The sequence below is a fragment of the Aeromonas sp. 600774 genome, from assembly GCF_049175075.1.
GTDB classification, from domain to species: domain Bacteria; phylum Pseudomonadota; class Gammaproteobacteria; order Enterobacterales; family Aeromonadaceae; genus Aeromonas; species Aeromonas veronii_A.
In genome coordinates, this window is sequence record NZ_JAAKUJ010000013.1 from 1 (window position 1) to 114,941 (window position 114,941).

Annotated in this window: 102 protein-coding genes and 1 tRNA gene (1 of these 103 running past the window's edge); 51 read left to right on the top strand and 52 right to left on the bottom strand. The window is 59.1% G+C overall.

Annotated elements, in window-relative coordinates; translation table 11 throughout:
* Positions 1–227: 227 nt before the first annotated feature.
* Positions 228–1,064 (top strand): tRNA cyclic N6-threonylcarbamoyladenosine(37) synthase TcdA, encoded by an 837-nt coding sequence (gene tcdA / locus G5171_RS14750; protein WP_421251002.1) that lies wholly within the window; start codon positions 228–230, stop codon positions 1,062–1,064.
* Positions 1,065–1,085: 21 nt separating this feature from the next.
* On the opposite strand, the gene G5171_RS14755 is transcribed toward tcdA, so the two are convergent.
* Complete coding sequence (locus tag G5171_RS14755; protein ID WP_179902894.1) at positions 1,086–1,520, bottom strand: SufE family protein; 435 nt, start codon at positions 1,518–1,520, stop codon at positions 1,086–1,088.
* Positions 1,521–1,533: 13 nt separating this feature from the next.
* Positions 1,534–2,754, bottom strand: a complete 1,221-nt coding sequence (locus G5171_RS14760) for an aminotransferase class V-fold PLP-dependent enzyme (RefSeq protein WP_421260370.1) — start codon at positions 2,752–2,754, stop codon at positions 1,534–1,536.
* A 181-nt stretch (positions 2,755–2,935) separates the two neighbouring features.
* Here G5171_RS14760 and rep point away from each other — a divergent pair, with 181 nt between their 5' ends.
* Entirely contained in the window at positions 2,936–4,948 is a 2,013-nt protein-coding gene (rep, locus tag G5171_RS14765) for a DNA helicase Rep (RefSeq protein WP_139430132.1), read from the top strand.
* 2 nt (positions 4,949–4,950) lie between these two features.
* Here the strand turns inward: rep and G5171_RS14770 are convergent, their stop codons facing one another.
* The 5 genes from G5171_RS14770 to G5171_RS14790 form a co-directional block, all read right to left on the bottom strand.
* Positions 4,951–7,227, bottom strand: a complete 2,277-nt coding sequence (locus tag G5171_RS14770; protein ID WP_123172112.1) for a putative bifunctional diguanylate cyclase/phosphodiesterase — start codon at positions 7,225–7,227, stop codon at positions 4,951–4,953.
* A gap of 84 nt (positions 7,228–7,311) precedes the next feature.
* Positions 7,312–7,767 carry a c-type cytochrome gene (locus tag G5171_RS14775; RefSeq protein ID WP_041234042.1) on the bottom strand — a complete coding sequence of 152 codons (456 nt, stop codon included), beginning with the start codon at positions 7,765–7,767 and terminating at the stop codon, positions 7,312–7,314.
* Positions 7,768–7,964: 197 nt separating this feature from the next.
* A complete protein-coding gene (gene tdh / locus G5171_RS14780; RefSeq protein WP_005340852.1) occupies positions 7,965–8,993 on the bottom strand; it encodes an L-threonine 3-dehydrogenase in 1,029 nt (342 codons plus the stop codon).
* A gap of 55 nt (positions 8,994–9,048) precedes the next feature.
* Complete coding sequence (locus G5171_RS14785; RefSeq protein WP_421260371.1) at positions 9,049–10,239, bottom strand: glycine C-acetyltransferase; 1,191 nt, start codon at positions 10,237–10,239, stop codon at positions 9,049–9,051.
* Between the two features lie 115 nt (positions 10,240–10,354).
* Entirely contained in the window at positions 10,355–10,999 is a 645-nt protein-coding gene (locus G5171_RS14790) for a TetR/AcrR family transcriptional regulator (RefSeq protein WP_005340848.1), read from the bottom strand.
* Between the two features lie 158 nt (positions 11,000–11,157).
* Here G5171_RS14790 and rfaD point away from each other — a divergent pair, with 158 nt between their 5' ends.
* From rfaD to G5171_RS14820, 6 genes are all read left to right on the top strand, one after another.
* The gene (gene rfaD, locus G5171_RS14795; protein WP_021230709.1) at positions 11,158–12,117 is read left to right on the top strand and encodes an ADP-glyceromanno-heptose 6-epimerase; all 960 of its coding nucleotides are present in this window, start codon (positions 11,158–11,160) and stop codon (positions 12,115–12,117) included.
* A gap of 64 nt (positions 12,118–12,181) precedes the next feature.
* Positions 12,182–13,366 carry a glycosyltransferase gene (locus tag G5171_RS14800; protein ID WP_421251006.1) on the top strand — a complete coding sequence of 395 codons (1,185 nt, stop codon included), beginning with the start codon at positions 12,182–12,184 and terminating at the stop codon, positions 13,364–13,366.
* Positions 13,363–15,123, top strand: coding sequence for a polysaccharide deacetylase family protein (locus G5171_RS14805; RefSeq protein ID WP_421251007.1), 1,761 nt, complete (start codon positions 13,363–13,365; stop codon positions 15,121–15,123). Before G5171_RS14800 ends, G5171_RS14805 begins: the two co-directional genes overlap by 4 nt.
* Before the next feature lie 3 nt (positions 15,124–15,126).
* The gene (locus tag G5171_RS14810) at positions 15,127–16,332 is read left to right on the top strand and encodes an O-antigen ligase family protein (RefSeq protein WP_411241689.1); all 1,206 of its coding nucleotides are present in this window, start codon (positions 15,127–15,129) and stop codon (positions 16,330–16,332) included.
* The gene (locus G5171_RS14815; RefSeq protein WP_216979751.1) at positions 16,329–16,997 is read left to right on the top strand and encodes a glycosyltransferase family 25 protein; all 669 of its coding nucleotides are present in this window, start codon (positions 16,329–16,331) and stop codon (positions 16,995–16,997) included. Before G5171_RS14810 ends, G5171_RS14815 begins: the two co-directional genes overlap by 4 nt.
* 8 nt (positions 16,998–17,005) lie before the next feature.
* Complete coding sequence (locus tag G5171_RS14820; RefSeq protein WP_216979750.1) at positions 17,006–18,079, top strand: glycosyltransferase family 9 protein; 1,074 nt, start codon at positions 17,006–17,008, stop codon at positions 18,077–18,079.
* A 27-nt stretch (positions 18,080–18,106) separates the two neighbouring features.
* On the opposite strand, the gene G5171_RS14825 is transcribed toward G5171_RS14820, so the two are convergent.
* Entirely contained in the window at positions 18,107–19,168 is a 1,062-nt protein-coding gene (locus tag G5171_RS14825; protein WP_421251008.1) for a glycosyltransferase, read from the bottom strand.
* A gap of 236 nt (positions 19,169–19,404) precedes the next feature.
* Here G5171_RS14825 and G5171_RS14830 point away from each other — a divergent pair, with 236 nt between their 5' ends.
* A complete protein-coding gene (locus G5171_RS14830; protein WP_421251052.1) occupies positions 19,405–20,604 on the top strand; it encodes a 3-deoxy-D-manno-octulosonic acid transferase in 1,200 nt (399 codons plus the stop codon).
* 48 nt (positions 20,605–20,652) lie between these two features.
* On the opposite strand, the gene G5171_RS14835 is transcribed toward G5171_RS14830, so the two are convergent.
* Positions 20,653–21,192 (bottom strand): hypothetical protein, encoded by a 540-nt coding sequence (locus G5171_RS14835; protein ID WP_005342503.1) that lies wholly within the window; start codon positions 21,190–21,192, stop codon positions 20,653–20,655.
* A gap of 179 nt (positions 21,193–21,371) precedes the next feature.
* On the opposite strand from G5171_RS14835, the gene G5171_RS14840 reads away from it, so the two are divergent.
* The 6 genes from G5171_RS14840 (at position 21,372) to G5171_RS14865 (ending at position 26,420) form a co-directional block, all read left to right on the top strand.
* The gene (locus G5171_RS14840) at positions 21,372–22,193 is read left to right on the top strand and encodes a helix-turn-helix transcriptional regulator (protein ID WP_288728174.1); all 822 of its coding nucleotides are present in this window, start codon (positions 21,372–21,374) and stop codon (positions 22,191–22,193) included.
* Between the two features lie 40 nt (positions 22,194–22,233).
* Positions 22,234–22,869, top strand: a complete 636-nt coding sequence (locus tag G5171_RS14845; RefSeq protein WP_421251009.1) for a LysE family translocator — start codon at positions 22,234–22,236, stop codon at positions 22,867–22,869.
* 57 nt (positions 22,870–22,926) lie between these two features.
* Positions 22,927–24,057: an ABC transporter substrate-binding protein gene (locus G5171_RS14850; protein ID WP_368173774.1), complete on the top strand. Its 1,131-nt coding sequence runs from the start codon at positions 22,927–22,929 to the stop codon at positions 24,055–24,057.
* A gap of 390 nt (positions 24,058–24,447) precedes the next feature.
* A complete protein-coding gene (locus G5171_RS14855; RefSeq protein WP_199416615.1) occupies positions 24,448–25,104 on the top strand; it encodes a DUF3313 domain-containing protein in 657 nt (218 codons plus the stop codon).
* A 277-nt stretch (positions 25,105–25,381) separates the two neighbouring features.
* Entirely contained in the window at positions 25,382–25,894 is a 513-nt protein-coding gene (locus G5171_RS14860; protein WP_108572101.1) for a cupin domain-containing protein, read from the top strand.
* A 79-nt stretch (positions 25,895–25,973) separates the two neighbouring features.
* Positions 25,974–26,420 carry an SRPBCC family protein gene (locus tag G5171_RS14865; RefSeq protein ID WP_104016115.1) on the top strand — a complete coding sequence of 149 codons (447 nt, stop codon included), beginning with the start codon at positions 25,974–25,976 and terminating at the stop codon, positions 26,418–26,420.
* Between the two features lie 99 nt (positions 26,421–26,519).
* On the opposite strand, the gene G5171_RS14870 is transcribed toward G5171_RS14865, so the two are convergent.
* Together G5171_RS14870 and G5171_RS14875 are read right to left on the bottom strand one after the other, a co-directional pair.
* On the bottom strand, positions 26,520–27,020 hold the full coding sequence (locus G5171_RS14870; protein ID WP_043850593.1) for a DUF1993 domain-containing protein: 501 nt from the start codon (positions 27,018–27,020) through the stop codon (positions 26,520–26,522).
* Between the two features lie 158 nt (positions 27,021–27,178).
* Entirely contained in the window at positions 27,179–27,400 is a 222-nt protein-coding gene (locus tag G5171_RS14875; RefSeq protein ID WP_421260372.1) for a hypothetical protein, read from the bottom strand.
* 249 nt (positions 27,401–27,649) lie between these two features.
* Between G5171_RS14875 and ydfZ the strand changes: the two genes are divergently transcribed.
* The 3 genes from ydfZ (at position 27,650) to G5171_RS14890 (ending at position 29,701) form a co-directional block, all read left to right on the top strand.
* Positions 27,650–27,847, top strand: coding sequence for a putative selenium delivery protein YdfZ (gene ydfZ / locus G5171_RS14880; protein WP_421260373.1), 198 nt, complete (start codon positions 27,650–27,652; stop codon positions 27,845–27,847).
* 641 nt (positions 27,848–28,488) lie between these two features.
* Entirely contained in the window at positions 28,489–28,926 is a 438-nt protein-coding gene (locus tag G5171_RS14885; RefSeq protein WP_167571526.1) for a DUF2846 domain-containing protein, read from the top strand.
* A gap of 70 nt (positions 28,927–28,996) precedes the next feature.
* Positions 28,997–29,701, top strand: a complete 705-nt coding sequence (locus tag G5171_RS14890) for a hypothetical protein (RefSeq protein WP_421260374.1) — start codon at positions 28,997–28,999, stop codon at positions 29,699–29,701.
* Between the two features lie 213 nt (positions 29,702–29,914).
* Here G5171_RS14890 and G5171_RS14895 read toward each other — a convergent pair whose 3' ends face one another.
* The 3 genes from G5171_RS14895 to uvrD form a co-directional block, all read right to left on the bottom strand.
* The gene (locus G5171_RS14895) at positions 29,915–30,490 is read right to left on the bottom strand and encodes a DUF4411 family protein (RefSeq protein WP_421260375.1); all 576 of its coding nucleotides are present in this window, start codon (positions 30,488–30,490) and stop codon (positions 29,915–29,917) included.
* Positions 30,462–31,613, bottom strand: a complete 1,152-nt coding sequence (locus G5171_RS14900) for an ImmA/IrrE family metallo-endopeptidase (protein ID WP_421260376.1) — start codon at positions 31,611–31,613, stop codon at positions 30,462–30,464. Before G5171_RS14900 ends, G5171_RS14895 begins: the two co-directional genes overlap by 29 nt.
* A gap of 233 nt (positions 31,614–31,846) precedes the next feature.
* A complete protein-coding gene (uvrD, locus tag G5171_RS14905) occupies positions 31,847–34,018 on the bottom strand; it encodes a DNA helicase II (RefSeq protein WP_043850596.1) in 2,172 nt (723 codons plus the stop codon).
* 508 nt (positions 34,019–34,526) lie between these two features.
* Here uvrD and G5171_RS14910 point away from each other — a divergent pair.
* The 4 genes from G5171_RS14910 to G5171_RS14925 all read left to right on the top strand — a co-directional run bounded on the left by G5171_RS14910 (position 34,527) and on the right by G5171_RS14925 (position 39,268).
* Positions 34,527–35,525: a BMP family lipoprotein gene (locus G5171_RS14910; protein ID WP_033115676.1), complete on the top strand. Its 999-nt coding sequence runs from the start codon at positions 34,527–34,529 to the stop codon at positions 35,523–35,525.
* A gap of 91 nt (positions 35,526–35,616) precedes the next feature.
* On the top strand, positions 35,617–37,182 hold the full coding sequence (locus G5171_RS14915; RefSeq protein WP_049046807.1) for an ABC transporter ATP-binding protein: 1,566 nt from the start codon (positions 35,617–35,619) through the stop codon (positions 37,180–37,182).
* Positions 37,182–38,300: an ABC transporter permease gene (locus tag G5171_RS14920; protein ID WP_421260377.1), complete on the top strand. Its 1,119-nt coding sequence runs from the start codon at positions 37,182–37,184 to the stop codon at positions 38,298–38,300. The genes G5171_RS14915 and G5171_RS14920 overlap by 1 nt, the downstream gene beginning before the upstream one ends.
* Before the next feature lie 2 nt (positions 38,301–38,302).
* Positions 38,303–39,268 (top strand): ABC transporter permease, encoded by a 966-nt coding sequence (locus tag G5171_RS14925; protein ID WP_005340795.1) that lies wholly within the window; start codon positions 38,303–38,305, stop codon positions 39,266–39,268.
* Between the two features lie 265 nt (positions 39,269–39,533).
* On the opposite strand, the gene G5171_RS14930 is transcribed toward G5171_RS14925, so the two are convergent.
* Positions 39,534–41,525 (bottom strand): bifunctional 2',3'-cyclic-nucleotide 2'-phosphodiesterase/3'-nucleotidase, encoded by a 1,992-nt coding sequence (locus G5171_RS14930; protein WP_421260378.1) that lies wholly within the window; start codon positions 41,523–41,525, stop codon positions 39,534–39,536.
* Between the two features lie 359 nt (positions 41,526–41,884).
* On the opposite strand from G5171_RS14930, the gene G5171_RS14935 reads away from it, so the two are divergent.
* Positions 41,885–42,826 carry a hypothetical protein gene (locus tag G5171_RS14935; protein ID WP_421260379.1) on the top strand — a complete coding sequence of 314 codons (942 nt, stop codon included), beginning with the start codon at positions 41,885–41,887 and terminating at the stop codon, positions 42,824–42,826.
* Between the two features lie 80 nt (positions 42,827–42,906).
* On the opposite strand, the gene mgtE is transcribed toward G5171_RS14935, so the two are convergent.
* The 15 genes from mgtE to argS all read right to left on the bottom strand — a co-directional run bounded on the left by mgtE (position 42,907) and on the right by argS (position 60,866).
* Positions 42,907–44,331: a magnesium transporter gene (gene mgtE / locus G5171_RS14940; protein WP_040069731.1), complete on the bottom strand. Its 1,425-nt coding sequence runs from the start codon at positions 44,329–44,331 to the stop codon at positions 42,907–42,909.
* A 146-nt stretch (positions 44,332–44,477) separates the two neighbouring features.
* Positions 44,478–45,878: a siroheme synthase CysG gene (gene cysG, locus G5171_RS14945; protein ID WP_421260380.1), complete on the bottom strand. Its 1,401-nt coding sequence runs from the start codon at positions 45,876–45,878 to the stop codon at positions 44,478–44,480.
* A 12-nt stretch (positions 45,879–45,890) separates the two neighbouring features.
* Positions 45,891–46,703, bottom strand: a complete 813-nt coding sequence (gene nirC, locus G5171_RS14950; protein ID WP_421260381.1) for a nitrite transporter NirC — start codon at positions 46,701–46,703, stop codon at positions 45,891–45,893.
* A 131-nt stretch (positions 46,704–46,834) separates the two neighbouring features.
* Positions 46,835–47,152, bottom strand: a complete 318-nt coding sequence (gene nirD, locus G5171_RS14955) for a nitrite reductase small subunit NirD (protein WP_041202829.1) — start codon at positions 47,150–47,152, stop codon at positions 46,835–46,837.
* Positions 47,152–49,698, bottom strand: a complete 2,547-nt coding sequence (nirB, locus tag G5171_RS14960) for a nitrite reductase large subunit NirB (RefSeq protein ID WP_421260382.1) — start codon at positions 49,696–49,698, stop codon at positions 47,152–47,154. Before nirB ends, nirD begins: the two co-directional genes overlap by 1 nt.
* A gap of 305 nt (positions 49,699–50,003) precedes the next feature.
* Complete coding sequence (locus tag G5171_RS14965) at positions 50,004–51,092, bottom strand: ABC transporter permease (protein WP_005355575.1); 1,089 nt, start codon at positions 51,090–51,092, stop codon at positions 50,004–50,006.
* 3 nt (positions 51,093–51,095) lie between these two features.
* Positions 51,096–52,205 (bottom strand): ABC transporter permease, encoded by a 1,110-nt coding sequence (locus tag G5171_RS14970; RefSeq protein WP_139459629.1) that lies wholly within the window; start codon positions 52,203–52,205, stop codon positions 51,096–51,098.
* Positions 52,202–53,971: an ATP-binding cassette domain-containing protein gene (locus G5171_RS14975; protein WP_421251017.1), complete on the bottom strand. Its 1,770-nt coding sequence runs from the start codon at positions 53,969–53,971 to the stop codon at positions 52,202–52,204. The genes G5171_RS14970 and G5171_RS14975 overlap by 4 nt, the downstream gene beginning before the upstream one ends.
* On the bottom strand, positions 53,968–54,936 hold the full coding sequence (gene hlyD / locus G5171_RS14980; RefSeq protein ID WP_421251018.1) for a secretion protein HlyD: 969 nt from the start codon (positions 54,934–54,936) through the stop codon (positions 53,968–53,970). Before hlyD ends, G5171_RS14975 begins: the two co-directional genes overlap by 4 nt.
* Positions 54,937–55,021: 85 nt before the next feature.
* Positions 55,022–55,663: a TetR/AcrR family transcriptional regulator gene (locus G5171_RS14985; protein WP_421251019.1), complete on the bottom strand. Its 642-nt coding sequence runs from the start codon at positions 55,661–55,663 to the stop codon at positions 55,022–55,024.
* A 268-nt stretch (positions 55,664–55,931) separates the two neighbouring features.
* Positions 55,932–57,260 (bottom strand): HslU--HslV peptidase ATPase subunit, encoded by a 1,329-nt coding sequence (gene hslU, locus G5171_RS14990; protein WP_005340773.1) that lies wholly within the window; start codon positions 57,258–57,260, stop codon positions 55,932–55,934.
* A gap of 64 nt (positions 57,261–57,324) precedes the next feature.
* Positions 57,325–57,858, bottom strand: a complete 534-nt coding sequence (gene hslV, locus G5171_RS14995; protein WP_204384878.1) for an ATP-dependent protease subunit HslV — start codon at positions 57,856–57,858, stop codon at positions 57,325–57,327.
* A 186-nt stretch (positions 57,859–58,044) separates the two neighbouring features.
* Positions 58,045–58,239 (bottom strand): DUF1737 domain-containing protein, encoded by a 195-nt coding sequence (locus tag G5171_RS15000; RefSeq protein ID WP_227341620.1) that lies wholly within the window; start codon positions 58,237–58,239, stop codon positions 58,045–58,047.
* 35 nt (positions 58,240–58,274) lie between these two features.
* A complete protein-coding gene (locus G5171_RS15005; protein ID WP_421260383.1) occupies positions 58,275–59,117 on the bottom strand; it encodes an SPOR domain-containing protein in 843 nt (280 codons plus the stop codon).
* Between the two features lie 3 nt (positions 59,118–59,120).
* Complete coding sequence (gene argS, locus G5171_RS15010; RefSeq protein ID WP_058059576.1) at positions 59,121–60,866, bottom strand: arginine--tRNA ligase; 1,746 nt, start codon at positions 60,864–60,866, stop codon at positions 59,121–59,123.
* 310 nt (positions 60,867–61,176) lie between these two features.
* Between argS and G5171_RS15015 the strand changes: the two genes are divergently transcribed.
* The 3 genes from G5171_RS15015 (at position 61,177) to G5171_RS15025 (ending at position 63,153) form a co-directional block, all read left to right on the top strand.
* Positions 61,177–61,743 (top strand): LON peptidase substrate-binding domain-containing protein, encoded by a 567-nt coding sequence (locus G5171_RS15015; RefSeq protein WP_005356978.1) that lies wholly within the window; start codon positions 61,177–61,179, stop codon positions 61,741–61,743.
* A gap of 140 nt (positions 61,744–61,883) precedes the next feature.
* Positions 61,884–62,453 carry a sigma-70 family RNA polymerase sigma factor gene (locus G5171_RS15020; protein WP_005355542.1) on the top strand — a complete coding sequence of 190 codons (570 nt, stop codon included), beginning with the start codon at positions 61,884–61,886 and terminating at the stop codon, positions 62,451–62,453.
* Complete coding sequence (locus G5171_RS15025) at positions 62,446–63,153, top strand: ChrR family anti-sigma-E factor (protein ID WP_421260384.1); 708 nt, start codon at positions 62,446–62,448, stop codon at positions 63,151–63,153. The genes G5171_RS15020 and G5171_RS15025 overlap by 8 nt, the downstream gene beginning before the upstream one ends.
* 66 nt (positions 63,154–63,219) lie before the next feature.
* Here G5171_RS15025 and bacA read toward each other — a convergent pair whose 3' ends face one another.
* The 5 genes from bacA to galE all read right to left on the bottom strand — a co-directional run bounded on the left by bacA (position 63,220) and on the right by galE (position 68,411).
* Positions 63,220–64,035, bottom strand: coding sequence for an undecaprenyl-diphosphate phosphatase (bacA, locus tag G5171_RS15030; protein WP_421260385.1), 816 nt, complete (start codon positions 64,033–64,035; stop codon positions 63,220–63,222).
* 112 nt (positions 64,036–64,147) lie between these two features.
* On the bottom strand, positions 64,148–65,137 hold the full coding sequence (gene galM / locus G5171_RS15035) for a galactose-1-epimerase (protein WP_421251023.1): 990 nt from the start codon (positions 65,135–65,137) through the stop codon (positions 64,148–64,150).
* Positions 65,134–66,282: a galactokinase gene (gene galK / locus G5171_RS15040; RefSeq protein ID WP_421251024.1), complete on the bottom strand. Its 1,149-nt coding sequence runs from the start codon at positions 66,280–66,282 to the stop codon at positions 65,134–65,136. The genes galM and galK overlap by 4 nt, the downstream gene beginning before the upstream one ends.
* Entirely contained in the window at positions 66,279–67,337 is a 1,059-nt protein-coding gene (locus G5171_RS15045; protein ID WP_245097545.1) for a UDP-glucose--hexose-1-phosphate uridylyltransferase, read from the bottom strand. The genes galK and G5171_RS15045 overlap by 4 nt, the downstream gene beginning before the upstream one ends.
* A 60-nt stretch (positions 67,338–67,397) precedes the next feature.
* Entirely contained in the window at positions 67,398–68,411 is a 1,014-nt protein-coding gene (galE, locus tag G5171_RS15050) for a UDP-glucose 4-epimerase GalE (protein ID WP_421251025.1), read from the bottom strand.
* Positions 68,412–68,614: 203 nt separating this feature from the next.
* Between galE and G5171_RS15055 the strand changes: the two genes are divergently transcribed.
* From G5171_RS15055 to G5171_RS15080, 6 genes are all read left to right on the top strand, one after another.
* The gene (locus tag G5171_RS15055) at positions 68,615–69,622 is read left to right on the top strand and encodes a substrate-binding domain-containing protein (RefSeq protein WP_088868202.1); all 1,008 of its coding nucleotides are present in this window, start codon (positions 68,615–68,617) and stop codon (positions 69,620–69,622) included.
* Between the two features lie 189 nt (positions 69,623–69,811).
* Positions 69,812–72,871 carry a beta-galactosidase gene (locus tag G5171_RS15060; protein WP_421260386.1) on the top strand — a complete coding sequence of 1,020 codons (3,060 nt, stop codon included), beginning with the start codon at positions 69,812–69,814 and terminating at the stop codon, positions 72,869–72,871.
* A gap of 276 nt (positions 72,872–73,147) precedes the next feature.
* Positions 73,148–74,134: a galactose/glucose ABC transporter substrate-binding protein MglB gene (mglB, locus tag G5171_RS15065; protein WP_005340747.1), complete on the top strand. Its 987-nt coding sequence runs from the start codon at positions 73,148–73,150 to the stop codon at positions 74,132–74,134.
* Between the two features lie 53 nt (positions 74,135–74,187).
* Positions 74,188–75,708, top strand: a complete 1,521-nt coding sequence (gene mglA, locus G5171_RS15070; RefSeq protein WP_042081798.1) for a galactose/methyl galactoside ABC transporter ATP-binding protein MglA — start codon at positions 74,188–74,190, stop codon at positions 75,706–75,708.
* A 16-nt stretch (positions 75,709–75,724) separates the two neighbouring features.
* Positions 75,725–76,735 carry a galactose/methyl galactoside ABC transporter permease MglC gene (gene mglC / locus G5171_RS15075; RefSeq protein WP_005342585.1) on the top strand — a complete coding sequence of 337 codons (1,011 nt, stop codon included), beginning with the start codon at positions 75,725–75,727 and terminating at the stop codon, positions 76,733–76,735.
* A 51-nt stretch (positions 76,736–76,786) separates the two neighbouring features.
* Positions 76,787–78,520, top strand: coding sequence for a methyl-accepting chemotaxis protein (locus G5171_RS15080; protein ID WP_421260387.1), 1,734 nt, complete (start codon positions 76,787–76,789; stop codon positions 78,518–78,520).
* A 67-nt stretch (positions 78,521–78,587) separates the two neighbouring features.
* Here G5171_RS15080 and trmA read toward each other — a convergent pair whose 3' ends face one another.
* Positions 78,588–79,721 (bottom strand): tRNA (uridine(54)-C5)-methyltransferase TrmA, encoded by a 1,134-nt coding sequence (trmA, locus tag G5171_RS15085; RefSeq protein WP_421260388.1) that lies wholly within the window; start codon positions 79,719–79,721, stop codon positions 78,588–78,590.
* A gap of 170 nt (positions 79,722–79,891) precedes the next feature.
* Here trmA and G5171_RS15090 point away from each other — a divergent pair, with 170 nt between their 5' ends.
* Together G5171_RS15090 and G5171_RS15095 are read left to right on the top strand one after the other, a co-directional pair.
* The gene (locus G5171_RS15090; RefSeq protein WP_421244466.1) at positions 79,892–81,034 is read left to right on the top strand and encodes a DUF5610 domain-containing protein; all 1,143 of its coding nucleotides are present in this window, start codon (positions 79,892–79,894) and stop codon (positions 81,032–81,034) included.
* Positions 81,035–81,123: 89 nt separating this feature from the next.
* Positions 81,124–81,657, top strand: coding sequence for an ATP--cob(I)alamin adenosyltransferase (locus tag G5171_RS15095; RefSeq protein ID WP_421244467.1), 534 nt, complete (start codon positions 81,124–81,126; stop codon positions 81,655–81,657).
* Positions 81,658–81,756: 99 nt separating this feature from the next.
* On the opposite strand, the gene malZ is transcribed toward G5171_RS15095, so the two are convergent.
* The 9 genes from malZ to G5171_RS15140 form a co-directional block, all read right to left on the bottom strand.
* Positions 81,757–83,586, bottom strand: coding sequence for a maltodextrin glucosidase (gene malZ / locus G5171_RS15100; protein WP_421260389.1), 1,830 nt, complete (start codon positions 83,584–83,586; stop codon positions 81,757–81,759).
* Positions 83,587–83,591: 5 nt separating this feature from the next.
* The gene (locus tag G5171_RS15105) at positions 83,592–84,440 is read right to left on the bottom strand and encodes an HDOD domain-containing protein (protein ID WP_005342597.1); all 849 of its coding nucleotides are present in this window, start codon (positions 84,438–84,440) and stop codon (positions 83,592–83,594) included.
* 70 nt (positions 84,441–84,510) lie between these two features.
* Positions 84,511–84,930, bottom strand: coding sequence for an META domain-containing protein (locus G5171_RS15110; protein WP_005342599.1), 420 nt, complete (start codon positions 84,928–84,930; stop codon positions 84,511–84,513).
* A 166-nt stretch (positions 84,931–85,096) separates the two neighbouring features.
* Positions 85,097–86,458 (bottom strand): molecular chaperone, encoded by a 1,362-nt coding sequence (gene yegD / locus G5171_RS15115; protein WP_288729754.1) that lies wholly within the window; start codon positions 86,456–86,458, stop codon positions 85,097–85,099.
* Positions 86,459–86,634: 176 nt separating this feature from the next.
* Positions 86,635–87,624: a 2-hydroxyacid dehydrogenase gene (locus G5171_RS15120; RefSeq protein ID WP_421251031.1), complete on the bottom strand. Its 990-nt coding sequence runs from the start codon at positions 87,622–87,624 to the stop codon at positions 86,635–86,637.
* A gap of 74 nt (positions 87,625–87,698) precedes the next feature.
* The gene (locus G5171_RS15125) at positions 87,699–88,193 is read right to left on the bottom strand and encodes a CreA family protein (protein WP_421251032.1); all 495 of its coding nucleotides are present in this window, start codon (positions 88,191–88,193) and stop codon (positions 87,699–87,701) included.
* 21 nt (positions 88,194–88,214) lie between these two features.
* Positions 88,215–88,661: a DUF962 domain-containing protein gene (locus G5171_RS15130; protein ID WP_421251033.1), complete on the bottom strand. Its 447-nt coding sequence runs from the start codon at positions 88,659–88,661 to the stop codon at positions 88,215–88,217.
* Between the two features lie 62 nt (positions 88,662–88,723).
* Positions 88,724–89,581, bottom strand: coding sequence for a hypothetical protein (locus G5171_RS15135; RefSeq protein ID WP_421213191.1), 858 nt, complete (start codon positions 89,579–89,581; stop codon positions 88,724–88,726).
* A gap of 146 nt (positions 89,582–89,727) precedes the next feature.
* Positions 89,728–90,114, bottom strand: coding sequence for a TraR/DksA family transcriptional regulator (locus tag G5171_RS15140; RefSeq protein ID WP_005342611.1), 387 nt, complete (start codon positions 90,112–90,114; stop codon positions 89,728–89,730).
* A gap of 456 nt (positions 90,115–90,570) precedes the next feature.
* On the opposite strand from G5171_RS15140, the gene G5171_RS15145 reads away from it, so the two are divergent.
* The 9 genes from G5171_RS15145 (at position 90,571) to G5171_RS15185 (ending at position 99,862) form a co-directional block, all read left to right on the top strand.
* Entirely contained in the window at positions 90,571–91,902 is a 1,332-nt protein-coding gene (locus G5171_RS15145) for a glutamine synthetase family protein (protein WP_005342613.1), read from the top strand.
* 283 nt (positions 91,903–92,185) lie between these two features.
* Positions 92,186–93,547, top strand: coding sequence for an aspartate aminotransferase family protein (locus G5171_RS15150; protein ID WP_421251034.1), 1,362 nt, complete (start codon positions 92,186–92,188; stop codon positions 93,545–93,547).
* Between the two features lie 53 nt (positions 93,548–93,600).
* The gene (locus tag G5171_RS15155) at positions 93,601–94,698 is read left to right on the top strand and encodes an extracellular solute-binding protein (RefSeq protein WP_346202364.1); all 1,098 of its coding nucleotides are present in this window, start codon (positions 93,601–93,603) and stop codon (positions 94,696–94,698) included.
* A gap of 119 nt (positions 94,699–94,817) precedes the next feature.
* Positions 94,818–95,903, top strand: a complete 1,086-nt coding sequence (locus G5171_RS15160) for a polyamine ABC transporter substrate-binding protein (protein WP_005355476.1) — start codon at positions 94,818–94,820, stop codon at positions 95,901–95,903.
* 78 nt (positions 95,904–95,981) lie between these two features.
* Complete coding sequence (gene potA, locus G5171_RS15165) at positions 95,982–97,136, top strand: polyamine ABC transporter ATP-binding protein (protein WP_005340704.1); 1,155 nt, start codon at positions 95,982–95,984, stop codon at positions 97,134–97,136.
* A complete protein-coding gene (locus tag G5171_RS15170) occupies positions 97,133–98,038 on the top strand; it encodes an ABC transporter permease subunit (RefSeq protein ID WP_421251035.1) in 906 nt (301 codons plus the stop codon). The genes potA and G5171_RS15170 overlap by 4 nt, the downstream gene beginning before the upstream one ends.
* Complete coding sequence (locus G5171_RS15175; protein WP_374880156.1) at positions 98,035–98,880, top strand: ABC transporter permease subunit; 846 nt, start codon at positions 98,035–98,037, stop codon at positions 98,878–98,880. The genes G5171_RS15170 and G5171_RS15175 overlap by 4 nt, the downstream gene beginning before the upstream one ends.
* A gap of 45 nt (positions 98,881–98,925) precedes the next feature.
* Complete coding sequence (locus G5171_RS15180; RefSeq protein ID WP_421251036.1) at positions 98,926–99,630, top strand: MOSC domain-containing protein; 705 nt, start codon at positions 98,926–98,928, stop codon at positions 99,628–99,630.
* Between the two features lie 155 nt (positions 99,631–99,785).
* Positions 99,786–99,862, top strand: a tRNA-Pro gene (locus G5171_RS15185).
* 259 nt (positions 99,863–100,121) lie between these two features.
* On the opposite strand, the gene G5171_RS15190 is transcribed toward G5171_RS15185, so the two are convergent.
* Together G5171_RS15190 and G5171_RS15195 are read right to left on the bottom strand one after the other, a co-directional pair.
* Positions 100,122–100,649 carry a hypothetical protein gene (locus G5171_RS15190; protein WP_421260390.1) on the bottom strand — a complete coding sequence of 176 codons (528 nt, stop codon included), beginning with the start codon at positions 100,647–100,649 and terminating at the stop codon, positions 100,122–100,124.
* Positions 100,650–100,773: 124 nt separating this feature from the next.
* Positions 100,774–101,238: a thioesterase family protein gene (locus G5171_RS15195; protein ID WP_042054246.1), complete on the bottom strand. Its 465-nt coding sequence runs from the start codon at positions 101,236–101,238 to the stop codon at positions 100,774–100,776.
* A 133-nt stretch (positions 101,239–101,371) separates the two neighbouring features.
* On the opposite strand from G5171_RS15195, the gene recQ reads away from it, so the two are divergent.
* Positions 101,372–103,207, top strand: coding sequence for an ATP-dependent DNA helicase RecQ (recQ, locus tag G5171_RS15200; RefSeq protein WP_005355462.1), 1,836 nt, complete (start codon positions 101,372–101,374; stop codon positions 103,205–103,207).
* A 67-nt stretch (positions 103,208–103,274) separates the two neighbouring features.
* Here recQ and G5171_RS15205 read toward each other — a convergent pair whose 3' ends face one another.
* On the bottom strand, positions 103,275–103,577 hold the full coding sequence (locus G5171_RS15205; RefSeq protein ID WP_005340687.1) for a c-type cytochrome: 303 nt from the start codon (positions 103,575–103,577) through the stop codon (positions 103,275–103,277).
* A 105-nt stretch (positions 103,578–103,682) separates the two neighbouring features.
* On the opposite strand from G5171_RS15205, the gene G5171_RS15210 reads away from it, so the two are divergent.
* The 3 genes from G5171_RS15210 to G5171_RS15220 all read left to right on the top strand — a co-directional run bounded on the left by G5171_RS15210 (position 103,683) and on the right by G5171_RS15220 (position 106,242).
* Positions 103,683–105,110 carry a protein adenylyltransferase SelO gene (locus tag G5171_RS15210; protein ID WP_421251037.1) on the top strand — a complete coding sequence of 476 codons (1,428 nt, stop codon included), beginning with the start codon at positions 103,683–103,685 and terminating at the stop codon, positions 105,108–105,110.
* A 10-nt stretch (positions 105,111–105,120) separates the two neighbouring features.
* Positions 105,121–105,408: a DUF3630 family protein gene (locus G5171_RS15215; protein WP_203119861.1), complete on the top strand. Its 288-nt coding sequence runs from the start codon at positions 105,121–105,123 to the stop codon at positions 105,406–105,408.
* A 159-nt stretch (positions 105,409–105,567) separates the two neighbouring features.
* Complete coding sequence (locus G5171_RS15220) at positions 105,568–106,242, top strand: 7-cyano-7-deazaguanine/7-aminomethyl-7-deazaguanine transporter (RefSeq protein ID WP_005340680.1); 675 nt, start codon at positions 105,568–105,570, stop codon at positions 106,240–106,242.
* Positions 106,243–106,512: 270 nt separating this feature from the next.
* Here the strand turns inward: G5171_RS15220 and rraA are convergent, their stop codons facing one another.
* Positions 106,513–106,998: a ribonuclease E activity regulator RraA gene (gene rraA, locus G5171_RS15225; protein WP_005340678.1), complete on the bottom strand. Its 486-nt coding sequence runs from the start codon at positions 106,996–106,998 to the stop codon at positions 106,513–106,515.
* 146 nt (positions 106,999–107,144) lie between these two features.
* On the opposite strand from rraA, the gene G5171_RS15230 reads away from it, so the two are divergent.
* The gene (locus G5171_RS15230; protein ID WP_421251038.1) at positions 107,145–108,998 is read left to right on the top strand and encodes a methyl-accepting chemotaxis protein; all 1,854 of its coding nucleotides are present in this window, start codon (positions 107,145–107,147) and stop codon (positions 108,996–108,998) included.
* A gap of 122 nt (positions 108,999–109,120) precedes the next feature.
* Positions 109,121–109,771, top strand: a complete 651-nt coding sequence (locus G5171_RS15235) for a chromophore lyase CpcT/CpeT (RefSeq protein WP_421251039.1) — start codon at positions 109,121–109,123, stop codon at positions 109,769–109,771.
* Between the two features lie 100 nt (positions 109,772–109,871).
* Here G5171_RS15235 and rpmE read toward each other — a convergent pair whose 3' ends face one another.
* Positions 109,872–110,087 carry a 50S ribosomal protein L31 gene (gene rpmE, locus G5171_RS15240; RefSeq protein WP_005340673.1) on the bottom strand — a complete coding sequence of 72 codons (216 nt, stop codon included), beginning with the start codon at positions 110,085–110,087 and terminating at the stop codon, positions 109,872–109,874.
* Positions 110,088–110,234: 147 nt separating this feature from the next.
* Here rpmE and priA point away from each other — a divergent pair, with 147 nt between their 5' ends.
* Complete coding sequence (gene priA / locus G5171_RS15245; protein WP_421260391.1) at positions 110,235–112,442, top strand: primosomal protein N'; 2,208 nt, start codon at positions 110,235–110,237, stop codon at positions 112,440–112,442.
* A gap of 64 nt (positions 112,443–112,506) precedes the next feature.
* Here the strand turns inward: priA and G5171_RS15250 are convergent, their stop codons facing one another.
* Together G5171_RS15250 and G5171_RS15255 are read right to left on the bottom strand one after the other, a co-directional pair.
* Positions 112,507–113,598, bottom strand: a complete 1,092-nt coding sequence (locus tag G5171_RS15250; RefSeq protein WP_421260392.1) for a hypothetical protein — start codon at positions 113,596–113,598, stop codon at positions 112,507–112,509.
* Between the two features lie 71 nt (positions 113,599–113,669).
* Positions 113,670–113,798 carry a hypothetical protein gene (locus tag G5171_RS15255; RefSeq protein ID WP_265177466.1) on the bottom strand — a complete coding sequence of 43 codons (129 nt, stop codon included), beginning with the start codon at positions 113,796–113,798 and terminating at the stop codon, positions 113,670–113,672.
* Here G5171_RS15255 and G5171_RS15260 point away from each other — a divergent pair.
* On the top strand, positions 113,797–114,941 hold the 5' portion of the coding sequence (locus G5171_RS15260; RefSeq protein ID WP_421260393.1) for a DUF2867 domain-containing protein. The gene runs 289 nt beyond the window's last position; 1,145 of the gene's 1,434 nt are visible here — the first part of the coding sequence; the start codon lies at positions 113,797–113,799; the stop codon falls past the right edge of the window. The genes G5171_RS15255 and G5171_RS15260 overlap by 2 nt on opposite strands.

Here is a 114,941-nt window from a genome sequence, read left to right on the forward strand (position 1 = left end):
GCATTCGCCATGCGAGAGTAGGACACTGCCAGGCACCCAATACAAGAAGCCCCGCTCAATGAGCGGGGTTTTTTATTAGCTACAACTCAGAAAATCGTCTAATAATTGACCTTTATTCTCTCTTCTCTGCCATTGTCTCTGTTTGTCCTTCCCGATTTTCTCCGGTTCTGCCATCGCCGCTGGCGTTGGTTGTCGTTATAATGGCCGCCCTCAAGCAAGGTGGTGGTATGAAAGCAGAATATCTACAGCGATTCGGGGGCATTGCCCGTCTTTATGGTCAGAACGCACTGCGTTCCTTTAGCCAGGCCAAGGTCTGTGTTGTGGGGATCGGTGGCGTAGGCTCCTGGGTGGCGGAGGCGCTGGCCCGTGCCGGTATCAACCAGATCACCCTGATCGACATGGACGATATCTGCATCACCAACACCAATCGTCAGATCCACGCCATGCAGGGGACGGTTGGTCGCCTCAAGACAGAAGTGATGGCCGAGCGCATTCGCACCATCAATCCGGATTGCGATGTGATCGAGGTGGACGATTTCATCACTGCCGATAACCTGGCTGAGCATATCAAGCGGGAGTTTGACTATGTGGTGGACGCCATTGACTCGGTCAAAGCCAAGGTGGCGCTGATTGCCTTCTGCAAGCGCAACAAGATTCCGGTGATTGTAGCGGGTGGTGCTGGCGGGCAGATGGACCCGACCCAAATCACAGTGGCGGATCTGGCCAAGACCATTCAGGATCCGTTGGCCGCCAAGGTGCGCTCCGACCTGCGCCGGTTGCACAACTTCAGCAAGAATCCTGCACGCAAATTCGGAGTGGAGTGTGTCTTCTCAACCGAGCAGCTGAGCTATCCGGATGGCAATGGCGGTACCTGTCAGGCCAAAGCGGCCAGCGATGGCACCATGAAGATGGATTGCGCTTCCGGTTTTGGCGCTGTGACGCCAGTGACGGCAACCTTCGGGCTGGTTGCCGCGTCCCGGGTATTGAAGAAGATTGCCGAGCGGGGCGCCCGAGCCGAGAAAGAAGCCGGGAATGAAAACGCCGGGTCGATTGGTGAAGCCTAATCGACCTCTGCACAAGGCGGGTTAGACCGCTTGTTCCCGGATCGCCAGTACGATCGCTCTGAGCCCGTTACCTCGTGACGGGCTCAAGTGTTTCTCAAGCCCCAGTTCGCTGAAATAGCCTTCCATATCAAAAACCTGGATCGCCGCAGACGATTGGTGGTTGAGCGCCGCCAGCACGATGACGATAAGGCCCCGAACGATGCGGGCATCGGAATCACAGGCAAAGTGCCAGCAACCATCTTCGCTTTGTTCCCCCTTCAGCCAGGCCAGGCTTTCACACCCCTTGAGGCGGAACTCCTCCTGCTGCCATTCGCTGGGTAGCACCGGCAACTGCTTGCCGAGCTGGATGATGAGCCGGTACTGGTTCTCCCAGCCGTGAGCGGCGGCAAACTGCTGGCGGATGGTGTCGGCGTTGGGCTCAAGGCCAATCTGGGTATATCTTGCGAGGTCACTCATTCGGTTGTCTGCCTTAGAAGAAGTCACTGAGTTTGTGCAGGGCGGCCAGCAGGGTGTCGACATCGTCCCGATTGTTGTAGCAGGCCAGCGAGGCGCGCATGGTGCCGCCGATCCCGAGGGATTCCATCAGTGGCATGGCGCAGTGATGGCCGACTCGCAGGGCGATCCCCTGCATATCGAGCAGGGTGGCGGCATCTTGCGGGTGAATGTCATCGAGCAGGAAAGAGACCGCACCGGCGCGTTGGCCGGGTTCGCCTATCAGACGCAGCCCCGGCACCTGTTGCAGGCCAGCGACCAGATAGTCTGTCAGGGTCTGCTCATGCTGGGCGAACCATTGCCGATCTTGCTTCATCACAAAGTCGATGGCGGCGGCGAGGCCGATAGCGCCAGCGATATGAGGGGTGCCCGCCTCGAACTTGAAGGGCAGGGTATTGAAGGTTGTGCCGCTGAAACTGACCCGATCGATCATCTCGCCACCGGCTTGCCAGGGCGGCATCCGCTCCAGTAGTTCGGTGCGGCCCCACAACACACCGATGCCGGTCGGGCCATAGAGCTTGTGACCGGAGAAGGCGTAGAAGTCGCAACCGATGGCCTGCACATCCACCTCGAGATGAGCCACCGCCTGAGCGCCATCGATCAGGGTCAGGGCGCCGGCCACTTTGGCGGCAGCCACCATCTCTTTGACTGGATTGACGGTGCCGAGGGCATTGGAGACGTGGGCCACGCTCACCAGCCGGGTGCGTGGCCCCAGCATGGCATGATAGGCATCCAGATCGAGATCGCCCCGCTCATCGAGCGGGATAACCCGGATCACCGCGCCGGTGCGCTGGGTGACCAGCTGCCACGGGACGATATTGGCGTGGTGCTCCAGCGTGCTGAGGATGATTTCGTCCCCTGTCTTGAGCTCGCTCATCCCCCAGCTCTGGGCCACCAGATTGATCGCCTCCGTGGTGCCGCGAGTCCAGATCACCTCGTGGCTGCGGGGCGCATTGATAAAGCGGGCGACCGTCTCGCGGGCAGCCTCAAAGGCGCGGGTAGCGCGGCCACTCAGGGCGTGGGCGGCGCGGTGCACGTTGGCGTTGTCGGCCCGATAGTAGTGAGCGATGGCATCCAGTACCGCTTGCGGTTTCTGGGTGGTGGCGGCGTTGTCCAGATAGATCAGAGGGTGGCCGTTTACCTCCTGCGCCAAGGCCGGAAACTGGCTGCGCAGTTGGGCGTGCTGTTGCTGATTCATGCTCCCCTCATCATCTGGAAAAAGTCATCACTTCGAAAGGTCGGTCATGATCCTGAAAATAGCGCCCGAACACAAGGCGCGATAAGCCCGATTGGCGGTTGCCTGCCGTGTAGCAGGTACGGCTCGTCGGGTGATTTCTGGTACAATGCCGCCCCTCATCATAAGCCAAGAGATCCGGCCCATGAAGCTCAACCCCAATCAGAACGAAGCGGTCAAGTATGTCTCCGGCCCTTGCCTGGTGCTGGCGGGTGCCGGATCGGGCAAGACCCGCGTCATCACCAACAAGATTGCCTATCTGGTGCAGCAGTGCGGCTACAGTGCGCGCAATATCGCCGCCGTCACCTTTACCAACAAGGCGGCGCGGGAGATGAAAGAGCGGGTCGGCCAGACTTTGGGCCGCAAGGAGGCGCGGGGGCTGATGGTCTCCACCTTCCATACACTGGGTCTCGATATCATTCGTCGTGAGCACAAGAGCCTGAATCTCAAGGCCAACTTCTCCCTGTTCGATGACACCGACCAGCTGGCGCTGCTGAAAGAATTGACTGAAGACGAGCTCGACAACGACAAGGACAAGCTCTCGGCCCTTATCAGCCAAATCTCCAACTGGAAGAACGATCTGATCCTGCCCGCCCGCGCCATGCGTATTGCTCGCGGGCCGGACGAGGTGTTGATGGCCCAGCTCTATGAGCGTTATCACCGCCAGATGGTAGCCTATAACGCGCTGGATTTTGACGACCTTATCGTGATGCCCACCCTGCTGCTCAAGAGCAATCAGGAGGTGCGTGAGCGCTGGCAGAACAAGATCCGCTATCTGCTGGTCGATGAGTACCAAGACACCAACACCAGCCAATACGAGCTGGTGAAGCAGATTGTCGGCGAGCGGGCCCGTTTTACCGTGGTGGGGGACGATGACCAGTCCATCTACTCCTGGCGCGGTGCCAAGCCGCAGAACCTGGTGCTGCTGAGCGAAGATTTCCCCAGCCTCAAGCTGATCAAGCTGGAGCAGAACTACCGTTCCAAGCGGCGGATCCTCAAGTGCGCCAACATCCTGATCGCCAACAACCCGCACGTCTATGACAAGGCGCTCTTCTCCGAGTTGGATGAAGGGGTGAAGCTCAAGGTGCTGTTCGCCAAGAACGAGGAGCACGAAGCGGAGCGGATCGCCGCCGAGATGATGGGACACAAGTTTATGAACCGCACCCGGTTCAAGGATTACGCCATCCTCTATCGGGGCAACCATCAGTCGCGCATCTTCGAGAAGGCGCTGATGACCAACCGGATTCCTTACCGTATCTCCGGAGGCACCTCGTTTTTCTCCCGCACCGAGATCAAGGACATCATGGCCTACCTCAAGCTGCTGGTGAATCCGGATGAGGACACCGCCTTCCTGCGGGTGGTCAACCTGCCGCGCCGCGAGATTGGCCCCACTACCCTCGAAAAACTGGGGCAGTATGCCAATCAACGTGGCAAGAGCCTGTTTGCCGCCAGCTTCGAGCTGGGGCTGGAGCAGCACCTTTCCGGGCGCGGACTCGTGGCCCTGCAGGCATTCACCAACTGGCTGGTGCGCCTTGGCGATCAAGCGCTGCGCGGCAATCCGGTGGAGGCGGTGCGGGACATGATTAAGGAGATCCACTACGAAGAGTGGCTCTACGAGACCTCCCCCAGCCCGAAAGCGGCCGAAATGCGGATGCAGAACGTCTCTACCCTCTATCGCTGGATCACCGAGATGCTGGAAGGGGATGAGCTGGAGGAGTCGATGACGCTGGCTCAGGTGGTCACTCGCCTCACCCTGCGCGACATGATGGAGCGCAACGAAGGGGAGGATGATGCGGATCAGGTGCAGTTGATGACGCTGCATGCCTCCAAGGGGTTGGAGTTCCCTTATGTCTACATGGTGGGGATGGAGGAGGGCTTGCTGCCCCACCAGACCAGCATAGATGAAGACAACGTCGAGGAGGAGCGGCGTCTCGCCTACGTGGGGATCACCCGGGCCCAGACCGAGCTGACCTTTACCCTCTGCAAGGAGCGGCGTCAGTTTGGCGAGTCGGTACGGCCAGAGCCGAGCCGCTTCCTGCTGGAGCTACCGCAGGATGATCTGGAGTGGGAAAACCAGAAGAAGGTGACTGCCGAGGAGCGCCAGCAGAAGGGGCAGGTCGGTGTTGCCAACCTGCGGGCGTTGTTCAAGAAGGATTAATCCTAAGGATTGGCCGGGGTCAGTAGCGGTACTATGTCTGCTCCCGGCATGGGCGGTGAGATATAGCGCCCTTGCCCCATCCGGCAGCCGATATCAATCAGCTTCTGCAATTGCTGCTGGTTCTCGATCCCCTCGACTACCAGGGTGTAATCGAGATCCTGACAGATATCGCGCATGGCGCGGATCAGCGCCAAATCTTTGGGTGATTGCAGCATCCGCTGGGTAAAGCTGTCATCCACCTTGATGTAATCCACCGGGAAGTGGAACAGGGCGTTGAGAGAGGAGAAGCCAGTACCAAAATCATCGAGGCTGATCTGGATACCCTTTGCCCTCAGGTCATGCAGGGATGCCAGTGCATCGGAATCTTGTCGCGACAGCTCCCGCTCGTTGAATTCAAAAATCAGATAGCCGGGGGCGACCCCTTCCTCTTCGATAATTCCCATCAGCCGCATGATGTGGTCATGGTTGACCAGATGCTTGCCCGACAGATTGATGGCGACCTTGAACTTGCCCTGCCCGGAGATTGGCAGCCAGTTCTTCAGCTGTTGGCAGGTGTGGCGCAGGATCTGGTAATCCAGCTCCAGAATCAGGCCACACTGCTCCGCCAGCGGAATAAAGTCGAACGCATCCTTCAGAATCCCCTCCTCGGTCAGCCAGCGCGCCATCACCTCCAGTCCGGTCAGGCGGCTATCCTGCAGCCGGATCACCGGTTGGAAATAGGGGACGATACGCCCCTCCCGCAGGGCTCTGGCCAGCATCTCTTCCGGCGAATTCCAGTTCTGGTTGATGCAATCATCCGAGTAGCTGACGATGCGACTGCGACCATTGCGCTTGGCCTGATACATGGCCAAATCGGCCTGATGGAGCAGCTGGCTGATATCTGAGGTTTGCTCGGAGACGCTCGATACCCCAAGGCTGACGGTAATGCTCAACTCGTTGCCGAGTAGCCGGAACGGGTAGGAGAGACGGCTGATAATGCGGTTGAGCACCGGGCTGATGTCATCGTCGCTCTTGCTGCTGTCCAGATAGATGACAAACTCGTCGCCCCCCAGTCTGGCCACCAGATCGTTTTGCCGGATGCAGGTCTGCAGGCGGCGGCTCACCTCCTTGAGCAGCTGATCGCCAGCGCTGTGGCCCAGGGTGTCATTGATCTGCTTGAAGTGATCCACATCGATAAAAATCACCGCGAATCCCGGTGACTTGTAGCGGTTGTAGTGGGTCATGGCGTGGTTGAGGTGGTTCATCAACAGCGCGCGGTTGGGCAGCTGGGTCAGCGGGTCGTGAAGCGCATCGAATTGCAACCGCCGTTCCAGCTCCTGATGCTGCTTGAGCTGCTTTTGCAGCCTGAGGTTGGTCTGACGCAGCTGTTGCAGCCGCTGGTTGATGGAGTCTTCGGTATTGATGTCGTTGAGCTGCTGGCGGATCCGTCTCAGCTCCAGCAGCAGGGTGAGCTGGCCACGCAGAAAGTCGAGAAACAGCTTGTCGTCGGTCTCCAGCGGTTGAGCCGTGCTGATGATGAAGTGGGCGAAGTACTGTTGTTGCAGCCGCAGCGGCATGCTGTGCCAGTAGCGGGACTCCCTGCTCACCTCGATATTGCTGGTGCTGTGGCACAAGCCGCTGATGAACTCGTCTCCCTGATGGGGATGGGCAGGGTAGATCTTTTCCAGCTTCTGACTGGTTAACCTGACCAGCAGCATGTCCTCTATGGTGAGCATCTGGCGCAGTACCGCCTCCAGTTGGGAGAAGAGCGCCTGAGCCGGCAGGGTATTGGCGAGCCGCATGATGCGGCTGATGCTCTCGATTTTCTTTTTCCAGTTCGGGTCTTTGCGGATCAGCGGTGAAGGGAGCTCGGTGAGATGGGATCCCGCCTGGGTTTCGGTCAGCCGTTTGGCCAGACACTCCAGCAGCAGACGCAGGGTCGGCAGGTCGGCTGGTGTGCCACGCGCCAGCAACCACTGTATCTGGCCATGCTCGATGGGGAAGACGCACCACCCTTCGGCTTCATCCAGCTGGGTGAGTTGATCGGTGATGCGGGACTGCTCACGGCCCAGCTGTTGCTTGAAGATGTCGCTGACCTTGTAGGCGTAAAGCCAGTTCAGACCGGTATCGGAGAGGCCCAGCATGCCGAAATGTTGCAGCGGGCAGAGTTGGTCAATCTGCTGGATCAGGGCATCGTAATCGTCAGACGTGGCGGTTTGTGGCGCCGGGAAGTCCATAATGGCAGAGACCAACGCCAACAGAGGAGTTGAGTAATGGGGTTCGATGGATTGGGACGACATGTGCAACTCCCGATATGTCTACCTTACAAGAGTAGTCGGAAGCCGATAGATTGAAAGGGCCGCAATTGCGGCCCTTTCAAATACTTACAGCTTGTCGATCATGTAGTGGATGGCGTTTTCAATCTCTTCATCACTACAGTTCGCACAAGTGCCGCGCGGAGGCATCATGCCGGACTTGCCAGTAAAGCCTTCAATGGCATGTTTCTTGAGAGTATCAATGCCCTGGGCGATGCGAGGATCCCAGGCTGCCTTGTCACCCCGTTTGGGGGCACCGGCGGCGCCGGTGTCGTGACAGGCAAAGCAGGCGCCCTTGTATACCGTTTCGCCATCGCGGGGACCGGAAGAGGCGGCCGCCGTCGGTGCAGCACTCGCGCCGGCAATACCTTCCAGATCCTTGGCGGTATAGACCTGACCGATTGGTTTGATCCGCTCGGCAATGGCTTCCGGTGACATCTCATCGGCAGCAAGCACTGCCCCAGACAAGCTGGCGGCCGTCATCCCGACAGCCAGCAAATAGCTCAGTTTTTTCAACACGCTCATATACTCCCAGCAGTCTTTTATTATCCATGTAAACGACGGGATTATAACCGAATAGTTACAGCCATTTAAACGCTTGTGTGTGAAGTGTTAAACACTCTGCGTACAAAGTTTTGGTCGATATCACGGCAATTCGGGTGGTGGAGATAAAAAGAAACCCGGCATTCGCCGGGTTTCGGGTACCCAAGGGGTGAAATGAGTTATTTATCCCAGCTCAGGATCACCTTGCCGGAGTGGCCGGAGCGCATCGCATCGAACCCCTGCTGGAATTCGTCGATGTGGAATCTGTGGGTGATGATGGGGGAGAGATCCAGCCCGGACTGGATCAGGCTGGCCATCTTGTACCAGGTCTCGAACATCTCGCGGCCATAGATCCCTTTGATAAACAGTCCCTTGAAGATCACCTTGTTCCAGTCGATGGCCATGGTGGAGGGGGGGATGCCGAGCATGGCGATCTTGCCGCCGTGGTTCATCTTGTCGAGCATCTCCTGGAAGGCGCTCGGGACGCCGGACATCTCCAGCCCCACATCGAACCCTTCGGTCATGCCCAGCTCGCTCATCACGTCAGCCAGCTTCTCCTTGGCCACGTTGACCGCGCGGGTGGCGCCCATCTTGCGGGCCAGCTCCAGTCGATATTCGTTGACGTCGGTGATCACCACGTGGCGCGCACCCACATGGCGGCAGACGGCGGCGGCCATGATGCCGATGGGGCCTGCACCGGTAATGAGCACATCTTCACCCACCAGATCGAAGGAGAGGGCGGTGTGCACCGCATTGCCGAACGGGTCGAAGATGGCGGCCAGCTCGTCCGGGATGTTGTCCGGCAGCTTGAAGGCGTTGAATGCGGGGATCACCAGATACTCGGCAAAGGCACCCGGGCGATTGACGCCAACGCCAATGGTGTTGCGACAGAGGTGAGTGCGCCCGGCGCGGCAGTTGCGGCAGTGACCGCAGGTGATGTGCCCTTCGCCGGAGACCCGATCGCCGATGGCGAAGCCTCGCACCTCCTGACCGATGGCGACCACTTCGCCGACATATTCGTGGCCGACCACCATGGGTACCGGAATGGTCTTCTGGGACCACTCGTCCCAGTTGTAGATATGGATATCGGTGCCGCAGATAGCGGTTTTGCGGATCTTGATCAGCAGGTCGTTGTGGCCGAGCTCGGGAGCCGGCACATCCGTCATCCAGATGCCGACCTCTTTGTGCAGTTTGGAGAGTGCTTTCATGGCTGTTCCTTCAATATGAATGCAGAAAAAAGGGGCTGCAGCCCCTTGATTCAAATCAGATAACGCCGAGTTCACGGCCGATGCGGATAAAGGCGTCGATCGCCTTGTCCAGCTGCTCGCGGGTGTGGGCGGCAGACATCTGGGTGCGAATACGCGCCTGACCCTTGGGCACGACCGGGAAGGAGAAGCCCACCACATAGATGCCGGCTGCCAGCATGCGGCTCGCCATTTCGGAGGCGAGTTTGGCATCCCCCAGCATCACCGGAATGATGGCGTGGTCGGCGCCTGCCAAGGTGAAACCGGCGGCGCTCATCTGCTCGCGGAAGTAACGGCTGTTCTCTTTCAGGCGGGCGCGCAGGTCGTGACCTTCCGCCAACATGTCGATCACCTTGATAGTGGCGGCAACGATGGAGGGGGCCAGCGAGTTGGAGAAGAGGTAAGGACGGGAGCGCTGACGCAGCCAGTCGATCACCTCTTTCTTGCCGGAGGTATAGCCGCCAGATGCGCCGCCGAGCGCCTTGCCCAGGGTGCCGGTGATGATGTCGACCCGATCCATCACGCTGCAATATTCGTGGGTGCCACGACCGTTTTCGCCGATAAAGCCGACGGCGTGGGAGTCATCCACCATCACCAGCGCATCGTATTTGTCTGCCAGATCGCAGATGGATTTGAGGTCGGCGATGACCCCATCCATGGAGAAGACACCGTCGGTGGCGATCAGCTTGAAGCGGGCGCCATCGGCGTCAGCCTGCTTGAGCTGGGCTTCCAGCTCGGCCATATCGTTGTTGGCGTAGCGATAGCGCTTGGCCTTGCACAGCCGCACGCCGTCGATGATGGAGGCGTGGTTGAGTGTATCGGAGATGATGGCATCTTCGGCGCCGAAAAGGGTCTCGAACAGGCCGCCATTGGCATCGAAACAGGAGGAGTAGAGGATGGTGTCTTCGGTGCCGAGGAAGGCAGACATCTTCTGCTCCAGCGCTTTATGCTGGTCCTGGGTGCCGCAGATGAAGCGCACCGAGGCCATGCCGAAGCCGTGGCTGTCGAGTCCCTGATGGGCGGCAGCGATCAGATCCGGGTGGTTGGCCAGCCCAAGATAGTTGTTGGCACAGAAGTTCAGTACCTGCTCACCGCCGACGGCGATGCTGGCCTGTTGGGCGGAGGTGATGATGCGCTCCTGCTTGTACAACCCTTCAGCTTGCACCTGGTTCAGTTGCTCGGTCAGGTGACGATAGAATCCGTTAGACATCCTCGATCCTTATTGGCTATTTCAGCTGCGTATCAACAGAGGGCGACATTTTACTGCAATCTGTTGCGGTAAATTCAAATGATTGTGCTGATATTCAACAAATGTGAAACAGATCTCACCCAGCTGGTTGGGCCAGCTGACGGTAGTGTTGCTCCAGCTGCTGGATCTGTCCGGCCACCTGGGGTTGCACATAGGGGCGCAGCAGGAACAGCACCTTCAACACGCCCTGATAGAGCAGCGGTTTGGTGATGCGGGTGTTGGGGGCCTGGGCAATCTGGAACGGGATCCAGCAGGTCACCACCATCTTGATGGTCTGGCCCAGATCCGGCAGGTCTTCATCGCTGACATCGATAATGCCGCCTTCGCGCAGGCTTCTGAGCAGCGCGACCACGGAAGAGCGCATCTGTTCCTGGGCCTTGAGGTACTTCTGTTGCAGCGGTTCGTCACGGCTCAGGATGTCCGGCAGATTGGCGTAGAAGAAGCGGAACTGCCACATCAGATAGAAGATGGCATCCAGATAGCCCATCAGATCCTGCAGGGTGATCTCACGGTTGCGGGTCGGCACGAAGCTCTCGCTCAGGTGGCGGGCATACTGGTCGAAGATGGAGTGGATGATGTCTTCTTTATTGCGGAAGTGGTAGTAGAGGTTGCCCGGGCTGATGCCCATGTGCGCCGCAATATGGTTGGTGGTGATGTTGCGTTCACCCTGATCGTTGAACAGCTCGGTCGCGCTGTGAATGATCCTGTCTCTGGTTTTCATCACTCATTCCTCCAACAGGTTCCGCTCGGGGCAGTTTTGAACAAGGTCGAATCCCCGGGCGGCCCGTGATAAACTTTTCGGCAATTTCAAATTGGCTCACTATACACAGCTTTAACAAGCAGTCACATGTAGCCATCAACGTACGAGAGGCAAACTCCATGATCGTAGTAACTGGCGGTGCTGGCTTTATCGGCAGCAATCTGGTCAAGCAGCTGAACGCTCAAGGACGGACCGATATCGTGGTCATTGATGACCTGACCGACGGCACCAAGTTCGTCAACCTGGTCGATCTGACCATCGCTGACTACATGGACAAGGACGAGTTTCAGGCTCGGATCGTCTCCGGTGACGAGTTTGAAGAGTGGGACAACGGCATCGAGGTGATCTTCCACGAAGGCGCCTGCTCTGCCACCACCGAGTGGAACGGCAAGTTCATCATGGAGGTCAACTACGAGTACTCCAAGGATCTGTTCCACTACTGCATCGAGCGCGAAATTCCGTTCATCTACGCCTCCTCTGCCGCGACCTACGGTGGCCGCAACGACAACTTCATCGAAGATCCCAAGTTCGAACAGCCGCTCAACGTCTACGGCTACTCCAAGCAGCTGTTTGACCAGTACGTGCGCCGCTGGATGCCGGAGATCAACTCTCAGGTTGTCGGCCTCAAGTACTTCAACGTCTACGGCCCGCGCGAGCAGCATAAAGGCTCCATGGCCTCCGTTGCCTTCCACCTCAATACCCAGGTGAAGAAGGGCGAGAATCCCAAGCTGTTCGAAGGTTGCGATGGCTTCCCGAACGGTGGCCAGATGCGTGACTTCATCTATATTGACGACGTCTGCAAGGTAAACCTCTGGTTCTGGCAGAACCCGCAGCACTCCGGCATCTTCAACTGCGGTACCGGCCGTGCCGAGCCGTTCCAGAACGTGGCCGAAGCGGTGATCAAGCATCATCAGAAGGGAGCCATTGAGTACATCCCCTTCCCGGATCACCTCAAGGGTCGTTACCAGAGCTTCACCCAGGCTGACATGACCAAGCTGCGCAGCGTGGGTTATGACGCCGAGTTCAAAACCGTTGCCGAAGGGGTAGCGGATTACATGGCCTGGCTCAACCGGGCTTAATTATTCGCTCTTGCGGAATGGCCGCCAATCAGGCGGCTTTTTCATTATTTTCTATGTGGTAAGCATGAAGAAAAAAGTTTTATTTATAATGGAAACATTGGGCGGAGGAGGCGCCGAAAAGGTCCTTGTTGAAACGCTTAAGCGTTTGGATTTTAGTAAGTACGCTATAACTTTGCTTTTATTGAGGCGTGAGGGTGTATATTTATCTCAGGTCCCCAAAAATGTAACAGTAAAATTTCTGTTGCCGACCGAACCATCGGGGTGGTTTCAGCGGAAAATTTTATTTTCTATTAAAAAACGTTGGTGGAATTTTGTTGTCAATACCAAATGCTTGGCCAGTTTCATATTTAGCGAACGATATGATGTCGGTGTGGCATTTTTGGAAGGCAATAGCTCGCTGTTGTTATCCCACCTGAATGCTATTGTACGAAAAATAGCGTGGGTCCATATAGACTTGATATGTCATCAAATTCTTCCCAGGAAAGTTGAACGAAAAGTTTATAAGGAAATGGATGAGATTGTTTGTGTCTCTAAAGGTGCACAAGATGCATTATTGAATTTGTATCCTGAGGTGAAATCATATACTCATGTGGTTTATAACCCTGTTGATATCGATGGCATAATGCAGAAGAGTCATGAGCCTATTACGAGTGAAGGGAAAATAAAAGTTATTGCTATTGGACGGTTATGCAATGCCCAAAAAGGATTCGATATATTACTTTCTGCTCATAAGATAAATATTGATGCCGGAGCTAATTATCACCTTACTATTTTAGGGGAGGGTGATGATAGAGCGGGGCTCGAGTTATTTATAAAAAACAATAATATTGGTAGCAGTACAAGTTTACTTGGATTCAAAGAAAATCCATATCCATTTCTTGCTGCTAGTGATCTATTTGTCATGTCTTCATACTATGAGGGTTATCCAGTTGTACTCGTTGAGGCGATGGCGTTGGGAAAGGCCATTGTGTCAACAGATTGTACTGGACCTAATGAAGCTCTTGATGGTGGAAAATATGGTGTTCTTGTTCCTGTCGGGGATGAACATGCGCTGGCATTGGCAATACGCCAAATGGTTGAAAATAAAAAGATGCTATCAACATATAGTTCCTTATCGAAGGAGCGAGCCAAGATTTTCAATCTGCGGGAGAGTATGAGACAGATCGAGCAGTTATTGGATGGTGAGAGCAAACACTCTTCCCATTGTGTGATATGTTCGGGTATTTTTGGCGGAGGGCGCACAGGATGAATGTATTGATGGCACTCTCCCAGCTCGAGGTAACGGGAGCTGAGGTCTATGCCACTACGGTCGGTAACGAACTGACTCGGCGTGGTCACAATGTTTTTTACGTTTCAGACACCCTGACCAAACCGACTCTTGGCCCCGTCTTCACGCTGAGATTCAACAAACGCAGCATTCTGCGACGCTTCTGGCACGTCTTTTACCTTATATACCTCATCAAGAAACACCATATTCAGTTGGTGCATGCTCACTCCCGCGCCTCCGGCTGGAGCAGTTATGTGGCTTGCAAGTTGACTGGCACCCCGATGATTACCACGGTGCATGGTCGCCAGCCGGTGCACGCTTCGCGTAAAGCCTTCCATGCCCTCGGCTATCGAGCGGTTGCCGTTTGTGAGGATATTGCCCATCAGATAGTCGACAATCTGGGGGTCGATCCCGCGATCGTGCAGGTGCTGCGCAACGGTATCGAAACCGACAAATTCCAGCCTGTGCCTGCGCCGGACAACCCAAAGCCGGTGATCGCCATCATTGGGCGCCTGAGCGGCCCCAAAGGGGAGCTCTGTTACCGCCTGCTCGACGAAGTGCTTGATCTGGATGCCTGTCGGGTGCGGATTGTCAGCGGTACCAAGGTGCCGGAGCGCTTTGCCCGTTTCGAAGGTCGCGCCGAGTTTGTCGGTTATGTCGATGATGTGCCCGCTCTGCTGGCGAGTTGCGATCTGGTGATTGGTGCCGGTCGGGTGGCGATGGAAGCACTGCTCTGTGGTCGGCCCGCCTTTGCCATTGGTGAAGCCAGGGCAATCGGTCTGGTGACTGAACAGAATCTGGATGAAGCGCTGGCTAGCAACTTCGGCGACATTGGACCCAAGGATCTGGCCATTGATTTTGACGCCCTGAAGGGAGAAATCGAATCTGCCCTGGCCAGCAAGACGGTGCCGGAAGTCATTCGCCAACGCATTCAGGATGAGTATGGCTTGCAGGGGGTAGTATCTGGCCTCGAAACCATCTATCAGGATGCCGTAGTCGAAACCCTGCGCCGGGAGATGCCGATCATCATGTACCACCGCTTTATCGAGCAGGATAGCGAGAAAGGAGTGCACGGCACCTGGATGCCGATCGCCATGTTCGAGAAGCATCTGCGACTGATGAAGTGGCTAGGCTACGAAACCCTGACTTTCCGCGATTTGGCGGACAAAGGTTTTATCCACCGTCTGCAATACGGCAAGAAGTACCTGATGATCACTGCCGATGATGGCTATCAGGACAATCTGACCCGCATGCTGCCGCTGCTGGAAAAATATGGTTATAAAGCCGTGGTGTACGTGGTTACCGGTGAAGGCTATAACCGTTGGGATGTGGAGCATCCGACCAATCCGGATACCAAGGTTTCATTGATGAGTGGTGAGCAGGTCAAGGCGCTGGCTGCCAGCGGTCATGTGGAAATTGGTGGTCATACTCTGACTCACCCCCGTTTGAGCAAGCTCACCCCTGAACAACAAGCCCATGAAATTCAGGAGAATAAACGCCAACTGGAGGCCCTGCTTGGCCATCCGCTGCTCTCGTTTGCCTACCCTTACGGAGATATGAACGAGAGTGCCAAGGAGCAGGCTATCGCCGCCGGGTATCGTTTTGCCGTTGCTACCAATAGTGGCCCCAAAGCAATGCACCAGGACCCTTTTAAGATCCGCCGGATTGCCATCTTCCCACGTACTGATGTATTCGGGTTGTGGCGCAAGATCCGCGGGAATTATGTATTCAGGAAGTAGTCAATGTCATCTGCCATGAGCGTCTTGTTCGAACGCCTGACCACTATATTATTTTCCACAACATTAGCATTTACTTTTTGTGGTCTTTTCCTATTGCCAAATGGAAAGAGTATCCTTGCTAATTTATTGGTAATCTCGATCGTGATCGGATTCATTAATCTTATCATATGGAGAAAATGGGATATAGGGTTAAAAGATCGTCGCATATTATGGCTATTTCTTGGATATGCCGGATTCATCTTTATTAACCGTATTATACATGGTGATCAGTATGGTGTGATGCGTAGTCTGGTGTATGTCGTTTTATTTGGTTTTTTGGTTCCTAGAAAAGAAATTGTTATAAAAATCAGCCAATACGCCATCATTATTGGTGGGATTAGTATGGGGTGTATAAGCCTATGGCAGCAATATCAAGGGGCGTCGAGGGTTGATGGATTTACCAATGCAATTCTATTTTCACAGGCATCTTTGGTTATTGCTTTATTGGCTTGGGGATTATGCAAAGAGATATATCTCCCAAGATGGGAGAAAGGGGCAGCATTATTGTCTATTTTGATGGCTCTTTACAGTCTCTATGCTTCGCAGAGCCGTGGTGTTTGGCTGGCATTTATAGCCGTTATTGGGTTGATTGTGCTTATCAAATCGATAAAAAAGCCGCTCAAATATTTCATCTTTTTGATTATGTTGTTGAGTGGCAGCACTGCGTTTTACCACCACAGCAATGTGCTGCAAGCACGGGTTCAGGCCAGTATTTCTGATCTCAAGAACGCAGAGGCAGGTTCTTATGGAACCTCTTGGGGGCTGCGTTTGGTAGCCTGGCAAGGGGCGTGGCAAGGTTTTCTCTCCGCTCCCATTTTTGGGGTGGGTACGGATGGGTTTGATGCCATAAAAAAATCATTAGTCGCATCTGGAGTTAGCTCTCCTTTATTACTACATCCGTCTTTAGCTCATTCTCACAATCAATATATGCAAAACTTGATTATTCGTGGTGCTGTTGGTGGTGTAGCAATTTTATTATTTTTGGGACTTCCCATATGGTGGGCTGCAAAGCTCTGGGGTGTAACTTCAATTGCAGTGTTACTACCAATTTCTTTAGCCATTGATGGTTTGAGTGATGTTCCTTTTGAGCATCAAAACATATTGTTTCTCTACACATTGGGGTTATTATTTATCTGGCTCCAGAATCAAGATAATAGAGGTGTTAGATGATTCCTATTTTTGTTATTAGTTTATTGCGCAGCCATGATCGGCGCTTAGCTATTGAAAAGCAAATGGCTCACTTGGGATTATCTTTTACATTTTGGGACGCTGTAGATGGAAAACAGCTAAGCGATGCGGACCTGGCTAATGTTGATATTAATTTGGCAGAGCAACTTTGTGGCCATTCACTAAGCTTGGGGGAGGTTGGTTGTGCACTAAGCCATATTAAATTATATGAGATGATGGTGAGTAAGAAAATCGAAAAAGCCATTATATTAGAAGATGACATATATCTTCATATGCATTTCAAAAGTATCATTGATGTGGCATTACAGAAAATGTCTTCGGATATAATATTTATCCATCATGGGAAGGCAAAGAAATGGCCTTGGACGCGAAAGCTACCTGAGGGATACCGCTTGGCAAGTTATTGTCGGCCTAGTAAAAAATCAAATAGAGGTATTATATCCACAGCTGGATATATTTTATCCTTAAATGGTGCTCGTAAACTTTTACAGCATGCTTACCCAGTTAGAATGCCTGCGGATTATCTTACTGGCCGCTTGCAGTGGAATAAATTGAGTGCGGCTGGCGTAGAACCTTGCTGTCTGGATGTAGGCCTATTTCAGTCTACTATTGATGACAGGAATTATGGTCAGCATATAGAAAAATAATGGAGGTGATGACTGTGATTAAATCCTTGCAGTTTTGGAGGGATATGCTTCGCCGTAAGCTAGGGATCCTGCTATTTGATCGTAGCCCATCGGCGACTTCGTCATCAAATGGTGTCACTGTTTTTGTCCGATGGGATGCAAAGCTTGGTGATGCAATCGTCTCCTCTTGGGTGGCACGGGAGATTAAAAATAAATTTCCAAATAGGAAGGTTTACGTTATCACAACCCCCACAATGGCCCCGCTGTTCAGAGATTTTTTTAATTTTGACTGTGTTTTTGAAATACCAAAGAGAGCTAGCTATATAGAGCTAAAAAATTTGGCCAAAGAGTTGGGTAACGTGGACTACCTCGTGCATTTTAGCCAAAAAATGAAGATGAAAGATCTTTATTTTGTTTCTAAAGTTGGCAGCAAACATGTAGCCGGGGTTGATGATGAGCTTGATTGTATTAATCTCAAGCTGGGTCAAAAAACGGCTGGGATGCACTTTTCAACAAAATTTAAGGTACTGTTGGAGCATATGGGTGTGGTTAACCCAGACACTAGCTATATTGTGCCTTATATCGAAGATTATGAAGATAGGGTCGAGTCTTGGTGGCCAAGTAATAAAACTTTGTGTTTCAATCCATATGGTAGCGGTACATCCCGTTGTTTCAGTATTGAGAAAACTATAGAGCTAGTCAACACAATGTTGGATTCATCAGACTATAATATTTGTCTATTATATCCACCGGGGCGTGAGAAGGACGTTAAATATATCATGTCTCGTGTTTGTGAGCCGACCAGGGTCGTTATTGACCATCATAGCCCATCCTTGGCTGCGCTTTTTGCACAGGTAAGGCATTGTGCCGGCATGGTGTCTGTAGATACAGCCACAGTGCATATAGCAACAGGTTTGAATAAACCGGTTCTTGGTATTTACAATGAAAATTTTGGGATGCCAGAAAATGTAGAGTGGCATCCAAACAATCCTCGCTCAAGTATTATCTATGCAGAAACAAAGTCCGGACAACAAGATGTGAATTATATAAATATTGCGGAATTTAGAGCGGTATTTGAAAAATGGTCTGCTGATTATCTCTAGAGAGTTGGGGAATACCCCAACTCTTGCTCATAGCGATATAAATTTCCTAGTTACACTTCCACTAGAAAAAAGTCGATAACTGTCTGGATTAACAATTGTTCTTTTATTATCAACAACTTTAATTGCCATAGCCAGTCCATTGATATCTTCTAGCGGTATTAGAAACTTATCAAGTGGTAACGTCAATATTTCAGCAGGTCCAGATGGACAATCTACGCTGATAACTGGTGTGTGGCAGATAAGTGCTTCAATAAGCACTGTTGGCAGCCCTTCAGCATCGGATGTCAGGATAAGTGCCTGCGCAGCTTTGATATAGGGATATGGATTCTTCTGAAAGTCGATTATCTTCACCTGGTTGGCAAGATTCATCTCCGCGATCATGGCTTCAATGTGAGGACGTCGCTCCCCTTTTCCCATCAGGACGAGTGGCGTAGCGACGCCGCTTAGCTGATATGCCTGCAAGAGGCGATCGTGGCGTTTTCGCTCTTCAAAGGTGCCGACATGGATAAAGTACTTGTCGAATGGCTTGCTGAAATGCTCATCGGCCAACGCCTGAATTTTCTCGATATCAAACGGATTGTAGATAACCTGACACGATTTTGGTGTGGCTCTTACATTGTGCAAAATGTCGTCCGCGATGCCACGAGATACGCAGATCAGTTTCTTGCCATTATAGAAACGCTTGAATTTTTCATATCCTTTGGCATTGTCTTTGGCAAAGCCGGTGACATTTCCGTGGATCCAGTAATAAATATTCAGTGTGTCAGGCAGGTGTCTGGTAATTTTGTCACATGAGCATGAGATAATTACGTCAGGCGAGATCTCTTTGACTTTTTTCAAGATCAGAGATGCTTGTATTTTTTCAATCGCCACATTGGATATGGCTTTAGTCAGCTTTGTGACAATGCCAAGATTAATCGGGTGAATGTTGTCAGGTAGCGTATGGTCTATTTTTTCCCGCAAGGTAAACAAGGTAACATCGATACCTGCATCTTTTAGCAAGGATGCGGTATTGAGCAGAACCTTTTCCGCACCACCACCATACAAGTCTTCAACAATGAATAAAAACTTTTTAACGGGTGGGGTCATAACTGCTCCGCGGGTCTCATAACTGACTGGTAAATCTACTAAAAATGTGAATCGTAAACGAGCAAAATCAGGTGGCAACTGTTAAAGTCGTTAGCAATTTTTTCAATAGGTGTGGATCAATGATTGGTCTTAGTGGGCGCTACCATAACGCATTATTCGCGGCCTGTATATTTGCCGGGCTGCTGCTCTCCTGGTTGTTTTCTGTTAATCAGCTCCTCACCGGCGACCAGACCCAGATGCTCTACAAGGGTTACCTTGGAGCCTATGAGGGGGTCTGGCTCAGCTATGGCAATGCGGCGAGTGCGGTGGGCAATGTGCCGGGCAGCTTGTCGGCATGGCTGATTGGTGGGCCGCTACTGCTGTGGGACTCACCTTACGCGCCTATGGTGCTGCTGTTGGCTATGCGGCTGGTCGGATTCCTGCTGTTTGATGCGGTGATCCGCCAGGTGTTTGATGACAGGGTGCGTTTGCTGTTTCTGGTTCTCTGCTGGCTCAACCCCTGGTTCCAATACGAGAGTCTGCTCTACAACCCCTCTTATCTGTTCCTCTTCTCGGCCATGCACTGCTGGTCTGCCTGGCATATGCGCGAGCGTGCCTCCTTCTGGCACACGATAGTGCACCTGCTGGCGATCGGTATGGCCATGCAACTGCACTACTCCTGGCCGCTGTTGGCTGTGATCTCCACTTACCTCTTCTGGCGCCGTATTCTCAAGGTGAGCTGGAGTGGGGTGGTGGTCGCTGCCCTGCTGATCGGTGCATCCCTGATCCCCTACGCCATGGAAGTGATGAACAATAGCCACATCACCCAGAACGTCGATCCCGAAGCGCGCCAGCGTTATATCGGCTGGGGTCTGGTGCATGTCTATCCGGTGCTGAAGTCGGTGATCTACTGGCTGCGTTACGGTTCCTGGCTGTTTGCCAGCAAGCTGGTCAACGACACCCAGTTCATCTGGCTGGCGGGTCATGAATATTTGCAGATGGCGGCCGTCTGGCTGTGGCGGGTGGTGATCTACGGGGTGGGCGCTGCGACCGTGTTGCTGGCGGCCAAGGCCAACTGGCAACTATGGCGCGATCTCAAGCCGCGCCTGTTGCGCAGCGACCGTGCGCCAGTGGACGGCACGAGCTGGCTCGGCCTCTATGCGCTGGCGGCTATATTGGCGGTGCTGGTGAGTGCGGCGCTCTCGCCCATCATCTTCAACTATTGGCACCTGATGCTGATATTCCCCTACGCCCTGTTCCCGATCCTGCTACTGCTGGTTAGCTGGAGCCGCAACCATCCCCAGTGGGTCGGCAAGGGGTTGCTGGCTGCCACCCTGTTCTGCACCGCGGTGAACCTTATTGCGGCGAGTGACAGCACCAAGTTCTCCTATCAGGCGGACTACAAGCAACAGGTGCAGGAGTATCTGCAGGAGATGAAGCTGCAGCCCAAGTTGTAAGTCATCACCAGTCAGTTCCCCCTTCTCGGGGAGCTGACCCTCGCTCACTTATTCGAAACGATCCATATGGGCGAAGTTTTTGGCTTCGGCAACCCAGCCTTCACGTCCCTGCTTGTCCCTGATCTTCACCCACCACTGGCTCTTCGGCGTGGCAACATATTTGATCTGGTTGCGCTCGTAGTCATAGTCCAGGGTATAGGTCTTGCCCTTGTACCAGAACTGCATCGCCCCTTCCCCGAGACTGGCCAGCGTATACAGCTGTTCGCCTGCTTTCAGCTTGAGCAGCGGGCCTTCACTCTTGTCGTTATAACCGAGTGTGACCGGTTTAAGAACCTTGACTATCCCCGGCTGTTCGACGATGACGACACCCGTCAGTCCCTCTACATGCTGGCCGCGTGGCACCTTGAACAGGATGTTGGCGGCCAGCGAAGGCTCTGCTCTGGCGACCACCTCCTGTTTGGTTGTCCATTGCTGATAGGTACAACCTTCAAAAGGGCATCGGCCCCAGTCGTAATAGGGAACCTGTGGCTTTTCATCTGCACTCACCGCCACTGCAAAAAAAGACAACAGCGCCAATAACACTCTCATGAGTTTACCTGTGATAGGGGGTGGTGAATGGAGCCGCCAATATACTCCAGAGATAAAAACAACATCAAAGTTAAGGTTGATTAGCGGTGAGCATAATTGCGAGGTTGAGCAGGACTACTGCACGGCCGAAATACAATAATCTACAAGCCCAAAGCCTGTTTCTGGTGTATCTATAACCCATGAATACCACCGATTCCCTCATCCGCTACTGGCAATCCCCGCACCTGCCGGGTGTCGAGCTGTCACACTCCCACCACAGGGCGTTCAGCTACGGCCGCCATGTCCATCTCGACTACCATATCGGGCTGGTGCAGCGGGGTGGCCAGAAGTTTATCCACAAGGGGAACAGTCACCATCTGGTGCGCGGGGTGCTCTCTACCGTCAACCCGGATGAGGTGCACGACGGCCTCAGCCTGCTGCCGGAAGGGTACGAGGTGCGGGTCTTCGCCATCGATCCGCAGCAGCTGGCGCTCTGGCTGCCAGAGCAGCCTGAACCCTTCTTCGACAAGGGATTGCAGAGCCGCCCCGACCTCTATCAGGGCTTTGCCCAGCTGCACGGCTATCTCGACAACCCCAAGGCCGATGGCCTGCTTATCGAGAGCCAGCTGCTCGCCCTGCTGGGAGAGCTGCTGCATCTGGCCCCCGAGGTACACCAGTTGGCGGATCCCCAGTTGCGATTTCTGCGAGACTACCTGATGGCTACCCTCGACGAACCCCACTCGCTGGAAGAGTTGGCGGGTCTGCTCGGGCTCGATCGCTTCGCCTTCTTGCGCCAGTTCAAGAAACGCAGCGGCATGACCCCCTACGCCTGGCTGAAACGGCTGCGGCTGGAGCAGGGCAAGCGGTTACTGGCGAGCGGCATGGCGGTGAGTGAGGTGGCGCTGGCAGTCGGCTTCTTCGATCAGAGTCACTTTCACCACGGCTTTCGTCAGGCATTCGGTCTGACTCCCGCCGAATTTCGTGCCCAGATGCAATCTTTTACAAGCCGCCCCCCCTGCTGATCCGCCATGCTGGCTCTCCGTCGTTAAAGCGAGAGTTGTTATGCTGACCAGTCTGTTCGTTACCCTCGGCCTGATGCACCTTATTGCACTGGCCAGCCCCGGTCCCGATTTCGCCCTGATCCTGCGCACCAGCCTGCACCGGCCGACCGCCCTTGGTGCGGCGCTGGGCATCTCGCTGGCGATCATGGTGCACGCCACCCTTAGCCTGACCGGGATCAGCATGCTGATCGTCAGCCACCCGCTGCTGTTTATGGTGATCAAGTGCTGCGGCGCCCTCTATCTGGGCTGGTTGGGGTGGGGCGCCTTGATGGCGGCTCGCCAGCAGAGCAGTACCGTGATGGCCAACGCCGCCAACGAGCTGCATGGTTGGGGCAGGGGCGTGCGCACGGGCCTTGCCACCAATCTGCTCAACCCCAAGGCGCTGGTGTTCTTTATCGGTCTGCTGGCCGCCATGGTGACACCAGAGGTGGACGGGATGACCCGCAGCCTGCTGGTGGGCGAGCTCTTCATCATCTCCCTCTGCTGGTTCGGGCTGCTGGCGTGGAGCCTCTCCACCGATCGCGCCCAGCGCCTGCTGCTGCGGGTGCAGCGGCCGCTCAATCTGGTGACCGGCGTGCTGTTTGCTGTGGTCAGCCTCTCCATTCTGGCCAGCATGGGCGCTGAGCTGGTGGCCTGACGAGTCGGCGCATGGGCCTATACTCCAACAAGGTTTGCCTGTCAGGAGTGCCCGACCATGCGTCTACTGCCTCTTTGCTGGTTGCTGGGGATGACCCCGGCGCTGGCGGCCCCGGTTCAGCTCAAATTGCTGGAGTGGGGCTATCTGCCAGCGGGTTATGAACAACAGTTTGCCGACTACGCCAAAGCCCATGGGGTGGAGGCGACGGTCAGCCGGATCGAGCCGCTGCTGACTGATTTCGACAGCGTCTACCGCGCCCTGCGCACCCGCAGCGCCGATGTGGTGCTGCCGACCAGCTACTTCTACAAGGCCCATCACCAGCCGCTGTTCAAGCTGCTGCTCCCCATCGATTTCAGCCGCCTGCAGCACTACCCCGAGGTGAAGCCCGCCCTCAAGAACACCGAGTATGACAAGCAGGGGGAGCGCAACTACTCGGTGCCCTTCTCCTACGCCATGTTCAGCCTCGCCTATGACAGCAAGCAGGTGCCGCAAGCGCCCACCAGTTGGCAGGTACTCGCCAACAGCTCGCCGTCGGGCCAGTTTGCCGAGTTCTGCGACCAGTTCGAGCCGCTGCTCTTTTCGGTGCTGCTCTCGCTGGGCAAGTCGCCCGCCCTGTTTGCCAGCGGCGAGATGCTCGCCGACAAGACCTTGCAGCAAGAGGTGGAGCAGCAGCTCTCACAGCGGCTGCGAGCCAGTCGTGGCTTCTGGTTCAATCAGGCCAACCGCTGCGAGGATCTGCGCCAGCAGACCTTTGCCACCACCTGGGGGCTGGAGCTGGTGGAGTGCAACAAGCAGAACGATCAGCAGTGGCGGATCGCCATGGTGCAGGAGGGGGCCATCTATGCCCTCGATGCGATCTCCATTGCCCGCCATGTCGGGGATGATCCTGCACGGCTCAAGGCCGCCTACCTGCTGGTAGATTTTCTGCTGAGCGCGCCGCTGCAGCGCCAGATGCTGGTGGGCACACCCACCATCTCGGCCAGCAATATTGCCTCCCGGCCGCCCCTCAGCCCGCAGGAGCAGGCGGTGCTGCCGGATCGCCCGCTGCCGGAGTTTGACGAGCGGCTGCTGGTGCCCGCGTTGCCCGCCCATATCAAGAATCGCTACAAACGGATGGTGCAGCAGGCGATCGTCGCCAGCGGCAAAGAGGGGCTGGTCAAGCAGTGCCCCTGGGATCTCGATAACTGATGAATGAGCCTGCCGCTTCTCCGGCGGCAGGCAAGTTTGCGCAAGATGGCTGATGATCGGTCATCGCCCGTTCCAGGGCATTCCCCCGTTCAACTCACGCCGCTCGCTGGCCCCCATCGTTTGAAAAAACTGAGCGCTTTTCGCAGCCCCATTTAGCCGGATTAAACAACCGAACCCTCGCCAGATTGCCGTTCATACCCTGGCTGACCCTGTACAAAAGTGCCTCAATTGTGACAACTTGGATGTGAGCTGAACAATCCTGAACTGTCCCTTGTGGGAAGGTGATGAATAGGTTATTTGTCTGTGACATTGGCGGCATCCGGCACGGGTTCTCCAGCCATGTGGTGCGAAATCCACAGCAAAAACAAACAGTAAAATGCAGGAGCAAATATGAAAAAGGTCGTGATGGTTGCCGTGGCTGCGGCCCTTCTGGGTGGTTGCGCCGTCAAGAATCAGGTATCCCACAGCTTGCAGGCGATCCCGCTGACTGCCTTCCAGCAGAGCGAGAGCAACCCCAATCAGCGCGTCTACAAGGAGCCGGGCGTTGACCTGCGGCAATACAATGAGGTGCTGCTCGATCCGCTGCAGTTTATCCGGCAGGAGAACGGTCAGTGGTATCTGCTGACCGCCAATGAACAGAACCAGATCGGCCGCTACTACCACGACAAGTTCCAGAGCGAGCTGATCAAGCAGGGCGTCAAGATTGCCACCGCCCCCGGCCCGAAAGTCATGCGGATCCAGGCCGCCGTCACCAACTTCGACCTGACCCGCCCCGACCCTAAGCTGCGTGACCTGCTGCCGGCCAAGATCGCCATCAACGTCACCCGCGAAGTGATCGGCAAGGAGCCCTACCTGCTCAAGGTGGGCAGCATGGCCCAGTTGCTCGACTCCCAGAGCGGCAAGCTGCTGGTGCGGGTGATGGATGCCCGCGAGAGTCCGGATACCACCCACAAGGATGAGCCCATCACCGCCGGGGAGATGGAGAAGATGATCGACCAGTGGGCGGCCAGCCGCGCCAAACAGCTGGCGGACAATCTTGGGAAATAAGAGCGGGAAATAAGAGCGGAATGTCAGCCTCAGAAAACGGGTGCAGACAGATCGAGAGAGGGAGCCAGTGGCTCCCTCTTTTTGTCTCTATTTTTGCCCGCGCAACTGCCGGTCGCATGGCTGCGCAGCCCTTGCCAGTCGGGCGATCAGTCCGTTGCCGAGTCCGCTGCCACACCATCCGTTGGGCAACGGGCCGACCGATTTCTGCTTTTCTCCCCCACATTTTGGCAGTTAGGATGACCCTTCCCGAGTCAGCCTCATAGCATAAGGAACCACTATGAACCGCCACCCCTGCATCAAACATTGGAGCGAGCTGCAAGAGCAGGAGCCGCGCTACTACTCCGGCAGTCAGGAGCCCCTGTCGCGCGGTTGCGCCCTCGGCAAGCACTTTGGCTTCAGCCGCATCGGCATCCACCACGAGATTGTCGAGCCCGGCCACCGCACCAGCTGGCCCCATGCCGAAAAGACCGAGGACGAGTTCGTCCACGTGCTGGAAGGCACCCCCGATGTCTGGCTCGATGGCGTGCTCTATCGGCTGCAACCGGGCGACTCGGTCGGCTTCAAGGCCGGTGACGGGCTGGCCCACGCCTTTATCAACAACACCGAAGAGACTGTCCGCCTGCTCTGCATCGGCGATACCGACCGGGAGGATAACCGCATCCACTACGCCGTCCACCCCGAGCGCAATATCACCCTCGGCAAGCTGCACTGGGACGACGTACCCGCGCGCGAGCTGGGGGATCACGACGGCCTGCCCGACAAGCTGCGCGAGAGCAACGGCCCCTTCTAGCGCAGGGGAGGGCCGCCCGATGGGGCGTTTCCCGCTCTGGCGACTATCCTTTGGGACTCAATCCAGCAAGGAGGTGAACATGACAACAGGAACAGTGCGACTTCATCGCGTCATCAAGGCGCCGCCGATGCGGGTCTATCGGGCCTTTACCGAGGCGCAGGCGCTGGCCAAATGGCTGCCGCCCCACGGCTTTACCTGTCAGGTGGAGCATCTGGATGCCCGGGTTGGCGGCTCGTTCCGGATGTCCTTCACCAACTTCGCCAGCGGCCATAGCCAGACCTTCGGTGGCGAATATCTGGAGCTGGTGCCGGGCGAGCGGATTCGCTACACCGATCGCTTCGATGAGCCCGGCCTCGCCGGGGTGATCCATGTATCCATCATCCTGACCGCGGTGAGCTGCGGCAGCGAGCTGGCGGTGGTGCAGGAGGGGATCCCCGCCGCCATCCCGCTGGAGATGTGCTATCTCGGCTGGCAGGAGTCGCTGACCCAGCTGGTGGCACTGGTGGAGCCGGATATCCCCGCTTAATGGCCGGTGGCGGGCAGGGCCTTCACCCCGCGCGCCAGCCGCTTGCAATAAAAAGAGCCTGCCAGATGGCAGGCTCTCGTCATTCTGGTCGGGGCGACCTTATTGCATATTGAGCCCGCCCAGATAGTCGCGCTTGCCGAGATCGACCCCGGCGCGGCGCAGCAGGGCGTAGGCCATGGTGAGGTGGAAGTAGAAGTTGGGAATGCCGTACTCATGGACGCAGGTATGGCCATCCATCCCCTTGCCGCCCGCCCAGTGGGGTACGTAACGGCCGCTGGCATACTGGCTGTAGTCCGCGTCCAGCTTGCCTTGCAGATAGGTGATGGTCTTGCCGATATGGGCGCGCAGATCGGCGATGGTTTTGGGCTCATCGCCCATGGCCGGCAGCTCGCTGTGGCTGGCGGTGGCGACCACGGTACGGGCCGAATCGCAGCAGATCAGCACCTGCTTGCTGAAAGGCAGCATATCGACAATCAGCCGATCGCCGAAGAAGTTATCCACGTTGAACTGCTTCGCCGCGGCGTGGGCCTCGGCCTTGGCCAGACAGTGATCCAGATTGGTCAGCATCTTGATGAACTGGGCGGTGATATCGCGATTCATGAGCACTCTCCATCTTGTTGAAACAGCGGCCCGCGTGCGCGGCCACGGTGAATGAGACTGGCTAATCGGCCACCAATATACCCCAACCGCTGCCGGGTTCGAGCCCGGCGCGCACAAAAGAGCGGGGCAGGGGTCTGTGATACGACAGGAGGTGGCGATCAGCGGGCGGCGCGCTGCCAGAGCAGGGTCAGGCCGATGCCAAGCACCACAATGACGCCGAACACGAACTCCAGCCCGTCGGGCGAATCCTGAGTGCGGGCAAGCAGCGCGCAGGCGCCAAGGGTGCAGAGAAGCCCCACATAGACCCGCCAGAAGCGCGGGAAGTCGGTAATGAAATCGACAAGGTCGAGCAGGTCGTCGAGCAGTTGCAGCAGTGACATCATCCCCTCCGGTGGCGCCGTCGTACCAAGTTCCCCTCAGCTTGGCACGACCGGGTGGCGGGCGATATCCGCGCGAGTGATAGCGAGCCGGGCCAACGCAGGGACTGGCCGCAGCAACGCTGACTTTTTCGCCCTGTGAGTCCCTCTCTGCCCCTTTTTTGATCTGTGACATAAATCACCTTTTTTCAGAGGCGTAGGCTGATCCCGCTGCCCGGAGCACCCACCCGGGTACAAGAAAAGGAGAGTGTAATGAAGATCTATGACCGGAACCGAAATGTGCTGAACCAGGGTCAGCGCGTCATGATTGCCGCCACCGGCGCCATCGACTTCCTGAAAGAGGCTCATACCGACAACATGACTCCCTATCAGGCGGAGCACGAGAAGTGCGTGCTGCTGGCAAACTCCGGGGAGCGCTACGCCCCCATCGAGTTGATTAGATTAGGCTGATCTCCTTCCCTGTCACCCTACTCTTTACAATTCACCCGGCCGCCGCGCCTGACGGCCGGGTTTTTGATCTCCCTTCCTCTATTGCCGCCATCTCGCTTGGCCACCCTTGTCAGCCGCTACGCACCGCATGCCGTGCCTGTGTCACTCCCTCGTCCTGTGGGAGAGGGTCGGGGTGAGGGGAGCGGTTGTCACGAGCTGACCGGGGTTGCTCCCTCGCCCTGCGGGAGAGGGCTGGGGTGAGGGCATTGCTTGCCACCAACTGGCTGCCAATATCATCCGCCCGCTAACCCATCCCATCTCACCACCCTGTAAATCGGCCAACCCCTTGTTGGTGCCTGTGATGGCAGCCCCGAGCCTGAGTGACAGCCAAAATGGTTGATATAAATTTAATTTATAGGTTTTGCCAAAATACCATCGTTTTTCTTATACAGGCAGGCGGCAAGCCACAAGCTCCCGTTTGGCTGCCAGTGGGGCTCTAGAGGGCAATGGCCGATTTGGCGAGAGGGATGATAGCGACAGGGGAGGCTGCCAAATGCTGAAAAATTGAGCCGAGTCACACCCCGCTCGATTTGAGCGATTGTCAGCCAGCGCAGGCTCATGCGAACCTTTAAACCCCGTTAACCCACTAAAAAATAAAGACTATGTTCAGGCAAATAATGATGGGTGCCGCCCTGCTGTCGGCGGCGCTGCTTTCCGGTTGTGCTTCCGTACCCATGGCCGATGCCACCGCCGACGCACAGGCCAAGCAGTTTGTGGCGCCCAAAGATGCGGCCAACCTCTATATCTATCGCAACGAGACCTTCGGCACGGCGGTGAAAATGCCGGTGCTGGTGGATGGCGTGGCGGTTGGCGATACCGTGGCCCACAGCTATATCCTCAAGCAGGTGACGCCGGGCAGCCACACCATCACCTCCAAGTCGGAGAACGATGCCACTCTGACCCTCAGCACCGAGGCGGGTAAAAATTACTACGTATGGCAGGAGGTCAAAATGGGCCTGCTAATGGCCCGCTCCAAGCTGAGCCAAGTCAGTGAAGAGGAGGGCAAGCAAGGGGTGATGGAGAGCAAGCTGGTTAAGTAAGTTAAGCCCAGCCATTATATGTGGCTGGGATCAATATATTGAGACGAATAGAGCTTGGATAGTATTAATTATGATGTTTAGAAATGGATATGGAACTGCGGTTTTATCGATTATAAATAACCACTATCGTTATGAAATACGAAAAAGAAATACAGTTCTAAAAAAGAAGGAGCGGTGGTCAAATATAATGTTCAAGGCATTAGTTGTTTTACCTCTAACATTGTCATTTTTATGTCTTGGTATTAACTTATACTTTGATAGCAGTGGTATTGCATTCACAGGTTTGATATTCCTCTTTACTTCATATATTGGTACTATACTGCAGCACCTATTTATACTATTCGCAAACTGGCAAGATTTTATAAAGGTTTTATCTAAGCCATTTAGCTTGATTATCCATAACACTAAAGTCACCGTTCGCTATGATGCTTTGCTTTATAAAGCTCTATTGTATTTTCCAATACAAGAGCTTAAATACATATCAAACAGAATGAAAACTGAAAGGAATACTCTCAATAGCAAGGTATCTCTATTAATAGGTGGGATTGATAAGATAGGTATCTTCCCCGGTTTGGTTGCCGTATTAATATCACTTAACCAAATCAGTAATAGTGGAGCCTCATCATGGGCACAACCGATAGCATATGCATCTATCATTCTTTATATATTCGGCTTTTTATTTCAGAATGCAATAATAAGAGCCGATGAAAAAATACAGCTTATTGACTTCATCATCGATGTGAAGAGCTGTCACGTTAATGAACCAGATAGATAGACAGATAGAACGGCCACATATTCTTATGAGCTATATCAGCATGGGCATGTAAATTTGTGGTCGGATTATCTTCTGCTGCCTCGTGACGAACGACATCTATCCACCGGATTGGTGCGGGTCGACGGATGGAGGTAAACTCCTGAAAGGACTTGCCCGTAGCAAGCACGAATCACGCGATCGTCCGATTACGATTCGCTAATCGAACCTACAGTCTTAGTTATAATCTTGGTTGATAAGTGATTTTCTCATCTCTGCAGGTGGCTTATGTGTTGACCAAGAGAAATTACTTCCAGCATGTTTCAGGAATAGGTCATACAGTTTCACTGTTTTCACACCAAGCCAATCTGCTGCATCTGGTAACTTTATTTCTCTTTTACTATCAGGAGCAGACCTCTCATTTGTTACAATGACAAAGTCACCTTTGCTCGCTGCAAAGGATATAAGCCATGCATCTGCTTTACTATCATCCACAAACTTATTTATGGCGAAATCTTTATAGCCTCTACTTGGCTCTCTTGCTAATCTACCTAACTTACCCCAGGTTGCAGCTACCTCGTTACTTTTCATGAAAAAATCTTTCATTTCCGGTAAGGAGACCCATTTTGAAAGAGGGTCATCATTACCATCCATTAGCTCTTCTTTGACTTTATCTATGCTATAAAAAACACCATTTTTGTGGCCCTGCAATAGCCAATCCCAGAACACCTGACAAAACTCTGGTGAATAATGGATACGAGCTGCTGATATCATTACATCAGAGTCAAATAGATAGCGAGTGTTGCTTAGCATAGAATTTCACCACATTATTTGGGTTTGTATTCAGCAATCTTCCTGCCTGTCCAAGAGTAATTTTTCCTGATATAGCTAAATTTGTTACTTCTTTAGTAAATCGTTTGCTATTCCTTATCGCCAGTGTTCTATAGAAATCACCACCGGAACTTGCTTCCCTATTTTGCTTCGCAATAAATCGCAATCTTTTATAGACTTCTTCATATACATCTATATCAATAAATTTAAGCTCATATGCTTTTCTTGCAACTACAAATTCGCTTACTTTAAATGCCTTTTTTATTTCGGATATTTTTATGAATGCATTTTCACTTTTAAGTGAAAGCCATGTGGAAATAAAGTGTTGGGATGGGAGAAGGAATTCTGCCGCAACAGAATTGCAAAATCTTTCAACATCAATCTGCGTTGCGGCGGCTCCATCAGATATTCCAGTTTCACCGATCCAAATATGAGCTAGCTCATGCGCCAGCGTAAAAACCCATGCTGCTGGGGCATCACAACCATTTACAAATATGACAGGTGCATACCTATCACAAATGGCAAAGCCACGGAACTGATTAACAGATATTGGTCGCCTTGTATTATTTCCTACCACACCATTTTTAAAAATGAGAATGCCAATATCCTCGGATTTTTTAGATAGCAATGAAAACAAATCATCAGGTTTATTTAATGACTCGAGTTCACTTAGTGAATATCCTAGTGTTTCCCTGATATCATTAGCTAATTCTGAAACATTTCTTGTCTTATTAAAACGCCCAACAAAATCTAATTCCGAATATCCGTTGTTTTTACGCTCATCATGGTACCAAGACTGCTTAAATATGATGTCATCATAAACATCAAAGAAATCATCATTGATCTCCTCTGCGTATTGCACTGTTCTAAAATCTGCAATAGGCAAGCGCCTTGGCGGTGGTGGTGAGTCAAGAAAAAGATCAGCAACACGGATACCAGTAAGCTGTGAAAACTTCTTAACCTGAGCATAGGTCATTATTCCAGATACAATTTTCTCTACACCTAGACTCTTTTTTGATATTTTTTGAGCCACATCTGACAAAGAACTACCACTGGATCTAGCAGCCCAATCTAGTACCGTCGTTGATAACTCAATAGTTTCCATTTAAAAGCTCAATCGTATACATAATCTACTCGACTATTTATTGCATAAAGGCGGCAATAAACACAATACAAAAATAGGGGCTAGATCACAGTTACAGAATAACAAATTAGAGATCAAATCCCGCACTCAGAAGATATTTATCACGCTAAGGTTTGATTAGCTAAGTTCGTATGATTGGATACAAACACCAACCCGGCCTAAGCCGGGTTGGTTGCATCAAAAGGCAGGAAAAATCAGAGCGCTTCCAATCTGGCATACGCCGTCACCAGCCACTTGGCGCCGACGTCATCGAACTGGATCTGCACCCGGCTCTGCTGGCCGACCCCTTCGAAGTTCAGCACTATGCCTTCGCCGAATTTCGGATGGAGCACCCGCTGGCCGAGCTTGATGCCGCTGGCGTCGAAGCTCTGCTGCACCTCGTTCTGGCTGAAGCGGCCGTACTGGGTGGGGCGGCTGACCTGAGTGCGCAGCCGGATCTCTTCCAGACACTCGGCGGGCATCTCGCGGATAAAGCGGCTCGGCTTGTGGAACATCTCGCGGCCGTAGATGCGGCGGCTCTCGGCATAACAGATGTAGAGCTTCTCCATGGCGCGGGTCATGCCGACGTAACAGAGGCGGCGCTCCTCTTCCAGCCGGCCAGACTCCTCGGTGGATTGCTGGCTGGGGAACATCCCTTCTTCGACGCCGACCAGCAGCACCAGCGGGAATTCCAAGCCCTTGGCACTGTGCAATGTCATCAGCTGCACCGCATCGGCATATTCGTCCGCCTGATTCTCGCCGGACTCCAGCGCCGCGTGGGCGAGGAAGGCGGAGAGATCGCTCATATCTTCCAGCTCGTCCGGGCGCTGGTACTGGCGGCAGGCGGTGACCAGTTCGTCCAGGTTCTCTACCCGCGCCTGGGATTTCTCGCCCTTTTCCGCCAGATACATCGCCTTGAGGCCGGAGTTCTGGATGGCGATATCCGCTTGCTGGTGCAGCGGCAGCATGGCGACCTGCTCCTCCAGCGCGTCGATCAGCTCGACAAAGCCGCGCACCGCGTTGCCGGCGCGACCGGTCAGCACCTTGTCGTTGAGCAGCGCCTTGGCCGATTGCCACAGGTTGAGCCCCTGATCGCGGGCGTTGCCGCGCAGGATCTCGAGGGTGCGATCGCCGATGCCGCGGGTCGGGGTGTTGACCACCCGCTCGAAGCTGGCGTCGTCGCCACGGTTGTTGATAAGACGCAGGTAGGCCATTGCGTCTTTAATCTCTTGCCGTTCGAAGAACCGCAGGCCGCCGTAGATGCGATACGGCATGGCGTCCTGCATCAGCGCCTCTTCCAGCACCCGTGACTGGGCGTTGGAGCGATAGAGGATGGCGCAGTCGGCCAGGAGGCCGCCCTTTTCCTTCCAATCCTTGAGACGGCCGACCACGAAGCGCGCTTCGTCCACCTCGTTGAAGGCGGCGTAGAGGGAGATCGGCTCACCCTCGGCTCCTTCGGTCCACAGCTCCTTGCCAAGGCGTTCGGCGTTGTTGGCGATGACGCTGTTGGCGGCCTTGAGGATATTGGCGGTGGAGCGGTAGTTCTGCTCGAGGCGGATGGTCTCGGCCCCCTGATAGTCGGTCAGGAAGCGCTGGATGTTCTCGATCTTGGCGCCGCGCCAGCCGTAGATGGACTGGTCATCGTCGCCGACGATCATCACCTTGCCGCTGTTGCCCGCCAGCATCCGCAGCCAGGCGTACTGGATGCCGTTGGTATCCTGAAACTCGTCCACCAGGATGTTCTGGAAGCGGTCACGGTAGTGCTCGAGGATGTGGGGTTTGTTCAGCCACAGTTCGTGGGCGCGCAGCAGCAGCTCGGCAAAGTCCACCAGACCGGAGCGATCGCAGGTCTCCTGATAGGTCTTGTAGATCTGCTGATAAGTGCGGGTGACGGGGTCGCCGTAGAGGTCGATGTCGCCGGGGCGCAGCCCCTCGTCCTTCTTGCCGTTGATGTAGCCCATCACGGCGCGCGGGGCCCAGTGCTTCTCGTCGAGGTTGAGCGCCTTGAGCACCCGGCGGATCAGCCGGTACTGGTCGTCGGAGTCGAGGATCTGGAAATCCTGCGGCAGCCCCGCATCCAGATGGTGGGCGCGCAGCAGGCGGTGGGCGATACCGTGGAAGGTGCCGATCCACATGCCGCGCACGCCGTCGCCGATCACTTTTTCGACCCGGCCGCGCATCTCGGCCGCCGCCTTGTTGGTAAAGGTGACCGCGATGATGGAGAAGGGTGAACAGCGTTCCACCTGCATCAGCCAGGCGATACGGTGCACCAGTACCCGGGTCTTGCCCGAACCGGCACCGGCCAGCACCAGCAGGTTGCTGCGGGGCGCCGCAACGGCATCTCTTTGCTTGTCGTTGAGCCCGTCGAGCAGGGTTGAAACGTCCATCACCACTCCTGTTTATTTATACAGGCGGCGATTATACGGCCATCCCCCCGTCAGACCAACTGCAAACTCCGCACGACGGGCAGGTGAGGGGAGTCGGGCAGGGCGGCTGCGGCGGTTTCTGGTCGGCAAAATGGTTGCGGAGAGGAGATGGTTTCCAGCTGTAGCCAGTGGCCGGATGGCGCGCCGCGCGGTTATTTTGCGAGCCGGATCACGGGGTGATGGTTGGGGCGGATGCCCAACCGGGGAAAACGGTTTAGAGTAACCAATTGAACAATAAGAGAAATGTCGTTTGGGTCTTTTTGTTTGTAGCATAAAAAACTGAAAAGCAGCTAAAAAACAACTGCTTATAACGTTATTTGCTTATAATTCAAACCGTTAACGCAAACGTTTTTCCCTTATCATTTGCTTGACCCGCACCGGGGCTGACTTAGAGTAACCCTGCGTGCTAGATGACCCGCTTCGGCGGGCAAACAAGTTCCCTCACTTAATAACAATCAAGGATACGATCGTGACTAAAGTGCTCAAACTGGCCACCGTGGCCTCCCTCACTCTCGCTGCTCTCTCTGCTCAGGCTGCTTCCGAGCCGGCCGTGATCTATGACACCGCGGGCAAGTACGACAAATCATTCAACGAAGCCGTGTTCCGTAACGGCGTCGAGCTTTACAACAAGGACAAAGGGGTAAAGGTCAAAGAGTTTGAGCCCCAGAACGAAGCCCAGCGCGAGCAGGGTCTGCGTCGTCTGGCCAGCCGTGGCAACGGCCCGATCGTAGCGGTCGGCTTCAACATGGGTTCTGCGGTAGAGAAGGTTGCGACCGAATTCCCGAAAACCCAGTTCACCATCATCGACATGGTGGTCGACAAGCCGAACGTCCAGTCCGTCATCTTCAAGGAGCATGAAGGTTCCTTCCTGGTGGGCGCACTGGCTGCCATCGCCTCCAAAACCGGCAAGGTCGGTTTCGTGGGCGGCATGGACATCCCGCTGATCCGCAAGTTCGAGTGTGGCTACGAGCAGGGTGCCAAGTACGTCAATCCGAAGATCGAAGTGTTCCAGAACATGGCAGGCTCCACCCCGGCCGCGTTTGCTGACCCGGCCAAAGGTGCCGAGCTGGCCAAGTCCCAGTTTGCCAAGGGCGCTGACGTGGTTTACGCCGCAGCCGGCGGTACCGGTATCGGTGTCTATCAGGCAGCCAAGGACAGCGGCAAGTTTGCCATCGGCGTAGACTCCAACCAGAACCACCTGCAACCGGGCACCATGCTGACCTCCATGGTCAAGTCTGTGGGTCTGGCTGCTTACCAAACCTGGGATGACGCGGCCAAAGGCCAGTGGAAACCGGGTATCAAGAACCTGGGTCTGGCCGAAGGTGGTGTGGATTGGGCGCTCGACAAGGACAACGAGAAGCTGATCACCCCGGAGATGAAAGCCAAGGTGGATGCCATCAAGGCCGAGATTATTTCAGGCAAGGTCAAGGTTCATGACTACATGAGCGACAATACCTGCAAATACTAATTAGATAGTTGCTGCTACGACTCTCAACGCACCGACCGGCCCGCACGGGCCGGTTTTTACAGTCTTATTTCATGAAACGCAGGGCTGCATCATGGACCAGACAGATCGCTATGCCATCGAATTAAGAGGTATCGATAAGCGGTTCGGCGAAGTGTACGCCAACAAGCTGATCGACCTTAAGGTTCGGAAAGGCAGTATTCACGGCATCGTTGGCGAAAACGGCGCCGGTAAATCCACCCTGATGAGCATCATTTACGGCTTCTACCATGCCGATAAAGGCGAGATGTTCATCGACGGGAATCCTTTCAAACCCCACGGTTCACAAGATGCGATTGCCGCAGGCGTGGGCATGGTGCACCAGCACTTCATGCTGGTGAACAACTTTACGGTTTTGGAAAACGTCATCCTCGGCGCTGAAAATGGCTGGCACCTTCAGCAGAGCGTGGCGTCGGCAGAGAAGCTGCTCGGCGAGCTGGCGCGGGACTATGGTCTCGAGGTGCCGTTGCACGAGAAGGTGGAAGATCTGCCAGTGGGCCTGCAACAGCGGGTCGAAATTCTCAAGGCGCTCTATCGCGGTGCCCGCATCCTGATCCTCGACGAGCCGACCGGGGTTCTCACCCCGCAAGAGGCGGATCACCTGTTCAAGGTGCTGGAGAAGCTGCGGGATCAGGGGGCGACCATCATCCTCATCACTCACAAGCTGCGCGAGATCCTGGCCATCACGGATCAGGTCTCCATCATGCGCCGCGGCGAGATGGTGGCGCACGTTGCCACCAAGGATACCGACAAGGAGCAGCTGGCCGAACTGATGGTGGGCCGCAAGGTGCGCCTCAAGGTCGACAAGGGGCCGACCCAGCCGGGCGAAGCCAAGCTGAAGGTCGAGGGGCTCAGCTACTTCGACGCCAGCAAGGTGGAGCGGGTCAAATCGGTCAGCTTCGAGGTGCGCGCCGGTGAAGTGGTCGGCATCGCCGGGGTCTCTGGCAACGGTCAGTCCGAGCTGCTCAGCCTGCTTGGCGGCATCATCAAACCGAGCAAGGGCGGCTTTACCATCAGCAGCCGCAGCGGCGTGCACAAGGTGAGCGCCGAGCAGGCAGCCGATCCCGAGATGGTACGCAACTTCGGTCTCGGCCATGTGCCGGAAGATCGCCACAAGATGGGTCTCATCAACCGCTTCGAGGCGAAAGAGGCCTTTATCCTCGGTTATCACCGCCGTCCGCAGTACAACAAGGGGTGGCTGCAAAACAAGGAGGCGATCCTGCAGGATTGCCAGGCCAAGATGGAGAAGTGGGACGTGCGCCCGCCCCATCCCGACCACAAGACCGCCAACTTCTCCGGTGGCAACCAGCAGAAGCTGGTGATCGCCCGTGAAGTGGAGCAGGACCCGGATGTGCTGTTGATCGGCCAGCCGACCCGCGGGGTCGACATCGGTGCCATCGAGTATATCCACCAGCAGATCATCGCCATGCGCGACAAGGGCAAGGCGGTGCTGCTGGTCTCGGTGGAGCTGGACGAGATCATGAGTCTCTCTGACCGCATTCTGGTTATTGCCGACGGTCGCATCGTCGGCGAGCTGGATGCCGCCAAAGCGGACGAGCGCACTATCGGTCTGATGATGGCGAACATAGTGCCGGATGAAGTTGCCAAGGAGGCCCACTGATGAGCCAAGTACGTATTCCTGCCTGGGTCTCCGTGGGCGTCGTGTCTGCGGTCAACATCCTGCTGGCCTTCCTGGTGTCGGCCATCCTGTTCTACTACCTCGAGATCAACCCGGTCGATGCCGCCAAGATTATGTGGTACGGCGCGTTCGGCACCGGTGAAGGGTTTGGCTTCACCCTCTACTACGCAACCGGCTTTATCTTTACCGGTCTGTCGGTGGCTGTCGCCTTCCACGCCGGTCTGTTCAACATCGGTGGTGAAGGTCAGGCCTATATCGGCGGTCTCGGTGTGGGTCTGGTCTGTCTGATGCTCGGCGATGTGCTGCCGTTTGCCCTGCTGTTGCCGCTCTCCATCATTGCCGGTGGTCTGTTCGGTGCGGCCTGGGCCTTTATTCCGGCCTGGCTGCAAGCCAAGCGCGGCAGCCATATCGTTATCACCACCATCATGTTCAACTTCATCGCCGCCTCGCTGATGGCCTATCTGCTGGTGGAGGTGTTCAAGCCGCCCGGCTCGATGGCGACCGAGAGCAAGGTGTTTGCCGAAGCAAGCTGGCTGCCCAAGATGAGCGGGCTGGCGAACCTGTTCGGGATGGAGATCCCCAACAGCCCGCTCAATATCAGCTTCTTCTGGGCGCTGATCTGTGCGGCGCTGGTGTGGGTCTTTATCTGGCACACCCGCTGGGGTTACGAGATCCGCTCGGTCGGCGCCAGCCAAAGCGCCTCCGCCTACGCCGGTATCTCCTATCCCAAGGTGGTGATCCTGGCGATGGTCATCTCCGGCATGCTGTCGGGCTTCTTTGCCCTCAACGTGCTGCAGGGTGAGCTGCACCAAATCAAGCTCAACTTTGTGGAAGGGTTCGGCTTCACCGGTATCGCGGTGGCGCTGATGGGGCGCAACCATCCGGTCGGCGTCATCATTGCCAGCCTGCTGTTTGGCTTCCTCTATCAGGGGGGCGCCGAGCTCAGCTTCGAGTTCGGTGTCGACCGCAACATCGTGGTGGTGTTGCAGGGTCTGGTGATCCTGTTCTGTGGCGCCCTTGAGCACATGATGCGTCCGCGCATCGAGCAGCTCTATCTGGCGTTTGCCAACCGCTCAGCCGCGCAAGCTAAAGGAGTCTGATCATGTTTGAAATTCTGATCCTGATGCTGGATGCGACCATCCGTACCGCGCCGCCGCTCATTCTGGCCGCCATGGCGGGCATGTTTTGCGAGCGCTCCGGGGTGGTCAACATCGCGCTGGAAGGCAAACTGCTGGCGGCGGCGTTCGCCAGTGGTGCGGCTGCGGCGGTCTCCGGTTCTGCCTGGGTAGGTCTGGGTGCCGGGGTGGGTGTTTCCATCCTGTTTGCTCTGATGCACGGCTTTGCCACCATCACCCACCGCGGTGATCAGGTGGTGAGCGGCATGGCCATCAACATTCTGGCGGCCGGTCTGACCGTGACCCTGGGTCGTTACTGGTTCGATCAGGGGGGCCAGACTCCAGCGCTCTCCGGTGATGCCCGTTTCGCCCCCATCGATCTGCCCTATGCCAAGGAGCTGTGGGATGTGCCGGTGATCGGCCAGCTCTACAGCGAACTGCTGAGCGGCCACTCCCTGCTGGAGTACGTGGCGTTCGCCTGCGTACCGCTGGCCTGGTGGGTGATGTTCCGTACCCGCTTCGGTCTGCGTCTGCGGGCGGTGGGCGAGGCGCCCGCAGCGGTCGATACCGCCGGTATCTCTGTGGTGCGGATGCGCTACACCGCGCTCCTCATCGGCGGCCTGCTGGCCGGTATCGGTGGCACCTATCTGGCGGTGGCCCAGACGGCCCAGTTCATCCCCAATATGAGTGCGGGCAAGGGCTTTATGGCACTGGCGGCGCTGGTGTTCGGCAAGTGGCGTCCCTGGAATGCCATGGCCGCCTGTCTGCTGTTCGGCTTCCTCGATGCGGTCGCCATCCGCCTGCAAGGGGTCAGCATCGGTGGCTTCGCCATTCCGGTGCAGGCCATCGAGGCACTGCCCTACATCCTGACCGTGTTCCTGCTGGCCGGCTTTATCGGCCGCGCTGTGGCCCCCAAGGCACTTGGTACACCTTATGTGAAGGAGCGGGAGTAGCGCCCTTTAGCGCGATACTCCCACCCACGCAGATAACAGCAGGCCCACTTCGGTGGGCCTGTTTTTTTATGGGCGGGATGGGGCAGACCAGCCGGGATCTGGATGGTGTGATAGAGGGGGATGATGGCGTGAAGGGATAAACGGGCTGCGTGAGTTGCTGCGGGGAGCGGCTGGCGTACAAGAGCTGACCCTCTGCCTGCACCATCAAAAACCCCCTCGTATCAGGAGGGGGGTGCAGAGGTTATTGCCGGATTAACCCTGAGGTTCAGGGTGCCAGCACCAGCTTGTAGACGCCAAAGCCGGGGTGTTTGGCATCGGTGGGCGGCAGGGTCTCTACATAGTTCAGCTTGCCGCCGGTCAGGGCTTGCGCTTCGCTGCGTGGCGAGCTGTAGATGCGCAGATCCAGATTGGCGGGCAGGGGGGCCAGCTGCCAGTTGTTGTCTGCCGGGGGCTCGAAACCGGCCGGATTCTTCTCTGCCAGATCCTTGAGGTATTCGGAGAGCACTTCGCGGGTTTCGAACTGATCTTCATGGACGATCACCTTGGCGTTGATGCCCGGGAAGTTGCCACCACCGCTGGCGCGGTAGTTGTTGGTCACCACGTAGAACATCTGGGTCGGGTCGATTGCCTTGCCCTGATAGGTGAGGTTGGTGATGCGGTAGCTGTCGCTCACCTTGTTGCCATCCACATCGTAACGGGCAGGTTTGGTCACATCGACCTGATAGTTCACTCCGTCGATCACGTCGAAGTTGTAGGTGCGGTACTTCTCGTTCACCAGCCACTGGGTAGCGGTGCTGGCGGCATCGATCTTGTTGAACTGGACGGCGCTCTTCTCCAGCCACTCCTGTACGGTCGCGCCATTGATGGCGACCACCTGCAGGGTGTTGGGGTAGACATAGAGGTCGGCCACGTTGCGCAGGGAGATATCGCCAGCCGGTACATAGGTGAAGTCGGTCGGACCGTTGCGACCGCCACGGAATGGCGCGGCGGCGGAGAGGATGGGCCATTTCTCCTTGAGCTGACCATCCTGTTGCAGCTTCTTGGCGTGCCACAGCTGGGCGTCGCTGACGATCTGGATGGAGGGGTCATCCTGTACCAGCGCGAAGAAGCTGTGGATTGGCTTGGTGATCTTGCTGAGGGGCTCGTCCAGCCACTGGTTGGCCTGCTCGTGCTCGGCAATGACCTGATCGACTACCGCCTGATCTTCGGTGCTGCTGGCGCTGCTGTCGATTTTGCGCAGCTGGGACTGGCTGGAGGTCACTTCCCAGCGACCCTCTTTCCAGGTCATGTGCAGGTCGATGATGCCGAGGTGGTTACCCCAGACACCCGGCATCACGGTCGGTACCCCCGCCAGGGTGCCTTTCTCGTTGTCCACGTCGGTCATGTTGGGGTAGTCACCTGGGAAGGTGCGGTGGGCGTGACCCAGCAGCAGGGCATCGACCCCCTTCACCTTGGCCAGCGGCAGTGCGGCGTTCTCCATCATGGGTTCGCGCGGGTCACCTATGATGCCGGTATGGGCCACGACCACGACGATGTCTGCGCCCTTGGCGCGGATTTCGGGTACATAGTGCTCGGCGGTCTCGACCATATCGGCCACCACCACCTTGCCTTCCAGATTGCGCTTGTCCCACTGGGTGATCTGGGGCGGGGTCAGGCCCAGCACACCGACTTTGATGGTCTGGGTATTGCCGTTGGCATCCTTCACCTGACGATCCAGCACCACATAGGGTTTGAACTTCTGCTTGCTCCAGTCGATGGTGCCCTTGCCATCACGGCTGAAGGCATCGGCCTGGAAGACGTTGGCGTTGATGTAGGGGTAGTTGGCCCCTTTCAGGGTCTCTGAGAGGAAGTCGAGACCGAAGTTGAATTCGTGGTTGCCCAGGTTGCCGACATCATAGCTCATGGTGTTGAGCGCCTTGATGGCGGGGTGGGTCTGCTTGCTCAGCCACTGCTGTTTGACCTGCTGGTCGTGGATATAGTCGGCCAGCGGGGTGCCCTGGATCAGGTCGCCGTTGTCGATCAGCAAGTTGTTGGCGTTCTCTTCGCGGGCCTTGCGGATCAGCACAGCGGTGCGGGCAAAGCCCAGCGAGGCATCCGGCTTGTTCTGGTAGTAGTCGTAGCTCAGCAGGTTGGAGTGGATATCAGAGGTTTCGATCAGCCGCAGGGTGAGATCACCGGGGGCCTGAGAGTTGTTGTCGTCACAGCCGGACAGCAAAAAGATAACTGCCACCGCGCTCAGTTTGAGGGTGGTTTTCATTGTTGAATTCTCTTGTTATGGGTATGCCAGCGTGGTGCATTCTATCGATAGCAAAAGAATCCTATTGTGAGCCGGCTGGCAATTCGGGTTAATTGCCTTCCTGTTAATAGAGTTATGGCTCTGATTTTCATCTCTTTTTTTCTCTTCCTTCAGGGCCACCACCCTCGCTGCTTTTCCGCAGTGAGTCACTTGGTAGTCACCGCCGTGCGGTCGGGGCAAGCGGCGCGGTCTGCCGCTCCTGCGAGGCTGTAATGGTTGGTTACAGATCTCCATTCGACTGATAGATGACCTTTCCCTTAAATTCAGCGGCGATTGATTGCATCTAAAAATTACAAAGCGACAGCAAGGAATAAAAACTCATGAAAATGCACAACAAAGCGCTGCTGGCCATCGCCTGCGCCGCCGCCCTGTCTGCCTGTGACAGCGAAAAAGCTGCCAACAGTATCGCCAAGCGGGTGCCGCTGGCTCTGCCGGAGGCGGGTCTTTACCATGCGAATCTGCTGAGCCGCGACGGCGACAAGGCGACGCCGCGCATGATCAAGGATCTGGATGGTCTGGCGCTGGTCTACCCGAAGGGTGAAACCGTGCAGTACTGGGGTGTCTGGGTGGATCATCAGGTGGGCAAGGTCGAGACCAACAGCCAGTGGCTGGGCCAGGCTGACCAGAAAGCCGACAAAGACGGGATCTACCCGGTGCAGTTGATCCGCAACAGCGAACGGCTCGGTACCAGCACGGCGCTCAGCTCGGTGACCAACGACCACAACCTCATCACCTTCCAGGATCAGCCGGTCATCGATCTGCAGGGCAAGGAGATCAAGCGCTGGGTTTTTGATTTCACCCGGACCGGCACCAAGTTCTCCGACAACTCACCCATCTATTCCGGTTTCAGCGGTCATGTGGCGGTGACGGCCCTGACCACCAAAGCGGTGACCACGGCCAGCTGGAGTGCCACGGACAGCGATGGCTTCAGTAGCGACATGGTGGGCAAGGTGGATACCACCAACAACGGCGGCAAGCTGACGGTAGCGATCGAGTTTCCGGCGGCAGGTTGTACGCTGGTGGGCGAGGGGAGTGCCACTACCGGTTTGAGCAAGCTGACCATGACCGGGTTTGGCAAGTGCAACTTCAAGCAATCCGCTGCCGCCACGCCGATCGAAAACCTCTGGAATGCCGCTCTGGCCCGGGCGATGGATAACCGCGTCGCCTATGTCGCCACCTATACCACGGATGCCAAAAAAGAGGCGCTGGTCATCGGCTTCCCCGACACCAATGGCTTGCTGATCACCGCTGACAAGCGATAAGCAGCTAACGGCAGGGGTGGGCAAACGCGCCTGAAACAACAAGGGAGCCAGTGGCTCCCTTGTTGTTTTCAACGCACGGTTTACAGCAGGAACAGGGTCGCCAGCCCGAGGAAGATAAAGAAGCCGCCGGTATCGGTGATGGCGGTGATCATCACGCTGGCACCGACTGCCGGGTCGCGGCCGAGGCGGGTCATGGTCATGGGGATAATCACCCCCATCAGGGCGGCCACCAGCAGGTTGAGCATCATGGCCAGGGTCATCACGGCGCCGAGCGCTGCATCCTGATAGAGCAGATAGGTGGCAATGCCCATGGTGCCGCCCCACACCAGCCCGTTGATAAAGGCGACGCCGAGTTCCCGCAGCAGCAGGAAGGAGAGGTTGCCTGCCTGAATGTGCTGTAGCGCCAGCGCCCGCACTATCATGGTGATGGTCTGGTTGCCGGTGTTGCCGCCGATCCCGGCGACGATGGGCATCAGCGCCGCCAGCGCCACCAGCTGGGAGATGGTGTGCTCGAACAGGCCGATCACCCGCGAGGCGACAAAGGCGGTGCAGAGGTTGATGGCAAGCCAGGCCCAGCGGGTCTTGACCGCCTTGGAGACAGGGGCGAACACATCTTCATCCTCGCTGATACCCCCCATCCGGCGCAGGTCGGTGTCACTCTCCTCATAGACCAGATCTACTACTTCTTCGACGGTGAGGCGGCCCATCAGCTTGCCCTTGCCATCCACCACGGCGGCGGAGAGCAGGTCATCCCGCTCGAAGGTGCGGGCGGCCGCTTCGTCGTTATCCTCCGGATCGAAGGTGACCGGATCTCGCTCCATCACATCGCTCACCAGAGTGGCGGGTTTGTGCAGCAGGACAGTGGTGAGGGCCAGCTCCCCCAGCAGGTGGTTGCGCCGATCGATGACGAACAGCTTGTCGGTGTTGGCGGGGATCTTGCCGCGCAGCCGCAGATAGCGCTGCACCGTGGCCAGACTCACCTCGGGGCGGATGGTGATGATCTCGAAGTCCATCATGGCGCCGACGGTGTGCTTGCCGTAGCGGATCACCTCCCGCACCCGATCCCGGTCGGCGGGGGCCATATAGGTGAGCAGCCGCCCCATCAGGTTGCGGGGCAGGTACTGGCCCAGATAGATCTGGTCGTCGATATCCAGGGTGCGCAGGGCGTGCAGCAGCTCCTTGTCGCTCATCCCGCTGATAAGGCTGTCCCACACCGTCTCTGAGGCCTCGACCAGGATCTGGCCGCGCTTATCCTCCTCCACCAGTGCCCACAGGGCATGACGTTCATCAGGCGGCAGCGACTCCAGCGCATCGGCGACGTCGGCGGCAGGCAGCCCGTTGACCAGTGTGGTGAGTTCGCTGGTCTGATCGCGCTGCTCGGCATCCTGCACCACCTGCGGATCGAGCAGGCTGTCGGTGAGGGCATCATCGCGCAGCAGCAGGGTGAGAATGCGGGATCTGTCATCCGCGCGCTGCCGGGCGCTGTTCTTGATGGGAAGAGACATGGGATGAATTCCTGAGATGGTAGCCAAGGGCTCAATGCCCATAGGATACCAGACTTAAAACAACAGGTTATGACCGTGATGGGAGAAGAGGGAGGTAAAAGTGAGGCCACCTGCTGGTGGCCTCATGGTGAGTTGCCGAGGATACCTCAGGCGAGGGCTCGCTGAGCCTGTGGTGCCTCGCCAAACCAGGCGAGCCGGTCGGCCAGGGTCACCACCGAGCCCACCATGATGAGGGCAGGACTCTCGACCCCCACCGCCAGTGCGGGCAGCTCATCGAGAGTACCGCGAATGACCCGCTGGCAGGGCTGGGTGCCGCGCTCGATCAGCGCCACCGGGGTGTCGCCTGCCTTGCCGTGGGCCAGCAGCTCTTCACGGATGGTGGCGCAGGATGAGAGCCCCATGTAGAAGACCAGCGTCTGCCGGTCTTTGGCCAGCAGTGGCCAGTCGAGATCCCGGGCGCCCCCCTTGCCGTGGGCGGTGACGAAGCGCACGCTCTGGGCGTGATCGCGGTGGGTCAGCGGAATGCCGGCGTAGGCGGCGCAGCCGCTGGCCGCAGTGATCCCCGGCACCACCTGAAAGCCAATCCCAGTACCAACGAGCGTCTCCAGTTCCTCGCCGCCACGGCCGAAGATAAAGGGGTCGCCCCCCTTCAGCCGCACCACCCGTTGCCCCTTTTTCGCCTCCTCCAGCAAGAGCTGGTTGATCCCCTCCTGCGGCACGCAGTGGTTGCCCGCCTGCTTGCCGACGAAGATGCGCTTGGCGTCGCGGCGCACCAGCGCCATCACTTCGTCAGAGACCAGCCGGTCATAGACCACCACGTCAGCCTGCTGCATCTGGCGCAGGGCGTGCAGGGTGAGCAGGCCCGGATCGCCGGGGCCAGCCCCCACCAGCACCACCTCGCCACGGGAGTGACTTTCATCGGCAAACAGGTTGTCGGCCAGCTGGTGGGCAGAGGCGTGATCGCCCCGCGCCAGTGCCTGCCCGAGTTGGTCTGCCCCGAGCAGCCGCTCCCAGAAGCGGCGCCGCTCCCCCATGCTGGCGAAGCGGGCCTTGACCCGCTCCCGCAGGCTGCCGGCGAAGGCCGCGACGGCACCCAGATGCTGGGGCAGCAGGGCTTCCAGTTTTTCCCGCAGCAGCCGGGCCAGCACCGGCGCCTTGCCACCGGAGGAGATGGCCACCATCAGCGGCGAGCGGTCGATGATCGACGGCATGATGAAGCTGGAGCGTTTCGGGTCGTCCACCACGTTGGCAAAGATCCGCCCCTGATTGGCGCTTTGGTAGACCAGCGCATTCACCTCGCGCCGATCGGTGGCGGCCACCACCAGCCACTTGCCCGCCAGTTGCTGCGGCGCAAATTCACCGGCCAGCCACTCGATGCTGCCGTTGGCAGCCAGCTCCGCCAGCTCGGGGTCGAGCTTGGGCGCGACCACTGTGAGCTGGGCACCGGCATCCAGCAGCAGGCGCGCCTTGCGCTCCGCCACCTCGCCGCCGCCGACCAGCAGCACGGGTTTGTTGTCGAGTCGGCAAAAGATGGGCAAGTAGTCCATGGGGCCTCCGGATCAGGCGGTTCGGGTCTGGTTGGCGGTGCTGGTGGTTTCGCTCACCGCGACCGGTCGCTCGGCCTTGGGGGTGGCATACCAGTAGCCGAGGCCCATAAAGAGGGCGCCGGAGACGGTGTTGCCCAGGGTCACCCACAGCAGGTTGTGGCCGATGCCGCCTAGGGTGTAGGCCTCCGAGTGGACGCCAAACCAGGAGAGGGCGAACAGGGTCATGTTGGCGATGGAGTGCTCGTAGCCGGAGGCGATAAAGGCCAGCAGGCACCACCAGATGGCGATGAAGCGGGCGGCTCCTTCGGTGCGCAGCGCCATCCAGATGGCGAGGCAGACCAGCCAGTTGCAGAGGATCCCTTTCATGAACAGGGTCAGCGCCGGTGCCTGGGTCTTGGCCAGCGCCACCTTGTGGGCCAGGCTGCCCGCGTCCGGCAGCAGGCTGCCGCCGTAGGAGTAGATCAGCGCCACCACGATGGAGCCAATCAGGTTGCCAGCCCAGGTTTGCGGCAGGATGCGCAGCAGGTCGACCATGGCGATCTTGCCGGTCTTCACCCCGAAGGTGAGGAACATGGTGTGGCCGGTGTAGAGCTCGGAGCCGGCGATGATGACCAGGGTCAGGGCGATGCCGAAGGTGGCCCCCATCACCAGCGGACGGATGGTGGGATCCACCAGGTTGCCCAGGGTGAAGATGAGGATGATGCCAAGGCCCACATAGGCCCCCGCCATGGCGGAGCTGAGCCAGAAGCCGAGCTTGTCGCTGCGCTCGAAGCGGTTGATGCGGGCCGCGTTGGCGGCGCACTTGTTGATGGTTTCGGTATACATCTTTGTTTCCTTCAAGAGGGCCGCCCGCAGGCAGCCCTGATGTTCATGGTGTTAGACGGCGACCCAGACCTGCTGATCGCGCACTTCGACGGGATAGCTCTGTACCGACATAGATCTGGGGGTTGTCGACATCAGACCGCGACCCAGACTTGCTGATCACGCACTTCAACGGGGTAGCTCTGCACCGACATGGCCGGGTTATCGAAGCAGTGGCCATCGCTCAGGCGAAAGCGCTGCTTCTTGAGGGGGCTGGCCACCCAGAGCTCGCCGTCGTGTTCGCAGATCAGGCCCCGCGACAGCACGTTGGCGGCGAAGAAGGGATCCCGGTTGTCGATGGCGAACACCTCGGCGGCTGCGCTCGGGCGGAACAGGGCGATCTGGCGGCCCTCAATGAGTGCGCACACACCGGTTCCCGGCAGGATGTCGTTGAGTTGGCAGGCTAATTTCATCATTTGGTCTCCACCTCGATCTGGTAGACGGGGATGCGCTCGGCCGGGGTGGCCGGTCGATGCTGGTCGCGCTCGGCGACGAACTGAACGTCCGGGTCGCGCTTGTCGCTGTTGATGAAGTGGCTGAAGCGCTGCAACGCCTGCTCTTCGTTGAGGGTGCGCGACCATTCGCACTCGTAGCTGTCGATGAGGGTCTGGATATCGCGCTCCAGCGTCTCGGCCAGTCCCAGCTTGTCGTCGACGATCACTTCGCGCAGGTAGTCGACGCCCCCTTCCAGATTGCCGAGCCAGACCGAGGTGCGCTGCAGTTTGTCGGCGCTGGTGACGTAGAACATCATAAAGCGGTCTATCAACCGGACTAACGTCTCGCGGTCGAGGTCAGACGCCAGCAGATCGGCGTGGCGCGGCTTCATGCCGCCGTTGCCGCCCACATAGAGGTTCCAGCCCGCGTCGGTGGCGATGATACCGACGTCCTTGCCCTGGGCTTCCGCACATTCGCGGGTACAGCCGGAAACACCGAACTTCATCTTGTGCGGGGTGCGAATGCCCTTGTAGCGGTTCTCGAGGAAGACCCCGAGGCCGACGCTGTCCTGCACGCCGAAGCGGCACCAGGTGCTGCCAACGCAGGTCTTGGCCATGCGCAGTGCCTTGGCGTAGGCCTGACCGGTCTCGAAGCCGGCCGCCAGCAGCTTGCGCCAAATGGCGGGCAGATCATCCTTCTGGGCCCCGAACAGACCGATGCGCTGGGCGCCGGTGATCTTGGTGTAGAGCTTGTAGTCGCGGGCCACTTCGGCCACCGCCAGCAGCCCCTCCGGGGTCACCTCGCCACCGGCCATGCGCGGGATGACGGAGTAGGTCCCGTCCTTTTGCATGTTGCCGAGGAAGATGTCGTTGGTGTCCTGCAACGGGGTGTTGCGCGGGCTCAGCACATGCTCGTTCCAGCAGGAGGCGAGAATGGAGCCGACGGTCGGTTTGCACACCTCGCAGCCATAGCCCTGACCGTGCTTGGCCAGCAGTTCGTCGAAGCTCTTGATCCCCTCCACCTTGACCAGATGGAACAGCTCCTGACGGGAGTGGGGGAAGTGGGCGCAGAGGTGGTTGTTGACCTCGATACCCTGCTTCACCAGCTCGGCGTTGAGCACCTGGCTGATGAGCGGCACGCAGCCGCCGCAGCCGGTACCAGCCTTGGTGTGCTGCTTGATGGCGGCGAGGGTGGTGTGCCCCTCGGCGACGGCCTGGGCGATGTCGCCCTTGGAGACGTCGAAGCAGGAGCAGATCTGGGCGCTCTCAGGCAGGGCATCCACCCCCAGGGTCGGTTTGGCACCGGCGTAGGCGGGCAGGATCAGGGTGTCCGGGTGGCTCGGCAGCGGCAGGGCGTTGAGCATCATCTGCAGCAGGTTGCCGTAATCTTCCACGTCACCCACCAGCACGGCGCCGAGCAGGCGGCTGTTGTCTTCGCTCACCACTATCTTCTTGTAGACGCCGGCCTGGTCATCCTGGAACACATAGCTGTGGCTGCCAGGGGTGCGGCCGTGGGCATCACCGATGGAGCCGACGGAGACGCCGAGCAGCTTGAGCTTGGCGCTCATGTCCGCCCCTTCGAAGCGGCTGTCGCCACCGAGCAGATGGTCGACGGTGATCTGGGCCATCTTGTAGCCCGGTGCCACCAGCCCGAAGAAGCGGCCCTGCCAGGCGGCGCACTCGCCGATGGCATAGATGTCGGGGTCGGAGGTGAGACAGTGATCGTCGATCAGCACGCCGCCACGGTCGGCGATGGCCAGTTCACAGTAACGGCCCAGGGTATCCTGCGGGCGGATGCCGGTGGAGAAGACCACCACATCTACTTCAAGCTGGCTGCCGTCGGCGAAGGCGAGGCGGTGCTGGGCGTCGCGGCCGCCGTGCATCAGGATCTCGCTGGTGCTCTTGCTGGTGTGTACCTGCACCCCCATGGATTCAATCTTGCGGCGCAGCAGCTGGCCGCCCTGACCGTCGAGCTGCTCGGCCATCAGCACAGGGGCAAATTCCACCACGTGGGTCTCGAGACCCAGCGCCTTGAGGGCACCGGCGGCTTCGAGGCCAAGCAGGCCGCCCCCGATCACCACCCCGCTCTTGCCGCTCCTGGCGGCGCTGCGGATGGCTTTCAGATCCTCGATGGTGCGATAGACGAAGCACTCGTGGTGCTGACTGCCCGCAATGGGCGGCACCCAGGGGTAGGAGCCGGTGGCCAGCACCAGTTTGTCGTACCCGACCACAGTGCCCTTGTTGGAGTGCACTTCGCGGTTGGCCCTGTCGATTTTTTTCACCGCTTCGCCGAGCAGCAGGCGGATGCCGTGCTTGTCGTAGAAGCCGGGTTTGACGAGGGAGAGATCTTCGCTGGTGTGATGGGAGAAGTAGGAGGAGAGATGGACGCGATCGTAGGCGGGACGGGGTTCTGCACCGAAGACGGTGATCTCGTAGCGGCCCGGGTCGGCTCGCTCGATCAACTCTTCGATGAAGCGGTGCCCCACCATGCCGTTGCCCACAACGACCAGTCTGACTTTGCTCATGATTGCCTCTAGTTTGGAGTAATAAAACATCATTCTGGGGCTAGGCTACCCAGTCAGTCGGGGCGGGCAATTGATGCAAATCAAGTGTCTATTTATATATCTCGTCAGGGGTAATTCGATAAAATTCAAAGATATACAAAAATAGGTATACCAGTTGATGATTTCTGCGTTGGCTCGGGGTGAGGGGTGGCTGAGAGCAAGAGCGCTTTAGCAAAAGCCGGGGAGTGAAAACTTCTGGCGGAAAAGGCTGGCCTCGCGCTGGGCGAGACAGGCATCAATGGGCATCAGCCGAGCAAGGCTGCGCGTCAGGCGATATGGCGGCGGAACATGGCGAGCGCCAGCGACAGGGTGACGCCGGCGATGGCGAGCAGCGGCCAGAGCAGGGGCCAGGCGGCCGACCAGTCGAACCCCTTGAGGAAGACCCCCTTGAGCAGCACGATGAAGTGGGTGAGGGGGTCGATGGCCGCCAGCCACTGGAACACCTGCGGCATGTTCTCCACCGGCGAGATGTAGCCCGAGAGGATCACCGCCGGTACTGTGAAGGAGAAGACTCCGAGAAAGGCCTGCTGCTGGGTCGAGCAGAACGACGAGATGAAGAGCCCGATCCCGGCCAGTGCCAGCCCGTAGCAGACCATGCCCGCCATCAGCAGGCTGAGGCTGCCGGCAAAGGGGAGGTGAAAGACAAAACGGGCGGCCAGCGCGACTATGCACCCTTGCCCCACCGCCACCATGATGCCGGGCACCGCCTTGCCCGCCATGATCCAGCCCGCGGTGAGGGGGGAGACCAGCAGCTGATCGAAGGTGCCCTCTTCCCGCTCCCGAGCGACCGAGAGGGCGGTGACAATCAGACAGCCGGTGGTGGTGATGATAGCGACCAGTGCAGGCAGGATATGCCAGTGGAACTCGACGTTGGGGTTGTAGAGGTTGCGTACCGCCAGCTCGGGTTGCCCCTTGCCCTCACTTTGCCAGCGGGCGATCACCTGACTGATGTAGCCCGCCGCCACCTGACCACCGTTGGAGCGGCGTCCGTCGATGATCAGCTGTACCTTGGCCGGTTCGCCGCGCGCCAGCCGGCGCGAGAAATCCCCCGGAATAATCAGCCCGAGCAGTGCCTGCTGCCCGGTGATGGCCTCGGTCATGCCCGCCTCGCCCTGCACCGGGATGATGGTGGTAAAGGCGGGCATATGGGTGAGACGCTCCAGCAGCTCGCGGCTCTGGGCACCGCCATCTTGGTTGTAGATGGCCAGCGTGTTGCCGGTCACCTCCAGAGTGGCGGCGAACGGGAAGAGGGCGGTCTGCAGCAGCACCGGCATGATGAGCAGAAAGCGCCCCTGGGTATTGCCCATCAGGGCCTGCAGCTCTTTTCGGATCAGCCACCAGAGTCGGATCAGCATGGGTTACTCCAGAGTGCGCCGCGTCTTGCGGGCGGTCAGGGCCAGCCAGAAACCGGCCAGCAGCAGCAGACAGAAACCGTTGACCAACAGGATCGAGAAGACGCTGCCCGCCTGATAGAGGGTCTGCAGGGAGCTCGCGAAGTAGCGGGCCGGAATGAGGTGAGTGATGGCCCGCAGCAGCGGCGGCATGCTGGCGATCTCGAACACGAAGCCCGACAGCATCACGGCGGGCAGAAAGGCTGCGATCAGCGCTGCCTGCGCGGCATTGAACTGGCTGCGCATCACGGTGGAGAGAAACAACCCGAGCCCGAGGGCGCTGCCGAGAAAGACGCTGGTGACCAGAAAGAGCAGCAGCAGGGAGCCGCGCCATGGCACACCCATTACCGCCACCGAGAAGAGCAGGCAGAGCAGCATGGCAATGATGCCGAGGCCATAGTAGGGCAGCAGCTTGGAGAGCAGCAGCTCCCCCTTGGTGACCGGGGTGGCGAGCAGCGCCTCCATGGTGCCGCGCTCCCACTCCCGCGCCACCACCAACGAGGTGAGCAGGGCGCCTATGATGGTCATCACCACCGCAATGGAGCCCGGCACCAGAAAGTTGCGGCTCACCAGCGCCGGGTTGAACCAGGCGCGGCTCTCTATCGACACCGGCATGGCAACCCCCTCGCCAGCGAGCCACCCCTGCCAGATCCCCTGCACATAGTTGGTGACGAAGTTGGCGGTGTTGGGCTCGGAGCCGTCGGTCAGCAGCAGCGCCTGCGGCGTGCCATTGCCCTGACCGGCCAGCGCGCGGGAGAAGCCGTCATCGATCACCAGCAGGCCGCGGATCTCGCCACGGGCCAGACTGGCGAGCAGGGACTCCTTGCTCGGGCCGCTGTGGATCTCCAGCGCGGTAGAGCCGCGCAGGGCCTGCTCCAGCCGCACCGCCGGAGCGCCGCTGTCGGTACGCCAGATGCCGAGGCGCAGGTGGTCCACATCCAGATTGATGGCGTAACCCATCACCACCAGCAGCACCACCGGCATGATGAAGGCGATGAGGATGCTGCTCGGGTCACGGACGATTTGCAGCGTCTCCTTGCGGCAGAGGGCCAGCAGTCGCCGACGGTTGATGCTCATGCGTCCTCCTCGCTGGCCCGCTCGACCAGGGTGATAAAGGCCTCTTCCATTGTTGGCAAAGAACAGGTCGGCAAGGAGCCGGTTGGCAAAGAGGTCGCCGCCTCTTTGGCGGCCAGCCCCTTGAGATCGTCCGGAGTGCCGAGCGCCAGCAGCTTGCCGCGATAGATGAGGGCGATGCGGTCGCAATACTCCGCCTCATCCATAAAGTGGGTGGTGACCAGTACGGTGACGCCGTGGTCGGCCAGCGCGTTGATGTGCGACCAGAACTCGCGCCGGGTCACTGGATCGACCCCGGAGGTGGGCTCGTCGAGAAACAGCAGCGGCGGCTCGTGCAGCAGGGCGCAGGCCAGCGATAAGCGCTGGCGCAGGCCGAGCGGCAGGGATTCCGCCTTCTGATCGAGCCAGGGGGCGAGGGCAAAAGCGGTCACCATGGCATCGATCCGCGTCTGCTGGTGGCGGCCGAACAGGCCGTAGATACCGGCGAAGAAGGAGAGGTTCTGGGCCACGGTGAGCTGCTTGTAGAGGGAGAACTTCTGCGCCATGTAACCGAGGCGCTGACGTGCCGCCGAGGGGCTGTGGGCCAGATCGATGCCGGTCACCAGCGCCTGCCCCTCGCTCGGGCGCAGCAGGCCGCACTCCATCTTGAAGGTGGTGGACTTGCCCGCCCCGTTGGGGCCGAGCAGGCCGAAGATCTCGCCGCGGCGCACCGCAAAGCTGACATCATCGGTGGCGGCGAAATCGCCGAAGCGCTTGGTGAGGTGGCGCGCCTCGATCACTGCCTCGGGAGAGACCCCCTGCGGCAGTTCGGCTTCCCGCATCCCGGCCGCCAGACTCGACTCTCCGCCGGGGCCGCCACCGAGCAGGTCGATAAAGGCATCCTCCAGCCGGGGCTGGGCCGGTTGAAAGGCGCCGTTGGCGAGATGCAGCTCCGCCAGCGGCGGGGGCGTCATGCCCGGGTGCAGCAGCAGGCGAACCCGCTCCCCCGCCACCGCGCCATCCATCACCGCCGGGTGAGCCAGTGCCCGGCGCAGCAGGGCGCGCCGCTCGCGGCCATCCAGTTGCCCCGCCTCCAGCAGCCAGCAGCGGCTGGCCATGGCCCCCATCAGAGCGGCTGGCGTGCCACTGGTGCGCACCTCGCCATCTGCCATCAGCAGCACGTGGTCGCACAGCTCCGCCTCGTCGAGATAGGCGGTGCTCCAGAGCACCGTCATCCCCCCCTTGGCCAGCTCGCGCACCATCTGCCAGAGGGCGCGGCGGGAGATGGGATCGACCCCGACCCCAGGTTCGTCCAGCAGCAGCACATCCGGGGTGCCGAGCAGGGCGCAGGCCAGCCCGAGTTTCTGCTTCATCCCGCCAGAGAGCTTGCCTGCCGGCCTTGCGGTGAAGCGGGCAAGATCGGTGAAGGCGAGCAGCCGCGCGAAGGTGGGCGTGCGTTCGGGCTCCAGTACGCCGCGCAAGTCAGCGTAGAGGGTGAGGTTCTCCAGCACGCTGAGATCCTCGTAGAGGCCGAACTGCTGGGGCATGTAGCCGAGGCGCTGGCGCAGCAGATCCCCCTCGCTTACCGGATCCAGCCCCAGCACCCGGATGGTGCCCGCTTCGGGGATCAGCAGACCGGCCAGCAGGCGCAGCAAAGTGCTCTTGCCCGCGCCGTCGGGGCCGACCAGCCCGGTGATGCCGCCAGCCGGAATGGTGGCCGAGATGGCGTTGAGGGCGACCCGCTCGCCAAAGCGTTTGGTGAGCCCCTCAAGGGAGATGGCGCAGCTCATGGCACCAGCCTGACGGTGACCGGCATCCCCTGGCGCAGGGCCGGGTCGGGGTCCTGCACCACGATGCGCAGCCGGTAGACGAGGTGAGTGCGCAAGTCAGGCGTCTCCACCGATTTCGGGGTGAACTCGGCGGTCGGCGAGACAAAGCCCACCACCCCGTGATAGGGCTGATCAGGCCGCGAGTCGGTGGTGAGGGTGACTTTGGCGCCGCTCGGGAAGTGGCCGAGCCAGGGCTCCTCCACATAGGCGCGCACCCAGACCGGCGCGGTCAGGGAGAGGTTGAAGGCGGTCGCTCCACTCTGGACCATGCTGCCGTTCTCGATGGCGCGACTGATGATGATGCCATCGCTGGGGGCGGTCAGGTTGGCATCTGCCAGCGCCAGTTCGGCACTGGCGAGCGCCGCTTTGGCCCCTTCCAGCTGGGCATCGGACTGGGCAATCTCTTCCGGGCGGTAGCCGGTTTCGAGCTGGGCGAGCTGCTCGCGGGCGGAGCGCACTTGTGCCTGGGTCTGATCTCGCTGGGAGCGGGCGGTATCGAGCTGACCGCGGGAGATGGCGCCGGTGGCTGCCAATGCGCTCTGGCGGCGCCACTGCTGGTCGGCTTCCAGTGCAGCGGCTTCGGCGGCGGCCAGTGCGGCCCGGGCGCGGTCGGTCTCTTCGCTGCGATAGCCTTTGTGGATCAAGGTGTTGGCGGCGGTGAGCGCAGCCAGATTGGCGCGGGCGCTGTCGCGGCTGTGGGTGAGGGGAATCGGATCGAGGCGGGCCAGCAGTTGACCGGCTTTTACCCTATCCCCCTCATCGACCAGCACCTGATCGACGCGACCGCCGACTCGAAAGGCCAGATTGACGTCGCGAATATCGACATTGCCGTAAAGGATGGAGCCGTCGGCGGGGCGCCCCTGCCACCAGAGGTAGCCACCGATAACGGTTAGCAGCAGGGCCACGATTGCAATGCGTTGCTTCATACCGTTTCTCCTTGAAGAGGACACTGCAACCAGAAGTAACCACTGAGAGCGGCCAGCAGCAGAGCTGCCATCGCGATGCGTTGTTTCATGCAGCGTCTCCTTCTTTGATGTCGGTGGGGCGCAGGCCGCGCAGGGCCCATACCAGCCGCTGTCTGGCGGCCTCGGGGTTGTCTATCTGGCTCAGAAACGGGGCGGCCTGTTCGGGCAGCCAGCCGAGCTGACGATCGCTGCCGGCGATCACCAGCGGCAGGCCGACCGACCCCATGATGAAGATCATCAGCTGGAGCGGGTGACCCGCGACCAGCGACCCTTCCGCCTGTGCCATCCGTACCTGCTCGATCAGCAGCAGGGGATGACGGCGCGGCAGGCTGAGCAGAAAACGCTGGGCCGCCCCTTCGCCTGCCAGCGCATCGCCAAACAGGTGGTTGATAAAGCCGCGCTGGCGCGCCACCAGCCCGATCAGCGCCTCCATGGTCGCCTCGAACATGGCGATGGCAGAGGGGTAGGAGCCTTTGGCTGCCACCGATTTGAGCTCGTCATAGAGGGGGGCGTACCAGAGCTCGACCAGCTCGTCGATAAAGGCGTCGCGGTTGCCGAAGTGGTAGACGAAGGAGCCGAGGTTCACCTCGGCCGCCGCCGCCAGCTCGCGTACCGTCAGGCCGCGCAGCCCCTTCTCGGTGGCGATGGCGAGGCCGGTATCGAGCAGTTTCTGCCGGGTTGGATTCATCTTTCTGGTTCCTGCTGCACAGATTTCGATCTGATTTATACATATGTATAAATCAACCGCACAGAAGTAGACAGATCTTTTTATGAGCAAATTTCAGCAGAGATGAAAAACGGCGGGCGTTCGAAAGAGATGGTTTGAAAACGTCTTTGGATTAAATGGGTTGTCGCAGATAAGGGTCAGAATTCGGGCGATGGGGGTGAGATGGAGGAGGCGATTGAGAAATAAAAACGCCTCCGCGAAGGGAGGCGTTTTATCGGGAGGGGCGCGTTTACAGAATAAAGCGGCTCAGATCCTCATCCTCGACAAGCGCACCGAGGTGGGCGTTGACGTAGTCGGTGTCGATGACAAAGGTCTCGCCGGACTTCTCGGAGGCGTCGTAGGAGATATCTTCCATCAGGCGTTCCATCACGGTGTGCAGGCGACGGGCACCGATGTTCTCGGTACGCTCGTTGACCTGCCAGGCCGCTTCGGCCAGACGGCGGATGCCATCCTTGGTGAACTCGATATTGACCCCTTCGGTGGCCATCAGCGCCTTGTACTGATCGGTCAGCGAGGCGTTCGGTTCGGTCAGGATGCGCTCGAAGTCATCGGTGGTCAGCGCGGTCAGCTCGACCCGGATCGGCAGACGGCCCTGCAGCTCGGGGATGAGGTCGGACGGCTTGGCGATCTGGAAGGCGCCGGAGGCGACAAACAGGATGTGGTCGGTCTTGACCATGCCGTGCTTGGTGTTGACGGTGCAGCCCTCGACCAGCGGCAGCAGGTCGCGCTGTACCCCTTCACGGGAGACATCGGGGCCCGAGCTCTCGCCGCGCTTGCAGATCTTGTCGATCTCGTCGAGGAAGACGATGCCGTTGTTCTCGACAGCGGCGATGGCTTTCTGCTTCAGCTCTTCAGGATTGACCAGACGGGCCGCTTCCTCTTCGATCAGCGCCTTCATGGCCTCTTTGACCTTGATCTTGCGCTTCTTCTTCTGGTTCTGGCCCAGGTTCTGGAACAGTCCCTGCAGCTGGTTGGCCATCTCTTCCATGCCCGGCGGGGTCATGATTTCGACGCCCATCGGGGAGGCGGAGAGTTCCAGCTCGATCTCTTTGTCATCCAGCTGACCTTCCCGCAGTTTCTTGCGGAAGATCTGGCGGGTGTTGGAGTTGTCGGCTTTCTCTTCCTCACCCCAGGTGTTGCGCGGGTTGGGCAACAGGGCGTCGAGGATGCGCTCCTCGGCGGCTTCCTCGGCGCGATATTTCATCTTCTCCATCTCGGTTTCGCGCACCAGCTTGATGGCGGCATCGGTCAGATCGCGGATGATGCTGTCCACTTCCTTGCCGACGTAGCCCACCTCAGTGAACTTGGTCGCTTCCACCTTGATGAAGGGGGCGTTGGCCAGTTTGGCCAGACGACGGGCGATCTCGGTCTTGCCGACACCGGTCGGGCCGATCATCAGGATGTTTTTCGGGGTCACTTCATGGCGCATCTCTTCGTTGAGCTGCATCCGGCGCCAGCGGTTGCGCAGGGCAACGGCAACGGCACGCTTGGCATCGGCCTGACCAATGATGTGACGATCCAGCTCGTGGACGATTTCTCTCGGGGTCATCTCGGACATGATGGTGTTCCTGTATCCGGGGCGGGCAGTGCCCACCCCTTGGGAAATTGGGTTGGCTGGCGCCTTATTTGGCGACGTAGTCCAGCACTTCGATGGTGTGGTTGCCGTTGGTGAAGACGCAGATGTCGCCCGCAATCTTGAGGGACTTCTCGACAATGCTCCTGGCATCCAGCTCGGTGTTTTCCAGCAGCGCGATGGCGGCGGACTGGGCGAAGTTGCCACCGCTGCCGATGGCGATGAGATCGTGCTCCGGCTGCACCACGTCACCGTTGCCGGTGATGATGAAGGATTTGTGTTCGTCGGCCACGGCCAGCAGTGCTTCGAGGCGGCGCAGGGCGCGATCGGTGCGCCAATCTTTGGCCAGCGCCACGGCGGCGCGCTCCAGATTACCCTGATGGGCCTGCAGTTTTGCTTCGAAACGTTCGAGCAGGGTGAAGGCGTCGGCGGTACCGCCAGCGAAACCGGCCAGCACCTTGCCGTTATAGAGGCGATGAACCTTGCGGGCGTTGCCCTTCATGACGGTGTTGCCAAGAGAGACCTGGCCATCGCCACCGATGACGACCTGACCGTTGCGGCGAACTGAAACTATGGTAGTCACTTTACTTACCTCGCTTGAGCCGAATGACGGCCTGAATGTGCATGGCAAGAAAGATGGGGATGGCAAACGGGCTTTTCAACCCTGCCTTTGGTCGGGATAAACGGGGTAGCAATCAGGGTGGGTGCGAGTGACACCAAAAGAACAGGGCCGGGTGTTGCCACCCGGCCCTGCTGCAAACTGTCCGCATTATGTTGTTTCAGACCAGACTACCGCTTGGCACACGATCACAGTTTGGCCATTGAACGTCGCCGAGGGAGAACCATACAGCGTGTAGCCTTGAGCTAGTGCTTCGCTGACACGAAAACAAAATGCCGCGTCATCAGGCCCAGTAATCAAGCGGTAAACCGGAAGGCCATTTGGTGGCTGTTTCGAATTTGTCATGTTCTGGTTCTCTGCTGGTTCAGCCTGACAGTATGCTAACCCTTCTTGGCAATGCAGCCGCTGATGCCGGAGCTCTGCAGCTTGCCGTTGGCCGCGTCGGCGGCCGCCTTGCCGTTGAAGGGGCCCACCATCACCTTGTAGACCGTGCCGTTGGCCGTGTTGACCACCTGCAGGCTGGAAGAGAGACCGGCGGTGAAGGCGATACGTGCCTTGAGCGACTCTGCGGAATCCTGCGAGCGCAGAGCCGCGCACTGCATCATATAGCGACCGCTGTCGGCGGCTGCGGTCTGGGCTGGCGGGGTAGCCGCTTTGGCCTTGGCCGCTTCGGCCCGCTCCCGCTCCAGCTCGGCACGGATCTCCCGCTCCATCCGTTCCCGTTCGGCCTGGCGATCGATCACCTGTTCCCGAGCGCTGGCAACGGGCGCACCGTTGTCAGGCGTTGTCGCCGGATTGGTCTGATAGGGTTTGGACTGGCCGATGGGCGTCCCCGGTTGGGGAATCTCGGTCGGTACCGGTTGCGGCAGCTTTTCCGGCTGCAGTGTCAGAGTATCGGCGGGGGGCGGTGGCAGCACGCCCGGCTGGGGCGGTGGCTCGATAACATCGACCTGCTTGTTCTCAAGCCGTTCGATGTAGCTCCACTTCTCCTGTGGCAACCCGTTGTTCTGTGGTTTTGGCTTGTTGGCCTTTACCTGCTCTTCGATGGTGGGGGCGTCGCTGCCCTTGCCATTGATCATGTAAAGGAAGCCACCAAAGCCTGCCAGCAGTGCCACGACCAGCAGCACTGGAATAACAGGAAAGCGGCGAGGGGCCGCTTTCTTGGTATTGCGGCCACCCGCCCGACGTCGCGGGCGGCTGCCGACATAATCCCGGGTTGCCATCTATTACATGCGCTCCAGGGTATGGATGCCCAGTACGCCGAGGCCCAGTTTCAGTACCTTGGCGGTGGCGGCGCACAGCAGCAGACGGCTCTGACGGGTTGCCTCGTCCACGCCATCCTTGTTGATCGGGCAGGCTTCATAGAAGGTCATGAAGTTGCCTGACAACTCGTACAGGTAGGTACAGAGCAGGTGTGGCATGCCTTTGTCGGCCACGCCGTTGACCGCGTCGGAGAACTGGATCAGCTTCTGGGCCAGCACCTCTTCGGCCTCTTCGTTCAGGGTCACGTTGCCGGTCAGCGTCTCGGCATCGATGTTGGCCTTGCGGAAGATGGACTGGATACGGGTGTAGGCGTACTGCAGGTAAGGGGCAGTGTTGCCTTCAAACGACAGCATCAGATCCCAGTCGAAGATGTAGTCGGTAGTACGGTTCTTGGAGAGATCCGCATACTTGACCGCGCCCATGGCGATGGCGTTGACCACATTGGCCTTCTCTTCGGCAGAGAGGTCGCTGTTGCGGCTCTCCAGCAGCGCAGCGGCGCGCTCTTCGGCTTCGTTCAGCAGGTCAACCAGCTTGACGGTGCCACCAGAGCGGGTCTTGTAGGGACGACCATCCTTGCCCAGCATCATGCCGAAGGCGTGGTGCTCAAGCGGCACGGATTCCGGCACATAACCCGCCTTGCGGGTGATGGTCCAGGCCTGCATCAGGTGCTGGTGCTGACGGGAGTCGATGAAGTACATGACACGGTCGGCGCCCAGGGTTTCATAACGGTATTTGGCACAGGCGATGTCGGTGGTGGTGTAGAGGAAACCGCCATCGCTCTTCTGGATGATGACGCCCATGGGCTCGCCATCCTTGTTCTTGAACTCGTCCAGGAAGACAACGGTGGCGCCTTCGCTCTCGACCGCCAGCCCCTTGGCTTTCAGGTCGGCAACGATTTCCGGCAGCATGTCGTTGTACATGGACTCGCCCATGATGTCCTTGTTGGTCAGGGAGACATTCAGGCGGTCGTAGTTGATCTGGTTCTGTTCCATGGTCATGTCGACCAGCTTCTTCCACATGGTACGGCAGTACTCGTCGCCGCCCTGCAGCTTGACCACGTAGTTACGGGCACGCTCGGCGAAGGCTTCGTCTTCGTCGTAGCAACGCTTGGCCTGGGTGTAGAAGGCTTCCAGATCCTTGAGTGCCATGTCGCTGGCGTGTTCGTTGGACATCTTCTCCAGATAGGCGATCAGCATGCCGAACTGGGTGCCCCAGTCACCGATGTGGTTGGCGCGGATCACTTTGTGGCCGAGGAACTCCAGCGCGCGCGCAGCCACGTCACCGAGTACGGTGGAGCGGATGTGGTGCACCGCCATCTCTTTGGCCACGTTGGGGGCGGAGTAGTCCACCACCACGGTTTGTGGCGCGGGCAACCGTACGTTGGCGTTGGCAGAGGTCACCATGGCTTCGACCTGACCGGCCAGCCAGCGCTGGTCGAAGAAGAAGTTGATGAAGCCGGGACCGGCGATCTCGACCTTGGCGATCAGGTCGGAGGCGGGCAGGTGCTCGATGATGGCAGCCGCCAGCTCACGGGGATTCTTGCGGGCCGGTTTGGCCAGCAGCATGGCCAGGTTGGTAGCCAGGTCGCCGTGAGCTTTTTCCTTGCATCGGTCTACTTGCACGCGGGCTTCCAGGTCCGCCGGCAGGACGCCTGCTGACTTGAGATTGGCTACCGTTTGTTCAAGTAGATGATGAATATGCTCTTTCATAACTGACCACCAAGGTTGCGCGTCGAAAAATGACTGATATATAAGGGCGTGAATTTTACCCGCATCGGCCCGAGAAAACTATAGGGATGACCCGCCGCTCGCTGTCGGGCGGATATTTCACTGCGTTTAGCGCCATATTCCAGAATATTGGGCGGAAATTACGGTGCTTATCCATTTCTACTGCATATCGAAGCGGCTTGTCCAGGCTATTTTCCCCTGATTGTTAAGGGTTTTTCCTTTCCGATGACGGGAATGATCTCCTCCCTCTGGCCCGGCGTATCAACAGAGGTTCCCAACCGAGGAGTTTGCGATGCGACTGGCGCTGTTTCCCCTATCTGCCCACCTGCTGCCCGGCGGCGTCATGCCGCTGCGGATCTTCGAACCGAGATACCAGCGGATGATCGCCGAGGCGGGGGAGTCCGGCTTTGCCCTCTGCATGGTGGACCCTCGCCAGCCCGACGCCCTGCGCAACATGCTGCCCATCGCCACCCGGGTCACCATCATCGATTTCGACCGGCTGCCGGACGGCATGCTGGGGATCACGGTGCAGGGGATGGAGCGGGTGCAGATAGAGGATCTGTGGCAGGAGCCCGATGGCCTGCGTATCGGCGAGGTGACGCCGCTGACGGCCTGGCCGCCCCGCCGGCTCCATCCCGATCAGCAACCGCTGGTCGAGGCATTGCGGGAGGTGTTTGCCGACTATCCCGACTATGCCGCCCTCTATCCCGCCCCCCGCTGGGACGATGGCAACTGGGTGGCCCAGCGCTGGCTGGAGGTGCTGCCGATCCCCCCTGAACAGAAACAACTGCTGCTGGCCGCCGCCGACAATCAGCCCGCCATCGCTTTGCTCAAGGGGGTACTGGTGGCCAGCCACTGATTTTTTCTGACCCGCTGATCCGCCAGCGCCGCAGCGCCGTACAAGTCATCACCACAGCATGTTCGACAGCACACCAAAGGGATGGCGCAATGGCATATACTGGCCAACCACACTCGACCATACGCAGGACCTCGCCCGTGATGGATAACCCGGATGGCGACCTCAAATCTCTGCTGATCAGGGTGGCAGAGCAGGCCGACAAGGCTGCTTTTGCCCGCCTGTTCCAACACTTTGCGCCGCGTATTCGCAGCTACGGCCTGCGCCACCTCGGCAGCGAAGCCAACGCCATGGAGCTGGTGCAGGAGACCATGCTGCTGGTGTGGCAGAAGGCGCGTCTCTACCACCCCGAGAAGGGGGCGCCGACCACCTGGATCTACACCGTGATGCGCAACCAGTGCTTCGACATGCTGCGCCGTCGTCGCGCCAGCAAGGAGGATCTCTGTGCCGAGGAGCTGTGGCCGGTGCTGGAGTTTCAGGCCGAAGAGGAGCATCTGAGCGGGGGGGAGGATGCGGTGCTGACCCGTCAGATGGCCCACTATCTGGGCACCCTGCCGGAGCCGCAACAGCAGGTGGTGCGTGGCATCTATCTGCAGGAGTTCTCCCAGCAGGAGTTGGCGGAGCGACTCGGCGTGCCGCTCGGCACCATCAAGTCCCGCCTCCGGTTGGCGTTACAGAAACTGAAAGAGCAAGTGGAGCAAGGCCATGATTAAAGCCCATCCGACCGACCCTATGCTGCGTGCCTTCGCCGCCGACGAGCTCCCTCTGCCGCTGGCGGTGGGGCTCTCCGCCCACTGTGAACTCTGCCTCGATTGTGCTGCCCGATTGAAGACATTCGAAGAGGAGCTGGCGCAGCAATATCTTGCTTCGCCAGCAGAGCCCGAGCTGGACTCCCGCGATGAAGTGGGACTGGACGCCGGATTCGACGCCATGCTGGCGGATATTCTGGCGCAGCCGCTGGCAGAGCCCCTCTCCGAGCCCCTGTCCGAGCCAACATATGACCAGCCCCGAGCCCAGCCCAGCGAGTTGGAGGTAGCCGGTCACGCCTACCGTTTGCCACGGGTGCTGGCCCGCTATCGTTCGCCCAAGTGGCGCCATATCGGGGCTATTCGTCAGCAGAGTCTTCCGCTGGACGAGATGGGGGCGCGCGCCAGCCTGCTCCATATCGAAGCGGGCGGTCGCATCCCCGAGCACACCCATCAGGGCTATGAGCTGACCTTGCTGCTGGCTGGCAACATTCAGGATGGCGATACCCTTTACAAGGCGGGGGATTTCATTTGGCGCGATGCCAGCCACTCCCACAGCCCGCATACGCCAGATGGTTGCCTCTGCTACACGGTGCAGGATGCGCCGGTGCAGTTCACCAAGGGGTTGTCGCGGCTGCTGAATGGCATCAGCCAGCACCTCTATTGAGCACCATGACGCTATAGAAAAAGGGACCAGATTGGTCCCTTTTTTCATTTGATTGCTGGTTGCCGGTCAGGCGACAAACACCAGATAGACGGCGAATGCCACGATAAAGCGGTAGATGGCGAACGGGATAAAGTCGATGCGGCGGATCAATGTCAGGAAGGTCTTGATCGCAAACATCGCTACCACGAAAGCGGTGATAAAGCCCACGGCAAACATAGGGAAGTCGGCCATCGAGAGGAAATCGCGGCTCTTGTAGAGATCAAGCCCGCTGGCCGCCACCATCATGGGCACCGCCATGATGAAGGAGAACTCGGCGGCGGCGTGACGGCTGATCCCCATCAGCATGCCACCACTGATGGTTGCGCCCGAGCGGGAGAAGCCGGGCCACAGGGCCAGACACTGGAACAGACCGATGCCGAACGCCTGTTTGTAGCTGATGTCATCCAGGGTTTCGGCTGTGACGGCCGGGCGGAACTTCTCGGCGATGATGAGCAGGATGCCCCCCGCGACCAGTGCATACATTACGGTCTGCGGACCAAACAGGTTGGCCTTGATCCAGCTGTGGATGGCCAGACCGACCACGATGGCGGGCATCATGCCGAGGATGACATGCACCAGCGACAGGGTGGCGTGATCCCGGGACGGCTTCTGGCCGAAGTGGATGCCAATCAGGCTAAACAGGCGGCGCCAGAAGACGGCGACCACGGCGAGGATGGAGCCAAGCTGGATCACCACTTCGAAAGTGGCAGCCTTGGGCCCTTCAAAGCCCAGCAGATGGCCGACGATAATCATGTGGCCGGTGGAGGAGACGGGGAGGAACTCGGTCAGCCCCTCGACGACGCCCAGAATAAAGGCGACCAGCAGGCTATAAGTGTCAGTCATCGAACAGAATCCTTGCTACGTTGATGCAAAAACGTCCCGGAAGGAGCTCGGGGCGGCTTATCTTGCTCGAATGTTGCTGGCGCTGCTACGGAAAAATTGTGAAACCTTTAAGTCAGTCGCGGATAAAACGGTAGCGGGTCTGATGGTGATAGCGCTCGCCCGGCAGCAGCCAGGGGTTGCCCAGCTCGGGGCGATTGGGGCTGTCCGGCAGCTGTTGTGCCTCAAGACAGAAGCCGTCGTGATCCCGGTGCGCCAAACCCTGGCGATTCGGGGTATTGGCCAGCCAGTTGCCGGTATAGAGCTGCAGCGAGGGCTGGTTGGTGTAGACCTCCATTGCCAGCTGTCTGTCACCCGATACCACGCGAGCAGCCCACTCCTGCGGCGGGCCGTTTAGCACAAAGGCGTGGTCGTATCCCTTGGCTTGTTGCTGCTGGGGATGGCTCAGCCAATCCAGCCCGACAAGGCGCTCTTGGCGCAGATCGAATGGCCCCTCCACCGGGGTGATGGCGATCGGCAAACCGCTCGGGTCGGTCGGCAGGAAGTGGTCGGCATTGATGCTGATGAGGTGGTCACGCACATCGCCGCCGTCGGGTTTGTCATCGAGATTGAAGTAGGCGTGGCTGGTGAGGCTGACCGGCGTAGCGGCATCCGTGCTGGCGATGAAATCCACCACCAGATCGCTCTGCTCCAGCCGGTACTCCAGGGTTACCCGCAGATTGCCGGGAAAGCCCTGATCCCCCGCCCGGGAGAGCAGCACCAGCTTGACCCGATCCGCTTCCAGCTCTTTGATTTGCCACCGCTGGCGATGAAAGCCCGCCTGCCCGCCATGCAGGCAGTTGGGTGCCTGATTGGCATCCAGCGGCCAGCGCTGGCCATCGCGTAGCAGCTCGGCGCCGCCGATGCGGTTGGCAAAACGTCCCGCCACCGCGCCCAGCCACACCTGTTGGGCTGGATAGGCGTTGTCGGCACAACCCAGCAGCACTTCGCGCCGTTTGCCCGCCACCGGCAGGGTGAGGGATGTGAGGGTGGCGCCGAAGTCGAGGCCGCGCAGGCGCAACCCCTCCTCGTTTTCCAGTTCGAATGGTGTCATGGCTCTGCTCATAGCTTGCCTGCACCGGCGCTGGCAGAGCAGACGTAGCAGTCAGCCTTGAGGCCGAAGCGGGTCGGATACTCGGCTTCAACCGCGGCGATCACCTCGGCCACCTTCTCGGGGCGCAGCAGGGCGACCACGCAGCCGCCGAAGCCGCCGCCAGTCATCCGTACGCCGCCTTCGGTGCCGATCCTGGCCTTGATGATCTCCACCAGACCGTCGATGGCGGGCACTGTGATTTCGAAGTCATCGCGCATGGCGGCGTGTGAATCGGCCATCAGCTCGCCGAGACGAACCAGATCCCCTTGTGCCAGCGCATCGGCGGCGGCCAGGGTGCGGGTATTGTCGCCTACCACGTGGCGCGCTCGGCGGTAGCAGACCTCATCCAGTCCTGCCTTGCCTGCTTCGAGAGCCGCCAGATCGAGATCGCGCAGCGCCTTGACCCCGTAGTGGCGGGCGGCCGCTTCGCACTGCTGGCGACGGGTGTTGTATTCGCTGTCTACCAGACCGCGGCGCACATTGGAGTTGACGATCAGCACCGCCAGATCGGTAGGCATGGGGATGAGGCGGGTCTCCAGCGAGCGGCAGTCGAGCAGCAGGGCGTGATTGGTTTTGCCGCTGGCGGATATCATCTGATCCATGATGCCGCAGTTGCAGCCGACGAACTTGTTCTCCGCCTGCTGACCGTTGAGGGCGATCTCCGCTTGGTTGATATCGAGCCCCAGCGCCTCCTTGAAGGCCTGACCGATGGCCACTTCCAGCGAGGCGGAGGAGGAGAGCCCAGCCCCCTGCGGCACGTTGCCGGAAACCACCAGATCGAGGCCGCGCAGGGCATAACCGCGCTCCTGCAGATATTTCACCACGCCGCGGATGTAGTCGCTCCAGCGCTGGCTGGGGTGGTGCTCGATGGGCTGGTCGAGGTCGAACTGGTCGCGCTGGTTGTCGTAGTCGGCGGCGATCACCTGTACTTGCCGGTCATCGCGCAGGCCGATGGCAACGCAGGTCTCGTAGTCGATGGCGCAGGGCAGTACGAAGCCGTCGTTGTAGTCGGTATGTTCACCGATGAGGTTGACGCGGCCGGGGGCGCGCACCAGCAGATCGGGCGCTTTGGCAAATTGCTCGGCAAAAACGGTGCTGACGCGTTGGCTCGGGGTCATAGGGCCTCCTCATTGGTTTGATTGGTCTGGTTGTAGTGAATGGGGCTCAGCGCGCGCAGCCGCTCGGCGGCCTGCTCCGGAGTCAGGTCGCGCTGGGTTTCGGCCAGCATCTCGAAGCCGACCATGAATTTGCGTACGGTGGCGGAGCGCAGCAGGGGCGGATAGAAGTGGGCATGCAGCTGCCACGCCTCGGGGCAATCCGATTTGGGCGGCGCAAAGTGCCAGCCCATGGAGTAGGGGAAGCTGCACTCGAACAGGTTGTCGTAGCGGCTGGTGAGCTCCTTGAGCGCCACCGCCAGATCCTGTTGCTGGGCCTTGGTCAGGTTGAGCATGGAGGGGACGTGCGCCTTGGGCAGCAGCAGGGTTTCGAACGGCCAGGCGGCCCAGAAGGGAACTACGGCGAGCCAGTGCTCGGTCTCAACCACAATGCGCGAGCGATCCGCCAGCTCCCGCTCCACATACTCCAGCAGCATGGGACGGCCATGCTCGGCCAGCCAGTCACGCTGGTGCTGCTCTTCGCGGGCGATCTCGTTGGGCAGGAAGTCGCTGCCCCAGATCTGGCCGTGGGGGTGCGGGTTGGAGCAGCCCATGACGGCCCCTTTGTTTTCAAAGACCTGCACCCACTCCCACTGGGCCGACAGCTCGGCGACCTGATCCATCCAAGTGGTGATCGCCCCTTCGATGGCGGGCAGCGGCAGCTCGGGCAGGGTCTTGCCGTGATCCGGCGAGAAGCAGATCACCCGGCTGGTGCCGCGGGCGGCTTCCAGCTTCAACAGGGGATCGCTGGCACTATCGGCGGCCGGGGTATCTTGCATCAGAGCGGCGAAGTCGTTGGTAAAGACGAAGGTGCCCTTGTAGTCGGGGTTGATGTCGCCAGTGACCCGGGTGTTGCCCGCGCAGAGGAAGCAGTCGGGATCGTGGGCCTGTTTGGGGGCCTGACTCACCTTCTCTACCTGTCCCTGCCAGGGGCGTTTGGCCCGGTGGGGGGAGACCAGCACATACTGGCCGGTCAGCGGGTTGAAGCGGCGATGGGGATGATCGACGGGGTTGAACATCATCTCTCCTGAATAAGGTATTGAAAAATAAGGTCGTCTATTAACAGGGAGCAGGCAGGCCTACTCCTCGTAACCGTTCGGGTTGGCGGATTGCCAGCGCCAGCTGTCGGCGCACATGGCGTCTATGTCCCGGGTTGCCTGCCAGCCCAGCTCGCGCTCGGCCTTGGCCGGATCGGCCCAGCAGGCGGCGATGTCGCCCGGGCGGCGCGGTTCGATGCGAAACGGCAGCGGCTTGCCGCAGGCATTGGAGAAGGCGGCGACCAGCTGCAATACGCTCTGGCCCTGGCCTGTGCCCAGGTTGTAGGTGTGCACGCCACCCTTGCCGGCGCAGTGTTGCAGTGCCTTGACGTGCCCCTCGGCGAGATCCATCACGTGGATGTAGTCGCGCACGCCGGTGCCATCAACAGTTGGGTAATCGTTTCCAAAGACCGACAGGCAGTCGCGACGGCCGATGGCGACCTGAGTGATATAGGGCATCAGATTGTTGGGAATGCCTTGTGGATCTTCCCCCATAGTGCCCGACTCGTGGGCGCCGACCGGGTTGAAGTAGCGCAGCAGGATCATGCTCCAGTGCGGCTCGGCCAGCTGCAGATCCTCGAGGATCTCCTCGATGATCAGCTTGGAGCGACCGTAGGGGTTGGTAGCGCTGCGGGGGAAATCCTCACGGATCGGCAGACTGGCGGGATCGCCGTAGACGGTCGCCGAGGAGCTGAACACCAGATTGTGCACCCCGGCCCGTTTCATCGCCTGCAGCAGGGTGAGGGTGCCGCCGAGGTTGTTCTCGTAGTAATCCAGTGGAATGCGGGTCGACTCGCCGACCGCCTTGAGGGCGGCAAAGTGGATTACTGCGTCGATCTGCTGCTCGGCGAAGATCCGGTCCAGCAGGGCGGCATCGCGAATATCCCCTTGATAGAACACGGGTTGCTGGCCGCTGATAGCGGCGACTCGAGTCAACACGCTGCGCTTGCTGTTGCAGAGGTTGTCCACCACGACTGGGGTCATGCCTGCGGCTTGCAGGGCCAGAGAGGTATGGCTGCCGATATATCCGCAGCCGCCGGTGACCAGAACCTTCATCTTGCTCTCCACTGAAAATGACGCTGCAAGCAGTCTAGCCGAGGGGTTGGCTTGCAAACTGTGAACTTGCTTGCAAAACAGTGTAAACGATTACACAATTTTTGTGATCGCTTCTCTGGCAGATCGTGCGTTATCCCCTGTTTTCAATGGGGTTGGTCGGTATAATGGTCCATCTGTCGCAGAGTGAAATAAGTGAAAACAGCATGAGTACCATCAAGGATGTCGCCCGTTTGGCCAATGTATCGGTGGCAACGGTTTCACGGGTGATGAACAACTCCCCCAAGGCCAGCGCCGCATCTCGCGAAGTGGTGCAGAAGGCCATGGCCGAACTGGGCTACACCCCCAACGCCAACGCGCGGGCACTGGTCAGCCAGACCTGCGACACCATGGGGGTAGTGGTCGGTGACGTGGCGGATCCCTTCTTCGGCGCACTGGTGAAGGGGGTCTCCGGCATCGCCGTCGAGCAGAACCTTCACCTGCTGATGGGTAACGGTTTTCACAAGGCGCGTCAGGAGCGTGAAGCGATCGAGCTGCTGATCGGCAAGCGTTGCGAGGCGCTGGTGGTGCACAGCAAGGCGCTGAGCGACGAGGAACTGTGCGATTACGCCATGCGGGTGCCCGGCATGGTGTTGATCAACCGCGATATTCCTGCCCTCAAGGGGCGCTGCATCGCCCTCAACAACCGGCTTGGTGCGGCCACGGCAACTCGCCACCTGATCGAACTGGGTCACCGCCATATTGCCTTTATCAGCTCGGATCACGCCATTGAGGATGCCACCTTGCGCCTGCAGGGTTATCAGGATGGACTGATGGAAGCGGGTCTGGCAGCCGATCCCGAGCTTATCGAGAGCGGCACGCCGAACGAGGAGGGGGGCGAGCGCGCCATGCTCAACCTGCTGGCCAAGGGGCTCAAGGTGACCGCCGTGGTAGCCTATAACGATGCCATGGCGGCGGGCGCCATCTCAGTGCTGGCGGATAACGGCCTGCGAGTGCCGGAGGAGGTCTCGGTAGTGGGCTTCGATGACATCATCTATGCCAGATATTTGCGCCCCAAGCTCTCCACCATGCGCTATCCCATCGAGCTGATGGCGGCCCAGGCGGCCAAGCTGGCCATTCAGCTGGCGGCGGGGGAGAGTGACGCGACCCAGAGCCGGATCTATACCCCCACCCTGATCAATCGCCACTCGGTGGCACCGGTTCGGGCCGGATAGCCCCCTTTTGCGGCCCTGTTCGGGGCCGTTTCTTGCACAGTTATTGTTTTACCTATTTTTAATCATTTTTACTCCGCTTTACTTAACAAAATTGGTGTAATCGTTTACATCTGTGTGAGCGAGATCGCCGTTCCCTGCGTCATACTTCTCTAGACTGAATACGTTTTCCAATCAGCAGGGAGAGAGTGAATGCTCAGGGAGATAGTGGCGCGTCAGGATTGGCAGACTCAGGCCATTACATCGGTAAACCGGCTGGCTGCCCATACCCCCATGTTCAGCTGGCGCAGCGAAGCGGATGCCAGGGGGGATCTGGCCTCTTCCTCCCGTCTCTTGCTCGATGGCGAGTGGCGCTTCTCCTTCTTTGCCGCTCCCGAATTGGTGCCCGAGAGCTGGCTGGCGCAGGATCTGGTGGATGCTTGCCCCATTACAGTGCCGGGCAACTGGCAGCTGGATGCCGCCTATCCAGCTGCGCGGCCGCTCACCGATGGCCCCATCTACACCAATATCAAGTACCCCTTTCCCTGCGATCCACCGCGAGTGCCGGCAGACAATCCTACTGGCTGCTACTCCCGCGAGTTCGAGCTGCCCGCCGACTGGCTGGCCAGCGGCCAGAGCCGGATCATCTTTGACGGGGTGAGCAGTGCCTTCTATCTCTTCTGCAACGGCCGCTGGGTCGGCTACTCCCAGGACAGCCGGCTGCCCGCCGAATTCGATCTGACTCCTTATCTGCAAGCCGGTCGCAACCGGCTGGCGGTGCTGGTGCTGCGCTGGTCCGATGGCTCCTATCTGGAAGATCAGGATATGTGGTGGCTGTCAGGGATCTTCCGCTCCGTCAGCCTGCTGCACAAACCGTCCCGTTATCTTATGGATATGCGGGTGACCCCCGAGCTGGATGCCTGCTATCGGGATGGCCGTCTCAAGATTGCACTGCAGGTAGCCAATGGGGCTGGTCTGTCGGTAGAGGCCAATCTCTATGACGGTAGCGAGCGGGTCGTGACCCTGCGCCAGCCAATCGGCACCCAAGCCATTGATGAAAAAGGGGCGTATGACGATCGCGCCGAGTTCTGGCTCGACGTGGCTGCGCCGCGCAAGTGGAGCGCCGAGACGCCTCATCTCTATCGCCTGACCCTGACCCTGCTGGACGAGCAGGGCCGCGCCATCGAGAGTGAGGCGTGCGATGTGGGCTTTCGGGTGGTGGAGATCCGTGGTGGCCTGCTGCTGGTCAACGGCCAGCCGCTGCTGATCCGTGGTGCCAACCGTCACGAACACCACCCCGCCAAAGGGTATGCCATTGATCGCGCCACCATGGAGCGGGATCTGCTGCTGATGAAGCGCCATAACTTCAACGCGGTGCGCTGCTCCCATTATCCCAACCACCCCGACTTCTATCGCCTGTGCGATCGGCTCGGCCTCTATGTGGTGGACGAGGCGAATCTGGAGACCCACGGCATGACCCCCATGGGGCGGCTGGCGCGGGATCCCGCCTGGAGTAACGCCTTTCTGGAGCGGGCGACCCGCATGGTGGCACGGGATTTCAACAACCCCTCGATCATCATCTGGTCGCTGGGCAACGAGTCGGGTTACGGCCCGGCCCACGATGCCATGTATGGCTGGATCAAGCGCAGCGACCCGAGCCGCCCGGTGCAGTACGAGGGGGGTGGGGCCGATACCCCGGCCACCGACATCATCTGCCCCATGTATGCCAGAACCCATCAGGATCAACCCTTCCCGGCGGTGCCCAAGTGGGCGCTGGCCAAGTGGATCGGCCTGCCCGGCGAGCACCGGCCGTTGATCCTCTGCGAATATGCCCACGCCATGGGCAACAGTCTGGGGGGCTACGCCCACTACTGGCAGGCGTTTCGCGCTCATCCACGCCTGCAAGGCGGGTTTGTCTGGGATTGGGTCGATCAGGGGCTCGACAAATACACCGCCGATGGCCGCCACTACTGGGGCTATGGTGGCGACTTCGGTGATGTGCAAAACGATCGCCAGTTCTGCTGCAACGGCCTGCTGTTCCCGGATCGCACCCCCCATCCAGCCCTGTGCGAGGCAAAGCGTGCCCAGCAGCCGTTCCGCTTCACTCTGCTTGAGCACACCCCGTTGCGGGTGCGGATCGAGAGCGAATACCTGTTCCGCTCCACCGATAACGAGCGGCTGTGCTGGCAGCTGTGCGAGAACGGCCATGTGCAGCTGCAGGGGGAGGTTTCCCTCATGCTGGTGCCGCAAGGGGTGGTCGAGTTGACCCTGAGCGGGACGCTGCCCGCCTTTGCGGCAGGCTCACTGGCCTGGCTCGATCTGGCCATCGTTCAGCCGCAGGCCACCCCTTGGTCGCAGGCGGGTCACAAGGTCGCCCGTCAGCAGTTCACCCTGCCGACGCCCCTCGCCCTGCCAGCGCCAGTCGCTGCCGCCACCCTGAGCGAGCAGCCGGATGGCTGGCGGATCACCGCCGCAAACAGCCAGTGGTGGCTCGACAAGCTGAGCGGCCGCATCACCAGTTGGCAAAAATCGGGGCAGGAGCAGTTGCTGGCGCCGATCATGGATCACTTCTACCGCGCGCCGCTCGACAACGACATCGGCACCAGCGAAGCGGATCACGCCGACCCCAGCTCCTGGATTGCTCGCTGGCAGGCGTGTGGTCTCGGTCAGTGGCAGCACCGCTGTCTGGGGATCGCGGTCGCCGGAGGGGAGATCCGGGTCAGCCATGGCTACTTCCATCACGATGAGCTGCTGCTGGTGAGTTACTGGCATCACCGCTTTACCGACGATGGCGCCATGAGCCTGGAGATAGAGACCGAGCTGGCGCAGGCGCTGCCTTCGCTGCCGCGGATTGGCCTGTTGCTCCATCTGGCCGAGGTGCCAGCGCGAGCCGAATGGTTGGGACGCGGCCCTCACGAGAACTATCCGGATCGTCTGCTGGGCGCTGATCTTGGTCGCTGGAGCCTGCCGCTGGAGGCCATGCACACCCCTTATGTTTTCCCGAGCGACAACGGCTTGCGCTGCGATACCAGCCAGTTGCAGCTGGGCAGCACGACGGTGAACGGCAGCTTCCATTTCAGTGCCAGCCGCTTCAGTCAGCAGCAGTTAGCCGCCGCCCGTCACCAGAGCGATCTGGTGGCTGAAGAGGGGCTGTGGGTCTGCCTCGATGGCGCTCACATGGGGGTGGGCGGGGATGACTCCTGGAGCCAGAGCGTGCGTCCCGAGTATCAACTGCTCGAGCGTCGTTACCGTTGGGGCTGCACTCTCCGTTAAGCCAGCTATGGAGGCGACTGTCGAGCCAGTGCGCCATTTTGACAACAGACCAGTAACGACTAGCCTCAATGCTGTGGGAAAGATTGAGTCTCAAATCTGATTTTTATTTATATGTATTTGAAAAATAAATATAAAGTTTCAATGTAACAGAGTGTAAACGTTTTCATTTTGTCGTCATGATCACAGAAGAAATGACAACAAACTGATTACATTGATTGGCGCTTGCTCAATTGCTCGCCACCCTACAACACAGATAGACACATCGGAGCACACATAATGAAAAAACTGACCACAGTTGCCGCCCTGCTGATGGGCATGATGGCTGGAGCCAATGCCCAGGCTGACACCCGTATCGGGGTAACCGTCTACAAGTACGACGACAACTTCATGGCGGTCGTGCGCAAGGCCATCGAGAAGGAGGCGGCAGCCACTCCGGGGGTGGAACTGCTGATGAACGACTCCCAGAACGACCAGTCCAAGCAGAACGACCAGATCGACGTGCTGCTGGCCAAAGGGGTGAAGGCGCTGGCCATCAACCTGGTTGACCCGGCGGCGGCGCCGGTGGTGATTGAGAAAGCCCGTGGCGAAGATATCCCAGTTGTCTTCTACAACAAGGAGCCGAGCGCTACCGATCTGGCCAGCTACGACAAGGCCTACTACGTGGGTACCGACTCCAAGGAGTCAGGGATCATCCAGGGCCAGCTGATTGCCAAACACTGGAAAGCCCATCCGGAGTGGGATCTGAACAAGGATGGCGTGATCCAGTTCGTGCTGCTGAAAGGGGAGCCGGGCCACCCGGATGCCGAAGCGCGCACCTCCTACGTGGTCAAGACCCTGAACGATGGCGGCGTCAAGACTGAACAACTGCACATGGATACCGGTATGTGGGATACCGCCATGGCGAAAGACAAGATGGACGCCTGGATCTCCGGCCCCAACGCCAACAAGATCGAAGTGGTCATCGCCAACAACGACGGCATGGCAATGGGCGCAGTCGAATCACTGAAAGCCCAGGGCAAGACTGCCATTCCGGTGTTTGGCGTCGATGCGCTGCCGGAAGCGCTGGCCATGGTCAAGAGCGGTGCCATGGCGGGTACCGTGCTGAACGATGCGGCCAACCAGGCCAAAGCCACCTTCGAGCTGACCAAGAATCTGGCTGAAGGCAAACCGGCCGGTGAAGGCACCAAGTGGAATATCGTCGACAAGGTAGTACGTGTTGCCTACGTCGGTGTGGATAAAGACAACCTGTCCCAATTCGAGTAATTCCCTCCTCCAGGGCAAGGGAGATCCCCTTGCCCTTTTTTCAACCAGATGTGATGGCTGATATGACAACACAGCAACAATCAGAATGGCTGTTGGAGATGATTGACGTCAGTAAGAGCTTTCCCGGCGTCAAGGCACTCGATAATGTCAATTTACGGGTCCGTCCTCATTCTGTGCATGCGTTGATGGGCGAGAACGGAGCGGGAAAATCGACACTGCTCAAGTGCCTGTTCGGCATTTACGAGAAGGATCAGGGCAAGATCTTCTTCAAGGGGCAGGAGATCAACTTCACCTCCTCCAAAGAGGCGCTGGAAAATGGCGTCTCCATGGTGCATCAGGAGCTCAACCTGGTGTTGCAGCGTACCGTGATGGACAACATGTGGCTCGGCCGCTACCCCACCAAGGGGTGGTTTATCGACCACGGCAAGATGTATGACGACACCAAGCGCATCTTTGATGAGCTGGATATCGACATCGATCCCAAGGTGAAGGTCGCGACCCTGTCGGTCTCCCAGATGCAGATGATCGAGATCGCCAAGGCGTTCTCCTACGATGCCAAGATCGTCATCATGGACGAACCCACCTCCTCCCTGACCGAGAAAGAGGTGAACCACCTCTTCAAGATTATCAACAAGTTGAAGGATAAGGGGTGCGGCATCGTCTACATCTCTCACAAGATGGAGGAGATCTTCCAGCTCTGTGACGAGATCACCATATTGCGGGATGGCCAGTGGGTGGCAACCCAGCCGCTCAAGGGCATGACCATGGATCAGATCATCGGCATGATGGTCGGCCGTGAACTGACCCAGCGTTTCCCGGAAAAGACCAACCAGCCGAAAGAGGTGATCCTCGAGATCGAACACCTGACGGCGAAGAACCAGCCCTCCATTCAGGACATCACTTTCAACCTGCACAAGGGGGAGATCCTCGGCATCGCCGGACTGGTCGGGGCCAAGCGCACCGATATCGTCGAGACCCTGTTCGGTATTCGCGATCGCAGCCAGGGCAGCATCAAGCTGCACGGCAAAGAGGTGGCCAACCACAACGCCCACGAAGCGATCCGCAACGGCTTTGCGCTGGTGACGGAAGAGCGCCGCTCCACCGGTATCTACTCCCGACTCGATATCGCCTTCAACTCCCTGATCGCCAACATGGACAGCTACAAGGGCTCCATGGGGCTGCTCAGCGACAACAAGATGAAGAGCGATACCCAGTGGGTGATCGACTCCATGCGGGTCAAGACGCCGACCCAGCAGACCCAGATCGGTTCCCTCTCCGGGGGCAACCAGCAGAAGGTGATCATCGGTCGCTGGCTGCTGACCCAGCCGGAGATCCTGATGCTCGACGAGCCCACCCGCGGCATCGACGTCGGGGCCAAGTTCGAGATCTACCAGCTCATCCTGGAGCTGGCGAAGAAGGACAAGGGGATCATCATCATCTCGTCAGAGATGCCGGAATTGCTGGGGATCACCGACCGCATCATGGTGATGAGCAACGGCCGGGTCGCCGGGATCGTCAATACCAAAGAAACTGACCAGAGCGAGATACTGCGCCTGGCATCTCTGTACCTCTAGAGACAGGAAGACATTTATGGAGTCGGCTAAAAATTTCAATCTGATGCAGGCGCTCAAGGAAAACGCCATCTATCTGGTGCTGCTGGTGCTGCTCATGGTCATCGTGATCCAGGAGCCCTCCTTCCTGAGCCTCACCAACTTCAGCAACATCCTGACCCAGTCCTCGGTGCGGGTCATCATCGCGCTGGGGGTGGCGGGCATCATCATCACCCAGGGGACGGATCTCTCGGCAGGTCGTCAGGTCGGTCTGGCGGCACTCATAGCAGCCACCATGTTGCAGGCGCTGACCAACGTCAACAAGGTGTTCCCGACGCTGGGGGAGGTGCCCATTCCTGCGGTGATCCTGCTGGTGTGTGTGGTGGGTGCCCTGATTGGTCTGGTCAACGGTCTCATCGTGGCCTACCTGAACGTTACCCCGTTCATTACCACCCTGGGCACCATGATCATCGTCTACGGTATCAACTCCCTCTACTTTGACTCGGTAGGGGCCTCGCCGGTGGCCGGGTTTGATCCCCGCTTCTCCAGCTTCGCCCAGGGGTTTATCCGGATAGGAGGATTCAAGCTCTCCTATCTCACCTTCTACGCGGCCATCGCCAGCGTCTTTGTCTGGGTGCTGTGGAACAAGACCCGCTTTGGCAAAAACATCTTCGCCATCGGTGGCAACCCCGAGGCGGCCAAGGTCTCCGGTGTCAACGTAGCCGTCAATTTGGTGATGATCTATGCGCTGGCTGGGGTCTTCTACGCCTTCGGCGGCATGCTGGAAGCGGGCCGGATCGGCAGTGCCACCAACAACCTGGGCTTCATGTACGAGCTGGATGCTATCGCAGCGTGCGTGGTGGGCGGCGTGTCGTTTGCTGGCGGGGTGGGAACGGTTGCGGGTGTGATCACCGGCGTACTCATTTTCACTCTGATCAACTATGGTTTGACCTATATCGGGGTCAGCCCTTACTGGCAGTTCATCATCAAGGGCGGCATCATCATTCTGGCGGTGGCATTGGATTCCATGAAGTACGCCAAGAAGAAATAACGATTGGCAGAGAGGGTTGGCGTTGCCAGCCCTCTCTTCTGGAGGGAACCCATGCCATTCAAGGTCAAGATTTACCTCTTGCTGCTACTGGCCATTCTGGTCACCATCGGCACCGCCGGGCTCAGCGTCAACCACTTCATCAGTGGCTACATTCGCACTCAAGCCACCCACAACATCAACGAACAGATCACTCTGGTCAAAGAGAAGCTGGCCAGCGACATCAATCAGAAAATCCTGCTGGCCGCCAACCTCAACTTCGGGGTGACCAACGTCAAGAAGACCCTGCAAGAGACCGGCTTTCACAACATCGTCAAAGTGATCGGCGACATGGCATTCGACGTGAGCGGCGTCATCAACGACAGCGCCAGGGTCGATGCCCTGCGCAAGCTGATCCCTGCAGCCAACAACCAGATTACCGTCAGCCCGCTGCAACAGGTGGATGGCAAGCCGGTTATCACCATTCTGGTGCCGCGCGGCGCCGATTCCGCCTATCTCTACTACCTCGACATGAGCGAGTTCAAGAGCCTGCTGGAGAAGATGAGCGGCGAGGGGCGCTACTTCTCGCTGGCCGACGGCCAGGGCAATGAGCTCTACAGCAGCAAACCGCAGGGGGAGAGCGAAGCGCGCCCCAACCAGCTGGATATTCGCGGTAACAGCTGGACCCTGACCGGCTACATCGATCTTGACTATATCCGTGCCATGACCCGGTCACTCAACGGCCAGATCATCATGGCGCTGTTTGGTGTGGCGATAGTGGTGATGGTGCTGGCAATGCTGGCGCTCAACGTGGCTTATCGACCCATTGTTTCGTTACGGGATCTTGTGCTGGAGCTCTCTCGCGGCAGCGGCGATCTCACCCGCCGGTTGGCGGTGACCAGCAAGGATGACCTGGGCCAGATCTCGGCCGGGATCAACCGTTTTATCGAACGCTTGCAGGAGATGATGGGGGAGGTGCAACAGGCGAGCGGCCAGCTCAACAGCGGCATCGAGGGGCTGGCCAGCCAGACCGGCGCCGCCCAGTCCCTATTGGCGGACCACGTGCGCGAGACCGAGCAGGTGGTGACCGCCATCAACGAGATGAGCCGCACCGCGGTCTCCGTCTCCGAGAGTGCGGCCAGCACCGCCCAGCTTACCGGCCAGAGCCAGCAGCTGGCGAGCCAGTCCCGCCAGGTAGTGGATCAGGCGATGGCCAGCGTGATGGCGCTGGTGGACGAGGTGGAGGAGACCGCCCGTTCCATCGAGGCGATGCAGCAGGATGTGCAGCAGATTGGCTCTGTATTGGGGGTGATCGGCAGCATTGCCGAACAGACCAACCTGCTGGCGCTCAACGCCGCCATCGAGGCGGCTCGCGCCGGGGAACAGGGTCGTGGCTTTGCGGTGGTGGCGGATGAGGTACGCTCGCTTGCGGCCCGTACCCAGAAGAGCACTGCAGAGATCCAGACCATGCTGGCCAGCCTGCAGCGGGGCACCCGGACTGTGGTGGAGGCCATGGGCAACACCAAGCAGAGCTGTCAGGGGGCTGCCGAGAACACCACTAAAGTCAACGAGTCGCTGGATCTGATGGCGGGGGAAGTGGTGGAGATCAACGATCTCATCAGCCATATCGCCACGGCAGCGGAGCAGCAGAGTGCGGTGGCTGAAGAGATCAATCGCAACATGAGTGCCATTGCCGAAGTGATCCGCCAGCTGACCCACAATGGCGAAGCGACGGTTGCCAGTTCCGCCGCGATGCAGCAAACCTACGACCGGCTGCGGGAGATCGTGGGCCACTTCCGACTGGAGTAAGGCCGATGTTGAGCCAATAACAAAACAGGGCCATCCGGCCCTGTTGTTGTTTTCCTGTCTGCCTTAATCAATCGGCCTTGCGACGCAGATAGACCCCGGCTTCCATGTGATGGGTCCAGGGGAACTGGTCGAACAGGGCGAAACGGGCGATCTCGTGGGTTTCGCCCAGCACGGTCATGTTGGCCTGCAGGGTTTCGGGGTTGCAGGAGATGTAGAGGATGTTGTCGTACTCCTGTACCAGCTTGACGGTCGCATCGTCGAGACCGGCGCGGGGCGGGTCGACGAAGATGGTGTTGCACTGGTAGCTCTTGAGATCGACCCCCTTGAGGCGGTTGAACTCCCGCTCGCCACGCATCGCCATGGTGAACTCCTCGGCCGACATGCGCAGGATAATCAGGTTGTCGACGCCGTTGGCGGCGATGTTGAACTGGGCGGAGTCGACGCTTGGCTTGGCGATCTCGGTGGCCAGCACCTTGCGGAAGTTCTGCGCCAGCGCGATGGAGAAGTTGCCGTTACCGCAATAGAGCTCCAGCAGATCCCCTTCGCTCCCCTTGGTCACATCCAGCGCCCAGGCCAGCATCTGCTCGTTGATGGCAGCGTTGGGCTGGGTGAAGCTGTTCTCCACCTGCTTGTAGATGAGCTGGCGACCTGCCACGTTGAGCTGCTCGATGACGAAGTCATCCCCCAGACAGATCTTCTGCTTGTGGGCGCGGCCAATCAGCTGCAGCTCGAACCCCTTGGCGCGCAGGTCGGCCTGCAGCGCTTCGGCGGCTTGTTGCCATTCGGCCTCCAGCTTGCGGTGATAGAGCAGGCTGACAATGATCTGGCCGGACTGGGTGGAGAGGTAGTCAATCTGGAACAGCTTGCGGCGCAGCACCGGGTGTGGGCGCAGCACCTCCAGCAGCAGCGGCATCAACTGGTTGATGAGGCGGCTGGCGGTGGGGAAGTGGTCTATCTTGATGATCTCTTTAGTCGCCGGGGCATACATGCAGTGGAAGAGGTCATCCCCTTCGTGCCAGATGCGAAATTCGGCGCGCATCCGGTAGTACTCCGCCGGTGAGCTGTGCACTTCCAGCGCCGGGAGGGTGAAGCCGGCAAACAGCTCGGTGAGGCGAGCGCGCTTTTCGTCGAGTTGGGCCTGATAGTCGGCCGCGGTTCTAGGCGCCGGAGCGTTCGCGGAAGGCTGTTGGGATTGGGTCATAAATACCTCACATGCACACCGGCCGGGCCGGGTCGAAATCGGGGGAAGGCAACAGGCCACCCAAAGGGGCCCGATTTTAAAAGCCAGCCGCAGATTGTCCAGCATTTTGTGGTTAAGAAGTGTTCAGTCAGGCCGATAGCTGATCTACAGGCATGGTGGGAGGACACATTATGCAGATCGAAGGCGTGGGCGCAGCCCAACCCAAGGGAGTGGGTGTTTCTCCCAAATCGCCCCAACAGGCGGAGCCGAAACAGGTCAAGAGCGAGGAAGAGGTCTCCTTGCACAAGCCGCCCAAGTGGGCGCAGGTGCTGATCCAGCAGGCGCTGCAGTTTTCGCTGGAGATTAACGGCCAGGGCTATCAGGCTCCCAAAATGAAGGAGCCCGAAGAGATCACTCCGGAGACCCTGTTCGACTTCCAGTCGGTGGCGGACAACGTGTTGCAGTTCGTGACCGGGCGGCTTGGTGCCGCGCGGGCCGATGGTAAATCCGATGACGACCTGACCGGGATGATGGAACAGGCCCGCAAGGGGATCGAAAATGGTTTTGGCGAGGCAAAAAAACAGCTCGGCAAGTGGGCGACCGACAACGAGGATATCAAGACCGGTATCGATCAGAGCTACAAGCTGATCCAGAAGGGGCTCGAGGAGTTCGAGAAGGAGTTCTTCGGCAAGGTCTCCCCGACCGACATGGGGCAGGCCGAGATGGCCAGCCGCCAGCAGGGCTATCTGGAAATCCAGACCAAGGATGGCGACAAGGTGGTGCTGCGCTTCAACGACAGCTGGCAGACCAAGTCCCAGAAGGATGAGAGCGGCAGTCAGTTCAGCCTCAAATCGAGTCAGAGCTTCAGCTTCTCACTGGAGGGGGATCTCAACAGCGACGAGATGGAGTCCATCGGCAAGCTGGTCAAGGGGATCGACGAGCTGGCGGGGAACTTCTTCTCCGGCAACTTCGAGGATCTGCTGGATAAGGCGAATGAACTGAAGCTGGACGACAGTCAGCTGGCCTCCTATTCCCTCAAACTCAAGCAGAGCGTCAAGTTGAGCCAGACCTATCAGGGGGCCAGCTCCCTGCAGGATCTGCTCAAGCCGTTTGCCGACTATCTGCCCAAGCTGGATCAGGTACAGAAGCAGGCAGATACCCTGCTGCCGGAGTCCCAGCAACAGGCGCTGACCCCGGCAGTGCTGGCCGCTCGCGGTCAGAGCGATCCGGCACAGATCAGCAGCTTCACCAACTTCAACCAGCGCATGCTGGAGGCGCTGCGGATGATCGGCCAGTTCCAGCCCTCCACCGAGCCCGCCAGTAAGAACGCCTGAGCCACAGCGCGTAACGCAAGTAATGAGCTGCCGTTTGCCAGCCCTTCCCGGGGCTGGCAAACTGGCCTTTTCTCCAATCCGGTTGCCCCATGAACCCCAAGAAGCCAAGAGACAAGCGCGAGCTCTGCTACCCCTTTATCTTTGAAAGCTCGCTCAAATGTGATTTTGAAATCGCCACCGACGAGCTCTGTTGTCAGGTTGGGGCCGTGCTGTCACACCTTGCGCCGGATGCGGATACCCGGCCCGTGATGGCGGATCTCGCGGCGTTGCAGCGGCTTATCTACAACCTCAACGGCTCGGTACGCGGCAAGCTGGGGATCTTCGACGCAGATCTTGAGTGGCTCAAGGCCCGTTACGACCACTACAACGAGGCAAGTCGCGGTAGCGTCACCGGTTTTGTGCTGCCACAGGGGCCGCAGCCCATTCCAACCCTCCATCTTTGCCGCTGTGGCAGCAAGAAGGTGGTGCGGCTGCTGGTGCGGCTGGAAGAGAGCGAGGTGGCCTTCGATCCCATTCTCTATCGCTTCGCTAACCTGCTGGCCAACTTCTTCTTCGTGCTCACCGTCTACCTCAAGCAGCGCTGGCAGGTGCCGGAAGTACCCTACGTCAGCATCAATTACTGATGTCGGCAGGCAAAGAGCCGAACGCCATGGTGGATTGAACGGAATAAAAAACCGGAGCCTTGGACTCCGGTTTTGTTTTTCAGCGCGTAAGTTGCCCGCTCAGCTGGAGATCAGCACCCGGGCCGAGTTGGCCGGGATGGTGAGCTGCAATTCGCCTTGTACTACTTCGAACTTTTCGCCGTTGAAGGCGTCTGTGAAGCGGCTGGCCGGGCTCGCGGTCTGCCACAGGGGCAGGCTGATGGTGCGCGGCTCGTTCGGGTGACGGTTGCAGGCCACCACCACCTGATCGCTTTGCAGGGTACGGGCGAACACATAGCTGTGGGGCCCGGCGTAGAGGGTCTGGATATCGCCACGGCGCAGGGAGGGGCGCTGGCGGCGGATCTGGATCAGCCGACGATAGTGGTCGTGCAGCACGTGATCCCAATCAGTGGTATCCCACGGGAAGCAGCGGCGGCAGTCCGGATCGTTGCCGCCGGAGAGCCCTACTTCATCGCCGTAGTAGATGGAGGGCACACCGATATAGGTGAGCAGCAGGGTGGCGGCCAGCTGCATCCGCTGCTTGTCTTCACCCAGCAGGTGGAGGAAGCGGGCGGTATCGTGGCTGTCCAGCAGGTTGAACTGGGCCAGCTGGTTCTTGAACGGGATATGGGCCCGCGCCAGCTTGAGCCAGCGATCCAGCTCTTCGGCGCTGATCTTGATGGGATGGTAGGCGATATCCTGCCCCGCAAGGAAGGCGCGGATCGGGTGAGCGAAGCCGTAGTAGTTCATGGCGCCGTCCTCCTGATCCCCCTGTAGCCACTGGCTCGCCTCGAAGAAGTGTTCGCCCAGCACATAGGCATCCGGGTTCTCCTGCTTCACTGCCCCGCGAATGGCGCGCACGTGACTGCGGTTACCCTCGGCGGTGCCGCGCTCCCCCAGCATGTGGATGACGTCAAAGCGCCAGCCGTCGATCTGGTAGGGGGCGCGCATCCAGTAACGGAGGATGGCGTCGTCGGCCCGATAGACGGCGTCCTGTACCTTCTCGCAGGAGAAGTCGAGCTTGGGCAGGCTGCGAATGCCCTTCCAGCTGACGTAATCCCCTTCTTTGTCAAAGGTGTAGAAGCTGCGCCACGGGGAGTCCGGGTTGCTCTGGGCTCCCAGTGGCGGGCAGAACCAGGGGTGTTCGGTAGAGGTGTGGTTGACCACCGCATCGAGGATGATCTTCATGCCGCGCTGGTGCAGGTTGCGGGTCAGCTCGGCGAACTGCTCGTTGCTGCCGAGATGGGCATCCACCTTAAAGTAGTTCTGGGTGTCGTACTTGTGGTTGCTCGGTGAATCGAAGATTGGGTTGAGGTAGAGCGCCGTCACCCCGAGGGATTGCAGGTAGTGCAGCTTGGCATCGATCCCCGCCAGATCCCCACCATAGAATTCGCAGGCGCCGTGGCCCTCTTCGTGACGGCTGACCGGCTCGCCCCACGCCTTGCTGATCACAGCCTTGCCACGGTACTCGTACTCGTGATGCTTGACGCTGAGGGACGGATCACCGTTGCAGAAGCGGTCGGGAAAGATCTGGTAGAACACCTGATCCTGCACCCAGGCCGGTGGCTGGTGCAGGCTGTTGAAGCGAAAATGCTGCTCCCGTGGCGGCATGGACGCGCTGACACCCGCCCCGTGCAGCCACCACTGCTCCTCGTCGGTGAGGCACTTGAAGCTGTAGAGGTGGATATCCTGTCCTTTGCTGAGCGGCAGTGTCCCTTGCCACACCTGTAGCCGGTCGCGAGTCGAGATCGCCGTCATCGGGATCAGATACTCCTCGTTATCCGGCTCGTGGCGCAGCCACACCTCGCGGATTGGCGAATCCAGCTCGCTAAAGAGGGTCAATTGCAGTGCGTCGGCGCTCTCTTTGAACCAGGGCGCCACCTGGGGATGAAACAGAAACGGATGGGTCATGATGCTTATTGAGTCAGAAGATCGGCAAGGGCATTACCCTGTTCATGCAGTGTTTCGAGCTGGCCTGCCAGCGACTTGGGATCCAGTCCCAACTGGTCGGCGAGCGGTTTCGGGAAGCGGGCGATGATGGCCTGGGCAGGCACGCCCGCGTTCCAGGCGAAGGAGATAAAGACCGCCAGACGGATCAGCACCGCCTCCTTGCTGACCGGATCGTGGGAGAGCGGGTCAAGCTGCTGGGAGATGGCATCGACGAAGGCCTCGGAGAGGTTCCAGCGCCGCGCCAGCTCGGCACCAAGCTGGGCATAGTCATAGCCCAGCATCTCGCGCTGGGCCTCGACCCGGCTGCTACCGTTCTGGATCGCCATGTTGATGAGCTCGGCCTCTTCCGGCAATGTGCTCTGGATAAGCAGCTCGCCGATGTTGTGGATCAACGCGCAGGTGAAGGCGGTCTCGGGGTCGAGCACCTTGGCCTCTTGGGCCAGGGTTCGGGCTATGGTGGCGACCTGGAAGGTCTCGGTCCAGAACTTGTTCTTGTCGAAGCTGGGCGGGGCCTTGAAGGTGCCGATGATGCCGGAGGCGACCACCACGGAGCGAAGCCGGTTGAAGCCGAGCCGGATCACCGCCTGTTCGATGGAGGTCACTTCGTTGCCCCGGCGCAGGGCAGCCGAGTTGGCCATCCGCAGCACCTTGACGCTGATCACCTGATCCATGGCGATCTTGGCCGCAATCTCGTCGATGCGGGCATTTTCGTCGTTGAAGCTCTGCATCAACTCGTGCAGCAGCTTGGGAATAGTGGGAAGTTGTTTGATCTTGTCAAACAGGCGATCCATCGACATGGCTGAGGCAGCCTCCATTGCGAACTCTGCCTCATATTGTGCCACAGCCGGACAACATGTTCCTGTTTGTGATGCGGCTTTGTGAGCGTTAGAACACCCAGTCGCGCAAGGTGTATTCCAAACGGTGCTTTTTGCCTTGCAGGATCAGGCTCTGGCTGGTGCCGCTCAAGGTCGCCCCCTCGGTAAGGGTGGTCAGTACGGCCTGTTCTATGGTGTCCAGCGGCGGCATACAGGCCATTTCAGTACTGCCCAGACTGGTGACCCACAGCTTGTCATCTTCCAGATGGCCCTGACCGAAATAGCGGTTGCAGCCAGCGATGCCGTTGACGGTGAAGTGTTCGCCGATCTCGAAATCGGGGGGATTATCGCGGGGGGCCTCGATCGGTTCGCCATCCAGTTTGCTCAGAACCCAGTGGTGGTGTTGCAGATCTTGCTGAACAAAGGCGGTCGAGCTGCAGCCAGCGAGTAGTAACAGGGGGATCAGCAACAAAAAGGGCAATCTGGGCATGAGGGGGGCTCCGGTTGGGGGAGCGTCAAGAATACCCTTTTTGGGCAGTCGGGAGCAGGGCGGGAGAGGGAGCGACCGACCGCTTCTGTCGCCCCTTGTCCCGCACGACTGTCGCTTAATGGCAACACCTTGGTTATGTTGCCATCGATTTACGCTATCTCAGGGCTCAGTTGGCAAACAACCGCTCGGCATAACGGGCAAGCCCCGCGGCCACCGAGCCGAAGTCATCGCCACCCTCAAGCGGGATGGTCGGCAGCTTCTGGCGGATAAAGCTGGCGATCAGCGGCGAGCGGGCACTACCGCCGGTGACGAAGATGCGATCCGGCTGCACACCGGCGGCGGCAATCGCTTCGTCCATCAGCTCGCCAATCTTCTCCAGCAGCAGGGCCGAGGCGTTGGCCAGCTGTTCGCGGGTCAGCTCCGCTTCCAGCCCTTTTTCCAGCTCGGCCAGCGACTGGCGATTGAGTTCCTGCTCCGAGAGGGCGATCTTGCCCTGCTCGGCACGCCACACCAGCTGGTGGCTCAGCTTGTGGGCCCGCAGGTTGGCCAGACGCCCCAGCTTGCTGCCGGGTTGGCTGTCGAGCTGCAGATCCTGCAGCTGGCGGGCGGTGTCGAGGCTGTAGAAACGGCTCTGGGCGCTGACGTCGTTGATGGCTGCCGCATCCCAGAACAGCGGGTGGGGCAGCGGCTTGCCGGTCTTGAGGGTTTCGTGCATGCCGAGCAGCGGCATCATCCCCTCCACCGTCAGGCGGATATCGAAGTCGTTGCCGCCGATCCGCTGGCCGCTGTGGCCGAGCAGATCGCCGCTGCGATCCAGCTGATCGCGGTAGCTGGGGCCCATCCGTAGCATGGAGCAGTCGGTGGTACCGCCGCCGATATCCACCACCAGTACCACGGCGTCTTCGGTGAGGCGCGCCTCGAATTCAAACCCGGCGGCCACCGGTTCATAGAGGAACTCCACTTGCTCGAAACCGGCCAGACGGGCCGCCTCGGTCAGGATGGCGATAGCTTGCTGGTTGCTCTCTTCCCCCGCCAGACCCTGGAAGTTGACCGGACGGCCGATCACCGCCTGGCGGATAGGGGCGCCGAGCTGTTGCTCCGCCTGCTGGCGAACGTGGAGCATCATGGCGCAGACGATATCTTCAAACAGGGCGATCTGGGGGGCCTTGAGGCCATAAGCGCCGAGGAAGGATTTCGGCGATTTGATGTAGTAGCCGTCGTCCGGCTCTTCCAGATAGCGCTCCAGCGCGGCACCGCCAAAGCTCAGCTCGTCGATCAGTCCCTCTTCGCGCATCTGGCGGCGAACCATCTGGGCACGGGTGACCACGGGGCCACGCAGCTTGAGGTACTCCGCCTGCTGGGCGGGGGCCAGCCCTTCGGCCAACAGACCGGCGATAGCATCCCGGTGGGGGGCATGCAGGGTGGAGGGGAGATAGCGGGATGCGCCAAGATTCAGCAGCCTGGGGCTACCTTGTTCCATCACGGCCACGGCACAGTTGGAGGTGCCGTAATCAAATCCGATAAACATGGGCGCCAGACTCCTGAATAAAAAAGGGGGGCTAGCCTACCCGAAGGCGCCGGGTCTCACAACCCGGCACCCGGGATATTGAGGGAGCAGGGGAAAATACACAGGGGGGAGTATGTCGGTGCGGAAAACAGAGGGAATGGCTCCCTCTGTTGTTCATGGCTACGGGGGCGAGAGGATTACTCCACTTCGTTGTCGCAGCGGCCCTGGCTCTCGATGGCGCGGATATTGCTGAGGGTGGTATCGGCGATGGCGTGCAGTGCCTCGCGGGTCAGGAATGCCTGATGGCCGGTGAACAGCACGTTGTGGCAGGCGGACAGACGGCGGAACACGTCATCGGTGATCACTTCGTTGGACTTATCGGAGAAGAAGAGATCCTCTTCCTCTTCGTAGACGTCTAGCCCCAGCGCGCCGATGCGGGAGGTCTTGAGCGCCTCGATGGCGGCGTTGGAGTCGAGCAGGCCACCACGACTGGTGTTGATGATCATCACCCCGTCCTTCATCTTGGCGAACGCCTCCTTGTTCAGCAGGTGGTAGTTCTCTTTGAACAGCGGGCAGTGCAGGCTGATGATGTCGGATTGGCGGAACAGGGTGTCGAGATCCACGTACTCGGCCCCCAGCTCGATGGCTGCCGGATTCTGGTACGGGTCGTTCACTAGCAGGCGAACCCCGAAGCCCTTTAGGATGCGCAGGGCGGCCAGACCGATCTTGCCAGTACCGATAACACCGACCGTCTTGCCATGCATGTTGAAGCCGACCAGCCCTTCCAGCGAGAAGTTGGCATCGCGGGTGCGCTGATAAGCCTTATGGATGCGGCGGTTGAGGCACATCATCATGCCGATGGCGTGCTCGGCGGTCGCCTCGGGGGAGTAGGCAGGCACCCGCACTACTTTCAGCCCCAGCTCTTTGGCGGCGGCCAGATCCACGTTGTTGTAACCGGCGCAGCGCAGGGCGATCACCCGGGTGCCGTTGGCAGCCAGTTCAGTCAATACCTCGCGATCGGCGTCGTCATTGACGAACAGACACACCACCGGGAAGCCGTGAGCCAGTCGGGCCGTTTTGGCCTCCAGCCGCACATCGAAAAACTCTAGGTCGAAACCGTACTGGCTGTTGGCCTGGTTGAAATGCTCTTTGTCATAGCTCTTGGTGCTGAATACGGCGACTTTCATGGTATGTGCTCCGTAGTATGTGTGTCGTCAAATTACAACAAAATGGGTCGGCCATCACCGGACAAACCGACTGGTTATTGTCCCCACGGCATGATGGGAACGGCGCTGACTGCACTCTTGTACGAACCATCCACCAGTTTGGTGCTGTAGGTCAGGTAAACCAGCGCATTGCGTTTCTTGTCGTAAAAACGCACCACTTTCTGCTCCTTGAACACCAGCGAGGTGCTGACATCGAACACCTCTTCCCCTGCCTTCAGCTTCTCGGGCAGGGTGATGGGGCCGATCTGGTGGCACGACAGGGAGGCGTGGGAGGGATCTTCCGCCAGTCCCAGCCCGCCCTTGACGCCACCGGTTTTGGGGCGAGCCAGATAGCAGGCGACGCCGTTAATGCGCGGGTCGTCGAACGCCTCGACCAGGATCTTGTGGTTCGGGCCAAACAGCTTGAAGGCAGTGCTCACTTCACCGACCGGGTCGGCCTTGTCGGCCAGCGCCGGGCCGGCAAACAGGGCTCCCAGCAGCAGGGGCAGGGCGCGGCGAAGGGTGTTATTGCTCGTGTGGCGATGTGTCATGGTCTCTCCTGTTGGTCCTCCTCAGTAGGGAAGGCGCACGTGACGATAGAGGCTGGCAAGCACCCAGGCGGGGCCGATCAGCAGAAATTGCAGGTCGGCGAGGAAGGAGGGGCGCTTGCCCTCGATCTTGTGGCCGACAAACTGGGCTATCCAGAGCAGCACGAACCCTGCCACTGCGGGCCACAGCAGCGGCCCCTGCCACTGGTGGCAGAGCCACAGTCCCAGCGCGGTCAGCCCGGTCATCCCCGCGAACAGCGAAAACGACAGCTGCAGATAGAACAGCAACACCGGAATGGCTGCCACTGCCGCCCAGTTGAGGGGCTCTGGCAAGGGGCCGTGTGGCAGACACCAGAGCAGTGCCAGCGAGCAGAGATAGATGCCCGGTACCGCCAGCTTGTGGATGGCGACGTTGACCGGATGGCGATAGCTCTGGCCGTACTCCTCAAACCACTCCCGGATTCCCTTCATGGCAACTCCCTGGCGTACTGTGCTCACGCAGCCCGACCCTCATGGTCAGGCGCTCGGGATGCTTATCCCTGCGGTGGATAATCCCAATATTGGGCCGGAATGGATTTTAGCAACGGGGTCATGTCCGGATTGGGCAGGGCGATGGTGACCCGTTGATCGAGGTTGGCGCTGGCAAGCGCTTCACGGATCTTGGGGTTTTCATGGAAGAACTTCATAAAGCTACCATCGGCATAGGCCCGCTCCAGCCCGGTCTGAATCGCTTTGGCCAGCTTGGGGTATTCGGGGCTGACGAAGAAGAACTGGGCGAAGGGGTAGCGGATCAGCAGGTGCTGCTCGATGGCGAGGTTGGGATACTGCGCCACCAGCTCGCTGCGCTCCGCGAAGATCTCCACCATGGCGCGCGGGAAAAAGTCCAGCTTGTCGCCGTCGTTGATGAGGCGAAACAGATTGCTGTAGCGACCGGAGTAGGTCGGGATGCCGGCATTTTCGAGCACCTTGTTGTCGGCCCAGCCGACCCCTTGCGCCGCTTTCATTTTTTTCAGGTCAGCCAGGGTATTGATTTGGTTGAATTTCTCCTGAGCATCGGCGTGGATGAAGGACAGCCGCAATCCTTCCAGCCCGCGAAACAGCGGAATGGGGATGGCAATCAGGGAGGATTCGAGTGCGCTGGAGGTGCCCATCCAGAAGACGTTGATGGTCTTGCCCTTGCTCAGCTGTTGCTGGAGGGTGAACTGGTTGAGGTCGAGTTCGACAGGCTGGATGCGAAAGGGTTGTCCGGAGCGGGTCAGCGCCAGTTCCAGCAGTTTGAGCTGGTACTCCTGATCAAGATTGTTGACTGGACGGCTGGGAACCTTGACCGTCAGAACCTGTGCTTGTGCCAGCAGTGGCAGGCACAAACACAGTTTGATGAGCCATTTCACTCTCTATTCTCCTGTAGATTCCGGAAGGTGTCCGGAGTCTAACAGAACTTGTCACCATCTTGCTGCGAGGCGTTGTGCAAGGTTTGAGCGCAGGCCCTGCCTTGGTGGCGTCTGTTGCACCAGAATGGCGACAGTTCTTCGAAGAATCAGGCGACGCGGCGGAACACGTGGGTATCGTTAAATTCCTTGGTGCTCTGGCATTCGACGCAGAAACGGGACTCGGGACGAGCTTGCAGCCGCTTGAGAGAGATCTCGTCACCGCAAGATTCACAGTAACCGAAATCTCCATCGTTCATTCGCTTCAATGCACCTCTCAGCTTGCGCAGGTGCAGCTTGTCGTGCTCGATGCGGTTCAGCTCCAGACGGCGGGCTTCCTCGATACTGGCACGGTCAATTTCATCGGCCATCTCGTTGGTGTCGGTGGCGATGGCCTGGCTGGCCTGGGAATTCAGGCGCTCTTCGAGCTCGGCGATCTGCTGCTCGATCTGCCCCTTGTAAAAGGCCAGTTGGTCTTCAGTCATGAAATCACACATACGATTTACTACCAGTCAGTTTACTAACCCAATGATCCCTGTTTATGGGGGCTGTCTGCCTACAGACCAAGCCCTTCTCGTCTGATTTGCACCGTTTCCATGCAAGAGAGTGCAAATCAGGGCGGGCCTTGTACCAAAAAAATGCAGCCAAGCAAAGCAAATAGGATAAGGATTGTGCGTCCTTGCAAAAAAATGGCCCCGTCAGAAGGAGATTCGCCCCTTTTTTATCCGTTATTGGCATTGGCCTTGCAGAGGGTTGATTGGCACGTCGAGTGTTTAGTATTTGGTGCCGACTTGGTCATTATATGCGCCGTTATTTATAGTTTTTTAAACACCATAGCTTGACATTACCCCTGATAGCGGGCTTTCATGGTGGTGCTGATTACAATTTGATAACAAGGGTGTTCCATATATTAGACACCCTTGCCAATGGCAACCGTAGAGTCGGGGTTTAACATGGACAGTATCAAGGGCTGGATGGAGAGCAATCGCATCACGGAAGTGGAGTGCCTCTTCCCTGATTTCACCGGTAACGCCCGGGGCAAGATCATCCCAGCCAACAAGTTTTTGCGAGAAGGGGGCATGCGTCTGCCCGAGGTGATCTTCACCCAGACTGTGACCGGCGAATATCCGGATGACGACAGCATGATCGATCCGCTGGAGCGGGACATGCAGCTCTATCCCGACCCCAACACCATTCGTTTTGTCCCCTGGGCGCTGGAGCCAACCGCTCAGGTTATCCACGACTGTTACGACGTCAACGGCAAGCTGATCGACATCGCGCCGCGCTCCGTGCTGCGTCGGGTTCTGTCATTTTACGAGGCGCAGGGCTGGAAGCCGGTGGTGGCTCCCGAGTTGGAGTTTTATCTGGTTACCCGCAACGAAGACCCAGACTATCCGCTGATGCCGCCGGTCGGTCGCAACGGCCGCCCTGAGACCGCCCGCCAGTCGTTCAGTATCGATGCGGTCAACGAATTCGACCCCATCTTCGAGGACATGTATGACTACTGTGAAGCGCAGGAGCTGGAGGTGGACACGCTGATCCACGAGTCGGGTGCTGCCCAGATGGAGATCAACTTCCTGCACGGAGATGCCATCGATCTGGCGGATCAGGTGTTCCTGTTCAAGCGCACCATGCGTGAGGCGGCTCATCGCCACGGTATTTATGCCACCTTTATGGCCAAACCGATGAGCAACGAGCCAGGCTCCGCCATGCACATCCACCAGAGTCTGGAAGATATGAATGGCCGCAACCTGTTTGGTACCCCGGATGGCGGCAACTCCGAACTCTTCATGCATTTCATCGCTGGTCTGCAGAAGTACACACCGGCGGTGACCGCCCTGCTGGCACCCAACGTCAACTCCTATCGCCGCCTCACCTTCGGCGAGAGTGCGCCACGCAACGTCCAGTGGGGTGTCGAGAACCGCACCTGTGGTCTGCGGGTCCCCTTCTCCGACCCGAGTGCCCGCAGGGTGGAGAACCGCTTCGCCGGTGCCGATGCCAACCCTTATCTTGCTCTGGCCGCCACCCTGGCGTGTGGCTACCTCGGCATGATGGAGAAGCTGGAGCCCATGCAGGAGATGAAATCCAGCGCCTACGATCTGCCCTACAGTCTGCCCCGTTCACTCGAAGAGGCGCTCAGCCATCTCGAACAGTGCGAGCCCATCAAGGAGATGCTGGGGGAGCGCTTCACCCGCGCCTTTGTCGCGGTCAAGCGCAAGGAGTACGAGACCTACTTCGGGGTGATCAGCCGCTGGGAGCGTGAGTTCCTGCTGCTGAACGTCTGACCCGGATGCGTGCCAGCCACGCATCGTCCGACCCGGGGAGGCTAGCTGCCTCCCCAGCCTGTACAACCGGTGAGACGGGATGGGGATGCCCTGCCCGCGACCGCTTGCGGGTGCAAGTGGTGGTCGCCGTCCCGGTTGAAGGGGACGACCATTTTTCGCTTTAGTAGAAGAAACCGGGGAGCAAGCCTTGCCGCAGACCGCCCGAGAGTGGCTGTGAGCATGTCGGACATTCCCCACTAATTGATAAAAATCCTGCCAAATCGAAGGAACCGAGGAGCAACAAATGCAGCATACCACCCGTGAGTGGCAGCAACTGGATGCCAGCCACCACCTGCACCCCTTTACCGACTTTCAGGCCCTGAACAAGAAGGGCTCGCGCATCATTACCAAAGCCAGCGGTGTCTATCTGGAAGACTCCGAGGGCAAACGCATTCTCGACGGCATGGCGGGCCTGTGGTGCGTCAATATGGGCTATGGCCGCCAGGAGCTGGTGGATGCCGCTACCCGCCAGATGCAGCAGTTGCCCTACTACAACCTCTTCTTCCAGACCGCTCACCCGCCGGTGATCGAGCTGGCGACCCTGCTGGCCGAGGTGACGCCAGCCCATCTCAACCACGTCTTCTTCACCGGCTCCGGCTCCGAGTGCAACGATACCGTGCTGCGGATGGTGCGCCACTACTGGGCCAGCAAGGGTCAGCCTGACAAACAGGTGATCATCAGCCGCCACAACGCCTATCACGGCTCCACCGTGGCGGGGGCGAGTCTGGGTGGCATGAAGGGGATGCATGCCCAGGGCGGCCTGCCCATTCCCGGCATAGTGCACATCGATCAGCCCTACCACTTCGGTGAGGGGCAGGGGATGAGTGCCCACGAGTTCGGGCTGGAGCGGGCCCGTCAGCTGGAGCAGAAGATTCTGGAGCTGGGGGTGGACAAGGTGGCTGCCTTTATCGGCGAGCCGATCCAGGGGGCGGGCGGCGTCATCATTCCGCCTGACAGCTACTGGCCGGAGATCCAGCGTATCTGCGATCACTACGGCATTCTGCTGATCGCTGACGAGGTGATCTGCGGCTTTGGCCGCACCGGCCACTGGTTTGCCAGCGAAGGGTTTGGCATCAAGCCGGACCTGATGTGTCTGGCCAAGGGGATCACCTCTGGCTATCTGCCACTTGGTGCCGTCATGGTAAGCGACCGGGTCGCCAAGGTACTGGTGGAGGAGGGGGGCGAGTTCAACCACGGCTTCACCTATTCGGGTCACCCGGTCTCTTGCGCCGTTGCGGTGGCCAATATCCAGCTTATGCAGAAAGAGAGCATAGTTAAGCGAGTGCATGATACTATCGGCCCCTATTTGCAGCGCCGCTGGGCGGAGCTGGCCGATCATCCTCTGGTGGGAGAAACCCGAGGCAAAGGATTGGTCGCCGCGCTGGAAATCGTTGAGGACAAGCAGACCAACCGGCGTTTCCCTGCTCAGGCAAATGCGGGGATGACTTGCCGGGAGTTCTGCTTTAACAATGGCTTGGTGATGAGGGCGGTAGGCGATACCATGATCATATCGCCCCCCTTGGTCATCACCGAGGAACAGGTTGATGAATTGGTCGATCTGGCCAGGCGCAGTCTGGATCTGACAGCCGCAAAGCTGAAGGGTTGAGGTGGGTCGGGCAGGTTGGCATGCGCATACAATTTGCTTAGGAGACAAGGATGATGTCTTTCAAAACAGGAGTGATCGCTGCCTCTGTGGCTCTGGTCATGGCAAGTGCCGGAGCAATGGCTGAAGAGAAGGTGCTGCACGTCTACAACTGGAGCGACTACATAGCGCCGGATACCCTGGATAACTTCCAGAAGGAGACGGGGATCAAGGTGGTCTATGACGTGTTCGACAGTAACGAGGTACTGGAAGCCAAGTTGCTGGCGGGTAGTTCGGGCTACGACATCGTGGTGCCATCCAACCCCTTCCTGGCCAAGCAGATCAAGGCGGGCGTGTTCCAGAAACTGGACAAGTCCAAGCTCTCCAACTGGCAAAATATGGATGTCGACCTGCTCAAGGCGCTCGAGCCGAGTGATCCGGGCAACCAGTACTCCATCCCCTATCTGTGGGGCACCATCGGCTATGCCTACAACGCCGAGAAGGTGAAAGCCGTGCTGGGGGCCGATGCCCCGGTCAACTCCTGGGATCTGGTGTTCAAGCCGGAGAACATGGCCAAGTTGAAAGAGTGTGGCGTCTCCTTCCTCGATTCACCGACCGAAATGCTGCCGGCTGCCCTGCAATATCTGGGCTTCAAACCGGATAGCCAGAAACCGGCCGACCTGAAGAAGGCTGAGGAGTTGTTCCTCTCCATCCGTCCCTATACCGCCTATTTCCACTCCTCCAAGTACATCTCGGATCTGGCCAACGGCAACCTCTGCGTCGCGGTCGGTTACTCCGGTGACTTGCAGCAGTCCAAGGCGCGGGCAGCCGAGGCCAAGAATGGCGTCGCGCTCACCTACACCATTCCGAAAGAGGGGGCGGGCAGCTTCTTTGACATGATCGCCATTCCGGCGGATGCCAAGAACGTCGAGGCGGCCCACACCTTCATCAACTACCTGATGAAGCCCGAGGTGATCGCCAATATCACCAACGTGGTGCAGTTCCCGAACGGCAACAAGGCGGCGACCCCGCTGGTGGATGAGGCGATCCGCACCGATCCGGGTATCTACCCCGATGCGGCAACCCTGCAGAAGATCTACACCTTCCCGGATCTGCCGGCCAAGGTGCAGCGTGTGATGACCCGCAGCTGGACCAAGATCAAGTCTGGCAAGTAAGTAACGAATGCCCCTCCCGGTCCGCAGTTCGGCCGGGAGGGTAGTGATGCCATCCATCCGGATGGGCCGCGCGAATGGATGCGCAGACGGTCAACCACTGAAACAGGAGAACTGACACCGTGAATACAACCAGATTGCTAACCATAGCGCTGACCATGGGATTGGCGAATGTGGCCCAGGCTGCCCCTGTGCTGCACTTCTACAACTGGTCTGACTATATCGGCGAGACTACCCTCAGCGATTTCCAGCAGGCGACCGGGATCAAGACCGTCTATGACGTGTTTGACTCCAACGAGACCCTGGAAGGCAAGTTGCTGACGGGGCGGACCGGTTACGATTTGGTGGTGCCCTCCAATAATTTTCTGGCCAAGCAGATCAAGGCGGGAGCCTTCCAGAAACTGGATAAATCCCTGCTGCCCAATCTGGCCAACCTGGATCCCGTGCTGCTCAAGCAGCTCGACAAGGTGGATCCGGGTCATCAGTACGCGGTGCCCTATCTGTGGGGGACCAACGGCATCGGCTACAACGTCGACAAAATCAAGGCGGTGCTGGGAGTCGACAAGATTGACTCCTGGGCCACCATCTTCGAACCGGAAAATATGGCGAAACTCTCTCGCTGCGGCGTCGCCTTCCTCGACTCTGCCGACGAGATGATCCCTGCTGCCCTCAACTACCTCGGGCTCGATCCCAACAGTCATGCGACGGGGGATATCAAGCAGGCCGAGGCGCTGCTGCTCAAGGTGCGGCCCTATGTGGCCTACTTCCACTCCTCCAAATACATCGGCGATCTCGCCAATGGCGACATCTGCGTGGCGGCCGGTTTTTCCGGCGACATCCTGCAAGCCGCTGCCCGCGCCGATGAAGCTGGCAAGGGGGTGAAAATTGCCTACAGCATTCCGAAAGAGGGGGGCAATCTCTGGTTCGACATGATGGCGATCCCGTCCGATGCCACCAATGTCAAAGAGGCGCACGCTCTCATCAACTACGTCCTGCAGCCCGAAGTGATCGCCAAGGTCAGCGACTATGTGGGCTACGCGAATCCCAACTCAAGGGCGGGCGAGTTTATGGATGAGGCGGTGCGCAACAATGAGGAGGTTTATCCCCCTCAAGCCGTGCTGGAGCGACTCTATGTGCAGGAAGCACATCCCCGCTCGGTGCAGCGTCTAATCACCCGGAGTTGGACCAAGATCAAGTCCGGTACCTAACCTTGGTGCCCGTTCGGGGGCGCCAAATCGCTTTTATGGATCGGCCGCAAGGCCGGTATCACGTTGGGGAGTTTGGTAATGGCGATAGCCTCCAGTGCCTACAAGAAAGCCCTCGAGGGCAGTCAGCAGCGCAAAGAAGTGCTGGTGAAAATTGATCGGGTAAGCAAGCAGTTCGACGAAACGCTGGCGGTCGATAACGTATCTCTCAATATTCACAAGGGGGAGATTTTCGCCCTGCTCGGTGGGTCCGGTTCCGGCAAATCGACCCTGCTGCGGATGTTGGCCGGTTTCGAGCGCCCGACCGAGGGGCGGCTGTTCCTCGACGGGGTCGACATCACCGACATGCCCCCCTATGAACGCCCCATCAACATGATGTTCCAGTCCTACGCCCTGTTCCCCCATATGACGGTGGCCCAGAACATCGCCTTTGGCCTCAAGCAGGATGGCCTGCCCAAGGCCGAGATCGATGCCCGCGTGGAGGAGATGCTCAAGCTGGTGCAGATGACCCAGTATGCCCGCCGCAAACCGCATCAGCTCTCCGGTGGCCAGCGCCAGCGGGTGGCGTTGGCTCGCTCGCTAGCCAAGCGTCCCAAGTTGCTGCTGCTGGATGAACCCATGGGGGCGCTCGACAAGAAGCTGCGTTCCAAGATGCAACTGGAGCTGGTGGAGATCATCGAGCGGGTCGGGGTTACCTGCGTCATGGTGACTCACGATCAGGAAGAGGCCATGACCATGGCGGAGCGGATCGCCATCATGCACCTCGGCTGCATCGAGCAGATCGGCAGCCCGATGGATATCTATGAGACCCCGGCCAGTCGGCTGGTGTGCGAGTTCATCGGCAACGTCAACCTGTTTGACGGCCTGCTGGTGGAGGATGAGCAGGACCACGCCACCATCGCCTGCGCCGATCTGGAGCAGCCCATCTATGTGGGCCACGGCATCAGCTCCCGCGCCGAAAACAAGAAGGTGACCTACGCCCTGCGGCCGGAAAAACTGCTGATGAGTCTGCAAAAGCCGGAGGAGATCGAGCACCCGGACTTCAACTGGACCAAGGGTGAGGTCTATGACATCGCTTATCTGGGCGGTCACTCGGTTTATCACATTCAGCTGCCCTCGGGCAAAATCGTTCAGGCTTTCATCGCCAATGCCGAACGCCACGGCAAGCGGCCAACCTGGGATGACCAGGTGTTCCTCTACTGGGAAGATGACAGCGGCGTGGTGCTGCAATCATGAAGTTCTTGCAACGACTGAAGCGGGTTGGGGGGCGCCGACTGGTGATCGGCATCCCCTTCTTCTGGCTGTTCCTCTTCTTCCTGCTGCCCTTCGTCATCGTGGTGAAGATCAGTTTTGCGGAAGCGGATGTGGCGATCCCGCCTTACACCGATGTGGTGAGCTGGGCCGACAGTCAGCTCACCATCCTGCTCAATATGGGCAACTACCTGCTGCTGCAGGAGGATGAGCTCTATATCGCGGCCTATCTGGGCTCCCTCAAGATGGCCTTCGTCAGCACTTTGCTCTGCCTGCTGATTGGCTATCCGATGGCCTACTCCATCGCTCGGGCCAACAAGGAGACCCAGACCGTTCTGCTGCTGCTGATCATGATGCCGACCTGGACCGCCATTCTGATCCGGGTCTATGCGTGGATGGGGATCCTCAGCAACAACGGCCTGCTCAACAGCGTCTTGCTGGGGATCGGGGTGATCGACGAACCGCTGCAGATCCTCAACACCAACCTGGCGGTCTATATCGGCATCGTTTACTCCTACCTGCCCTTCATGGTACTGCCGCTCTACGCCAATCTGGTCAAGCATGACCAGAGCCTGCTGGAGGCTGCTTCCGACCTGGGGGCCCGCAACCTGACCCGTTTCTGGCAGATTACGGTGCCGCTCTCCAAAAACGGCATTATCGCCGGCTGCATGCTGGTGTTCATTCCGGTGGTAGGGGAGTTCGTTATTCCGGAAATGCTGGGCGGCCCGGAGACCCTGATGATCGGCAAGGTGTTGTGGCAGGAGTTCTTCAACAACCGCGACTGGCCGGTTGCCTCTGCGCTGGCGGTAGTGATGCTGGCGGTGCTGATTATTCCGATCATCCTCTTCAACCGTAACCAGGCCAAAGAGCTGGAGGGCAAGGCATGATGAAGCGTTTCGGTTTTGCCAAACTGATGCTCTGGCTGGGGCTGCTGTTTATCTACCTGCCCATGATCATCATGGTGGTCTACTCCTTCAACGCCTCCAAGCTGGTGACGGTGTGGGGCGGTTGGTCACTCAAGTGGTACTTCGGCCTGCTCGACAACAAGCAGCTGATCGGGTCTGTGTTCCGTTCGCTGGAGATCGCCTTCTACACCGCGATCGCCGCGGTGGCGCTGGGGACGGTGGCAGCCTTCGTGCTGACCCGAATTCCCCACTTCCGTGGTCGCACCCTGTTCGGCGGCATGGTGACGGCGCCGCTGGTGATGCCCGAGGTGATTACCGGTCTGTCGCTGCTGCTGCTGTTCGTGGCGATGGCCCAGCTGGTGGGCTGGCCCGCCGAGCGGGGCATGCTGACCATCTGGATCGCCCACACCACCTTCTGTACCGCCTACGTGGCGATCGTGGTGTCGGCGCGGTTGCGGGAGCTGGATCTCTCCATCGAGGAGGCGGCGATGGATCTTGGCGCCAAGCCGTGGAAGGTGTTCTTCCTGATCACTATCCCGATGATCGCCCCCTCGCTGGCGGCAGGCGGCATGATGTCGTTCGCCCTGTCGCTGGATGATCTGGTGCTGGCGAGCTTCGTCTCCGGCCCGGGCTCGACCACCTTGCCGATGGAGGTCTTCTCGGCGGTGCGGCTAGGGGTGAAACCCGAGATAAACGCGGTGGCCAGCCTGATCCTGTTGTCGGTATCGCTCTTTACCTTCGGCAGCTGGTATCTGATGGCCAGGGCGGAGAAGCGCCGTCGTGCCGAGATCGCCATGACCACCCAGATGCAGGCCGTCGTCTGACGCCATGATAAGATCCGCCTACTCTCGTCAACCTGGAGGATGAGTATGCGGATCTCCCTTTTTAGCGGTCGTGGCACCGAGCTGGTGCCCGGCCTCACCAGCGCCATTCACAAGCAACCGATCTCTGCACCAGTTCGCTGTACCTTTGCGGGTCTGGAAGGGGATGAGCAGTGTGACCTGCGCCACCACGGTGGCCCGGATCGGGCGCTCCACTACTATCCTGCCGATCACTATCTCTGGTGGCAGACCTGGCAAACCGCACTGGGCTTGCCTGCGCCACGTACACCCTGGCAACCTGCCGCCTTTGGCGAGAACCTCTCCGGTATCGGGCTGACCGAGGCGCAAGCCTGCATTGGCGATGTCTATCGACTCGACGAGGCGCTGATCCAGATAAGTCAGCCAAGATCCCCCTGCTTCAAGCTCAACCAGCGCTTTGGCTATGGCCAGATGTCCCAGGTGATGCAACTGAATGGCCGTTGTGGCTGGCTGCTGCGGGTGCTGGAGGAGGGGATGGTGTCGCCGGAGTCGGCCATGGAGTTGGTGGACAGGCCTTACCCAGAGCTGACGGTGAAGCGTACGGCTGATATCCTGTTCAATCAGGTGCGCAATGAAGCTGATCTGCTGATGTTGCTGGAGAATCCGGCCCTCTCCCCCAACTGGCGCCAGCATGCAGCCGACTGGCTGGAGCATGGCACTGTGGCTGACTGGCAGCGCCGTCTGCTGGGGCCGGCATCCCTGCGCCTGGCCTGACGGCCGGTTGCCGGAATGTCACCAGCTGGCTGCAGTCCGGTAAACGGGTGAAAAGAGTGCTGAATAGTTGAGCGAACAGCACTTTTTTTCCTGCAAAATGCAAAAAAGGCTTGTGTCAGGTCTGGGCTTTCGGTAAATTCCCGTCCCGCAGACATCGGTGTGTAGCGCAGCTTGGTAGCGCACTTCGTTCGGGACGAAGGGGTCGGAGGTTCGAATCCTCTCACACCGACCAAATTTGAAAAGGCCGCTCAATAGAGCGGCCTTTTTGCATTTTCCTTCCAGTTACTCGGTTTTTCATTAGCTGCTGACCTGTTACCTGGCCAAGTGATCTGACTTGATGTATGCAGGGTCGAAGCAAGCCCACAGACATTAAAAGGGCCACCGCTCGGTGGCCCATCGGTGGAGTCTGATCCTGACTCCGGCACTCTAGATTGTGGCAATCTCGCTATGGGTCTTGTCTATGGTGCCCTCCTTGCGCGCCAGGCGCTTACTCAGATATGCCAGTGCTGATGCCGCAAAGCCTTGAAACTGTGTTGAGGCAGCAAGGCCGCGTGCTTGGGGTACTCACTAATGAAATGTTCTATTCCCTCCATCAGTTGTGCACGTAATGAAATAACGGGCTCATGCCAGGCTTGCAGGCATAGATGGCCGGGGATCAACTGCTCCTGATAATCTTCCAGCAGCTGTTCTGGCCAGGGTTCAATACCGGAATTGCGTTGCAGCAAATAGTGGGCGGCGGGGTCACGGGCATAAATGAACTGAATTTGGGCCAGATCGCGTTGGCATAGCGTTTGACTGTTGATATGACAGGTCAAATATTTTCCCGTTTTCAGATCCAGAAAGTGACCGCGTTGCCGACAGGGAACGATGCGATACCAAGGCAGGGGTGAGGAGAGAGAATACCCCTCAAGCTCCTGTTCCAACCAGTGGCGACACTCGGGTGTCTGCACCTCGTCGAGCATGGACTCGAGCTGTGTCAACAAGGCTCTGGATGGTTTGATGGCCAGTTTCGCACTCATCGCCTGCAATCCTCCCTCTGCACACAATCCCGACTATCAGTATGGACCTTGTTCGGCCAGAGGGGGTAAGGAATCTAATGATTAAAAGTGGATTAGCCGCGTGGTTTTTATGCACTAACTTGGTTCAACCCACCAGATAGGTACCGGTGCCGAAGGCGATGTGGGTGCCCTCTTCGTTGTGCAGCTCCATCCGGGCGACGGCCACCTTGCTGCCAGCCCGGATGATGTGGGCGGTGGCGATAAACTCGTTGCCGCGCCCTGGGCGCAGGTAATCCACCCGCAGATCTATGGTGCCGAGGCGGGCGAAGCGCTCCTTGAGATAGCTGGGGGAGAACTCCTCCAGCTCGTCGATGCAGGATGCGGCGACTATCATGCCGCCCGCCACATCCAGCAGCGTGGCGGTGACGCCGCCGTGCAGGATGTTGTGGAAGGGGTTGCCGATCAGCTTGTCGTCCATCTTGATGCGCAACTCCACCTTGTCGAAGTCGTAGTGGGTCACCTGCATGCCGATCAGCTTGTTGAACGGCATCTTCTCGGCAAACAGGTTGGCAATGCCACTGAGCGCCATCTTCTTGAGCATCTGTTTCATTCTCTGATCCCAATCCTTGTCATCAAAGCCGAGTAAAAACTCCAGCCAGTCTGCAACAGTTCCTTAACAGTCGCAATGGCAGGTTTATTGTGGGCGGCGGCTGCTTTAGAATGGCGACCCCAAAGGAGAGCCCATGACCGCGATTGCCGAAACCCTGCCAGATCCTCAGCCAGAGAGTCCGCTTGCCCTGCTGCAGGCGGTCTTCGGCTATCAGCAGTTTCGGCCGGGTCAGCTCGAAATCATCGAGCAGATCGTCGCGGGGCGCGATGCGCTGGTGCTCAAACCCACCGGTGGCGGCAAGTCGCTCTGCTACCAGATCCCGGCACTGCTGCGGCCAGGGCTCGGGGTGGTGGTCTCTCCCCTTATTTCGCTGATGAAGGATCAGGTCGACAGCCTGCGCGCCAACGGCGTAGCGGCGGTCTATATCAACTCGGCCCTGAGTCGGGAGGAGATGATCCAGAACTTCGCCGCCATGCGTCGCGGTGAGATCAAGCTGGTCTATGTCTCCCCCGAACGACTGTTGCAGCACGAGTTTATGGATCGGCTGGCCGAGCTGCCGCTCGGGCTGTTCGCCATCGACGAGGCGCACTGTGTCTCCCAGTGGGGCCACGATTTCCGGCCTGAGTATGCGGCGCTGGGGCGACTCAAGCAGTGGTTCCCGCAGGTGCCGGTGGTAGCGCTTACGGCCACCGCCGACGAGGCGACCCGCAGCGACATGCTGCACCGCCTAGAGCTGAACGATCCCTTCATCCACACCGCCAGCTTCGATCGTCCCAATATCCGCTACAGCCTGGTGGAGAAGTTCAAGGCGGCTGAGCAGCTGCTGCGCTACGTGCAGAGCCAGAAGGGCAACTGCGGCATCGTCTACTGCTCCAGCCGCAACCGGGTGGAGGAGGTGGCCGAGCGGCTATCCCGCCACGGCTGCAAGGCGGCGCCCTATCATGCGGGGCTGCCGCTTGAGCAGCGCCAGCAGACGCAGGATGCTTTCCTCAAGGATGACATCGAGATAGTGGTGGCGACGGTGGCGTTCGGTATGGGCATCGACAAGCCCAATGTGCGCTTCGTGGTGCACTACGACATTCCGAAGAACATCGAATCCTACTATCAGGAGACCGGTCGCGCCGGGCGCGATGGTACCCCCGCAGAGGCGCTGCTGCTCTACGATCCTGCCGACATCGGTCGGGTGCGCCGCCTGCTCGACAACATCGAGAATCCCCAGCAGTTGCAGGTGGAGCAGTACAAGCTCAACGTGATGGCGGCCTTTGCTGAGGCGCAGACCTGCCGCCGTCAGGTGCTGCTCAACTACTTCGGCGAGTACAACGACAAGCCGTGCGGCAACTGCGATATCTGTCTCGATCCGCCCAAGAGCTATGACGGCACCGAAGATGCCCAGAAAGCACTCTCCTGCGTTTGGCGGGTGGGGCAGAACTTCGGGGTGGGCTATGTGGTGGAGGTGCTGCGCGGTTCCCTCAACCAGCGCATCAAGGATCACGGCCATGACAAGCTCTCGACCTACGGCATCGGCAAGGATCAGAGCCATGAATACTGGATGAGCGTGATCCGCCAGCTGATCCACAAGGGGCTGCTGACCCAGAACATCACTCGCAATCTGGTGTTGCAGCTGACCGAAGCGGCCCGCCCTGTGCTGCGTGGTGATGTGAAGCTGGAGCTGGCGGTGCCCCGCCTGCAGCCTATCTCCAGCCGCAAGGAGAAGCGCAACGGCCTGCTCGATAACGCCAACTACGACAAACGGTTGTTCAAGGAGCTGCGAGGCCTGCGCAAGCAGATTGCCGAGGACGAAGAGGTGCCGCCCTACGTGGTGTTCAACGATGCGACCCTGGTTGAGATGGCTCAACTGATGCCGATGACTGAAGACGAGATGCTGGCCATCAACGGTGTCGGGCACCGCAAGCTGGAGCGCTTTGGCGAAGCTTTTATGGATCTGATCATCGACTACTGCCGGCGGTAGGGTCGATTAGGCTGCCTAATCGACCACGGTAAGCGCGGCTCGGAAGAACCAAGGGTTAGACGCGAGGTTATTTCAGGCTGGCGTAGAAGGCGGCCAGATTGTCGATATCCGCATCGGTCAGCGGCGCCATGAAGGGGTCCATCAAGGGCTCTTTGCGAGTGCCATCCTTGAACGCTTTCAACTGTTTCACCAGATAGGCGGCATTCTGACCCGCCAGATGGGGATAGTTGGGGATCATCGCCTTGCCTTCCACGCCGTGACAGGCGGCACAGACCGCCGCTTTGGCTTTGCCGGCTTCAATATCGGCAGCCTTGGCCTGATGACCCCACGCCAGTGCCAGCAAGGGCAGGGCATATACCCATTTTTGCATCTTCTTCTCCTTGAATTGAAAAATGATGGTTGCCAGTGAGCACAAGCATGGCTGACGGCAGTATAAAGAGTGACACGAGCATACGCAGGGACGAATGGCACAACCATGAAGCTGATCAACACTTTTGCGACCGAGTTGCCCTGGGCCTGTGAACCCGTGGTCCCCCAGCCGCTGCAGCAGCCCCGGTTGCTTCATCTCAACCGGGCTTTGCTGGATGAGTTGGGGCTGGGAGGCGTCAGCAAGGCTGACTGGATCGCCTGTTGTGGCGAGGGAAAAGTGCTGCCAGGCATGCAGCCGGTAGCGCAGGTCTATGCGGGCCATCAGTTCGGGGGTTATAGCCCCCGGCTTGGAGATGGTCGCGCGCTGCTGCTGGGTGAGCAGCTGGCGCCGGATGGGCAGCGCTGGGATCTGCACCTGAAGGGGGCAGGAAAGACGCCGTTTTCCCGTTTTGGTGACGGCCGCGCCGTGCTGCGCTCCAGCATCCGCGAATATCTCGCCTCCGAGGCGCTCCATGCTCTCGGCATCCCGACCACCCGTGCGCTGGTATTAGTGGGGAGTCAGGAGCCCGTTTATCGCGAACAGGTGGAGACGGGGGCGACCGTGCTGCGCACCGCCCCCAGCCACGTGCGATTCGGTCATATCGAGTATTTCGCCTGGAGCGGGCAGGGGGAGAAGATCCCGCTGGTTATCGATTATCTGCTGCGCCACCACTTCCCCGAACTGGAGAGTGGTGCCGAACTGTTTGCCGAAGTGGTGCGCCGCACCGCGCGGCTGATTGCCAAATGGCAGGCGGCGGGCTTCTGTCACGGGGTAATGAATACCGACAACATGTCGCTGCTCGGCCTGACGCTGGATTACGGCCCCTACGGCTTTATCGATGCCTACGTGCCGGACTTTGTCTGCAACCACTCGGATCCGGCGGGCCGCTACGCGCTGGATCAGCAGCCTGCGGTCGGTTACTGGAATCTGCAAAAACTGGCGCAGGCGCTGGCTGGCCATGTAGACGGTGATGCGCTGGCTGCTGCGTTGGCCCAGTACGAGCAGCAGCTGATGCTGCACTACTCCGAGCTGATGCGGGCCAAGCTCGGACTGGCAGTGTGGGAGGAGGATGACCCGGCGCTGTTCCGCGAGTTGTTCCGATTGCTGGCGGCCCACAAGGTGGATTACCACCTGTTCCTGCGCCGTCTCGGTGAGGTGACGCAAGAGGGGGCGTGGCCTGCGTCTCTGCTGGCCCTGTTGTCTGGACCAGGTGTTTGGCAGGCGTGGCTGGAGCGCTATCGGGCGCGGCTAATGCGCGAAGGCAGCGAGGATGCCGTGCGCAAGGTGCAGATGGATGCCATCAATCCCAAGTATGTGCTGCGCAATGCGCTGGCCCAGCAGGTGATAGACGCCGCCGACGCAGGGGATATGCAGCCGTTCGAGCGGCTGTTCGCCGCCTTGCAGCGTCCCTTTGATGAACAACCCGAATATGAGGATCTCGCCACCCCGACTCCGGCATGGTATTGCGGTGGTGAGCTCTCCTGCAGTAGCTGAGAGACAGGGAATGAGTTGGCAAATCAAACAGGTAGATAGCGAAGCTGGCGTAGTGACGCTGGATTGTCCGGCACTCGACTGGGACACGTTCCCGCTGTTGGCGCAGGCCTTGCTGCGAGAGTGGGAGCTGCAGCCGCTCGAGCAGGATGCGGGGGCCGACCGCCATAGCTGGTTGCTGGTGTTTGAAGGGAGCCAGTTTCGGTTGGAGTACGAACACTACAGCGGCTGCTGGCTGGAGGCGGTGCGCCCGGCGGATCGGGAGGCGCTGCTCTGGCTCGCCAGACAGCACAAGGTGTGACTATCGCCTGCAAGGCCTGCTCTGCCGCTGGCCAACCTGGACAAGCGTAATCGCATAAAGATTGAACTATCGGTTTGGGGGCGTATAATCTCGCCCCTCGATTATCGCCAATGGTGGCGATATGGGTTCCCTAACCCCATTAACCAAAAAGGTCACAAGATGAATTTGACCCCTGCGCAGTACCAAACGGCGCTCGTTCGCCTGTCGTTGTTCCACATCCTGATCATTGCCAGCAGCAACTATCTGGTGCAGCTGCCGATCACCGTGTTTGGCTTCCATACCACCTGGGGTGCGTTCAGCTTCCCGTTTATCTTCCTGGCGACCGACCTGACAGTGCGGATCTTCGGTGCCGGTTTGGCACGCAAGATTATCCAGACCGTGATGCTGCCAGCGCTAGCGGTCTCCTATGCGCTCTCCGTGCTCTTCTTCGAAGGGAGCTTCCAGGGCGTTGGTCATCTGGCCGAGTTCAACCTGTTCGTAGCGCGTATCGCGCTGGCCAGCTTTATGGCCTATCTGGTAGGGCAGTTCATGGATGTGGTGGTGTTCAACCGCCTGCGTCTGCTCAAGCAGTGGTGGATTGCACCTGCGGCCTCCACCCTATTCGGTAATCTGGTCGATACCATCGCTTTCTTCAGTGTGGCCTTCTGGCGCACCACAGATCCTTTCATGGCAGAGCACTGGGTCGAGATCGCAACCGTCGATTACGTATTCAAGTTGCTGATAAGCCTTGGTTTGTTCGTGCCGCTCTACGGTGTCTTGTTGCGCTACCTCAGCCGCAAGCTGGTGGGCGAGGCCGGATTATCCAGCCTGCAAACGGCCACCCGGCAAGCCTGACCAGATTGACCACCCTTCGCGGTGGTCAATTTTTTTGCACTTTCTGCAAATAGCGCTTGCCTAGTTAAATGAGAATGATTATTGTTAACTTGTTTTCCGGGAAAGACTTCATTCGTTCCAACGTGATGGACTTCTTGTGAAGGCACGACATTGCTCACATTGCTTCCAGTTAAGGGCCAGTTTATCTGGCCCTCTTTTTTTGTCATTTTTCAGCAAGTTGCAGGCATAAAAAACGGGAGCCAAGGCTCCCGTCGTCACGCTGTCTGTGGCTTACTCGATATCGAGTGCCTCGGGGGAGAGGATCACCCCTGTGGTATCGGCGTAGAGGTGGTCGTCAGGCAGGAAGGTCACGCCACCGAAGTTGACCGGCAGATCGGTCTCCCCTACATCCTTGCTGTCGGCACCGACCGGAATGGCTGCCAGTGCCTGAATACCGATATCCAGATCTTCCAGAATATCGACTTCGCGGACGCAGCCGTAGCAGACAATCCCTTCCCAATCGTTCTCGGCCGCCGTGGTGGCGATGTCGCTGTCGATCAGAGCTCGGCGCATGGAGCCACCGCCATCGATCAGCAAGACGCGTCCCAGCCCGTTCTCTTTGACGAGTTCACGGATAAGACCATTCGATTCGAAGCATTTGACGGTGGTGATGACGCCGCCGAAAGAGGCGCGGCCGCCGAAGGAGCAGAGCATGGGTTCAAGCACATCCACCATGTCCTGATAGATGTCGCACAGTTCAGAAGTATTGTATTCCATAGTGTCAAATCCACGGCTGGAAACAGGTGCAACCAGTATAAGGAGTGGGTGTGGCATTTCAATGAATATTCCTTGCACAGATCACCTGTCGCCGCTTTTCTGCATAAGCTCAATGCAGTTCACTGCCAGTTTGCGAGAGGTCCATCGTGCTTATCCGTCATAAGTTGATCCTGAATACCGTGCTGGTTGCCGTTGCCATGCTGGTACTGAGCGGCCTGTTTATCTACTCCAGCCAGGTACACCGTCACCTGACCGAAGCCCAGCGCAATATCGACCAGCTGGAGATCGCCATGCTCAACTTGCGCCGGGCCGAGAAGGATTTTCTGATCCGCAAGGATATGACCTTCGTCGAGCGCTTCAATCAGGGGCTGTCAGATTTTCACCAGCACAATCGGGAGCTGGTGACCGATGACAATCTGGCGGCCGTCGAGGGGGAGCTGACCAGACTGGATCAGCAGATCAGCGGTTATGGCAAAGCCTTCAACGATCTGGTGGCCCAGCAGCAGAAGATTGGTCTGGGGCCGGAGGAGGGGCTCTATGGCAAGCTGCGGGCGGCGGTGCATGAGGTGGAGAATGGGCTCAAGCAGCTGGATCAGCAGGGGTTGCTCATCACCATGTTGCAGTTGAGGCGGGCGGAGAAGGACTTCATGCTGCGCTCCGACATCCAGTATCTGGAGCGTTTCGAGACCTTGCACAAGAGTTTTCAGGATAGCCTTGCCACTTTGCCGGAGGCGGATCGCGGCAAGCTGGAGCAGGCCAGCAAGCAGTACCGGCAGGACTTTGTGGCGTTGGTGCAGGGGATGCAGGTACTGGGGCTGAAAGAGGATGAAGGGCTGCGCAACCAGATGCGGGATCTGGTGCATCAGACCGAACAGGGGTTTGCCGCCGTCGATCAGCACATTGTCGCTGAGCTGGAGCGGCAGAGCGCTCGCCTCAACAGCCTGATGCTGGTCTGTGGCGGGGTGATTGTTGTGCTGATCGGCATCATGAGCGTGTTGCTGGGGCGCAGCATCGACCGTCCCATTACTCAGGTGAATGACACCGTCAACCGTATTCGTCAGGATAATGACCTGCGCCTGAAGATAGATCTGCGCGGGGCAGATGAAATGGCCCAGCTGGCAGGCAATCTCGACGTGATGCTGGGTGGGTTTCGCGATCTGATCGGCGATGTGAAGCAGAGCGTGCACACCCTGACTGAAGCGGCGGATCACCTCTCGGCCAACGTCAAGCGCACCAGTGAAGGGGCGGCGCGCCAGCTGCAGGAGACTGATATGGTGGCGACCGCGTCCACCGAGATGGGCTCCACCATCGAAGAGATCGCCCGCAACACCGAGCAGGCGGCCAACAATGCGCAGGCGACCAACAACAAGGCGATGGAGGGGCGGACTGCGGTCGAGAACACTGTCGAGCAGATCCGCTCGCTGGCGGACAATCTGGAGAGCTCATCCCGCGAGGTGAGCCAGCTGCAAAAAGAGAGCGAGACCATCGGCTCCGTGCTTGACGTGATCCGTGGTATTGCCGAGCAGACCAACCTGCTGGCCCTCAACGCAGCCATCGAAGCAGCCAGGGCAGGGGATCAGGGGCGCGGCTTTGCGGTAGTGGCCGATGAGGTGCGCAATCTGGCCATCCGTACCCAAAAATCGACCCAGGAGATCGCCGGCATCATCAGCTCGCTGCAGAAACAGACCGGCAGCATCGTCGAGGTAATGGCGACCTGCCGCGAGCAGGGTAACCGCAGTTCGGATCAGGCCAGTACCGCAGGGGAGTTGCTAGGGCAGATCACTCAGGATGTTACCCACATCATGGATATGAGCACCCAGATTGCGGCAGCCATCGAACAGCAGAGTCTGGTGGCCAACGAGGTGAACCGCAACGTCAACAACATCCGCGACATCGCCCAGGAGTCGAGCATCATGGCGGAGGAAAATGCGAGATCCAGCGAGGGCCTCAACGAGCAGGCCCAGCTGCTCAACAAGGCGGTGGCAAAATATCGGGTTTAGTGAGCAGACTGGCATCCTTGTGAGGTTTTTGCACCAGAGTGGCAATGATTTGATCGTAATGGCTGTTATTGGGGTAATTCGCTCATATAATCGCCGCCACTATGATGATTCGGAAGGATTCGATGGCAAAGTTGTTGGTGGCCGTATTCGGGCTGCTCTGTTCCTGTCTGGTGTTGGCAGGTTCGGCGCCCCAGGCTACCCCACTCAAGCCCGGTATGGAGCCGCTACTCAGCTGGTTCAACGGGGCCTTTACGAGCCGGGAGCAGGCCAGTTACGACAGTCGCTTTACCAGTGCCGAGCTGCGCCTGATGGAGATCTGGTCCGGCTATCAGGGCTATCGCTGGGTCTATGCCGAGCAGTATCTGAGCATGCGCTCCATCCGCCCCTTTCGCCAGCGTATTTATCGCTTCTCACCCGCCCCTGACGGGCGGATCCTGATGGCAGAGCTGACCATGCCCCGAGCCACCGATTTTGCCGGTGCCTGGCATGATCCCGCCCTGCTCGACAGCCTGACCCCGCAGCAGCTCTCCTTGCGCCACGGTTGCGAGATCTGGTTGACCCGTACCCCCTCCGGCGAATATGCCGGTCACACCCGGGTGGGCCACTGCTCCACCGATTTTGGCGGTGCCACGACGCTGGTGCAGCATATCTGGATTGGCCCCGATAGCGTCAGATTGCTGGATCGCGCCTATGACAACGCAGGGAGTCCGCGTTGGGGCAGCCCGGGTGAGGGCTATGTCTATTTGCGTCGTTCCAAAGGATTTGGCCAGTAGGGGCGAGTGCGTCTGGCTGCGGGAACATGAAGGATGAAAAACAGGGATCGTAAAAAAGGCGCCCGATGGGCGCCTTTTTCAGAATTCTTCAGAAGTAAAATTACTTCTTGGTGGTCATCGCACCGAAACGCTTGTTGAACTTGTCTACGCGGCCGCCGCTAGAAACTTCTTTCTGCTTGCCGGTGTAGAACGGGTGGCACTCGGAGCACACGTCCAGGTTCAGATCTTTACCGATGGTAGAGAAAGTGTTGATGACGTTACCGCAAGAGCACTTGGCGGTGATGGCTACGTAGTCAGGATGGATACCAGCTTTCATGGACAACCTCAATTAATAGGCCGTGTCGCCATCCGATCTCTTGTCGGACACCACACGATTGTTGAACACAGTTTCAAAGGCTGCGAATAATATAGGAAATGCCTGAGATCAGGCAAGTGGCTTCGCAGAAAAAATAGGCAACCCCTGGTGAATTCTTCCCAAACGCTGGATCTGGTTCGTGTCGCTGTCCCGGTACCGTTACGCCGTCACTTCGACTATCTCTCTCCCCTGCCGTTACCTGCCCCCGGTTGCCGGGTCGAGATCCCTTTCGGTCCCCAGACCCTGGTCGGGCTGGTGGTGGATCATCCGGCTGACAGCCAGGTGCCCCGCAACAAGCTCAAGCCCATCAAGCGCGTACTCGATGCGACGCCGGTGCTGGGGCCGGATATTCTGGCGCTGATGAACTGGAGCGCCAGCTACTACCAGCACCCGTTGGGAGAGGTGCTGCCGCACGCCCTGCCGGTGTTGGTGCGCAAGGGGGAGCCTGCCGCTTATCGTGAACTGGAGTTCTGGTTTGCTACTGAGGCTGGCATGACCATCGACCTTAACGAGCTCAAGCGGGCGGCCAAGCAGCAGCAAGCGCTCGCCTTGCTGCGCAAGGGGCCGCAGACCCCCTCCGCCCTCAAACAGGAGGAGATCCAGAGCGCCGCACTCACCGCGCTGGAGAAGAAGGGGCTACTGGAGAAACGCTCGCTGGAGCCGAGCCACGATGGCGATTGGGCTGCCCGCTTTGAGCCGGGGGAGGGGCTGCGCCTCAATGGCGAACAGGCGTTGGCCGTCTCTGCCGTTACCAGCCAGAGCGACAAGTTCGGCGCCTTTCTGCTGGATGGCATCACAGGTTCCGGCAAAACCGAGGTGTATTTAAGCATCCTCGAGCCCTTGCTCAAGGCGGGCAAGCAGGCGCTGGTGATGGTGCCGGAGATCGGCCTCACCCCGCAGACCATCAACCGCTTCCGCCGCCGCTTCAACGTGCCGGTGGTGGCGATGAACTCCGCCATGAACGACAGGGAGCGGCTCGACGCCTGGCTCGCCTGCCGCGACGGCGGCGCCGCCATCCTGATCGGTACCCGCTCCGCGGTGTTCACCCCGTTTCACAACCTCGGCATCATCATCATCGACGAGGAGCACGACGGCTCCTTCAAGCAGCAGGACGGTTTTCGCTACCACGCGCGGGATCTGGCGGTGATGCGGGCCCATCGTGCCGGTATTCCGATCCTGCTTGGCTCGGCTACCCCATCGCTGGAGACATTGCACAACGCCCGCACCGGCAAATATCACCATCTCACCCTGACTCGCCGTGCCGGTAACGCCCAGACCGCCCGTCAGGTGATCCTGGATATCAAGAGCGTGCGGCTGCAGGCCGGGCTATCCCCCCAGTTGGAGCAGCTGATGGCGGAGCATCTGGCGGCGGGCAATCAGGTGATGCTGTTTCTCAACCGCCGTGGCTATGCCCCGGCTCTGATCTGTCACCAATGTGGCTGGAGCGCCGCCTGCGAGCGCTGCGATGCCTGGTACACCTGGCATCATGCCGGGCGGCGGCTGCACTGCCACCACTGCGACAGCGTGCGTCCCTTGCCCCACCACTGCCCCGAGTGTGGCAGCAACGAGCTGATTGGATCGGGAGTGGGCACCGAGCAGTTGGAACAGCTGCTTACCACTGTGTTCCCGCAATATCCGGTAGTGCGCATCGATCGGGACAACACCCGCCGCAAGGGGGAGCTGGAGACCCATCTCGGCGACATCAAGGCGGGCAAGTACAAGATCCTGATCGGCACCCAGATGCTGGCCAAGGGCCACCACTTCCCGGACGTGACGCTAGTGGGTCTGCTGGATGTGGATGGCGCCCTGTTCAGCGCCGATTTTCGCGCGGCCGAGAAACTAGCCCAGCTCTACACCCAGGTGGCGGGCCGCGCCGGTCGCGCCAGCAAACCCGGGCTGGTAGTGCTGCAGAGCCACCATCCGGAGCACGCCCTGCTGCAGGATCTGACCCAGAACGGTTACGGCCACTTCGCCGATACGGCGTTGAAAGAACGCCGTCTGCTGGGGCTGCCGCCGTTCAGCTATCAGGGGCTGTTCCGCGCCGAGGCCAACGGCCGTGACGAGGTGCAGCTGTTCCTCGCCCGCCTCGCCGATACCCTGCGCAGCGCCCGCTATCCCCACGTTCAGGTGCTGGGGCCCATCAGCGGCTTTATGGAGCGCAAAGCGGGCAAGTTTCGCATGCAGTTGCTGGTGCAGGGGCCGAATCGGGCACCGCTGGCCCAACTGTTGGATTGGGCGGTTAAGGAGCTGGAAGGCTGGCCCGAGACCAAAAGGGTGCGCTGGAGTCTGGATATCGACCCCACCGAGCTGAGTTGATGGCACCGGCGCCGGTCGCTGGCAGTTATCGTCAGCGACCGGGCTGCTGATTCTATTTAAAAGCTCAGACCCGCAGATCGATCTGCTGCACCCAGCCTCCTTTACCCTGTTCGGTGAGATAGAGGCCGGATTGGCGCAGCACCCCCTGATTGCCGCTCTCCCCCAGATGGTTGAAGGGGGTGTCGAGGGGGCGCAGCAGGATGGCGCCGATCCCCAGTTCTACCAGCGCGATAGGGGCGTGCTCCGGATGCCAGAACTGCAGGGCTGAAAACTGGCTATCCCCCTCATCCAGCACCCCGTTGCCATCCTCATCCAGGGTGGCCAACTCGCCGAAGCCATTGCCGGAGTGGGTGCCAAACAACTCGCCGCCATCGTCTATGGTGCCGTTGCCATTGCGATCCAGCGCTACAAAGCCGCTGCCTTCACTCAAGCCCGGTAGGCTATCCTCTTTGCCATCCTGATCGATATCGAAAGTGACCCGTGCCTCGGTCAGATCGGCAATCTTGCCATCCAGACTGAGCACCAGCGGATCCTTGAGGGCATTGAGGGTGGTGCGCCGCTGGCTCACCTCCAGCTGGCGCCAGTCGAGCACAAAGCCGAGATCGAGCTGAATAGTCTGACCATCCCGAGTCGCTACGCTGGCTGACGCCACCACGTTGAGCTGCTCCTGTTGCAGCAGGGTGTCTGTCACCTCCACCAGTTGATCCGGCTCGGCGGCCTGAGCTGCGGCTTCTCCTTGGGTCACCCCTTCGCCCCCCTCTTCGGTGGGCTTGATCGGCTTGGGCAGCTCGATTTCGTGGCCCAGCATCGCCTCGATCATCAGCTTGATCAGCCGCTGGCGGTTATCCAGCCCATCGTCGGGAATACCATCCTGCTCTTTGCCGATGTCCGCTGCGGGCGGGGCGGGAGGTGTTGCTGCTGGCTGGCTGGCGGCCGATTGCCTCGCGGTTTGCAGCGTCAGGGCGCTGGTGAGGGTCAGGGTGCTGCTACGTTCGCCGGCCACTGCCGCGTTGTTGCCTTCCGGTGGATTGACGACGGGTGGCACTGGCCCGAGGTTGCGCACCTTGCGGCTCTGGGCCTGTTGTTGCCGGTATTGCACCTCCCCCTGGAGGTCGTAGTGATCGATGCGCATACGTTCGCCCTCGGCGCTATACATCTGGTCAGTTATCGACCAGTCAATGAGCAGGGCTTAACACCAAATCGGACTAATCAGAGAGGTGGTTAGTACTAGGTTGCAAGGTGGTGGCGTGGCAGGATGGCAAGAGACTGGATGGTGGCGCTGTAGCTGAACATTTTCAGGTAGCGCGGCGCACTCTGGCTGACAAGCGGCATCGGTAAGGATAGGGAGAATTGCATGAGAAATTGTCTGGTGATGGGAGCGGCAGGCTATATCGGTTCCTATCTGGTGCCTCACCTGCAAACGCTGGGCTACAAGGTGATTGCCGGGGCGCGCCGTCCCTGCCGCTTGCCTGAGGGAGTCGAGTTTCGCCTCGCCGATAGCCTCAAGCCGATCACCTTGCTGCCTGCGCTGGCGGGCATCGATACCGTCTTCTATCTGGTGCATGCCATGGGGGCGGGGGCCGATTTTCATCGGCTGGAGCAGCAGGGGGTAAAGAATTTTGCCGCCGCTGCCCGTGCCGCCGGGGTGCGTCGCATCATCTATCTCGGGGCTATCCAGCCCGAGCAGTGCAATAGCCGCCATCTCAACTCCCGCCGCCACTGTGGCGAGTTGTTTCGTGACTCCGGTGTGCCGACGGTGGAGCTGCGCGCCGGCATCATCATCGGGCCCGGTTCGGCGGCGTTCGAGGTGATGCGGGATCTGGTGTTCAACCTGCCGATGATGGTGACGCCTAAATGGGTGCGCTCGCGCACGCCGCCGATTGCGCTGTCCAACCTGCTGCACTATCTGGGCGGGCTGGTAGAGGCCGACGGGGTGGATGGCCGCATTTTCAATGCGGTCGGCCCAGAACTGCTCAGCTATCAGCAGCAGTTGCAGAAGTTCGCCGCCCATATCGGCAAGCGCTGCCCCATCATTCCCATCCCGTTTCTGAGTCCGCGCCTCTCCGCCTGGTGGCTGCAGTTCGTCACTTCTGTGCCGCAGCCGGTGGCCAAGGCGCTGGTGGGCGGTCTCAAGCACGATATTCCGGCGGATGACGGCCCGCTGCGCGCCCTGCTGCCGCAGACCCTGCTCAGCTTCGACGAGGCGCTGGCGGAGAGTCTGGCGCTGGAGCAGAAGCTGGGTGCCGAACAGCAGGGGCAGGAGACCCCCCTCGGCCTGCGCTGGCGCCATCCCGAATATGGTTTTTACGATCGCACCGCCAGCGGCGAGGCCATCTGCCTCGCCTCTCCCGAGGTGGTGTGGCAGGTGTTGCAGCAGTTGGGGGGGGAGCAGCGCTACTTCTACATGAACGAGCTGTGGGTGGTGCGCGAATGGATGGATCATCTGATCGGTGGCCCGGCCCGCACCCGTGGCCGCACCAATCCGGATCGTTTCGTGAA

Coding starts and splice junctions, on each gene's coding strand:
- tcdA (WP_421251002.1), top strand. CDS start 228: ATGAAAGCAGAATATCTACAGCGATTCGGGGGCATTGCCCGTCTTTAT.
- G5171_RS14755 (WP_179902894.1), bottom strand. CDS start 1,520: ATGAGTGACCTCGCAAGATATACCCAGATTGGCCTTGAGCCCAACGCC.
- G5171_RS14760 (WP_421260370.1), bottom strand. CDS start 2,754: ATGAATCAGCAACAGCACGCCCAACTGCGCAGCCAGTTTCCGGCCTTG.
- rep (WP_139430132.1), top strand. CDS start 2,936: ATGAAGCTCAACCCCAATCAGAACGAAGCGGTCAAGTATGTCTCCGGC.
- G5171_RS14770 (WP_123172112.1), bottom strand. CDS start 7,227: ATGTCGTCCCAATCCATCGAACCCCATTACTCAACTCCTCTGTTGGCG.
- G5171_RS14775 (WP_041234042.1), bottom strand. CDS start 7,767: ATGAGCGTGTTGAAAAAACTGAGCTATTTGCTGGCTGTCGGGATGACG.
- tdh (WP_005340852.1), bottom strand. CDS start 8,993: ATGAAAGCACTCTCCAAACTGCACAAAGAGGTCGGCATCTGGATGACG.
- G5171_RS14785 (WP_421260371.1), bottom strand. CDS start 10,239: ATGTCTAACGGATTCTATCGTCACCTGACCGAGCAACTGAACCAGGTG.
- G5171_RS14790 (WP_005340848.1), bottom strand. CDS start 10,999: ATGAAAACCAGAGACAGGATCATTCACAGCGCGACCGAGCTGTTCAAC.
- rfaD (WP_021230709.1), top strand. CDS start 11,158: ATGATCGTAGTAACTGGCGGTGCTGGCTTTATCGGCAGCAATCTGGTC.
- G5171_RS14800 (WP_421251006.1), top strand. CDS start 12,182: ATGAAGAAAAAAGTTTTATTTATAATGGAAACATTGGGCGGAGGAGGC.
- G5171_RS14805 (WP_421251007.1), top strand. CDS start 13,363: ATGAATGTATTGATGGCACTCTCCCAGCTCGAGGTAACGGGAGCTGAG.
- G5171_RS14810 (WP_411241689.1), top strand. CDS start 15,127: ATGTCATCTGCCATGAGCGTCTTGTTCGAACGCCTGACCACTATATTA.
- G5171_RS14815 (WP_216979751.1), top strand. CDS start 16,329: ATGATTCCTATTTTTGTTATTAGTTTATTGCGCAGCCATGATCGGCGC.
- G5171_RS14820 (WP_216979750.1), top strand. CDS start 17,006: ATGACTGTGATTAAATCCTTGCAGTTTTGGAGGGATATGCTTCGCCGT.
- G5171_RS14825 (WP_421251008.1), bottom strand. CDS start 19,168: ATGACCCCACCCGTTAAAAAGTTTTTATTCATTGTTGAAGACTTGTAT.
- G5171_RS14830 (WP_421251052.1), top strand. CDS start 19,405: ATGCTCTACAAGGGTTACCTTGGAGCCTATGAGGGGGTCTGGCTCAGC.
- G5171_RS14835 (WP_005342503.1), bottom strand. CDS start 21,192: ATGAGAGTGTTATTGGCGCTGTTGTCTTTTTTTGCAGTGGCGGTGAGT.
- G5171_RS14840 (WP_288728174.1), top strand. CDS start 21,372: ATGAATACCACCGATTCCCTCATCCGCTACTGGCAATCCCCGCACCTG.
- G5171_RS14845 (WP_421251009.1), top strand. CDS start 22,234: ATGCTGACCAGTCTGTTCGTTACCCTCGGCCTGATGCACCTTATTGCA.
- G5171_RS14850 (WP_368173774.1), top strand. CDS start 22,927: ATGCGTCTACTGCCTCTTTGCTGGTTGCTGGGGATGACCCCGGCGCTG.
- G5171_RS14855 (WP_199416615.1), top strand. CDS start 24,448: ATGAAAAAGGTCGTGATGGTTGCCGTGGCTGCGGCCCTTCTGGGTGGT.
- G5171_RS14860 (WP_108572101.1), top strand. CDS start 25,382: ATGAACCGCCACCCCTGCATCAAACATTGGAGCGAGCTGCAAGAGCAG.
- G5171_RS14865 (WP_104016115.1), top strand. CDS start 25,974: ATGACAACAGGAACAGTGCGACTTCATCGCGTCATCAAGGCGCCGCCG.
- G5171_RS14870 (WP_043850593.1), bottom strand. CDS start 27,020: ATGAATCGCGATATCACCGCCCAGTTCATCAAGATGCTGACCAATCTG.
- G5171_RS14875 (WP_421260372.1), bottom strand. CDS start 27,400: ATGTCACTGCTGCAACTGCTCGACGACCTGCTCGACCTTGTCGATTTC.
- ydfZ (WP_421260373.1), top strand. CDS start 27,650: ATGAAGATCTATGACCGGAACCGAAATGTGCTGAACCAGGGTCAGCGC.
- G5171_RS14885 (WP_167571526.1), top strand. CDS start 28,489: ATGTTCAGGCAAATAATGATGGGTGCCGCCCTGCTGTCGGCGGCGCTG.
- G5171_RS14890 (WP_421260374.1), top strand. CDS start 28,997: ATGATGTTTAGAAATGGATATGGAACTGCGGTTTTATCGATTATAAAT.
- G5171_RS14895 (WP_421260375.1), bottom strand. CDS start 30,490: ATGCTAAGCAACACTCGCTATCTATTTGACTCTGATGTAATGATATCA.
- G5171_RS14900 (WP_421260376.1), bottom strand. CDS start 31,613: ATGGAAACTATTGAGTTATCAACGACGGTACTAGATTGGGCTGCTAGA.
- uvrD (WP_043850596.1), bottom strand. CDS start 34,018: ATGGACGTTTCAACCCTGCTCGACGGGCTCAACGACAAGCAAAGAGAT.
- G5171_RS14915 (WP_049046807.1), top strand. CDS start 35,617: ATGGACCAGACAGATCGCTATGCCATCGAATTAAGAGGTATCGATAAG.
- G5171_RS14920 (WP_421260377.1), top strand. CDS start 37,182: ATGAGCCAAGTACGTATTCCTGCCTGGGTCTCCGTGGGCGTCGTGTCT.
- G5171_RS14925 (WP_005340795.1), top strand. CDS start 38,303: ATGTTTGAAATTCTGATCCTGATGCTGGATGCGACCATCCGTACCGCG.
- G5171_RS14930 (WP_421260378.1), bottom strand. CDS start 41,525: ATGAAAACCACCCTCAAACTGAGCGCGGTGGCAGTTATCTTTTTGCTG.
- G5171_RS14935 (WP_421260379.1), top strand. CDS start 41,885: ATGAAAATGCACAACAAAGCGCTGCTGGCCATCGCCTGCGCCGCCGCC.
- mgtE (WP_040069731.1), bottom strand. CDS start 44,331: ATGTCTCTTCCCATCAAGAACAGCGCCCGGCAGCGCGCGGATGACAGA.
- cysG (WP_421260380.1), bottom strand. CDS start 45,878: ATGGACTACTTGCCCATCTTTTGCCGACTCGACAACAAACCCGTGCTG.
- nirC (WP_421260381.1), bottom strand. CDS start 46,703: ATGTATACCGAAACCATCAACAAGTGCGCCGCCAACGCGGCCCGCATC.
- nirD (WP_041202829.1), bottom strand. CDS start 47,152: ATGAAATTAGCCTGCCAACTCAACGACATCCTGCCGGGAACCGGTGTG.
- nirB (WP_421260382.1), bottom strand. CDS start 49,698: ATGAGCAAAGTCAGACTGGTCGTTGTGGGCAACGGCATGGTGGGGCAC.
- G5171_RS14965 (WP_005355575.1), bottom strand. CDS start 51,092: ATGCTGATCCGACTCTGGTGGCTGATCCGAAAAGAGCTGCAGGCCCTG.
- G5171_RS14970 (WP_139459629.1), bottom strand. CDS start 52,205: ATGAGCATCAACCGTCGGCGACTGCTGGCCCTCTGCCGCAAGGAGACG.
- G5171_RS14975 (WP_421251017.1), bottom strand. CDS start 53,971: ATGAGCTGCGCCATCTCCCTTGAGGGGCTCACCAAACGCTTTGGCGAG.
- hlyD (WP_421251018.1), bottom strand. CDS start 54,936: ATGAAGCAACGCATTGCAATCGTGGCCCTGCTGCTAACCGTTATCGGT.
- G5171_RS14985 (WP_421251019.1), bottom strand. CDS start 55,663: ATGAATCCAACCCGGCAGAAACTGCTCGATACCGGCCTCGCCATCGCC.
- hslU (WP_005340773.1), bottom strand. CDS start 57,260: ATGTCCGAGATGACCCCGAGAGAAATCGTCCACGAGCTGGATCGTCAC.
- G5171_RS15000 (WP_227341620.1), bottom strand. CDS start 58,239: ATGACAAATTCGAAACAGCCACCAAATGGCCTTCCGGTTTACCGCTTG.
- G5171_RS15005 (WP_421260383.1), bottom strand. CDS start 59,117: ATGGCAACCCGGGATTATGTCGGCAGCCGCCCGCGACGTCGGGCGGGT.
- argS (WP_058059576.1), bottom strand. CDS start 60,866: ATGAAAGAGCATATTCATCATCTACTTGAACAAACGGTAGCCAATCTC.
- G5171_RS15015 (WP_005356978.1), top strand. CDS start 61,177: ATGCGACTGGCGCTGTTTCCCCTATCTGCCCACCTGCTGCCCGGCGGC.
- G5171_RS15020 (WP_005355542.1), top strand. CDS start 61,884: ATGGATAACCCGGATGGCGACCTCAAATCTCTGCTGATCAGGGTGGCA.
- G5171_RS15025 (WP_421260384.1), top strand. CDS start 62,446: ATGATTAAAGCCCATCCGACCGACCCTATGCTGCGTGCCTTCGCCGCC.
- bacA (WP_421260385.1), bottom strand. CDS start 64,035: ATGACTGACACTTATAGCCTGCTGGTCGCCTTTATTCTGGGCGTCGTC.
- galM (WP_421251023.1), bottom strand. CDS start 65,137: ATGAGCAGAGCCATGACACCATTCGAACTGGAAAACGAGGAGGGGTTG.
- galK (WP_421251024.1), bottom strand. CDS start 66,282: ATGACCCCGAGCCAACGCGTCAGCACCGTTTTTGCCGAGCAATTTGCC.
- G5171_RS15045 (WP_245097545.1), bottom strand. CDS start 67,337: ATGTTCAACCCCGTCGATCATCCCCATCGCCGCTTCAACCCGCTGACC.
- galE (WP_421251025.1), bottom strand. CDS start 68,411: ATGAAGGTTCTGGTCACCGGCGGCTGCGGATATATCGGCAGCCATACC.
- G5171_RS15055 (WP_088868202.1), top strand. CDS start 68,615: ATGAGTACCATCAAGGATGTCGCCCGTTTGGCCAATGTATCGGTGGCA.
- G5171_RS15060 (WP_421260386.1), top strand. CDS start 69,812: ATGCTCAGGGAGATAGTGGCGCGTCAGGATTGGCAGACTCAGGCCATT.
- mglB (WP_005340747.1), top strand. CDS start 73,148: ATGAAAAAACTGACCACAGTTGCCGCCCTGCTGATGGGCATGATGGCT.
- mglA (WP_042081798.1), top strand. CDS start 74,188: ATGGCTGATATGACAACACAGCAACAATCAGAATGGCTGTTGGAGATG.
- mglC (WP_005342585.1), top strand. CDS start 75,725: ATGGAGTCGGCTAAAAATTTCAATCTGATGCAGGCGCTCAAGGAAAAC.
- G5171_RS15080 (WP_421260387.1), top strand. CDS start 76,787: ATGCCATTCAAGGTCAAGATTTACCTCTTGCTGCTACTGGCCATTCTG.
- trmA (WP_421260388.1), bottom strand. CDS start 79,721: ATGACCCAATCCCAACAGCCTTCCGCGAACGCTCCGGCGCCTAGAACC.
- G5171_RS15090 (WP_421244466.1), top strand. CDS start 79,892: ATGCAGATCGAAGGCGTGGGCGCAGCCCAACCCAAGGGAGTGGGTGTT.
- G5171_RS15095 (WP_421244467.1), top strand. CDS start 81,124: ATGAACCCCAAGAAGCCAAGAGACAAGCGCGAGCTCTGCTACCCCTTT.
- malZ (WP_421260389.1), bottom strand. CDS start 83,586: ATGACCCATCCGTTTCTGTTTCATCCCCAGGTGGCGCCCTGGTTCAAA.
- G5171_RS15105 (WP_005342597.1), bottom strand. CDS start 84,440: ATGGAGGCTGCCTCAGCCATGTCGATGGATCGCCTGTTTGACAAGATC.
- G5171_RS15110 (WP_005342599.1), bottom strand. CDS start 84,930: ATGCCCAGATTGCCCTTTTTGTTGCTGATCCCCCTGTTACTACTCGCT.
- yegD (WP_288729754.1), bottom strand. CDS start 86,458: ATGTTTATCGGATTTGATTACGGCACCTCCAACTGTGCCGTGGCCGTG.
- G5171_RS15120 (WP_421251031.1), bottom strand. CDS start 87,624: ATGAAAGTCGCCGTATTCAGCACCAAGAGCTATGACAAAGAGCATTTC.
- G5171_RS15125 (WP_421251032.1), bottom strand. CDS start 88,193: ATGACACATCGCCACACGAGCAATAACACCCTTCGCCGCGCCCTGCCC.
- G5171_RS15130 (WP_421251033.1), bottom strand. CDS start 88,661: ATGAAGGGAATCCGGGAGTGGTTTGAGGAGTACGGCCAGAGCTATCGC.
- G5171_RS15140 (WP_005342611.1), bottom strand. CDS start 90,114: ATGTGTGATTTCATGACTGAAGACCAACTGGCCTTTTACAAGGGGCAG.
- G5171_RS15145 (WP_005342613.1), top strand. CDS start 90,571: ATGGACAGTATCAAGGGCTGGATGGAGAGCAATCGCATCACGGAAGTG.
- G5171_RS15150 (WP_421251034.1), top strand. CDS start 92,186: ATGCAGCATACCACCCGTGAGTGGCAGCAACTGGATGCCAGCCACCAC.
- G5171_RS15155 (WP_346202364.1), top strand. CDS start 93,601: ATGTCTTTCAAAACAGGAGTGATCGCTGCCTCTGTGGCTCTGGTCATG.
- potA (WP_005340704.1), top strand. CDS start 95,982: ATGGCGATAGCCTCCAGTGCCTACAAGAAAGCCCTCGAGGGCAGTCAG.
- G5171_RS15170 (WP_421251035.1), top strand. CDS start 97,133: ATGAAGTTCTTGCAACGACTGAAGCGGGTTGGGGGGCGCCGACTGGTG.
- G5171_RS15175 (WP_374880156.1), top strand. CDS start 98,035: ATGATGAAGCGTTTCGGTTTTGCCAAACTGATGCTCTGGCTGGGGCTG.
- G5171_RS15180 (WP_421251036.1), top strand. CDS start 98,926: ATGCGGATCTCCCTTTTTAGCGGTCGTGGCACCGAGCTGGTGCCCGGC.
- G5171_RS15190 (WP_421260390.1), bottom strand. CDS start 100,649: ATGAGTGCGAAACTGGCCATCAAACCATCCAGAGCCTTGTTGACACAG.
- G5171_RS15195 (WP_042054246.1), bottom strand. CDS start 101,238: ATGAAACAGATGCTCAAGAAGATGGCGCTCAGTGGCATTGCCAACCTG.
- recQ (WP_005355462.1), top strand. CDS start 101,372: ATGACCGCGATTGCCGAAACCCTGCCAGATCCTCAGCCAGAGAGTCCG.
- G5171_RS15205 (WP_005340687.1), bottom strand. CDS start 103,577: ATGCAAAAATGGGTATATGCCCTGCCCTTGCTGGCACTGGCGTGGGGT.
- G5171_RS15210 (WP_421251037.1), top strand. CDS start 103,683: ATGAAGCTGATCAACACTTTTGCGACCGAGTTGCCCTGGGCCTGTGAA.
- G5171_RS15215 (WP_203119861.1), top strand. CDS start 105,121: ATGAGTTGGCAAATCAAACAGGTAGATAGCGAAGCTGGCGTAGTGACG.
- G5171_RS15220 (WP_005340680.1), top strand. CDS start 105,568: ATGAATTTGACCCCTGCGCAGTACCAAACGGCGCTCGTTCGCCTGTCG.
- rraA (WP_005340678.1), bottom strand. CDS start 106,998: ATGGAATACAATACTTCTGAACTGTGCGACATCTATCAGGACATGGTG.
- G5171_RS15235 (WP_421251039.1), top strand. CDS start 109,121: ATGGCAAAGTTGTTGGTGGCCGTATTCGGGCTGCTCTGTTCCTGTCTG.
- rpmE (WP_005340673.1), bottom strand. CDS start 110,087: ATGAAAGCTGGTATCCATCCTGACTACGTAGCCATCACCGCCAAGTGC.
- G5171_RS15250 (WP_421260392.1), bottom strand. CDS start 113,598: ATGTATAGCGCCGAGGGCGAACGTATGCGCATCGATCACTACGACCTC.
- G5171_RS15255 (WP_265177466.1), bottom strand. CDS start 113,798: ATGCAATTCTCCCTATCCTTACCGATGCCGCTTGTCAGCCAGAGTGCG.